The sequence below is a fragment of the Klebsiella sp. genome (assembly GCF_027492335.1).
GTDB classification, from domain to species: domain Bacteria; phylum Pseudomonadota; class Gammaproteobacteria; order Enterobacterales; family Enterobacteriaceae; genus Klebsiella; species Klebsiella huaxiensis.
In genome coordinates, this window is the sequence record NZ_JAPUEW010000049.1 from 14086 (window position 1) to 129428 (window position 115343).

The following is a 115343-nucleotide window of genomic DNA, read 5'->3' on the forward strand; positions in this document are numbered from 1 at the left end:
GCTATCGTGCTGGAAAAATTCAAAACCTACGGATTACGTATCGAAGAATAAAGCCTAAGAGAATGTTTTCTCCCGGTTGTCGGATGGCGGCATGTCGCCTTGTCCGGCCTGTGTTTGATGCCGCTTTGTGGGCAGGATGCGCCATCCGGGCAACGGGCTTACCGCCGTCTTGCGGGATAGTAGCCCGGACAGATGCGCAGCATCGCCTCCGGGAAATTCTGCCACTCTGCACTTTGCTCCCGGGGGCGGCGCAAAGCGCCTTGCCCGGGCTACGGGGTAGCCGCCGTCTGTGGGATGGTATCCCGGACAGATGTGCAGCATCGCCTCCGGGAAATTCTGCCCCTCTGCACTTTGCTCCCGGGGGCGGCGCAAAGCGCCTGCCCGGGCTACGGGGTAACCGCTGTCTGCGGGATGGTAGCCCGGACAGATGCGCAGCATCGCCTCCGGGAAATTCTGCCACTCTGCACTTTGCTCCCGGGGGCGGCGCAAAGCGCCTGCCCGGGCTACGGGGTAGCCGCTGTCTGCGGGCAGGATAGCGCCATCCGGGCAACGGGCTTACCGCTGTCTGCGGGCAGGGTAGCGCTACCGTGCCAGCCGCAGCTGTTGCAGGTTGCCATCCAGCTGCAAATCGGTTTGCAGGCGTGCTATCTCACGGCAGATAAACGCCATCTCTTTATGTTCTTCCAGCTTCTTACGCCACTTCTCCGGCACGTCCGCCAGTCGCGCGTAGATCCCTTCCAGATCCTGAAAATCGGTTAACAGCTGGGCGGCGCTCTTCGGCCCAATCCCCGCTACGCCGGGAACCTTTGAGCTGCTGATACCCGCCAGACCCCAGTAGTCGGGCAGTTGCTGAGGCGTGACGCCGAACTCTTTGGCGATAAACGGCGCATCCAGCCAGCGTTTCTGGAAATAATCGCGAATGCGGATAGTTGGCGACAGCAGCTGGCAGTAGCCTTTATCGGTGGAAACAATGGTGGCCTGATGCCCGGCCTGCGCCACTTTCACCGCCAGAGTGGCGGCAAGGTCGTCGGCCTCGCTGCCGGAGATCGCCCAGCAGCGGAACCCGTGTTGCTCAAACGCCGCCCGCAGGGCTGGCATTTCCGCTTCGAGGGTTTCCGGCATCGGCGCACGCCCGGCTTTATAGTCCGGCAGGCGCTGGTGCCGCCAGCCATGACCGCGCTCTTCATCATCAAACACCGCCACGACGTGAGTCGGCTGGCTATGGACAACCAGTTGTTCAAGCGCGTGCAGACAGGTATCGACGCAGGGCGACCCCTGTACCGCGTGAATGCGGCGAATGAGATTAAGTGCGTCGACGATGAGTAGATGAACGGCCACGGATGTCCCCATAGATAGGCTCCTGTTCTTAATGCCTTTTAGGGTAACATCGCTGCGCGGGTGAGGCTATTGGCACCAGGAGAATCAGGAAGATGACTCGCAGTTTCGATCTAATCGACGTGCATCAGCAGGCTAGGTTCGCTATTAGTGGCGTCGCCGTACCAGACCGCTTCGCGCACCGAAATCGGTTTGTTGATAAGCCCCAGGGCGTAAAAACGATCGGCGATACTTTGCTGGGCGCGAATCACGTTGAGTTCCATCGGGCGTGTTCGATGGCTGCGGCGGGCTAATGCTCGGGTCAGCGAAGCGGCGTTAATCCCCAGCTCCGCAGAGAGCAAGTTTGCAGCTTCATCACGGTGCTGGTCGATAAACTGCCCGGTCTGCGTTAATTCGGCTACCAGGCGCTGCATAATATCGTTATTGCGGATGGCGTAGTCGCGGCGCGAGAGGTAGAAATGGTGGTTGTTGACGCGCCCCTCGCCGCTGGTGACGAGCCGTAATTCACCGCTATATTCCGCATCGCTGAGTAGCGGATCCCACATCATCCACGCATCAACTGTTAGATAATCGCTGGCGGTTAGCGGGTATTTCGGTGGAATGTAGACCACTTTGACGTCATTCAACTCTAGCCCGGCCTCTTCCAGAATATGCAGCAGCAGCCAGTGAACGTTAGAGCCTTTATTCAGCGCGATGCGCTTGCCGCGCAGGTCGGCAATGGTGTGGATATCGCTGTGCTGCGGGACGACCATCGCCACGCTTTGCGGTGCGGGCGGCTCCCAGGCGACGTAGACCAGATCGCTGTTGTTGGCCTGAGCGAAGACTGGCGGCGCTTCGCCAGTGGTACCGAAATCTATCTCATCGCAGGCCAGCGCGTGCAGCAACTGTGGCCCGGCGGGGAACTCGCTCCACAGCACGCTGACGCCGTGGCTGGCAAAGGCTTTCTCCAGACTTTGCCGCGCTTTCAGGATACCGAGGTTGCCGAAGCGCTGAAAACCGATGCGCAGTTCCCGGTCATGACTTTCACTATTTACCGCCGGACGATAAGTCGGCTCCAGCCTGCGGCGGCTTTTAATAATGCCAAAATTCGCCAGCTGCGTGCGCAGCGTGTGGCGACTAATGCCCAGCAGCGCTGCGGCCTGGCTTTGATTGTCATCGCAGCGGGCCATCGCGCCGCGAATCAACGCTCCGGTGACCCGTTCCCACAGCGGCTCGCCCGGTAAGGAGAGCTGGTGGTGAATAAAGTCATCCAGCTCACTGTCGCTGGTGGCCGCGGGTTCGTTGCTGAGGGTCGTCAGCCGGAGCTGGGCGGGGCTAATTTCCTCTTCTTTACTCAACAGAACTGCGTTATGCAGGGTATTTTCCAGCTCGCGAATATTGCCCGGCCAGGGGTATTCCATCAGCCTTGCCAGGGTTTCCGGGGCCAGACGACGAACCGGACGGCCCAGACGGCGGGCGTAGAGCGACAGAAAATGGTCCGCCAGTATGGGAATATCCTGACGGCGCTGGCGCAGTGGCGGCAGCGGAACAATGGCGATATTTAGCCGATAGTAAAGATCTTCACGGAAACGACGCTCGCGGATAGCCTGCATCAGGTCCACGTGGGTGGCGGCGATCACCCGCACATTGACCTTAATCGCTTTGCGCGAGCCGACGCGAGTGATTTCACGCTCCTGCAGGACACGCAGCAGTTTGACCTGAAGCGGCAGGCTGAGTTCGCCGATTTCATCCAGCAGCAGGGTGCCGCCCTCCGCAGCCTCGAACCAGCCGGGATGACTTTGCACCGCACCGGTGAACGCGCCTTTTTCATGGCCGAACAGTTCCGCTTCCGCCAGGCTTTCGCTGAGCGCACCGCAGTTGACGGCCAGGAAGGGGCCATGGCGGCGTGAGCTATGATGATGTAAATAGCGGGCAACGACCTCTTTTCCTGTGCCGGTTTCGCCGACGATAAGCACCGTCGCCTCGGTGGGGGCCAGTTTATCCAGCAGACTCTGAAACGCTTTTGACGCCGGGTCGATCAGCGCAGGCGTGGCGGATGGGGATTCAGGATTCAGCATGGTTGACCTCCGGTATTTGATGACCTGAACTTATCCTGTGCTGACGATGGAAACCAGAGGGCAAACCTGCCGTACTGTTGCAAAAACGACAACCTGAACGCACTGTCTGGCGCATTTGCAACAGCGGGATGAAATTCAATTTCAGGTAACCTATTGAATTTATTTTGTTAATTTTTCATTCACCATTGGCATGATTATCGCTAACACTCATATAACCAAATTAAAACAACGCTTCGATAAATATCGGATATGGTTATATAGGAAAGAGATAATGACGCAAAAAACCGACGATAAAATCAATGTATTCTGGTTCCTGCCCACCCACGGCGATGGTCGCTACCTGGGTACCGCAGAGGGCGGACGCCCGGTTGATTTGCCTTACCTGCAGCAGGTGGCGCTGGCGGCCGACAGCCTCGGCTACTACGGTGTGCTGATCCCAACCGGGAAAAGCTGCGAAGACTCCTGGCTGGTAGCCTCGGCGCTGGCGCCGTTGACTCGTCGCCTGCGCTATCTGGTCGCCGTCCGGCCGGGGCTGCAGCCGCCGACGCTGGCGGCAAGAATGGCGACCACCCTCGACCGCCTGTCGGGTGGTCGTCTGCTGATTAACGTCGTTACCGGCGGTGACCCGGTGGAGAACAAAGGCGACGGTATATTCCTCAGCCATGGCGAACGCTATCAGGTGACCCGCGAATTTCTCGACGTCTACTCCCGTTTGCTGAAAGGCGAAAAGGTGGACTATCACGGCGAGCATATCCACGTTGAGGGCGCGGAAGTGTTGTTTCCTCCGGTGCAGGAAAACGGCCCGCCGCTCTATTTTGGCGGTTCTTCTGAAGATGCCATCGATGTCGCCGCTGACCAAATCGATACTTACCTGACCTGGGGCGAGCCGCCCGCGCTGGTGGCCGAAAAGCTGGCGGTGGTGCGCGAGCGCGCCGCCGCCCGTGGACGTACGCTGCAATACGGTATTCGTCTGCACGTGATTGTTCGTGAAACCGAAGAAGAGGCGTGGGCCGCCGCCGATCGCCTGATATCTCATCTCGATGACGAGACTATCGCCCAGGCGCAGAAAATTTTTGCCCGTATGGATTCTACCGGACAGTCGCGGATGAGCGCGTTGCACAAAGGGTCGCGAGACAATCTGCGCATTGCGCCAAACCTGTGGGCGGGCGTGGGGTTAGTACGCGGCGGGGCAGGGACGGCGCTGGTTGGCAACCCACAGCAGGTGGCGGAACGCATTCGTGAATATCAGGCGCTCGGCATTACCAACTTTATCTTCTCTGGCTATCCGCATCTGGAAGAGGCGCATCGCTTCGCCGATCTGGTGATGCCGTTGCTGCCGCTGGCAGGTCATGACCAGCCGAAGGCGCGTAGCGTGAATACCGGCCCGTTCGGTGAAACTATCGGCGGCGACAAGCGTCCGGTAAAACAGGTTAGCGCAAGCTGAGGGGGAGGTCAGATGTATGCATACTGAACCCCATGTAGTGGTTGTCGGCGGCGGATTCAGCGGCGCGGCGGTGGCGATTCATCTCCTGCGCCTGGCCCCGGTTGGCGTGCGGGTGACGCTACTGGAACCGCGCGAGACTCCCGGCGCTGGCGTGGCGTATTCCACCACGGAGCCGAGCCACCGGATCAACGTTCCTGCCGCGCGGATGCAGCTTGCGGGTGAAGAGGAGGGGGCGTTCGATAGCTGGTACCGCAACCAGCCTGCTTTTGTTGACGATCCGCAGGCCCAGCTTGCGGACGGCGCGGTTTATCCGCAGCGCGGGCAGTTTGGTTGCTACGTGGCCCTGCGTTTTGCTGAGGCAGCACGCGCCAGCGCCGGGCGGCTTATCCATCTGCGTGAACAAGCGCTGAGCCTTAATGATGGCGAAGTTATCACCGACGGTGGTCGTCGACTGTCAGCCGATCTGCTGGTGCTGGCCATCAGCCATCCGCCGCCCTCTTTACCGTCCCAGGCGATATCGTTTGAAAAACATCCGGCATTAATTGCCAACCCCTGGCAAGCGGGCGCTCTGGAAGGTATCGCGCCGGAGGCCAGCGTGGCGGTAATGGGGACCGGTCTGACGATGGCGGATACCGTCGCGACCCTGACGCGGTTGGGTCATCGCGGGCCGATAAGCGCGTTTTCACGCCACGGTCTGCTGCCCCGTAGCAATCTGAGCGGCAACAGCGCGAGCTGGCCCGCTGAATACGGTGAGGGTTCGTTGCGCCAGCGGCTACGAAAGATCCGCAAGGATATCGCTCTTGCGGCGGAGCAGGGAGTGGCCTGGCAGGTGGTGCTGGACGCGGTGCGTAATCAGGGGCAAAGCATCTGGCAGAGGCTGACGCTTGCCGATCGTCAGCGTTTTCTGCGCCATTTACGCAGCTACTGGGATGTTCATCGTTACCGTATCGCCCCGCAGGTCTCCGGAGTTATTGAACAACGACAGCGCGACGGCAGCCTGAGGGTGCTGGCGGCCAGGCTTACGGCCCTCGAAGGCGATGCACAAAAGCTAACGCTAACTCTGTCACCCCGGCGCGGTGAAGCGCAGCGGGTGAGCGTTGACCATTTGATTTTAACTACCGGCCCGGCGCACGGGGCGCTGACCGACAGCCAACTGCTGCTGCGTCAACTGAGCCAGGATGGGTGGATTCGCGCCGATGCGTTTGGCCTGGGTCTGGACGTTGATCGGCATTCGCGGGCGATTGGTCGGGAAGGTCGGGTCACGCCCTGGCTGCTGGTATGCGGGCCTGCCGCACGGGCCTTTTTTGGTGAGCTGATGGGACTGCCGCAGGTGGCTGATCATGCAGCCGCCGTCGCCGCCGAAGCTCTGCTGACGCTGGGTATCAAACCGTCCGTCCGATGTCCGGTGTTCTGAACGCCCTTTTCCCCTGATTCCCTTAAATGATTATGTGCGCGTCCCGCTACCGGGGCGCGTCGTGGAGAGTGCTATGTCATCACAACGTGAAATTCGTCTGAATGCTTTTGATATGAACTGCGTCGGCCACCAGTCGCCGGGGCTGTGGGCCCATCCGCGCGACCGCTCCTGGCAGTACAAGGACCTTGAGTATTGGGTTGACCTGGCGCGCCTGCTGGAGCGCGGCAAGTTTGACGGGCTGTTTATTGCCGATGTACTCGGCGTCTATGATGTGCTGAACGGCAATGGCGATGCGGCGCTTCGCCAGGCGACGCAGGTACCGGTTAACGATCCGTTGGCGCTGATTACGCCGATGGCGCTGGTGACGGAGCATCTGGGGTTCGGCCTGACCGCTTCGCTCTCCTTTGAACACCCGTATCCGTTTGCCCGCCGTCTGTCGACCCTCGACCATCTGACGAAAGGGCGGGTCGGCTGGAATATTGTGACCTCATATCTTGAGAGCGGCGCGCGCAATATTGGCCAGAAAGCGCAGACCGATCACGACGCCCGCTACGACTATGCCGATGAGTATCTGGAGGTGGTCTATAAGCTGCTGGAGGGGAGCTGGGAAGACGGCGCGGTGCTGCGCGACAGGGAGCGTAAGATCTTCAGCGATCCGCGAAAAATTCACCCGATCAACCATCAAGGCAACTTTTTTTCGGTACCGGGGATCCATCTATGTGAACCGTCACCGCAGCGCACGCCGGTGCTCTATCAGGCGGGGGCTTCCAGCCGCGGCAAGCAATTTGCCGCCGGGCATGCGGAGTGTGTATTCGTTGGCGCGCCGTCAAAAGTGCTGCTGAAAAAGACGGTGGCGGATATTCGCCGTCGTGCCGAAGAGGCCGGACGCGATCCGCGCAGCATCCTGATCTTCAACATGCAGACGGTGATTGTCGGCGAAACTGACCGCGCAGCGCAGGCTAAATGGCAGGAGTATAAACCGTACGTCAGCTACGAAGGGGCGCTGGCGCTGCTCTCCGGCTGGACTGGAATCGACCTTGGTCAGTATCAGCCGGATCAGGTGCTGGAGTACCTGCATACCAATGCGATTCAGTCGATGGTGGAGGCGTTTTCTACCGCTGACCCGAATAGCCAGTGGACGGTGCAGAAGCTGGCGGACTGGGCGGGGATCGGCGGCTTCGGCCCGCTGGTGGTCGGTAGCCCGCAGACGGTTGCCGATGAATTGCAGTCCTGGGTGGAGGAGACCGATGTCGATGGCTTCAACCTCGCCTATGCGGTGACGCACGAAACCTTCCGCGACGTGGTCGACCTGTTGATCCCTGAACTGCAAAAGCGCGGCGTGTTTAAGCAGGAGTATCGCGAAGGAACCCTGCGTGAAAAGCTGTTTGGCGCCGGCCCGCGGCTGGCTGCACCGCATCCGGGCGCAGGCTATCGCTACGGTGCGCAGGTCGCGGTCGGGAGTGAAGAGAAGGTGAGTTAATTTTGCCGGTCCCCCTCTCCCCGAAGGGGGAGGGCTGAACTGTGGGGCGGGAGGTTTTTCCCGGAGGCGGCGCTTGACGCGCCTGTCCGGGCTACGGGTCCTCCACCGTCTGCGACCCGGGAAGGGAAGACTTACTGCTTATCCAGCGACCAGGTGGCGCTGCGAACATCGACTTTCACCGGCAGCAGGCCGATGCGGGTGAAGGTGTCCGCCAGCGCCTGCTGTTCGTTGTAGACCGCTGGCGTCATACGCTCGGCCCCGTAGGGCAGGCGCGCCAGCGTCTTCAGCCAGATGGCCTTATCCAGCCCGGTTGAGGTGGAAAGGATCCCGGCGGCATCATCCCGATGGCTATTGGCCCATTTGCTGAGTTTATCCAGTTCATCAACCACCTGCTTCGCAGTCTCCGGATAAGTATCGGCAAATTTTCGGCTTGCCAGATAGAAGGTGTAGTGCGGCACCAGCCCTTCGGCGTTGCGGATCTGTCGGGCTTTAGCATTGGTTTCCACTTCCGCCAGGAACGGATCCCAGATAACCCATGCGTCAATGGCGCCACGCTGGAAGGCGGCGCGGGCGTCGGCAGGCGGTAGATAGACCGGGGTGATATCTTTATAGCTCAGCCCGGCTTTTTCTAGTGCGGCCACCAGCAGATAGTTCACGTCGGAGCCTTTGTTTAACCCCACGCGCTTGCCTTTAAGATCGGCGACAGTCTTAATCGCTGAGTTTTCCGCCACCACAATGGCTTCTGTTTTCGGGTTCGCTGGTGAATGAGCCAGATAGACCAGATCTGCCTGTGCGGCCTGGGCAAAGGCCGGTGGCGCATCGCCAGTGGCGGCGAGGTCGATGCTGCCGACGTTCAGCCCTTCCAGCATTTGTGGCCCGGCCGGGAACTCTATCCAGCGCACGGCAATCCCCTGCTTTCTAAAGCTCTCATCAAGAGTGCCTCGGTATTTCAGCAGTGCGAAGATATTGGCTTTCTGGTAGCCGATATTGACGGTTTCCGGCGTCTTCGCCAGCGCGGAAGTGGATAAGCCAGCAAGCAGTAGCAGCAGGGCCGGGCGAGATAGTTTGAGCATGATTCGTTCTCCTTAAGCGGTTTTGCGTAAGGTAACAAATCGTCTTTATAACCAATAAATAACTAAATTTTCATTTATATAACGTAAATGAAGGATAAGTTCCCGGTATGCCGCAGCACACCGGGAGCAGGCGTTAATCGCAGGCGACAATCTTCATCGCAAGGCCACCGCGCGAGGTTTCACGGTATTTGGCGTTCATATCTTTGCCCGTTTCATACATGGTTTCGATGACTTTATCGAGGCATACCCGTGGTTCGCTGGTGCGGCGCAGTGCCATACGCGCGGCGTTGACGGCTTTGACCGCTGCGATAGCGTTACGCTCGATACATGGCACCTGTACCTGACCGGCAACCGGATCGCAGGTGAGCCCGAGGTTATGTTCCATGCCGATTTCCGCGGCGATGCATACCTGACCGGGGCTACCGCCCAGCAGCTCAGCCAGACCGGCTGCTGCCATTGAGCAGGCGACGCCGACTTCGCCCTGGCAGCCCACTTCGGCACCGGATATTGAGGCGTTCATCTTATAGAGCGATCCAATGGCGCTGGCTACCAGCATATAGCGGGCCAGAGAGTTGGCGTTCACTTTGCGGATAAACTTGTCGTAGTAGGCCAGCACCGCAGGCACGATGCCGCAGGCACCGTTGGTCGGCGCGGTCACCACGCGGCCACCGGCGGCGTTCTCTTCGTTGACCGCCAGGGCGAACATGTTGATCCAGTCCACCACCGCCATCGGGTCGCTATTGGTGTTGTCCTGACTTACCAGCATCCGGCGCAGCGCGGCGGCGCGACGCGGTACGCGCAGCTTGCCCGGCAGGACGCCTTCGGTGGTGATTCCGCGTTCAATCCCGCCGCTCATCACTTCCCAGACCGCAGCGAAGTGCTGTTCCAGCTCTTCTTTACTGTGCAGCGCCAGCTCGTTTTGCATCATCAGGCCAGAAAGCGACAGCCCGCTTTGCTGGCAATGGCGCTGTAAATCGGCGGCGTTTTTGTAGGGATAAGGGACTGCGACCGACGCGTCGTTGGTCAGGCCGAAATGGTCTTCGTCGACGATAAAGCCGCCGCCGATAGAGTAGTAAGTCTGGCTGTAGAGAACCTGGTCGCCGCCCAGGGCGGTAATCCGCATGCCGTTCTCATGCAACGACAGGTTGTCGGCATGGAAATTCATGCATTGATCGACCGGAAACGCGACTTCCTGCTGGCCGTTTGCCAGCATCAGGCGGCCATGGGTGTTGACGTCCTGAATAAAGCCAGGGATAGCGTCGATGTCGACGGTATCCGGCAGGTTGCCCGCCAGGCCCATAATAATCGCGATGTCGGTATGGTGGCCTTTGCCGGTCAGGGAAAGAGAGCCGTAGACGTCGACGACGACCTTCGTCACCTTGTGAAGCAGCCCGCGCTCAATAAGATCGTCCGTGAATTGTTTGCCCGCTTTCATCGGTCCAACGGTGTGGGAGCTGGAAGGGCCAATGCCGATTTTAAAAATATCGAATACGCTGATCATGATGCATCCAGTGCTGTCTGCGCCGCCGTTAAGCGGCGCGGGGGGATATTAGCTAAACAGGGAGTAGAAAATCGCGGAGATAGCAATCAGGCCCATCAGCACCACGAAGACGTTGCTGACGTGGCCGCTGTATTTGCGCATTGCCGGGACTTTCTGAATGGCGTACATCGGCATCAGGAACAGAATCATCGCAATAATCGGGCCGCCAAGGGTTTCGATCATCCCGAGGATGCTCGGGTTCAGGGTCGCCACAATCCAGGTGGTGACCAGCATGAACAGCGCCGTGATTTTGTTCAGTTTATTGATTTCGATGGACTTGCCTTTACCGCGCAGGGATTTAATCACCATGCCGTTAAAGCCTTCACGAGCGCCCAGATAGTGGCCGAGGAAGGATTTGGTGATAGCAATCATCGCAATGATTGGCGCCATCCAGGCGATAATCGGCGCGTTAAAGTGGTTCGCCAGGTAAGAAAGAATGGAGATGTTCTGATCTTTTGCCGCCGCCAGGTCAGCCGGAGAGAGGCTCAGTACGCAGCTGAAGACGAAGAACATGACGGTCAGCACCATCATGATGTGCGCGCGCGCCAGAATGCTTGAACATTTTTTCTCTGCGCCCTGGCCGTACTCTTCGCGTTTTGCCACGGCGAAGGAGGAGATGATCGGCGAGTGGTTAAAGGAGAACACCATCACCGGAATCGCCAGCCACAGAGTCATCCACAGGCCGTTGCCAGTAGCGGCTGCACTACTCAAGGACAGGGTTTCCAGCGCCGCGCCGTTCCACTGCGGGATCAGGTACAGAGCCAGAATCATCAGCGCGACCACGAACGGGAATACCAGCACGCTCATCGCTTTGACGATCATCTGCTCGCCGAAGCGCACGATAGTCATCATGCCGACAATCAGAATCAGGGAAAGAATGGCGCGCGGCGGCGGCGTCATGTGCAGCTGGTGCAGCATAAAGCTCTCGACGGTATTGGTGATCGCCACGCTGTACACCAGCAGAATCGGGTAGATAGCGAAGAAGTAGAGCAGGGTAATCAGCTTGCCTGCGCCGACGCCGAAATGTTCTTCGACCACTTCGGTGATGTCTTCACCCGGATTTTTACCGGACAGCACAAAACGGGTCATACCGCGGTGGGCGAAGAAAGTCATCGGAAAGGCCAGAATCGCCATGATGATCAGCGGGATCAAACCGCCGACGCCCGCGTTGATCGGCAGGAAAAGTACGCCCGCGCCGATAGCCGTGCCGTACAGGCCCAGCATCCACATGGTGTCCGTTTTACGCCAACCGCTACGGGTAGCATCCGAAACGATGGTGCTGGTTTGAGTGGTTTCCATCTGTATCTCCTGGAGGAAGCAACAAAATCTAATGAAGAAAAACGAATGAATAATATGAAATTTTTTTGTTTACGGTTTTTTAGGCATTTTCTCCGTAACAATTGGTGCGGGAAGATACATTTATACGGTGAATTCATCAGTGATCGCGATCGCAAATGCAATAATCCACTTTTAATGTGCGTATTTTTAGTTCAACAGCCTGTTTGTAGTTGTCAGATAGATATTTGTTGCGCGGAGGCTATCATTTTCAGCATATGAGATAATAGTGGGCTTGCGTAATAACGAGGTTTTTACTGTGGAAACACGATGTTCTCGACGTTTTTGCGCTAAAAAGTATTTTTTATAGTGATATTTATTGCTTTTTTTGGAAACGCAAACGATTGGCTATGCAAAAATGTTTTAAAAGATTCATAAAGAAATAGAATTTATTGGAAAGCATGTGGACTGATTAATGGACAAGGCGCTGGGCTTTTGTGCATACCGGTTTGTGAGGAAGGGTAGCCCGGATACCTTCGGGAAACTCAGCCCCTCTGCGCTCTGCTCCCGGGGCGGCGCGATACGCCTGCCCGGGCTACAGGTGCATCACCGTCTGCTGTCCGGTAGCCCGGACAAGATGCGCAGCATCGCCTCCAGGAAATGCGCCGGATCTGAGGCATCACCGCGTCTTCCTCCCGGCTAAGCGCAGCGCGAGCCGGGCTACGGGGTTGTGCGGTTTGTGCGGAAAAGTAGCCCGGACAAGGCGTTAGCCGCTGTCCGGGAGAAAAGCACTCAGGAGCAGATTTCGTAGCAGGGGATGTAGGCGGTACCGCCAGGCAGTTTCATACGATGCTGAGCAACAAAGCCCTGCAGCAGGTCATCCATGCGGCGCATCATTGCCTGATCGCCATGAATTTTATACGGACCGAACTTCTCGATAGCCTGGATGCCCACTTCTTTTACGTTACCGGCGACGATACCGGAGAAGGCACGACGGAGATCGGCGGCTAGCACCTCCACCGGCTGATCCGGATAGAGCTTGAGATTGGCCATATTCTCATGCGTCGGTTCGAACGGCATTTGTAGATCCGGGGCGATGCGGATAGACCAGTTGAAGCTATAGGCATCACCGGTTTCGCGGCGATTCTCTTTCACCATCGGCATTGCTTTTTTCATCTGCCGCGCCACTTCTGCGGCGTCATCAATGATAATGCGATAGTGACGACGGGCAGATTCACCCAGCGTGTGCACGATAAACTCATCCAGCACGCGGAAATAATCGGCGCTCTCTTTTGGTCCAGTAAGGATCAACGGCAGCACCTGCGACTTGTTCGACGGATGCATCAAAATGCCGAGCAGATAGAGCAGCTCTTCCGCCGTCCCCACGCCGCCCGGGAAGATGATGATGCCGTGGGCGATACGCACGAAGGCTTCCAGACGTTTTTCGATATCCGGCATGATGATTAATTCGTTCACCAGCGGGTTCGGCGGCTCGGCGGCGATAATAGACGGCTCAGTCATGCCGATAAAGCGGCTGTCTCTGTATCGCTGCTGCGCATGGCCGACGGCGGCGCCTTTCATTGGCGCTTCCATCGCGCCCGGACCGCAGCCGGTGCAGATGTTCAACTCGCGCAGACCCAGCTGTGTGCCGACGCGGCGAGCGTACAGATACTCATTTTCGTTAATCGAGTGGCCGCCCCAGCAGACAATCATATTTGGCGCTTCGCCGACGTGCAGGGCACGGGCGTTACGCAGAATAGAAAAGACCAGGTTGGTGATATGCACCGAGCTTTCCAGATCAAGATTCGGGAAGCGCACGGTGTTGTGGATTTGGCCGTAGACGAACAGGATATCGCGCAGTACGGCAAACAGGTTGGCCTGCAGGGAACGAATAATACGCCCGTCAACGAAAGCGTCTTCCGGCGGGTTGATCAGTTCCAGCTTCACGCCGCGTTCGCGACGCAGCACGTTAATATCGAAGTTTTCAAAACGAGACAGGAGCTCCTTGCTGTTATCGGTCAGGCTCCCCGAGTTGAGCACAGCAAGCGAGCAGTTGCGAAAGAGTTGATACAGGTCACTGCTGGCGGTGCGTTTAAGCATATCCACTTCCAGCTGCGACAGCATATCCATTGAACCAAGCGGGCTAACATGTGTAATCAAGTGAACTCCTTACAGGACGATTATCGTCTTCCTGTGATTACAATAGCCCTGCTGACGGCGTTTTCACAACCTTGCGCACGCGTTAACGCACGCAAATTGTGAAAATGTTTACTATTGACGGGCGAGGCGAGCGATGGCCGGGACAAATTCGCTATTGCTGCGCCACGGGTTGATATCCAGACCACCACGTCGCGTATAGCGAGCATAAACGGAAAGGGATTCCGGCTGGCAGAAACGCTGAATATCGTTGAAGATGCGCTCAACGCACTGCTCGTGGAACTCGTTGTGGTGGCGGAATGACACCAGGTAGCGCAGAAGCTTTTCGCGATCGATTTTCGCCCCGCGATACTGAATTTGCACCGAGCCCCAATCCGGCTGGTGAGTAATCAGGCAGTTGGATTTCAGCAGATGGCTAACCAGCGTCTCTTCGACCACTTTGCCGGAAGCCGCGCCCTGTAGATAGTCGGCGTTAAACTGGTAGTTGTCGATTTCAATATCCTGACTGTCGATGCAGGTGCCGTGCAGATGCGCCACCGGCTGGCCTTCGAGTTCATCGAGGCGATACAGTGACACCTTCACTTCGCCCTGTGCGCAGGCGCTAAGATCGCGCGCCAGCGTCGCCTGTACTTCCTGCCAGTCGGCGAAGCGGGTCTGGTTAAAGCTGTTGAGATAAAGCTTAAAACTCTTTGATTCCACCAGATTCACGGTGGTGTCGTTCAGCTCAACGTGGCCCACGGCGACCTGCGGTAGACCTTTGGCGTTCAGCCAGGAGAGTTCATAAAGCGTCCAGATATCAGCACCGTGAAACGGCAGGTTATCGGCGTGCAGATCCAGCGGATCGCGGTTCAGGCTGCGCGGGACGCCCTGAAGCAGGCTGGCGTCGTAGGTATCGCGGTAATCAGTTGATTTACCGAGCGTCAGGCCAGCCAGCGCCTGATGATTATCGTAAGAAGACATGTTTCACCATAGTTAAAGCGGTTACACTATATGCCAAGTGTATCCTGTCTAACGTGAAGAGAGAAACCGGTGGACCATCAAACCGCAGAAGCGCTGCAAGCATTTACTCAACGTTATTGCGATGCGTGGCAGCAGCAATACTCCAGCCTGCCGCGCAGCGAGGATCTTTACGGCATCCCGTCGCCGTGCATTAACGCGACGGATGATGACGGTGTTTTCTGGCAGCCGCAGCCGTTTTCTTTAGAGCCCAACATTAGTGCAGTTGAACGAGCGCTGGATATTGTGGTACAACAGCCGCTTCATGCTTATTATACCACTCAGTTTGCGGGTGATATGACGGCGCGCTTTGCCGATGAGGCCATGACGCTGCTGCAAACCTGGAGCCCGGATGACTTCCAGCGGGTGCAGGAGAATTTAATTGGTCATCTGCTGGTACAAAAGCGTTTAAAGCTGTCGCCCACATTGTTTATCGCCACGCTGGACAGCGAACTGGATGTGATTTCGGTCTGTAATATGAGCGGTGAAGTGATCAAAGAAACGCTCGGAACCCGTAAACGGACCACGCTTTCTCCCTCGCTTGCGAGTTTCCTTAATTCCCTTAAGCCAGGTCTGTAATCCAAACTACCCAAAACTTTGTGAGAGATCTCTTACAAGACCTGTAAGAGATCGTCATCATTTAAGCCGATCCGTTACCACCCTTGTTTTGATAAAATCAATATTATTCAAGTGATTATAGATTTTTCGATTCTTGCTAACAGCGATAAGTCTTAAGATATTGTCTCAAGAAGGGTTGTAAGACGAGGCGGAATCAGGGATTCTATACGCATCGACAGGGAGTCGAGAGATGAAGTGAACATCAGGATGATGACACTTCTACAGGACCCGCCGGGATGGCGTAGCAAGGACAGGCTTCAGGATGAAGCACAGGATAACGCAGGATAGCGTAAAGGGACACCTCCAGGAGGGAGAACGAGAGCCGGTCGGGATGTTCGGTGGATCAGGAAGATCAGGATAGACTTACGGATGAGTGATTTCACATCGGGGTGGTGTGAAAGCAGGATGCAACAGTTTACGGATGAACATGGTCAGGAGACCTCAGGAAAAGTTTTCAAGGACGAGCAGGGAGCACCAATGTAGCTGGATTGCTGCAAAACGAACCGGGAGCACTGTTTATACAGTGCTCCCTTTTTTATTTCTCTTCTGAATTTGCTATTCTGCGCCGGTTTACAACTCACTGAGGTTCCCCATGACTCTTCACCATCGCGTGCGTGAGCGCCTGCATGCTATTGAAGCGCTGCTGCGCGAAACGGAACACTGGCAGGAAAATGCGCCAGAGAGCCGTGCGTTCGCCAGCGATCAACCGTTCTGCCTTGATACCATGGAACCGCTGGAGTGGTTGCAGTGGGTATTAATCCCGCGTATGCATCAACTTCTGGAAAACGAGATGCCGCTACCGCAGAATTTCGCCGTCGCCTCCTATTATGAGATGGCTCTGGATAATGCCCATCCGGTACGTGAGCAGGTACTAGCGGAACTGGTCCTGCTGGATACGCTGTTTGCGGGCGGTGAGGTCTGATGCTGGAGATCGTCTATCAGGACCAGTGGCTGGTGGCGGTGAACAAGCCTTCAGGTTGGCTGGTGCATCGTAGCTGGTTGGATCGCGATGAAAAAGTGGTGGTGATGCAAACCGTGCGCGACCAGATTGGTCAGCACGTGTTCACTGCCCATCGCCTCGACCGACCCACCTCCGGCGTGCTGCTGATGGGGTTATCGAGCGAAGCGGGAAGACTGCTGTCGCAGCAGTTCGAGCAGCATCAAATGCAGAAACGCTATCACGCGATAGTTCGCGGCTGGCTGAGTGAAGAAGCGGTGCTTGATTACCCGCTGGTCGAGGAACTGGATAAAATCGCCGACAAATTCGCCCGCGAAAATAAAGATCCGCAGCCAGCGGTGACGCATTATCGTGGCCTGGCGACGGTAGAAATGCCGGTGGCAACCGGGCGCTATCCCACGACTCGCTATAGTCTGGTGGAGCTGGAGCCGAAAACCGGGCGCAAACATCAGCTACGCCGCCACTTGGCCCATCTTCGCCATCCGATTATCGGCGATAGTAAACATGGCGATCTGCGTCAAAATCGCAGCGCGGCGGAGCATTTTGGTTGCGAGCGGCTAATGCTGCACGCCAGCCAGTTATCGTTAACGCATCCCTTTACCGGCGAGCCGCTAGTGATTCGTGCTGGTCTGGACGACGTCTGGATGCGCGCTTTGTCGCAGTTTGGCTGGCGCGGCCTTCTCCCGCTAAATGAAAGGGTTGAGTTTGCCGACGACAGCGGTCAGGATGAGTGTGTTGAGGATAATCCAGGGAGATAGTTATGGCGGAAGTCGGAATTTTTGTCGGCACGATGTATGGAAATTCGCTCCTGGTCGCTGAAGAGGCGCAGGCCATTCTGAGCGGACTGGGGCATCAAGCAAAAGTGTTTGAAGATCCAGAGGTCAAAGACTGGGAATCATATACCGGGAAATACGTGCTGGTTGTGACATCGACCACTGGACAGGGTGATTTACCGGATAATATTGTGCAATTGTACGAAGGCATCAAAGACATGTATCAGCCGCATTTGCGCTATGGAATTATCGCGCTTGGCGATAGCACCTACGCCAACTTTTGCGGCGGCGGTATGAAGTTTGATGCGTTATTACAGGAGCAGGGCGGTAAGCGAATTGGCGATATGCTGATGATTGACGCCAGCGAAGATCCGGAACCTGAAAGCGTCTCTAACCCTTGGGTTGAGCGGTGGGCGGCGCTGCTTGCTTAAAAAGTTTCGCCCTCTCCCTACTTAGAGGGCGTCCCTTTTTACTTATTTTCAATGCCAGTGGCCGGATTAACGGTCAAAAAGATCGTAACAATTCTCCGCCATTCGGGCTTCAGGCATTTGCCTTAAAACCCGTGCCATACCAGGGGCTTTACCGGGCTATTTCACGGGGTCAAGAGAGTTGATTCACACTCCTGTCTTTTGTGCCGCTATTTCCCTTTCAGAACAGGCTTTGCTTTTCATTTCCGTGAACTATCCCCCATCCCGTTAGGCATAAGCCACAAATCAGATTTACTACTGCAATGAAAGCTGTGTATTTGCACGGTGAGCCCGCCAACCCCTCTTTTTATACTTTTCCTGCCAGTTACAAATGCAGTGCCAGATATAACGACAATTATGAAAAAACACTAACACGTCATTCTGAGTACCCTACAGGTTGTGCTGTTCAGAATGAACGTAGCTAACGCTATGATTCAGGAGTGCAACAATGAGTTCATTAAGTCAGGCGGCGAGCGGCGCTGAAAAGCGCACCAATGCTCGCTACTGGATAGTGGTGATGCTGTTTATCGTCACATCCTTCAACTACGGTGACCGCGCCACCTTATCCATTGCTGGTTCGGAGATGGCCAAAGATATTGGCCTCGATGCAGTCGGTATGGGGTACGTTTTCTCTGCGTTCTCATGGGCTTATGTTATCGGCCAGATCCCCGGCGGCTGGTTGCTCGACCGCTTTGGTTCAAAACGCGTCTACTTCTGGTCCATCTTTATTTGGTCCATGTTTACCCTGCTGCAAGGCTTCGTCGATATCTTTAGCGGCTTCGGCATTATCATCGCGCTGTTTACGTTGCGATTCCTTGTCGGTTTAGCTGAAGCACCTTCCTTCCCCGGCAACAGTCGCATAGTCGCGGCGTGGTTCCCGGCGCAGGAAAGGGGCACGGCGGTCGCTATCTTTAACTCTGCGCAGTACTTTGCAACCGTTATCTTCGCGCCAATTATGGGGTGGTTGACCCATGAGGTGGGTTGGTCACACGTGTTTTTCTTTATGGGCGGTCTCGGGATTATTATCAGCTTCGTTTGGTTGAAGGTCATTCATGAACCTAACCAGCATCCAGGCGTAAACCAAAAAGAACTGGAGTACATTGCCGCAGGCGGTGCGTTGATCAATATGGATCAGGCGAATGCCAAAGCGAAAGTGCCGTTTAGCGTCAAATGGGGCCAGATCAAGCAGCTACTGGGTTCACGCATGATGATCGGCGTGTACATCGGCCAGTACTGCATTAACGCCTTAACGTACTTCTTTATCACCTGGTTCCCGGTTTATCTGGTACAGGCGCGCGGTATGTCAATTTTGAAAGCCGGTTTTGTTGCCTCGGTTCCGGCCATCTGCGGCTTTGCGGGCGGCGTGCTGGGCGGCATTATTTCCGACTGGCTGATGCGTCGTACCGGCTCGCTGAATATCGCGCGTAAAACGCCAATCGTCATGGGTATGCTGCTGTCGATGGTGATGGTGTTCTGTAACTACGTCAACGTGGAGTGGATGATCATCGGCTTTATGGCGCTGGCCTTCTTTGGTAAAGGTATCGGTGCGCTGGGTTGGGCGGTAATGGCGGATACTGCGCCGAAAGAGATCAGCGGCCTGAGCGGCGGTCTGTTCAATATGTTCGGTAACATTTCCGGTATCGTCACGCCGATTGCTATCGGCTACATCGTTGGTACCACCGGTTCGTTCAACGGCGCGCTGATTTACGTCGGTGTCCATGCGCTGATTGCGGTGCTGAGCTATCTGGTGCTGGTGGGCGATATTAAGCGTATCGAACTGAAACCTGTCGCAGGACAATCATCATGACAACACAATCGAGCCCCGTTATCACGGATATGAAGGTCATCCCGGTGGCCGGGCATGACAGCATGTTGCTCAACATCGGCGGTGCACATAACGCGTACTTTACCCGCAATATCGTCGTGCTTACCGATAACGCCGGGAATACCGGTGTCGGTGAAGCGCCGGGCGGTGAAGTGATTTATCAGACGCTAGTCGATGCTATCCCGATGGTATTAGGCCAGGAAGTCGCCCGCCTGAATAAGGTGGTACAGCAGGTGCATAAAGGTAATCAGGCCGCCGACTTTGATACCTTTGGCAAAGGTGCTTGGACATTTGAGCTGCGGGTCAACGCGGTGGCGGCGCTGGAAGCCGCACTGCTCGACCTGCTGGGCAAAGCGCTCAACGTGCCAGTTTGCGAACTGCTAGGGCCGGGCAAGCAGCGCGATGCGGTCACCGTGCTGGGCTATCTGTTCTACGTAGGCGATCGCACGAAGACGGATTTGCCTTATCTGGAGACGACGCCGGGCAACCATGACTGGTATCACCTGCGCCATCAGCAAGCGATGAACAGCGAGGCGGTAGTGCGTCTGGCAGAAGCCTCGCAGGATCGCTATGGCTTTAAAGACTTCAAACTCAAGGGCGGCGTGCTGCCCGGCGAGCAGGAAATTGAAACCGCCCGTGCGCTGAAAAAACGCTTCCCGGACGCGCGTATTACGGTTGATCCCAACGGTGCCTGGCTGCTGGATGAAGCTATCGCACTGTGTAAAGGGCTAAACGATGTGCTGACCTACGCCGAAGATCCTTGCGGTGCCGAACAAGGTTTCTCTGGTCGCGAAGTGATGGCGGAGTTCCGCCGTGCGACCGGTTTGCCTGTGGCGACCAACATGATTGCCACTAACTGGCGCGAAATGGGTCATGCGGTGATGCTTAACTCGGTGGATATTCCGCTGGCCGATCCGCACTTCTGGACGCTTTCCGGCGCGGTACGCGTGGCGCAGCTGTGCGATGACTGGGGCCTGACCTGGGGTTGCCACTCGAACAACCACTTTGATATTTCGCTGGCGATGTTTACCCATGTTGGTGCAGCAGCACCCGGCAAGCCGACGGCTATCGATACCCACTGGATCTGGCAGGAGGGCGATTGTCGCCTGACCAAAAGTCCGCTGGAGATTAAGAACGGGAAAATTGCTGTTCCGGATGCGCCCGGGCTGGGCGTGGAGCTGGACTGGGATCAGGTTAACAAGGCTCATGAAGCCTACAAGAGACTGCCCGGTGGCGCACGTAATGACGCGGGTCCGATGCAGTATCTGATCCCTGGATGGACTTTTGACCGTAAACGCCCTGTTTTCGGCCGTCACTGATTACGCAAAAAGGATTGAATTATGAGCACTCAATTTACGACTCCAGTTGTTACCGCGATGCAGGTGATCCCCGTTGCGGGCCACGACAGTATGCTGATGAACCTGAGCGGCGCACATGCCCCGTTCTTTACGCGCAATATTGTGATTATCAAAGATAACTCCGGGCACACCGGCGTCGGTGAAATTCCCGGGGGCGAGAAAATCCGCCAGACCCTGGAAGATGCAATTCCGCTGGTGGTGGGTAAAACGCTTGGCGAATATAAAAATGTGCTGAACGCGGTACGTAACCAGTTTGCCGATCGCGATGCTGGTGGACGCGGTTTGCAGACCTTCGATCTGCGTACCACTATTCATGTGGTCACCGGTATTGAAGCCGCAATGCTTGACCTGCTCGGCCAGCATCTGGGCGTAAACGTCGCTTCTCTGTTGGGTGATGGTCAGCAGCGTAGCGAAGTCGAAATGCTCGGTTATCTGTTCTTCGTCGGCAACCGCAAAGCGACGCCGCTACCGTATCAGAGCCAGCCGGATGAGAAATGTGACTGGTATCGCCTGCGTCATGATGAAGCGATGACCCCGGATTCGGTGGTGCGTCTGGCGGAAGCGGCGTATGAGAAATATGGTTTCAACGACTTTAAACTGAAAGGCGGCGTGTTGGCCGGAGAAGAAGAAGCGGAATCAATTGTTGCGCTGGCGAAACGCTTCCCACAGGCGCGTGTGACGCTGGATCCAAACGGCGCGTGGTCGCTCAATGAAGCGATCAAAATTGGTAAGTACCTGAAAGGCTCTCTGGCTTACGCAGAAGATCCATGTGGTGCAGAGCAGGGCTTCTCCGGGCGTGAAGTGATGGCGGAATTCCGTCGGGCTACCGGTCTGCCGACCGCGACCAATATGATCGCCACCGACTGGCGTCAGATGGGGCATACGCTGTCGCTGCAATCCGTCGATATCCCGCTGGCGGACCCGCACTTCTGGACTATGCAGGGCTCAGTTCGCGTGGCGCAGATGTGCCATGAGTTCGGCCTGACCTGGGGCTCGCACTCTAACAACCACTTTGATATTTCGCTGGCGATGTTCACTCATGTCGCGGCTGCGGCACCGGGTAAGATCACCGCCATCGATACCCACTGGATTTGGCAGGAAGGCAATCAGCGCCTGACCAAACAGCCGTTTGAAATTAAAGGCGGCATGGTGCAGGTACCGGCGAAACCGGGTCTGGGCGTAGAGCTCGATATGGATCAGGTGATGAAAGCCCACGAGCTGTATCAGAAACACGGTCTGGGCGCGCGCGATGACGCTATGGGGATGCAGTATCTGATCCCAAACTGGACGTTTGACAACAAGCGTCCGTGCATGGTGCGCTAAGAAAATGCCGGTTCCTGCGGGGACCGGCATATTCGCGTTACCGGGTAAATGCTCATTTTAAGGACAGCTTATGAAGATAGTGATCGCACCGGATTCATACAAGGAGAGCCTGAGTGCGCTGGATGTTGCAACCGCGATAGAGCAGGGTTTTCGGGAAATTTATCCGGACGCGGAGTATGTCAAACTGCCGGTTGCGGACGGTGGCGAAGGAACCGTCGAAGCCATGGTCGCAGCTACTCAGGGGTATCAGGTTGAGGTCACCGTCACCGGGCCGCTTGGTGAACCTGTTGCGGCTTTTTACGGACTTTCAGGCGACAAGCAGTGCGCTTTTATCGAAATGGCGGCGGCGAGTGGTCTGGAGAGCGTGCCTTCGGCGCGACGTAACCCTCTGCTGACCACGTCATGGGGGACGGGAGAGCTTATTCGTCATGCGCTGGACGCAGGCGTGAAGCAGATTATTATCGGCATCGGCGGCAGCGCCACTAACGATGGCGGAGCCGGAATGGTACAGGCGCTAGGGGCGAAGCTGCTGACCCACGACAACCAGCAGATTGCGCTCGGCGGCGGTGCTCTGGATAGCCTGGCGCGTATTGACATCAGCGAGCTTGATGAACGTCTGGCTGAATGTCGTATTGATGTCGCCTGCGATGTGACTAATCCGCTGACTGGCCCGCAAGGGGCTACGGCGGTATTTGGCCCGCAGAAAGGAGCGACGGCGGAGATGATCGCCCGCCTGGATAAGGCGCTGGCCCATTTTGCCGGGATTATTCATCGCGATTTAGATCTCGACGTGCTGAACCTTGAAGGTGGCGGCGCGGCGGGCGGTATGGGAGCTGGCTTGTACGCCTTTTGCGGCGCGAAGCTGCGACCAGGAATTGAGATTGTCACCGACGCGTTGCATCTTGCCGATATTGTAGCGGATGCGGACCTGGTAATTACAGGCGAAGGGCGTATCGACAGCCAGACGATTCACGGTAAAGTGCCGGTTGGCGTGGCGAGGGTGGCTAAATGTTACAACCTTCCGGTGATTGGTATCGCCGGTAGCCTGACGGCGGACGTTGGTGTGGTGCACGATCACGGTCTGGATGCGGTATTCAGCGTGATTTATTCCATTTGCACGCTTGATGAGGCACTTGAAAATGCCGCCGAAAACGTGCGCATGACGGCGAGAAACGTCGCTGCGGTGCTGAAAATGGGGCAAGTATTATAAGTTTTCCCCGGTCGTGCAGCGGTATGACCGGGGATGACGATTTAAATGCCCATCAGCTTGCATGCTTCGCGTACGACGTTATCCATTTCATCCAGCAATTCAAGAAACTCCGGCTCTAGTTCTTCGGCGACGGTACCTGAGCGTAGCTGAGTCTCGATGGTCTGACACAATTTCTTCAAGCGAGGAACGCCGCTGTAGCCACAGCTGCCGTGGAGTTTATGAATCAAATCCAGCAACCCTTCCGGCTGCTCGCCGACCAGTTGCTCTTCCACTCTATTACGAACTTCCGGCATAAAGGCGATCAGCATCTGCAGCATTTCCTGCGCCAAATCTGGTTTCATCGCCGCCTGGCGTAGCGCCAGCTGCCAGTTCAGGGTGACGTTATGATCGATTGGCAGTTCGACAGCCTCAGTTACCGCGAGCGGTGCAACATTCTTGCCCGGCTGATAGCGCAGCAGCAGGCTGTAGAGCTTGTCTTCTTCAATCGGTTTCGCCAGATAATCATTCATTCCCGCGCTCAGGAGCTTTTCGCGCTGGCCTTCCAGCGCGTGCGCCGTCACGGCAATGACCGGGGTTTGCTGTTGATGAGGGAGCTGGCGAATCAGTTCACAGGCGCGAATACCGTCCATTTCTGGCATCTGAATATCCATCAGAATCAGATCCAGCTGCTTTTCTTTAGCCTCTTCGACGGCATTCTGGCCGCTGTCGCAAAGGATGACGTGCTGAACCAGATCTTCCAGCAGAGCCCCGATGAGCTTCAGGTTTGCCGGGTTATCATCGACCGCCATCACTGTCATCGGCAGTTTTTTACCATCTGAATGCGGTAATAAGATGGTGGGTTGCGTCTGACATGAAGCCGTCAGTGCCGGGAGTAGGCGCGTTGAGGTCAACGGTTTGAGTAAGCAGGCCGCTACGCCATCTTCTTTAAGCGCTTCGGCGCTGACCTGGGCGTGGCACGGCAGCGCCAGCAGCAGGTGATCCGCAAGCTTGCAGGCCCTTGTCAGCTTATCGCGATGCTGCTCCAGCTCGCGTACCGCCACTGGAATACCGGCTAACAGAATATCGTAATGAGCATCAGGCAGGGCGGACATGGTTGGGCTATAGACCACCTCTAACGGCGTTGTTGCCAGCAGTTCCATGGTGCACTGCGCCGCCATGGCGTTAGCTTCAATATAGGCCAGCTTTTTGCCTGTCAGACAGTCGGTTGACACGCTATCGGGGACAGCGTTAGGGTTAAGATCGAGGCTGATATGGAACCAGAACGTTGAGCCGCGATTAGGCTGGCTGTGGAATGAAATATCGCCGCCCATCTCCTTCACCAGGCGCTGGGTGATGACCAGCCCCAGCCCGGTACCGCCATGGCGGCGGGAAATACTGGCGTCAGCCTGGCGGAAAGCCTGGAACAGGCGTGACTGATCGCGCTCTGGAATACCGATACCGGTGTCGTGGATTTGTACTTCAATTTGCACTCTGGAGTTGCTAATTGTGCGCTGTTCCACCAGTACGTCGATATTGCCGTATTCGGTGAATTTAATGGCGTTACCCATCAGGTTGGTCACAATTTGCTGCAGGCGCAGCGGGTCGCCAATCACATTATCCGGAACATCATTTTTGATGTTCAGCGTCAGCTCCAGGCCTTTATCATGCGCTGAATGCGCTAATAATGTGACCACTTCATCCAACGAGTTGCGCAGCAGGAATGGGATACTTTCCAGAATCAGCTTGCCCGCTTCGAGCTTAGAGAAGTCCAGAACATCGTTAATGATTGCCAGCAGATTGTTGGCTGAACGCTCAATAGTCGTCAGGTGATCGCGCTGGGTGGTATTTAAATTGGTTTTCAGCGTCAGGCGCGTGAAGCCGATTACGCCGTTTAGCGGGGTGCGCAGCTCGTGGGACATATTAGCCAAAAACTCGGATTTAATTCGAGCGGCTTCCTGAGCACGCTTTTTCGCCAAATCCAGTTCGACGTTCTGAATCTCCATCTGCTCAAGCGTTTCACGCAGGTCGGACGTGGCCTGATCGACGTTATGCTGCATCTCTTCATGATAGGCCGCCAGCGACATGGCCATCGAGTTAATGCCGTTTTTGAGCATATCCAGTTCGCCGAGCATAAAGCCCTCGACGCGGCTATCAAGCTGGCCGCGGCGAATGCGGTCGACGGTATTCACCATATTGCGAATCGGACCTGTGACATCGCGCATCAGTCGCCAGCCGAAGATCAACGCAATACCGATACAGAAAAGCATCATCACGCTGGAGATGAAAATCTCTTTGTACTGCTGCAGCCGTACCGACTTGAGATCCAGCTCAAGGGCCACGTAGCCCAGCATGTTGCCTGGCATTTTAGCATCAGTCCCCGGTGATTCATCAGGTGAATAGCTTTCCGAGACGATCGGGGTGCGCAAAATCATCAAGTCACCATTGCGAATCACGCTTAAGCGCCGAGGGAAAGGAGCCCCCTTGGGAAGCTGAAGTTCGCCGGGATCAAGCTGAAAGTTGGAGGTGACAAACAGCTTGTTATGCGAGTCGTAGATAGAAATTGCGCGCACGATATCGGAATGGCGGCGGTGCAAAACGCTAATCAGCTGCCTGATGGACTCGCGGTTTTGCAGATTCATACCATATTCACTGGAAACCGCCAGCGGCTCAATAATACTGGCTCCAGCATCTTCCAGCTGGCGCTGAAGGTCGTTATAGCGGTGTGCGACGAAGAAAATACTGAGCAACAAACCGATCAGAACGGTGGGCGCCAGAATTAGAATCATCATGCGAGCACGAAGGCTGTAGTTGGTCATGTGGTTCCATTATGGGAGAATATATAAATTATCCTTCAGACTGCTTTCATGTCGGCTTCACTTGCTTGCCGCCGACGCATCTCTGAACGATCTCGTTATATTTAATTGAGACAAATCTCTACGATGGCGCAATTCTACTCTGCAAAACGGCGTGTGACGACGCGCCAGATCATAACCGTTACAGTCAGTGACCTTGACCCTTTTGGTCAAGGCGTTGCGCGTCATCAGGGTAAAGCGCTGTTTGTCAGCGGCTTATTGCCGCAAGAGCAGGCGGAAGTTGTCCTGGTCGAAGATAAAAAACAGTATGCCCGCGCGCAGGTTAAACGCCGTCTTAGCGACAGCCCGCAACGAGAAACACCGCGCTGCCCGCATTTTGGCGTCTGCGGAGGGTGCCAGCAACAGCACGCCAGCATCGACCTGCAGCAGCAGAGTAAACGCGCTGCACTTGCCAGGCTAATGAAACGCGATGTCGATGACATTATAGCCGCTTCACCTTGGGGCTACCGTCGGCGGGCGCGGTTGAGCTTGAATTATCAGCCAAAGACCCAACAATTACAGGTAGGCTTCCGGAAGGCTAATTCAAACGAAATTGTTGACGTGGTGCAGTGCCCTGTTTTGGTGCCCACTCTTGGTGCGTTATTGCCTGCGGTGCGGGAGTGTCTTTCCGAATTGAAATCGGTTCGTCAGCTTGGTCATGTCGAGTTGGTGCTGGCGGATAACGGTCCGTTGATGGTATTGCGCCACACTGCCACCCTTTCTGCGGCAGATAAAGAAAAACTGGAACGCTTTTCGCAATCTCACGGTCTTTCCCTGTATCTGGCACCGCAAAGCGAGATACTGGAGCATATTAGCGGGGAATCTCCCTGGTACACATCTGACGGTCTACGCTTAGTGTTCAGCCCGCGCGATTTTATCCAGGTGAACGATGGCGTAAACCAGCTTATGGTGCGCACGGCGCTGGAGTGGCTGGATCTTCAGCCAGAGGACCGGGTGCTGGATCTGTTCTGCGGGATGGGGAATTTTACCCTACCGTTGGCAAAGCGTGCTGCGCAGGTCGTCGGCGTAGAAGGGGTTCCCGCTCTGGTGGAAAAGGGGCGCGAGAACGCAACGCTCAACGGATTGCACAATGTAACGTTCTTTCATGAGAATCTGGAAGAAGACGTCACTCGGCAGGCCTGGGCGAAGCACGGTTTTGATAAAATTTTGCTCGACCCGGCGCGAGCCGGTGCGGCGGGCGTAATGTTACATATTATAAAGTTAGCCCCGCACCGGGTGGTGTATGTTTCTTGTAACCCCGCGACGCTGGCGCGCGATAGTGACGTTTTATTACAGGCGGGATATACCATTCAACGCCTGGCGATGCTGGATATGTTCCCCCATACCGGGCATCTGGAATCAATGGTGTTGTTTGAGCACAAGCATACACAAAATCATTCGAATCGCATCGAGGCGGCAACGGAGTGAATCCCCAGGAGCTTACTCAAGTCAGTGACCGAGGTGAGCGAAGGAAGCCAACATTGGTGCGGTTTGAAGAATGAAGTGTAAAGTTAAGGCTTGCCGACTTCGGCAGGCCGGTCCCTTAAGGAGAGGACAATGGTTGCGGTAAGAAGTGCACATCTAAATAAAGCTGGTGAATTTGACCCGAAGAAATGGATCGCGAGTCTGGGAATTTCCAGCCAGCAGTCGTGTGAACGCTTAGCCGAAACCTGGGATTACTGTCGAGAGAAAACGCAGGGACACCCGCAGGCCGATCTGCTGCTGTGGCGCGGCGTGGAGATGGTGGAGATTCTCTCCATGCTCAGCATGGATATCGACACGCTGCGGGCGGCGTTGCTTTTCCCGCTGGCGGACGGCAACGTCGTCAGCGAAGAAGTCATGCAGGAGAGCGTAGGTAAATCCGTCGTTACCCTCATTCACGGCGTGCGGGATATGGCCGCCATACGTCAGCTTAAAGCCACCCATACCGACTCGGTCTCTTCTGAACAGGTGGACAACATTCGCCGCATGCTGCTGGCGATGGTCGATGATTTCCGCTGCGTGGTTATCAAACTTGCCGAGCGGATTGCCCATCTGCGCGAAGTGAAAGATGCGCCGGAAGATGAGCGCGTGCTGGCGGCGAAAGAGTGCACCAATATCTACGCGCCGCTGGCCAACCGCCTGGGGATCGGTCAGCTCAAGTGGGAACTGGAAGATTACTGCTTCCGCTATCTGCATCCGGCGGAATACAAACGCATTGCTAAGTTGCTGCATGAACGGCGTATCGATCGTGAACATTACATCGACGAATTTGTGGGCCATTTACGCTCGGAAATGAAAACCGAGGGCGTCAAAGCCGAAGTGTACGGGCGACCAAAGCATATCTATAGCATCTGGCGCAAAATGCAGAAAAAGCACCTCGCATTTGACGAGCTGTTTGATGTGCGTGCGGTGCGCATTGTCGCCGAGCGTCTGCAGGATTGTTATGCCGCGCTGGGCATTGTACATACTCACTACCGTCATCTGCCGGATGAGTTTGACGACTATGTTGCCAATCCGAAGCCCAATGGCTATCAGTCGATTCACACCGTGGTGCTGGGACCCGGCGGCAAAACGATAGAAATTCAAATTCGTACTAAACAGATGCATGAAGATGCTGAGCTGGGCGTGGCTGCGCACTGGAAATATAAAGAGGGCGCCAGCGCGGGGGCCAGCGGCGCGCGCGGTTACGAAGATCGCATTGCCTGGCTGCGTAAGCTGATCGCCTGGCAAGAAGAGATGGCGGATTCCGGCGAAATGCTGGATGAGGTTCGCAGCCAGGTCTTTGATGACCGGGTTTACGTCTTTACGCCGAAGGGCGACGTTGTGGATTTACCTGCCGGCTCAACGCCGCTTGATTTTGCCTACCATATTCACAGCGATGTCGGACATCGCTGCATCGGAGCAAAAATCAGCGGGCGCATCGTACCTTTTACCTACCAGCTGCAAATGGGCGACCAGATTGAAATCATCACCCAGAAACAGCCGAACCCGAGCCGCGACTGGCTGAACCCGAACCTTGGCTACGTCACGACCAGCCGTGGGCGTTCCAAGATTCATGCCTGGTTCCGCAAGCAGGATCGCGATAAAAATATTCTTGCCGGGCGGCAGATCCTCGATGACGAGCTTGAGCATCTGGGTATCAGCCTGAAGGATGCGGAAAAACATCTGTTGCCGCGCTACAACTTTAACGAGCAGGACGAGCTGCTGGCTGCGATTGGCGGCGGTGATATTCGTCTCAACCAAATGGTAAACTTCCTGCAAGCGCAGTTCAATAAACCGAGCGCCGAGGAGCAGGATGCCGCCGCGCTGAAACAGCTGCAGCAGAAAACCTATACGCCGCAGAATAACCGCAGCAAAGATAACGGCCGGGTGGTGGTTGAGGGCGTTGGTAACCTGATGCACCATATTGCGCGTTGCTGTCAGCCGATTCCTGGCGATGAGATTGTCGGTTTTATTACTCAGGGACGTGGGATCTCGGTGCATCGCGCGGATTGCGATCAGCTTGCGGAATTACAATCGCATGCCCCGGAGCGCATTGTGGACGCGGTGTGGGGAGAAAGCTACTCGGCGGGCTACTCGCTGGTCGTGCGTGTTCAGGCTAACGATCGTAGCGGCCTACTGCGCGATATCACCACCATTCTTGCCAACGAGAAGGTCAACGTGCTGGGCGTTGCCAGCCGCAGTGATACCAAACAGCAGCTTGCCACAATCGATATGACCATTGAGATCTACAACCTGCAGGTGCTGGGCCGTGTGCTTGGCCGGCTGAATCAGGTACCGGATGTGATTGACGCCCGTCGTCTTCACGGCGGTTAAGATCGCTATTCTTTATAAGCCGGGTCAGGCGAAAGCCACCACCCGGCTTCTCTTAATCAGGAAAGACCCATGACCCAAATCGACCGGCTGCTCGGTATCATGCAGCGCTTGCGGGACCCGGAAAATGGCTGCCCATGGGACAAAGAGCAGACTTTTGCCACCATCGCCCCCTACACCCTTGAAGAGACCTATGAAGTGCTTGACGCTATTGCCCGCGAAGATTTCGACGATCTGCGTGGCGAGTTGGGCGATCTGCTATTCCAGGTCGTGTTCTATGCTCAGATGGCACAGGAAGAGGGGCGTTTTGATTTCAACGATATCTGCGCCGCGATCAGCGACAAGCTGGAGCGCCGTCACCCGCATATTTTCGGCGATGCTTCTGCGGGTAACAGCAGCGAAGTACTGGCGCGTTGGGAACAAATTAAAAGTGCGGAGAGGGCCGAAAAGTCTCAGCATTCTGCGCTGGACGATATTCCACATAGCCTGCCTGCGCTGATGCGTGCGCATAAAATCCAGCGACGCTGCTCGGCAGTAGGTTTTGATTGGACTTCGCTTGGCCCGGTTTTGGACAAAGTGCACGAAGAGATTGATGAAGTCATGCACGAGGCGCAGCAGGCGGTGATTGATGAAGCTAAACTGGAGGAGGAAGTCGGCGACTTGCTGTTTGCAACGGTCAACTTATCCCGCCATTTAGGGGTGAAAGCCGAAGTTGCATTGCAAAAAGCGAACCTCAAGTTTGAGCGCCGTTTCCGTGAAGTTGAGCGGATTGTCGCCGCGCGAGGCCTGGAAATGACCGGTGTTGACCTCGATACCATGGAAGATGTGTGGCAAGAGGTAAAACGCCAGGAAACTGATCTCTAAAGGGTTTTCGTGATCAAGCGCTATTTGTGTGATTTTTTAAATAACAAGCGCTTGATTTACGTCAAAAACATTTCGCCAAAAGCGGCTATTTTCTCACTCCCCGCGTTTGTGTGGGCCTGATGAAAAGGAGGGATAATGAAAGTTTGTGGCGTCAGTCATGATCGGGTATACTGCTTTCCCGTCCTGGTTATTCCATCGTCTTTTAAACCTAACTTCTCAGGTTCAGCATGACAACGAACTATATTTTTGTGACCGGCGGGGTCGTATCCTCTCTGGGTAAAGGCATTGCCGCAGCTTCCCTCGCAGCCATTCTCGAAGCCCGCGGGCTTAACGTGACCATGATGAAACTGGATCCGTACATCAACGTCGATCCGGGCACCATGAGTCCAATCCAACACGGGGAAGTGTTCGTTACTGAAGACGGCGCTGAAACCGATCTGGACCTGGGTCACTACGAGCGCTTTATTCGCACCAAGATGACCCGTCGTAACAACTTCACTACTGGCCGTATCTACTCTGATGTCCTGCGCAAAGAGCGCCGTGGTGATTATCTGGGCGCAACCGTACAGGTTATTCCGCATATCACCAACGCTATCAAAGAGCGTGTACTGGCCGGCGGCGAAGGCCATGATGTGGTGCTGGTTGAAATCGGTGGCACCGTTGGCGATATCGAGTCGCTGCCGTTCCTCGAAGCGATTCGCCAGCTGGCGGTGGATATCGGTCGTGAAAACGCGCTGTTTATGCATTTGACTCTGGTGCCGTACCTGGCCGCTGCGGGTGAAGTCAAAACCAAACCCACTCAGCACTCCGTTAAAGAGCTGCTCTCCATCGGTATTCAGCCTGACATTCTGGTCTGCCGCTCCGATCGCGCTATTCCGGCGAACGAACGTGCCAAAATTGCATTGTTCTGCAATGTGCCAGAAAAAGCGGTTATTTCGATGAAAGATGTCGATTCCATTTATAAAATTCCAGGCCTGTTGAAATCCCAGGGGCTGGACGATTATATTTGTAAACGATTCAGCTTAAACTGTCCGGAAGCGAACCTAGCCGAATGGGAACAGGTTATCTACGAAGAAGCAAACCCGGCAGGTGAAGTCACCATCGGTATGGTTGGCAAGTACATTGAACTGCCGGATGCCTACAAATCGGTGATTGAAGCGCTGAAGCACGGTGGTCTGAAAAACCGCGTAACCGTTAACATCAAGCTGATCGATTCGCAGGATGTCGAAACGCGCGGCGTCGAAATTCTGAAAAATTTAGACGCTATCCTGATTCCTGGTGGCTTTGGCTATCGCGGGGTTGAAGGTAAGATTGCCACTGCGCGCTATGCGCGTGAAAATAACATTCCATATCTGGGTATTTGCCTGGGTATGCAGGTTGCGCTGATTGAGTTTGCGCGCAACGTAGCGGGGATGGAAAACGCCAACTCCACGGAATTTGTGCCAGACTGTAAGTACCCGGTTGTGGCCCTCATTACCGAATGGCGTGATGAAGAAGGTAATGTCGAAGTGCGTTCTGATAAGAGCGACCTCGGCGGTACGATGCGCCTTGGCGCGCAGCAGTGCCAGTTGAGCGACGATAGCCTGGTGCGCCAGCTGTACGGTGAGCCAACCATTACCGAACGCCATCGCCACCGCTATGAAGTCAACAACATGCTGTTGAAACCGATTGAAAATGCGGGCCTGCGTATTGCGGGACGTTCCGGGGATGATCAGTTGGTCGAGATCATCGAGGTGCCGAATCATCCGTGGTTTGTCGCCTGTCAGTTCCATCCGGAGTTTACTTCGACGCCGCGTGATGGTCACCCGCTGTTTGCTGGCTTTGTGAAAGCCGCCGGTGAGTACCAGAAGCGTCAGGCGAAGTAAAAGAGTTAGAACGGCAATGCACCCATCCGGGTGCATTGTTTGTCTGGAGTTTTAGTTTAACTTGTACTGAGGAAAACCTAATGTCCAAAATCGTTAAAGTCATCGGTCGTGAAATCATCGACTCCCGTGGTAACCCGACTGTTGAAGCTGAAGTACACCTGGAAGGTGGTTTCGTCGGTATGGCAGCTGCTCCGTCAGGTGCTTCTACTGGTTCCCGCGAAGCGCTGGAACTGCGCGATGGCGACAAATCCCGTTTCATGGGTAAAGGCGTACTGAAAGCTGTTGGCGCGGTTAACGGCCCGATCGCTCAGGCAATCCTTGGCAAAGACGCCAAAGATCAGGCTGGCATCGACAAAATCATGATCGACCTGGACGGTACTGAAAACAAATCTAACTTCGGTGCGAACGCTATCCTGGCCGTATCTCTGGCTAACGCCAAAGCTGCTGCTGCTTCTAAAGGTCAGCCGCTGTATGAGCACATTGCTGAACTGAACGGCACCCCAGGCAAATACTCCATGCCGGTTCCGATGATGAACATCATCAACGGTGGTGAGCACGCTGACAACAACGTCGACATCCAGGAATTTATGATTCAGCCAGTTGGCGCTAAATCCCTGAAAGAAGCCGTACGTATGGGTTCTGAAGTGTTCCATAACCTGGCTAAAGTTCTGAAAGCTAAAGGCATGAACACTGCAGTTGGTGACGAAGGCGGCTACGCGCCGAACCTGGGTTCCAACGCTGAAGCTCTGGCTGTTATCGCTGAAGCTGTTAAAGCTGCTGGCTACGAGCTGGGCACCGACATCACCCTGGCGATGGACTGTGCAGCTTCCGAATTCTACAAAGACGGTAAATACGTTCTGGCTGGCGAAGGCAACAAAGCGTTCACCTCTGAAGAATTCACTCACTTCCTGGAAGACCTGACCAAACAGTATCCGATCGTGTCTATCGAAGACGGTCTGGACGAATCTGACTGGGATGGTTTCGCATACCAGACTAAAGTACTGGGCGACAAAATCCAGCTGGTTGGTGACGATCTGTTCGTAACCAACACCAAGATCCTGAAAGAAGGTATCGAGAAAGGCATCGTTAACTCCATCCTGATCAAATTCAACCAGATCGGTTCTCTGACCGAAACTCTGGCTGCGATCAAAATGGCGAAAGACGCTGGCTACACTGCCGTTATCTCTCACCGTTCAGGCGAAACTGAAGACGCTACCATTGCTGACCTGGCTGTTGGTACCGCTGCAGGCCAGATCAAAACCGGTTCTATGAGCCGTTCTGACCGCGTTGCTAAATACAACCAGCTGATTCGTATCGAAGAAGCCCTGGGCGAAAAAGCACCGTACAACGGTCGTAAAGAGATCAAAGGCCAGGCATAAGCCTGTCTTTATCTGATATGAAAATGCCAGCCTTCGGGCTGGCATTTTTTTGCCCGTAAATCACGATTACTTAAAATCCACCGCCATTTGCTGCGGAATAGAAAGCCCGCGCGTGGTCTGCACGCAGCGATCGATATAATCGGTAAAGCGCGGCGGTTTCGGCATCCCCATACTGAGCAACTTGTCGTTGCTAAATCGCACGTTGAGCGTGGCGAACGCGCCGTACAAACGCATTGCCTTCAGCATAAGGCGCTCGTTACACGGGCCAAAAATATCCTTCAGCTCGCGACGCATTTTAACCAGTGTCTCATAGCTGACCTGGGCGTACTTATTGCCAACCGGGGCTTGTTCCAGCGCCGATGCCATAGCGCTGTCGATATCCGCAAATCTCACGCTATTTTCTTCACCTGCCGAAATGTGCACTATCTCTCCGCGAGCAAGTGGGCTGTTGAGCAGCATTAGCAGCGCATCGGCGCAGTAATCGACGGGGATAACGTCAATGCGGTCTTCCATCGAACACATAAATTTTTGCAGCATCAGGCCCATGCTGAATACCCAGAAGATGCTGCTGGAAGGCTGACAGCCGTGATGAGTGTGACCAACCACAATCGAGGGGCGGGCAATAACCAACGGCAGTGTTGGGCACTCCTGCTGCATCAGGCGTTCTATGGTTGATTTAGAGTGGGTGTACTCGACCAGGTGCTCGGCGCGTTCACGGAACTCTGCGTTTTCTGCCACCAGTGAATCCTGTTCAGGTGAACACGACATTGCCGTGCCTACATGCAGGAAGCGCTGAAGGCTGATGATCTGTGCCATTCTCCGGACAAACTTAAGCGTTCCTTCGACATTTACTTTCCAGATGAGCGGGTTGTTGCCAAAGGAGGCGATGGCGGCGCAGTTGATAACGTGAGTGACCTGATCCAGGCGAGGGTCGGTAAGAAATACTTCCGGATCCGCCAAATCGCCCAGCAGAATGCTCCGTGAATTCAGTGCTGCCAGCTTCTCTTCTGCAATATTGAATTTACGCAGGTTTTCCTTTACCCGTTCAAGTGCGGCTGCATCATCATTGGCGCGAACCAGCAGTAGCAGATTAAATCTATTTTCCTGATTAAGAATATTTTCTAAAACTGCCCCGCCCAGAAATCCGGTCACGCCTGTAATTAACAATGTATTCATGAGTTCAATCTCATCATGGTTGGTTTACGGATTCTAGGAGCGGGAAATTAAACGGGAGGTAAATAAAAAATCCGTCTTTGTTCAATGTCTTAAGACTATTTTAAGCTTGTGGAATTTTACGGATCTGATTGGACTTCGGATAGTGATAATAAATTCATAATTTCATGTATCCATTTGTATCATAATGATATGTAAGTCTTTTTATTTTTATGGTTTTTATTTCTATTGCTGTTTTTTTAATGTTTTGTTACATCAAAAATTAAATTAGAATAAATTTGTTGCCAACGTAAGTATTACTCGGCTAATTAATGTTCGATTTAATCATGCAGCGCATTTAACATATTTCTACGGTATTGCCTTAAATGTTTGAGTACAGTATGCCAGCGTTTCTTCTGGAAGGAACATACCGACTTTGTGGGGAGCTCTTTGGTAGTTCGGAGTGTTTTTCATAACTATTGTTGTTATCCGATGATGTGCAGAAGTTTCAGCTCTGGTACAGAAATCACACTATTTTGGTAAACTTCAAGTGAATATAAGTCTCTGCTTTTTTATCATTTAAAATCATGTGGTTGTATGCTCTTTAATAATGCATATTTGTAATGATTACGTTGGTAGAGTGTTGTTTCGTAAAAAAGAGTATTATAAACAAGGGAATATATTTAGAGTGTTCCCCGCGCCAGCGGGGATAAACCGCTAATTAACCTGACGAATATAAGTACTGGGGGGGGCCCGCGCCAGCGAGGATAAACCGATACAGAGAATGTTGCTTCCTTCTCACATCCAGTGTTCCCCGCGCATAGCCAGAATGGGTGTTCCCCAATGATTCGCACCCATATCCTTGATCAGATAAATACTGGTAGCAAAATAGAGTGCAACGAAAATAAACTTACATAGTCTGGAGGGCTGGGCTAAAAAATGATTAATATGCATTTGTTTGCTCCTGAATAAGACATGACTACCAGCGCCTGGATGCGCCGCCACCGCGAAAATTATCACGCGATGAGCGGCCAGTACGAACGCTGTTACGGCCTGAAGATCTACTGTTCTTCTGTTCTGTCGCGGTGTTTGATGCCCTGACTATTTTTCTGAAGGCTCTTCCGGCGGCGGTCGGCGTCAGCATAAGAATCAAAAACACGATAAACGGCGTGGCGAAACCAAGCAGGGTGAATAGTTTCCCCCAGCCCGCCGCGTGGCCTGAAATGGGCAGCGCAAATGTAAGGACTATGGCTGTCAGACAAATCAGTCCCAGGGTTTTGAGGCCACCTTTTATGGCGATGCTCAGCAACACCACGGTCCAAATGAGCAGCGGCCAGCTCCATTGAGTTATTGCTCCGTCAACAAATATTAAGCATGGTTGATTATGATTTTATCTAATTATTTTCTGGATTTTAGCCAGTAATTATTTAAATGAAACTCTCTGTAAAGCATTTTATTGTATCCAAGGGAAAGCAACGCAGTTTTGCCTGACTATCCGCGATCTGCGATAATGCGCGCTCATAACCCCAAGCAGAGATGATTATGCAGTACCCGATTAACGAGATGTTCCAGACCTTGCAAGGCGAAGGTTACTTTACCGGCGTTCCCGCCATTTTTATTCGTTTACAGGGATGCCCGGTTGGTTGCGCCTGGTGCGATACCAAACATACCTGGGATAAGCTTGCCGATCGGGAAGTATCGCTGTTCAGCATTCTGGCGAAAACCAAAGAGAGCGATAAATGGGGCCCGGCAAGCGGCGAAGATCTGCTGGCTATCATCGGGCGTCAGGGCTGGACTGCTCGCCACGTGGTGATTACCGGTGGCGAGCCCTGTATCCATGATTTAACGCCGTTGACCTCTCTGCTGGAGCAAAACGGATTTAGCTGCCAGATAGAAACCAGCGGCACCCATGAAGTACGCTGTACGCCTCATACCTGGGTGACGGTATCGCCAAAAGTGAATATGCGCGGCGGCTATGGCGTACTTTCTCAGGCCCTACAGCGGGCTGATGAAATTAAACATCCGGTTGGGCGCGTGCGCGATATTGAAGCGCTGGATGAACTACTGGAAACGCTGGCTGACGAGAAACCGCGTGTTATTGCGCTGCAGCCTATTAGTCAGAAGGATGACGCGACGCGGCTGTGTATTGAGACCTGCATCGCCCGCAACTGGCGTCTCTCTATGCAGACGCATAAATATCTGAATATTGCCTGAATATTTCACCGGGCGGGCAATCGCCGCCCGGCGTATCCGCTATGCGTTTGACCAGCTTTGAATGGCGTCAACGTCATCCAGGTTTCCGTGAATCACTTGATACGATTTTTTCAAAATCACATCAGTATGCTGTGTTAATTCCCTGAAAATTCCTTTATTTAGCGCCTCATAACGACTGGCGTTTTGTTCAACTGGCATAAACTCATCTTTTACCCGGACCATATTTTCTATGGCCGCCTCGTAGGAAGGATACAGGCCTAATCCTACCGCGGTGTTAATGGCGGCGCCGAGGCTGGCGCAGCCGTTAATGGCGTTGCGTCTGGTGGGAAGGTTGAACACATCGGCAAAGATTTGCATAAACAGGTCGCTATTCGAACCCCCACCGGTAATGATGATGTGTTTAGCGAAATGCCTCATTTCATTGCACATATTGTCGTAGTTATTCTTCAACGTCAGCGCAACGCTCTCCAGAATCGAGCGGTAAATCCACGCATAGTCCATGCTGGAGTCAAAGCCGATCATAATGCCGCGTTTGTAAGGCTCCCATGGGTTGGTCAGCCAGTCCAGCACGGTCATCAGGCCGTTACAGCCCGGAGGGACGACAGAGGCTTTTTTATTGAGCAGATCCTCCGGCGAGAGCCCTTGCGCTTTGGCATCCTGAATCAAGGATTCGCCCAGCATGTCCCGCAGCCAGCTGACCGTCCACATTCCCTTACGAATGCCGTAGCCTTCATACAGCAGCGTTTCAGGAATAGAGGACATAATTGGCCAATACGCCACGGGATCCTTCGGCAATTGCTTACCATTCATCATCAGAGCGATATAGGTACCTAATGAGATAACCGCTGTTTCATCATCCAGCAGCCCTGCGCCAAGCGCTTCAACTGGCTTATCGCTGGTGGTGCAGACGACGGGCAATCCTGCCGGGAAGCCGGTGGCGAGAGCGGCCTGTTCGGTAAGGTGGCCTAAGATTGTCCCCGGCATCTGTACGTCAAAGAGCATGTGGCGAGGGATGTTAAATTTCTTCATTACCTCGTCATCGTCGCTCCACGACCAGGTTTTATAATCCACCGGCCATTGACCAAAGTAGTTGGCGATATTGTCTTTGAACTCGCCAGTTAAGCGGTGCGACAGATAACCGGAAAATGAGGTGACCCAGGCCACATCGGGATTGGTATGTTCATAAGGCCGGGTAACGCGTGCGTCCTGCCAGCTGATTAGCGGTTCTGCAGGCGTGCCGTCAGCTTTGAGTAACGCGCGACAGCAGCGGATGGAGCCCAGGCCGATACCGACAATATCCTCTTTATGGCCCGCAAACTGACTCATCAGATCTTTTCCGGCGAAGCATAAAGAGGTCCATAAATCATCGTCGGGATGTTCTGCGGTATCGGCATCCGGGGTATGCATTGGCTGTAGCAGGCCTTTCCCTTCACAGACTACGTTTCCTTGCAGGTCGTACATCACGACTTTGGTGCTCTGGCTCCCGCCATCGATTCCAATGATGTATTTCTTTGACATTATTATTCTCCTTTAAATTTTCACCATCACTCGCCGGTTGTTTCAGCGGCCAGCGATGTCTCGTTTTCTGGTGTGGCGTCGGCGCTACGTATTTTCCTGAACAGCAGAAAGGTAAAGAGGATCACCATGCACAGCGCGGCTAATCCCATCAGCCACATATTGCGATAGGCTTCTTCGGCAGGAAGGGTGTCCTGCCAGTGGCCGACAATCGGATAGACAAAAACGTCGGGCAGGAAGCCGATCACCGAGCAGATCCCGACGGTGGTTCCCATGATGTAGCTGGGCGTTCTGGCTTCGCCGGGGCAAGCCCAGTAGAGCCCGCGAGAGGCGTAGCAGGTAAAACCCAGCAGCAGAATCAGACCAATACCCATGGCAACGGATTGCGGGTTTGAGTTGGTTGCCAGCAGCGCGATGAGCGCCAGCACCCCAACGATCGACAGCAGTTGAATAACGCGGGTTGGCGATTTTACCTTGCTATAAGTCGTGATAATGCCCCCCAGCGGGCCGCAGATAGCACGGAAGATTTTGTTGATCACGATCCCCATATAGCTCGCGGCCACCAGCGACATGCCGTACATTTCGGTCAAGTAGTTGGTGGAGTAGCTGAGGATCGCGTAGATAGTAAAGACGCCAAAGATCACCATGCTGCAGTACCAGGTGGTGCTGATGCGCAGAACGGCGAGAATATCGCTTAACTGGAACGATTTTTTCTCCTCTTTCGCGGCGTTGCTGTGCTGAGGGGCATCGCTAACAAAGAACCAGCATAGTATTCCCAACAGGATATAAACCACGCTGTAGATAATGATTACCGTCTTCAGGCTGTTGCTGTCATCGGGTTCGAAACGGGAAAATGCCCACATGGTAAATACCGCCAGCGACATCACGCCCACGCCGCGCAGTCCCTCCATCCAGCCCATGATTTTTCCCTGCTCGCTATGGTCGCCAAGCAGAGAAGCGGCTTTAATTGACACCGACCACAGCATCAGAATCGTGGTGATAGCAAAGGCGATCTGAATACAAAGCATGACCCACAGTGGTGGGTAGGTAGCCATTAATAAACCAAGCAGGCCGGTAATAATCATTGCCGAGGTAATCATTTTACGATGGGAAAATTTATCGGCAATAACTCCGCTGGGGGCGTAAAGAATAATTGCGGCGATACCAAATGTGCTCATAATTAAGCCGATTTCGGTATTGCTGAATCCCATAAATTTGGCCATCGGGATCTGATAAATATATCTCAAATAGGCAAGGTCAAAGCTGACGCCGCCGCTAAAGCTAATAATGGCAAGCGTTATCCAACGGCGATATGAGGTTTGTTGCATATCGTAATCTCATTTTAATATACCCTTCATACTTCAAGTTGCTGATGCGTTGGCTGCGTTCACTCACCCGAATCATTTACTACAGTAAACTCATCGGGATTCATTAACTTGCCACCTTTCTGTAACTCGAATTATTCTGGGTGTAGACGAAAAAAAGAGAAAAGTAAACCGCCTTGTTCAGGTGGATTACTTTTCTCAGGTCTCTAGTAATTATGATTAGAAATAACATGCTGGCGTGGGTTTTAGTGTGAGAGTAATCACGATTCGTAGTTTTATGCTTAATCGTGATACGAAATATTCATCTGTGATTACGATCACATTAGAAGTCTGAGCATTGTGCTAAAAATTTACCCCAGTTACCAGAGATAATGAGAAAGGTGACTTCCCTCTAGCGGGGGAAGTTGCCTTTCTTTTTTTTTGCCTAAAAGAATTTGGAGCCAAACTATGTCGATCGAATCTCTTAATGCATTCTCAATGGATTTCTTCTCTCTGAAAGGTAAAACGGCGATTGTCACCGGCGGCAACAGCGGGCTGGGCCAGGCCTTTGCCATGGCGCTAGCGAAAGCCGGGGCAAACCTGTTTATCCCAAGCTTTGTTAAAGATAACGGTGAAACGAAAGAAATAATTGAAAAACAAGGTGTTGAAGTTGAGTTCATGCAGGTGGATATCACCGCGAAAGGCGCGCCTGAGAAGATTATCGCCGCCTGCTGCGAGCGCTTCGGCACGGTCGATATTCTGGTCAACAACGCCGGGATTTGTAAGCTGAATAAGGTGCTGGACTTCGGTCGTGCGGACTGGGATCCGATGATTGATGTTAACTTGACGGCGGCTTTTGAACTCAGCTATGAAGCGGCAAAAATAATGATTCCGCAAAATAGCGGGAAAATTATTAACATTTGCTCTTTATTCTCTTATCTTGGCGGCCAATGGTCACCGGCTTATTCTGCAACCAAACATGCGCTTGCCGGTTTCACTAAGGCATATTGCGATGAGTTAGGGCAATATAACATTCAGGTTAACGGCATCGCCCCTGGTTATTATGCAACCGATATTACATTAGCTACCCGCAGTAATCCTGAAACTAACCAGCGTGTGCTGGATCATATTCCGGCAAATCGTTGGGGGGATACTCAGGATTTAATGGGAGCAGCCGTATTCTTAGCCAGTCAGGCATCAAATTACGTTAATGGTCATTTGTTAGTTGTCGATGGCGGTTATCTGGTGCGTTAATTTGTAACCGGTGGTTTCTGTTTTTATTTATTATATTACACAATATCATTCAAGATGCATCGAGGTGGCAAGGGAATTAAATCCCCAGGAGCATAGATGACTATGTTATTGGGGGTTATGACAAATCCGCCGGGAGCGGATTTGAACGCTGCTTGCAGCGGCCCCGTAAGGGGTGAGGTCCATGGATGGACCGAATAATTCGCAGCCAACAAAGAGGCAGTTTGAAAGGTGACGTGTATATTCCGAATTAATTATCAGGAAGGAATTACTATGTCTCTATCCCGTGAAGCGATTGTTGACCAATTAAAAGAAATTGTTGGCTCCGATTGCGTAATTACTGATGAAACCGTTTTAAAGCGAAATAGTATTGACCGTTTTCGTAAATATGCGGACATCCATGGCGTCTTTACGCTGCCGCTGCCTGCTGCGGTCGTTAAGTTAGGTTCGACCGAACAGGTTTCTAACGTGCTGGCGTTTATGAACCAGCATAAGATCAACGGGGTTCCGCGTACCGGCGCATCCGCGACCGAAGGCGGACTGGAAACCGTGGTGGAGAATTCCGTGGTGCTGGACGGCGCCGGGATGAACCAAATCCTCAATATCGATATTGAAAATATGCAGGCGACCGCGCAGTGCGGGGTACCGCTCGAAATTCTGGAAAACGCGCTGCGGGCTAAAGGCTACACTACTGGACACTCACCACAGTCTAAACCGTTGGCACAGATGGGTGGCCTGGTGGCAACCCGCAGCATCGGTCAGTTTTCCACGCTGTACGGGGCGATTGAAGATATGGTGGTCGGGTTGGAAGCCGTGCTGCCTGACGGCACCATCACCCGCATCAAAAACGTCCCGCGTCGTGCTGCCGGTCCGGACATTCGCCACATCATTATCGGCAACGAAGGTGCACTGTGCTATATCACTGAAGTAACAGTGAAAATCTTCAAGTTTACCCCGGAAAATAACCTGTTTTACGGCTATATCCTCGACGACATGAAGGTCGGGTTTAACATCCTGCGCGAAGTGATGGTGGAAGGGTATCGCCCGTCAATTGCTCGCTTGTATGATGCGGAAGATGGCACCCAGCACTTTACTCATTTTGCCGACGGCAAATGCGTACTGATCTTTATGGCAGAGGGTAACCCGCGGATGGCGAAAGCGACCGGGGAAGGGATCGCGGAAGTCGTTGCGCGCTATCCGCAGTGCCAGCGCGTGGACAGCAAGCTTATCGAAAACTGGTTTAATCACCTGAACTGGGGCCCGGAAAAAGTGGCCGCCGAGCGCGTGCAGATCCTGAAAACCGGCAATATGGGATTCACCACTGAAGTTTCAGGCTGCTGGAGCTGTATCCATGAGATCTATGAAAGCGTGATCCACCGTATTCGTACCGAATTCCCGCACGCCGACGATATCACTATGCTGGGCGGCCATTCATCTCATAGCTATATGAACGGCACTAACATGTACTTCGTTTATGACTACAACGTGGTGGACTGTAAGCCGGAAGAGGAGATCGATAAGTACCACAATCCGCTGAACAAGATTATCTGCGAAGAGACGATTCGCCTTGGCGGTTCTATGGTGCATCACCATGGAATTGGCAAACATCGCGTTCACTGGAGCAAGCTGGAACACGGTAGCGCATGGCCGCTGCTGGAAGGTCTGAAGAAGCAGTTTGATCCCAACGGGATTATGAATACCGGAACGATCTACCCGATTGAGAAGTAGCTAGTTATACGCAAAATATACGCAAAATCATTCGCGTTGCATCGAGGCGGCAAGTGAATAAGTCTCCAGGAGCGTACAAGAGTACGTGACTGGGGCTTATGAACGTAGCCAACGAAGAGGCAGCGTGAAGGATGACGCGTATAAGCGGCTTCTCAATTGGGAAGCCACACTTTTACCGGACCATGAAGGGGTAGAAATGAACACTTCACCGGTGCGAATGGACGACTTACCGCTTAACGGTTTTCACTGCCGCATTGCCGCGCTGACTTTCGGTGCACATCTTGTCGATGGATATGTCCTCGGCGTTATCGGTTACGCCATTATTCAGCTCACCCCCGCCATGCAACTGACGCCTTTTATGGCCGGCATGATCGGCGGTGCCGCGCTATTGGGGCTTTTTATCGGTAGCCTGATCCTGGGATGGGTTTCGGATCACATTGGCCGCCAGAAAATTTTCAACTTCAGCTTTGTGCTGATTACCGTCGCTTCATTTCTGCAATTTTTTGCTACTACGCCCGAGCAGCTGATTGGTTTACGGATCCTGATAGGGATCGGCCTCGGCGGGGATTACTCCGTGGGTCACACGCTGCTGGCCGAGTTCTCGCCGCGCCGACATCGGGGGATTCTACTCGGCGCATTTAGCGTGGTGTGGACCGTGGGTTACGTACTGGCAAGCCTTGCCGGTCATCATTTTATAAGCGAAAACCCGGATGCCTGGCGCTGGCTGCTGGCATCGTCTGCTCTACCGGCGCTATTGATTACGCTGCTGCGCTGGGGAACGCCGGAATCCCCACGCTGGTTGATGCGTCAGGGTCGATTCGCTGAAGCCCATGCCGTGGTGCAGCGCTGCTTTGGTATGCACGTACAACTGGGCGATGAGGTAACGAAAGAGACGAATAAACATATCCGAACCCTGTTCTCATCGCGCTACTGGCGACGCACGGCCTTTAATAGCATCTTCTTTGTTTGCCTGGTGATCCCCTGGTTCGTTATCTACACCTGGCTGCCGACGATTGCCGAAACCATTGGCCTTGAAGATGCGCTAACTGCCAGCTTGTTGCTGAATGCGCTACTGATCGTTGGTGCGCTGCTGGGTCTGGTATTAACCCATCTGCTGGCCCATCGCCATTTCCTGCTCGGCAGCTTTTTGCTGCTGGCGGCGACATTAATTGTCATGGCCTGCTTACCGACCGGTAGCCACTGGACGTTGCTGCTTTTTGTCTTATTCAGCACCACAATTTCGGCGGTGAGTAATCTGGTAGGGATTTTACCCGCAGAAAGCTTTCCCACGGACATTCGCTCTCTGGGTGTGGGATTCGCTACCGCCATGAGCCGGCTCGGCGCCGCAATCAGCACCGGCCTGCTGCCCTGGACCCTGGCGCAATGGGGGATGACGGTGACGCTGCTGCTATTGGCCGGAGTATTGCTGGTTGGCTTCGTGGTGACCTGGCTATGGGCTCCTGAGACCAAAGCGCTGCCGCTGGTGGCAGCCGGAAGCGGCGACCAAAGACAAGGAGGTAAAAATGAACATTCTATTGGCGTTTAAACCAGAGCCTGATGCTAGCATGTTGGCAGAAAAGGACTGGCAGGCTGCCGCGCTGGATACCTGCGGGCCGGATGTTTCGCTATTGCGCAGCGCTATTGGTGCCGATGAACAGGCCGCCGCCGCGCTGCTGCTGACACAGCGTGGTGCGGGCTGTGAGATGACCCTGACCGCATTAAGCATTGGTGATGAACGTGCGCTGCACTGGCTACGCTACTTTGCCGCGTTAGGGTTTGAGCGGCAGGTACTGCTGGAGGCAGCTGGAGACCTGCGATTTGCACCATCGTTTATTGCCGGACAGCTTGCCGACTGGCAGCGCAGCCACGGTGCGGAACTGATTGTCACTGGCTGTCAGAGCAGCGAGAGTCAGAATGGGCAAACGCCGTTTTTGCTGGCGGAAATGCTGGACTGGCCCTGTTTTACCCAGGTCGAACGTTTTACCCTTGAGCCACCTTTTGTTGTCGTCGAGCAGCGAACGATATCTGGTATCCGCCGCTGTCGGGTACGTCTGCCCGCGGTGATTGCGGTCAGGCAGTGTGGCGAAGTGGCGCTGCCGGTTCCCGGTATGCGCCAGCGTCTGGCAGCGGCAAAGGCGGAGGTTGTACGCCAGGCTGTGACCGTCGAGGCGATGCCCGTAGTTCAGTGTTTGCGTCTGACTCGCCCGGAACAGCGGCGCTGTGCGGTGATAATCGAGGGAACAACGGCGCAGGAGAAAGCCAGAAGCCTATGGGAAAACTATCTACGCCAGAGGATGAAGCCATGAAGATAGCGATAGTTATGGCAACCAGTGATAGCGCCGCGATGGGTAACTGGCTGGCGACAAACAATATTGGCCCGGCGGAACTGGAGCGCTGGATTTTCGATGCTGAACCGGATGTGGCTGAACAGGTCCTTGATGCATTGGTCAGCCAGTGGCAGCAGACGCCGGTCGATATGTTGATATTTCCGGCGGGCATATTGGGCGATGAGCTGGCCACCCGGCTGGCGTGGCGCTTACAGGGCGGCTGCGTATGTCAGGCGTTATCCGTGAGTACACCAGAGGGCCGGGTGACGAAGTCTCATTGGGGTAATGCGCTGATTGCGACGCTGGAGGTAACGGCACGACCGCTTTGTCTGTCACTGGCGCGCCAGCCCGGGGTTAATACGCCTACCGATCTTCCTGCCGATATGACGACTCGCCATATCGCGCCAGCGGCGTTACCCGACTGGCTAATCAGCGTTGAAAGCGTCAAGCGTTCGGGAGTCCATCCCTTACAGGAGGCGAAGCAAGTGCTGGTTGTCGGACAGGGCGGCGAGGGCGTCGATGCCGATAACATTTCAGTGCTGGCGCGCAATCTGGGTGCAGAAGCAGGCTATAGCCGCGCGCGGGTGATGAACGGCGGCTACGATGCGGAACGGCTGATTGGTATCTCAGGCCATCTGCTGGCTGCGGATGTTTGTATTGTCGCTGGGGCATCCGGGGCGGCGGCGCTAATGACGGGGGTCAGGGATAGCCGGTTTATTGTGGCGATCAATCGTGACCCCAGCGCGCCAGTATTTACTCAGGCGGATGTCGGCATTGTGGATGATTGGCTACCGGTACTTGACGCGTTGGTAGCTTGCGCCGACATTTCGCCGGATGGCGGCTAGCGCCTTATTCGGCCTACAGGTTGTGGTCCGGTAGCCCGGGTAAGGCGTTTACGCCGCGACCCGGGAACAAAGCCGATAAATTAATTAAGCTGCTTCGCTAATTTCCATACCGTGGTGTTGGTGGTTGACAGGGCCGCGACGCCAGCCTTCATCGCATTACGCGCATCTTCCTCATCGCAAACTAACCCCCCGGCGATCAGCGGCTGGCGAATTTTCTCCGTCACCCATCCCAGGACTTTCGGCATACAGCCCGGCAGGATTTCGATGCAATCAGGATTAGACTGCGCCACCTGCTTATCAATATTGTGAAAGGAGATGGAGTCAACGATAAACAGGCGATGAATGCAGAAAAATCCCTCCGCTCTGGCTGCTTTTAGCATCGGCGCTTTGGTACTGATGATACCGTCCGCTTCGGTAACCAGCTTCAAAAACTGAATCACTACTTCTTTATTGGACGCTCCCTCCAGCAGGTCGACGTGAACAAATGCATATTTCCCGGCGTTTTTGATTTTCTTGACGATGTTGCTGATGGTGCAGATATTGCCATATAGCACGGAGATAAACTGGCATTCGGAATCAATGGCCAATTGCAGGCTGGCGTTATCTTTGACGGCCGCAATGACCGGATTTTGTCGTAGCAGGTGTAGCAGGGGCATGGTGTTTCCTTCGTAGATTTATTACCCAAAACGGAATGTGATACCAAAACCAGAGTCAGGATAGCGCCATTCTTTCAGCGTTGCCTCATCGCATAGCAACCGGCAGGTGCCGCACTCCAGGCAGCCACGATAATCGACCCGCAGCTCACCTTCCGCCGTGCGTGAGAAAAGCCCGGCGGGGCAGGATTGAATCAACAACTCGGCGATTTCCGGAGTCGGTGAAGCGGACGGAACAATATGCGGATAGTCGGCGGGACGCCAGACGTTGCGGGCTATAGACATCGTAAACTCCTGACCAGATCGCCTGCCAGATGGCGCAGGCCGTGACGGCGAAGATGACGCCAGACTACCTGGCGCAGCGGCGGAACGGGGCGCTCACCCTGCTGCCAGAGTTCGCGGGAAATGTCTTCCATTAGCGCAGGCCACTGGCGATACCAGCCGGGGCGTTGCAGCAGCGCGGGCACATGCTGATAGCGCTGAAGAACTTCCCACAGTACGCTGCGCTCAACGTCCCGATGATATTGTGCAAACAGGTTTTGCGGTGTGCTTTGCTGACAGGCTCGAATCAACGTTTGCGCCGCCGCCTGAGCACCGATGAGCGCCATATCCATCCCGCGCACGGTAAAGCCGGTATTGATACAGGTGCGCAGCGCATCACCAACCAGTAGCCAGCCGTCTCCGCCGTACTGCACGGGCATGCTATGCAGACCGCCTTCGGGCACCAGATGCGCACCATACTCGAGCGTTTCACTCCCACGTAGCAAAGGGCGCAGGGCCGGATGTGATTTGAGATTCTCCAGCAGTTCAGAGGCCGGAGCCGCGGCTTTTCCCAGCGAGGAGAGCGGGCAAACAATGCCGAATGAGAGTGTATCCTGATTGGTATAAAGAAACGCGCCGCCGGGCAAATCCCCGCAGACGCCGCCGGTGAAGAGCATCGCCGCTCCCTCGTTACCTTCCAGGCGGAAGCGATCCTCCAGCGTTTTTTGCTCCAGCGCCAGCACCGCTTTAATCCCTAACGCCATTGATGATGGGGAAGGGCGAGGCACTAAACCATGCCGCTCCGCCAGCTCACTGTTAGCCCCTTCAGCCAGTACGACGTAGCGGGCGCGCAGGGTTTCGTTATCGCAAATGACGCCGCAGACCCGACCATTTTCGCGATACAGCGCCTCGACCGTCGCCCCGGTAATACACTGGACGCCTTCATTTTCAGCCTGGCCGACAAACCACGGATCGAAGCGGGCGCGCAGCAGGCTCCAGGAGTCGCCGTTGGGTTGCTGGCTGGAATACGTCGTTGCGCCGTTTGCGGTCAGCAGGGCCAGACTTTCCTGGGTGATGCGTCGTTCTAGCGGAGCGGATTGCTGAAAATGAGGAAGGAGTTCGGCAAGCGCATGGCAATACAGCCGCCCGCCGGAAAGATTTTTACTGCCGGGAAGTTCGCCGCGTTCAAGCAACAGAACGGAAAGTCCTGCCCGCGCACAGCGTAAAGCACAAGCGGTGCCAGCTATCCCTGCACCAATGATAATAATATCAAAATCGTCAGCCATATTGCGCCCCAGATATCCAGAGCGCATAAGCTAACATGACGTTATTTAAGGAATATTGACCGCCGACACAAACGCTTTAATCACTCGCCGCGATAGACGCAGCCCGCCGTGCAGGTCTCTTTAATCATCACCGCGCTCAGTAGCGGAATCAGAGGTTTCATCTGATCCCAGATCCATTTTGCCAGCACTTCGCTGGTGGGATTTTCTAGCCCCGGAATATCGTTCAGATAATAGTGATCAAGCCTGTCGTAAGTCGGCTTAAACGCGGCCTTCAGCTCGGCAAAATCCATGATCCACCCGGTATGGGGATCGACTTCACCGGTAATCTCCAGGCGCACCATAAAAGAGTGACCATGCAGGCGACCGCACTTATGCCCTTGCGGTACATGCGGCAGGTGGTGAGCGGCTTCGAAGGTGAAATCTTTAAACAGCGTGGTGGACATCTTTTATTCTCAATATGGCAAAAAAACCGCCGTAGGGTACCGGAAAGCACCTTTTTTCGCATTAACTAAAACGGCCCTGAACAGAAAATGGACACATTCACTCGGTTTATTCAAATTAATTTATTATATTTCATAGGGTTATTTAATCTATTTTGTTGTTAACAACTATAACTAAAACAGGTTAGTCCATTTGGTTATTTGTTATTTCCATCCCTTCTTTAATTGTTACTATCTGCACCGTTACCCTTCTATTCTCTTCTGTTTTATCGCGCTGACAGGCTGCGACTAACAGCTTTGCTTACTGGAACATAACGACGCATGACGACACAGGCCCCACCTTCCAATTTGCTACCGCTGAGTCCGGAGCAAATGGCGCGCCTTCAGGCGGCCACGACTGACTTCACGCCAACCCAGCTGGCCTGGGTTTCCGGCTACTTCTGGGGCGTGCTGAACCAGCAGCCCGGCGCGGCTGTTGTCGCTCCAGCCCAGGCAGCAGAAGTCCCTTCTATTACCCTTATTTCGGCATCACAAACCGGTAACGCCCGCCGCGTCGCTGAAGCGCTGCGTGACGATCTGCAGGCCGCGCAGCTGAACGTGAAACTGGTTAACGCAGGCGACTATAAATTCAAACAAATTGCCTCCGAGAAACTGCTGGTTGTCGTGACGTCAACACAAGGCGAAGGTGAGCCGCCGGAAGAAGCCGTCGCGCTACATAAATTCCTGTTTTCGAAGAAAGCGCCGAAGCTGACCGATACCGCGTTTGCCGTATTTGGCCTTGGCGATACTTCCTATGAATTCTTCTGCCAGTCCGGCAAGGATTTTGATAACAAGCTGGCCGAACTGGGCGGTGAACGCCTGCTCGACCGGGTTGACTCTGATGTGGAATACCAGGCTGCCGCTGCTGAATGGCGCGCCCGCGTGGTTGACGTGCTGAAAGCCCGCGCGCCTGCTGCCGCGCCGTCCCAACTGGTGACCAGCGGGGCGGTGAATGAGATTCACACCAGCCCGTATACTAAAGAAGCACCGCTGACCGCGACGCTTGCGGTGAATCAAAAAATCACCGGCCGCGACTCAGAAAAAGATGTGCGCCATGTTGAAATCGACCTCGGCGACTCCGGCCTGCGCTACCAGCCGGGCGATGCGCTGGGCATCTGGTATCAGAACGATCCGGCTCTGATTAAAGAACTGGTGGAGCTGCTGTGGTTGAAGGGCGATGAACCAGTGACGGTTGATGGCAAAACCCTGCCGCTTGCCGAAGCGCTGGAGTGGCATTTCGAGCTGACGGTTAACACCGGCAACATCGTCGAGAACTATGCCACCTTAACCCGCAGCGAATCTCTGCTGCCGATGGTGGGCGATAAGGCGCAGCTGCAACATTACGCCGCGACCACGCCGATCGTTGACATGGTGCGTTTCTCTCCGGCACAGCTGGATGCTCAGGCACTAGTCGACCTGCTGCGTCCGCTGACGCCGCGCCTGTACTCTATCGCCTCTTCGCAGGCGGAAACTGAAAACGAAGTGCACGTCACCGTTGGCGTGGTTCGCTATGATATCGAGGGCCGCGCCCGCGCTGGCGGAGCCTCCAGCTTCCTTGCCGACCGCGTCGAAGAAGATGGCGAAGTTCGCGTCTTTATCGAGCATAACGATAACTTCCGTCTGCCTGCTAACCCACAGACGCCAGTTATCATGATTGGCCCGGGTACCGGCATCGCGCCGTTCCGTGCCTTTATGCAGCAGCGCGCGGCAGAAGGAGCAGAAGGCAAGAACTGGCTGTTCTTCGGCAACCCGCACTTTACCGAAGATTTCCTCTATCAGGTGGAGTGGCAAAGCTACGTCAAAGAGGGCGTACTGAGCCGCATCGACCTGGCCTGGTCTCGCGACCAAAAAGAAAAAGTATACGTACAAGACAAACTGCGCGAGCAGGGGGCTGAACTGTGGCGCTGGATTAACGACGGCGCCCATATTTATGTCTGCGGCGATGCCAATCGTATGGCAAAAGACGTTGAGCAGACGTTGCTGGAAGTGATTGCCGAATACGGCGCGATGGACGCCGAGGCGGCGGACGAATTTTTAAGTGAGCTGCGCGTAGAGCGCCGTTATCAGCGAGATGTCTACTAATGAGCGAAAAACATCCAGGCCCGCTGGTGGTCGAAGGTAAACTGGTCGATGCCGAGCGCATGAAGCTGGAAAGCAACTACCTGCGCGGCACCATTGCGGAAGATCTGAACGACGGCCTGACCGGCGGTTTTAAAGGCGATAATTTTCTGTTGATCCGCTTTCACGGCATGTATCAGCAGGATGACCGCGATATTCGCGCCGAGCGTGCGGCGCAGAAGCTGGAGCCGCGTCACGCGATGCTGCTGCGCTGCCGCCTGCCGGGCGGGGTGATCACCACTAAACAGTGGCAGGCGATTGACAAATTCGCCGCCGATAACACCATTTACGGCAGTATCCGTCTGACGAACCGTCAAACGTTTCAGTTCCACGGTATTCTGAAGAAGAACGTCAAGCCGGTGCACCAGATGCTGCATTCGGTCGGGCTGGATGCGCTGGCGACCGCCAACGATATGAACCGTAACGTGCTGTGTACCTCTAACCCGAACGAGTCTCAGCTGCATGCTGAAGCCTACGAATGGGCGAAGAAGATCTCCGAGCACCTGCTGCCGCGCACCCGCGCTTATGCTGAGATCTGGTTGGATCAGAAGAAGGTCGCCACCACCGATGAAGAACCGATCCTCGGTCAGACCTATCTGCCGCGTAAGTTCAAAACCACCGTGGTGATCCCGCCGCAGAACGATATCGATCTGCACGCTAACGATATGAACTTTGTAGCGATTGCCGAAAACGGCAGGCTGGTGGGCTTTAATCTGCTGGTTGGCGGCGGTTTATCCATCGAGCACGGCAACAAGAAAACCTACGCCCGCACGGCGAGCGAATTCGGCTATCTGCCGATTGAGCATACCCTGGCGGTGGCGGAAGCAGTGGTGACCACCCAGCGCGATTGGGGTAACCGTACTGACCGTAAAAATGCCAAAACTAAATACACCCTGGAGCGCGTTGGCGTTGAGACCTTTAAGGCGGAGGTGGAGCGCCGGGCGGGCATCAAGTTTGAGCCGATTCGTCCGTACGAGTTTACCGGCCGCGGCGATCGCATCGGCTGGGTGAAGGGGATCGACAATAACTGGCACCTGACGCTGTTTATTGAAAACGGTCGTATCCTTGATTACCCGGGACGTCCGTTGAAAACCGGCCTGTTGAAGATTGCGAAGATCCATAAAGGTGAATTCCGCATTACGGCCAACCAGAACCTGATCATTGCCGGTGTTCCTGACGATCAGAAGGCGAAGATCGAGAAGCTGGCCCGCGATCACGGTTTGATGAATGCCGTCACGCCGCAGCGTGAAAACTCCATGGCCTGCGTGTCGTTTCCGACCTGTCCGCTGGCGATGGCTGAAGCCGAACGCTTCCTGCCATCGTTCACCGATAAAGTCGAGGGAGTGATGAGCAAGCATGGTGTCGCTGATGAGCATATCGTCACCCGCGTGACCGGCTGCCCGAACGGTTGTGGCCGCGCTATGCTGGCAGAGGTAGGCCTGGTGGGTAAAGCGCCGGGTCGCTACAACCTGCACCTCGGGGGTAACCGCAGCGGGACGCGTATTCCGCGCATGTATCGGGAAAATATTACCGAGTCGGAAATTCTCGACTCCCTTGACGAACTGGTAGGGCGCTGGGCGAAAGAGCGTGAAGCGGGTGAAGGCTTCGGCGACTTTACGGTGCGTGCGGGCATCATTCGCCCGGTGCTTGACCCAGCCCGGGATTTCTGGGAATAACATCCAGCAGCCCGGCGGCGCTTCGCTTACGGGTTTTGTAGGCCGGGCAAACGTAGTGCCGCCCGGCGAAACAGGCAAATGAGGTTTTTATGTCCGTACTCGATCTAAAAGCGCTTAATGCATTACCGAAGGTCGATCGCGTTTTGCAACTGGCGGAAACCAACAGCCAGCTGGAAAAACTGAGCGCAGAAGAGCGTGTCGCGTGGGCGCTGGAAAACCTGCCGGGCGAATACGTGCTCTCTTCGAGCTTCGGTATTCAGGCGGCGGTGAGCCTGCATCTGGTTAATCAGATTCGCCCGGATATTCCGGTTATTCTGACCGATACCGGCTATCTGTTCCCGGAAACCTATCAGTTTATCGACGAGTTAACGGACAAGCTCAAGCTGAACCTGAAGGTCTATCGGGCGAAGGAGAGCGCAGCCTGGCAGGAGGCGCGCTACGGCAAGCTGTGGGAGCAGGGCGTTGAGGGCATTGAGAAATACAATGACATCAATAAGGTTGAACCGATGAACCGGGCGCTGGAAGAGTTGAATGCGCAAACCTGGTTTGCGGGCCTACGCCGCGAGCAGTCCGGCAGTCGTGCGCATTTGCCGGTGTTAGCTATCCAGCGCGGCGTGTTTAAGGTTCTGCCAATCATTGACTGGGATAACCGTACCGTCTATCAGTACCTGCAAAAACACGGCCTGAAATACCATCCACTGTGGGATCAGGGATACTTGTCGGTAGGGGATACTCACACCACCCGCAAATGGGAACCGGGCATGGCTGAGGAAGAGACGCGGTTTTTTGGGTTGAAAAGAGAGTGCGGATTGCACGAAGGTTAATATAAGAGTCCCGGCACTGCCGGGATTTTTTTACCTGAATAGTTAATTAATTATTCGATGCCTTTCTAAATTTTTCCGTTATTGTTGAGTGCAGCAAAATCCGGCTCCGGGCAATTCTGACCAAAGTTTTCTGCCCATGGGAACGGCGCGCCGTTTTTCACGTAGCGCTTGTACAGACGTCGTGCTGATTGGGGATCCTGAGCCCATATCCAGCCTGTCGCATTGCACAGTACGGCGGCATAGGCCTGTGATTTTCGCGGCAATAAATCGGCGGCTTTCTCTGCAAGTTTCACCGCCTGCCAGCGATAGTGCATAAAGTGGTTATCCTGCTTGGGTTGCGATAGTTGAACGCGATGCTGTTCACCGGCGCTAATCCATGATTTGATGGTTGGATCAGCTTCCGGACCCCAGCTGTAATACGGCCATGAATACCAGCCCTCATAGAGCGCAAAATCCGGCGCCATCTCATAGCCCGTCAATTCCATCCCCTGATGGCGCAGAATCAGGGCGGCCTGCCACCATGCCTTTGCCTGAGCTGTTTTTTGCCCGTTTTTCGGCAGGGTATTGATAAACGCCTGCGCGGCATCACGATTCTCCTGAAGGGCAAAATAAGTCAGCGCTTTTTGATACTGCCCTTCACGCATCAGGCGGCGGGCGAGCAGGGTGCGTAGCCTGACGTCCACACTATAGCGCTCTGCATTTTCTGACTTATTGAGCAACGAAGGCGAAGGTGCGGGGACATATTTATCTACAAACGCGATAAGCTCTTTTAGCGTCAGTACCCGCTCGGCAATTTGCGCTAAATCCGGCCAGTAGCTCTCTTTGGTCTTGTACATCAGACGCATCGCTTCCAGATAATCGTTGCGATTCAGCGCCAGTATCGCCTGTTCGGCATTAATACGGCAGGACGGAATAACAAACTCATCGCCGACAATTTCATTATTATCCGGCTGGGGACCCCACGCTTCGTTTGTCGGAAAGGACGCGGCGGCTTTTGCATACCATGCGGTCGCGGCTTTCACATCGCCATCTCGCAGCGCCATTTTGGCTTGTACCCACGAGGTTAGCCCATTTTCTTTGGCATTTTTCAGCAGTAGCGTCACCAGAGGGTACTGACCATTACGGTAGGCGAGGGCGATCAGACGATCGCTGCCGGGCATGTCGTGATTGACCTTCCGCGCCAGTTTCGCTATCAGCGCATCATGGTAATTATTGATCTCTTTCTCATCATAGGGCCTGGGTTCTGGTTCGTATAAGGAGTTGGAGGAGCGAGTGAAAAAACTCGCAATAAGCAGTTGCTGAATAACCGGATCGTCAATGCCTGGCTGCAGGAAGTTCTCGTTTTCCGGATGGCTCAGAATGTCGGCGGTGTAGCGTAAAGAGAGGCTGCCGGTGGGCGAACCCTGAGCCGCCTGCTGGGCGTAGAGGTGGGCCGCGGCAAGCGGTTCACTTTGCCAGTGTTTGATGCGTCCTTGCTGACCGAGGCTGGCCAGCGAGAGCTGTTCCGGGTCTTCTTGTCCATTGCGCACAGCGTCGATAATTTGCTGATAAAGTTCGAAAGCTTCACGCAGCTCCTGCTCGTTACCGTGAGAATTATTGCTATCGGAAAGCGGATACCCGGTCTCAGAGCGACGCACTGGGTAATCCCCCATTAAATCCCGGGCCAGCGAATAGCGTGCCTTTAGCCCCCATTCACCCTGCTGATCTACAGGAAGCGCTATCACCTGGCGAAAGTTGTCGCGCGCCCGGCTATCGCGTTGGGTAAATGCGATGGCGCCAAGTACATAAAAACGGCTCGCGGTCGGTAGACCCTCGGCCATTTTTTCCGCCGCTTCTACCGAGCCGTTGGTGCGGATCTCTTTGATTAAAATGTCCTGCGCGGAAGGCGGTGCGGGTTTATCGCCAGACGTATCACGCCATTGCGGCAGACGCGGATCGGCAGGCACCAGGCGGCTACTCTCTAAATCAAAGCTCCCCTCCGGGAGATAAAGCAGATTAGCGTTACGGTTTTGCAGTAAATAGTTGGGGAAGTACGGCCCGCAGGCATGGCTATTGATGGCGACCAGCGCGGTGGTCAGGAGCACGGCCAGAGGTAATTTACGGGTTAACATGAAACTCTCCTTGTGGTGGCGATGGGCATCTTGCCCAGCCGATGGCCCGCGTCTGCCCGGCGCGCAGCAGAGCCGGGGAGGTCAGGTAAAATGTCTGCTCGTCAAAGCGGTAGCTGCCCACACCGTCCGCGGCGAGGCAATCTTCAGTCTGCAACGTAATGCTTGCCGGGAGCGGCGCATCAATGTCGCCCGCATTTTTAATCGCCAGTTCGTAGAGCGTGGAGTCTGCGCTGGCGCTCGTTTTGTCAGGAAACGCCAGCCACTGCCAGCGGGTGGTTAATGGCCGGTGGTGGATAACCGCTTCCAGGGTGGAAAGCGACCAGGCGCGGCTGTCGCTCTCCAGCGGCAGGCGGAACCAGGCTATGCCCGCAAGGTTTTTGGGCTGATGCTGTTCGAGTTCGCGGGTAAAGGCGTCGATTTGTGGCGGCGATACGCTGAGTTCTTGTTTCTCGCCCGCGATGCCCAGCGGTGACTCGCTTTCTACCCGAGCGGGCTGTCCGGGTGTGGAAACCAGCGCAGAACCATAGGCCGGGAGCGCCAGGTAATACGGGTGTGGGGAGACCAGAGCATATTGCCTGCTCCAGCGCAGTGCTTGCACCGGGTCAAACAAACCTTGTTGCGGCGACAGGACGCTGTGCAGTTGCAGCACGGAACGGTCGACCGTTGCCAGTAGCGCAGGAAGCTGTGGCGAAGAGAGCCACGTCGGAAGCGCGGTCACGCTAAGCGCCATCTCTGAAGGCAGCGCCTGGCGTAATGCAGCAAGTAGACGCTGGTATTCGACGAGGCGCGAGGTGGGCGCATCGTAATCTATTTCTATCGCGGTGAGGTTCACGCCAGCGCTGCGCCAGCGGGCGATGATGCTTTGAATCTGCGGTAAAATCGCCTCCGCATCCAACTGCGTCAGGCTACTGTCGAGGCGAACCACCAGCCACACCGGGCGGCCATCCTGCTGTAATAATGATGTGTCGACCCGGGCAATGCGCAAACCTTCCTGGGGATGGATTTGCAGCCCCAGTACGCGCAAAGTGGAAAAAAGATCGTGGCTTTGACGCAACGCCGTTTCATGCCCGGCGTTCCAGACTCGCTGCCAGATATAGACCTGGCTGTCGGCAACAGAATGACGGCTGACAGCCAGTAAAAGAAACAACAGCATGAAAAAACGAGCGTGCATCATGGCAACAATCCTTGTGGCCTGGCTTTAATAACAGCCTATTTTGATTGAAGTTTCTTCTCCGCCTTCGCTAGCTCTTTAACCAGCGGCAGCATAATCTTCATCACATCGCGACTGCGCTGCGCAATCCGGCCCGGCAGGGCTTTATCAATATGCTGCTGGTTATCCAGTTGCACGTTGTGCCAACTGGTGCCGTCGGGGAACGAACGGGATTTCGCGCGCTGCTGGTAGCCATCGTTGCGCCCGAGAGACCAGTTAGTGGCTTCCACGGATAGCACCGGGATCCCAGCCTCATCAAACACACTGGCATCATTACAGCAACCGGTTCCCTGCGGATAGTCCGGGTTTTTACCGGGATTGCTGGATGCGGTAATCCCTTTGCTACGGGCGATGGTCAATGCCCGGTCGCGGGTTAGTTTACGTACCGAGGCTGGCGTGCTGCGACCGCTATTAAAATAGAGCTTGTCGCCGACGACCAGGTTATCGAGATTAATCACCAGCAGGGTGTTTTTCTTTTCAGCTTCACTCATGCGTTTGAGCATATTCTGCGCCCCGAGACGACCTTCTTCTTCACCGCTGGTCGCAACGAAGCGGATTCCATAACGGGTAGGGACGTTCTTTAACTGCTCAGCAAGTTCCAGCATGATGCCCAGTCCCAGCGCGTTATCATCGATACCCTGCAACGTCAGGCCGCCAAGGTTATTTTCGACGTCGGCATCGGTCTGCGGTGCGTAGGTATCAAGGTGCGCCATGATAATAATCTGCTGGCGATCTTTACCTTCATGCGCGGCAATAACCGTGCTGCCGGTAACGTTTTGCCAGTTTTTGCGCTGATCGTTGTTGGTGTAAATGTAACGAGTGTTAAAGCTGCGAATATCGCTTTTATAGCCCATTTGTGTGAACTGCTGGCGCAGATAATCTGCCGACAGCATTTCGGCGGGCGAGCCGGTCATTCTTCCGGGAAAAACGGTAGCGATGTGACGAGCCTGCGCATTGGCGGTGTCGCCCAGGGCGCTCAATGCCGGGGCGGCGGAGAAGACAAAACCTGCGCCCAACGCCAGGGGGAGCAGGCGATGGCACAATGCGGAAAACATAGGGGGTCCTTACACGATCAAAACAATTTTACCCGCGTAGTATGAAACTGTGACCGAGGTTAAACAATTTCAATCGCTCTTAAATCCCGGAAAAACCGCGTGTTAAGCACTTTTTGATATTTGCTTTTCCAGGGCGTTATTCCTTTGAGTAACAACTCATTCCATTTCGTAATTTCATTTGCTCTAACCCGCACCCTATAGTCGCTCTATGACTGATTGTAAGAGAGTTGTTGCGCTGTGGACTACTTGCCGATATTTGCCGAATTGAAAGACAGACCCGTACTGGTTATCGGCGGTGGCGAGATTGCCGCACGCAAGATTACTTTCCTGCTGCGCGCCGCAGCAAAGGTGCAGATTGTTGCTGACGCGCTGATTTCAGAACTTGCTGAGAAGGTTGAGCGTCAGGAAATTCAGTGGCGGGCAACCGCATTTGCAGAGCAGCAGCTTGATGATGTTTTCCTGGTGATTGCCGCAACCGAAGACGACGAGCTGAACCAGCGCGTTTTTGCTGCGGCGAACGCACGCTATCGGCTGGTCAACGTGGTGGATAATCAGGCACTGTGCTCGTTTGTATTCCCGTCAATCGTCGACCGCTCCCCGCTGATGGTGGCTATCTCTTCGAGCGGTAAAGCGCCGGTTTTGTCGCGCATTTTGCGTGAAAAAATTGAGGCGCTGCTGCCGACTAACCTGGGGCGGATGGCTGAAGCGGCAAGCTACTGGCGTCACCATATAAAAAATCACCTTAAAACCACCGCCGAACGCCGCCGTTTTTGGGAACGCGTGTTTACCGGCCGTTTTGCCAGCCTGATGCTGGCAGGCAACAACGCTGAAGCGGAAAAGGCGCTGGAAGAAGAACTTAAACAGCCGGAAAAACGCACTGGAGAAATCATTCTTGTTGGGGCAGGCCCGGGCGATGCTGGGCTGCTGACTCTGCGTGGCTTGCAGGCGATTCAGCAGGCTGATGTGGTGTTTTACGACAACCTGGTTACCCCAGAGGTGCGTGAGCTGGTGCGCCGTGACGCGGAGCTGATCTGCGTTGGCAAAAGTGCTGCTGGCAGTTCTGTGCTCCAGCCGGAAATTAACCGCATGCTGGTGGACGCGGCAGAAGAGGGCAAAACGGTGATTCGCCTGAAGGGCGGCGACCCGTTTATTTTTGGCCGCGGCGGCGAAGAGCTACAGGCCGCAGCAGAAGCGGGCATTCCGTTTCAGGTCGTTCCTGGCGTCACGGCAGCAGCGGGCGCGACGGCTTATGCCGGTATCCCGCTTACGCATCGCGATTATGCCCAGAGCGTGACCTTCGTCACAGGACACTTCAACGCGGAAAACTCTCCGCTCGACTGGGCGCGGTTAGCGCAAAGCGGTCAGACTCTGGCGATTTACATGGGCAGCCTGAAGGCAGCGGAAATTAGCGCTCAGTTGATCGCCCATGGTCGCGACCATGACACCCCGGTAGCGGTCATCTCTCGCGGGACTCGCACCGATCAGCAAGTGAAGACCGGCACATTACAACAACTCGAAAACCTGGCGAAAGACGCCCCGATGCCCGCGCTGCTGGTGGTGGGTGAAGTGGTGCAATTACATCAACAGCTCGCCTGGTTTCAACACTCGACATCCTCTGAAGCTTTTAAAGCTTCTGTGGTAAATCTGGCTTAAGGAATGGTTATGGACCAAAAACGACTCACTCACCTGCGGCAACTGGAGGCGGAAAGCATCCATATCATTCGTGAGGTGGCCGCCGAATTCTCTAACCCGGTGATGATGTACTCCATCGGTAAAGACTCCAGCGTGATGCTGCATCTGGCGCGTAAAGCGTTTTATCCCGGCACTCTGCCGTTCCCGCTGCTGCACGTCGATACCGGCTGGAAATTCCGTGAGATGTACGAATTCCGCGACCGTACCGCTAAAGCCTACGGCTGTGAGCTGCTGGTACATAAAAACCCGGAAGGGGTAGCAATGGGCATAAGTCCATTCGTGCACGGTAGCGCTAAGCACACCGACATTATGAAAACCGAAGGTCTTAAGCAGGCGCTGAACAAATACGGTTTTGATGCCGCGTTCGGCGGCGCACGGCGTGATGAAGAGAAATCCCGCGCCAAAGAGCGTATCTACTCTTTCCGCGATCGTTTCCACCGCTGGGACCCGAAAAACCAGCGTCCGGAGCTGTGGCATAACTATAACGGCCAGATTAACAAAGGCGAAAGTATTCGCGTGTTCCCGCTCTCCAACTGGACCGAGCTGGATATCTGGCAGTACATCTATCTGGAAAATATTGAAATCGTTCCGCTGTACCTGGCGGCAGAGCGTCCGGTGCTGGAACGTGACGGCATGCTGATGATGATCGACGACGATCGTATTAATTTACAGCCCGGCGAGATGATCAAAAAACAGATGGTGCGCTTTCGTACCCTCGGCTGCTGGCCGCTGACCGGCGCGGTGGAATCCAACGCGCAAACGCTGCCGGAGATCATCGAAGAGATGCTGGTCTCCACCACCAGCGAACGACAAGGGCGCGTGATTGACCGCGACCAGTCAGGCTCCATGGAGCTGAAGAAACGTCAGGGTTATTTCTAAGGAGCCGCCATGAATACCACTATTGCACAACAAATTGCCGATGAAGGCGGAGTTGAAGCCTACCTGCATGCCCAGCAGCACAAAAGCCTGCTGCGTTTTCTGACCTGCGGCAGCGTCGATGACGGTAAAAGTACGCTGATTGGCCGGCTGCTGCACGACACCCGACAGATTTACGAAGATCAGCTCTCTTCGCTGCACAATGACAGCAAGCGTCACGGTACTCAGGGCGAGAAGCTCGATCTGGCGCTGCTGGTGGATGGCTTACAAGCCGAGCGCGAGCAGGGCATTACTATTGACGTGGCCTATCGCTATTTCTCCACCGAGAAGCGCAAATTTATTATCGCCGACACCCCGGGGCATGAGCAGTACACCCGTAATATGGCGACCGGCGCATCGACTTGCGACCTGGCGATCTTGCTGATCGACGCGCGTAAAGGCGTACTGGATCAGACACGTCGCCACAGTTTTATCTCCACTCTGCTGGGGATCAAGCACCTGGTGGTAGCGGTGAACAAAATGGATCTCGTCGATTTTAGCGAAGAGACCTTTAACCGCATTCGCGAAGAGTATCTGACTTTCGCCGAACAGCTGCCGGGCAATCTGGATATTCGCTTTGTGCCGCTGTCAGCCCTGGATGGGGACAACGTTGCCAACCAGAGCGACAAAATGCGCTGGTACAGTGGCCCAACGCTGCTGGAAGTGCTGGAAACCGTTGAAATTCAGCGCGTGGTGGAAAGCCAGCCGCTGCGCTTCCCGGTACAGTATGTTAACCGTCCTAACCTCGATTTCCGCGGCTTTTCCGGTACCGTGGCGTCCGGCACCGTGACGCTCGGTCAGCGTCTGAAGGTGCTGCCGTCGGGCGTGGAATCCAGCGTCGCGCGTATCGTCACCTTTGACGGTGACCTGCCGCAAGCGGGCGCCGGGGAAGCAATCACTATTGTACTGAAAGACGAAATCGATATTAGTCGTGGCGATCTGCTGGTTGATGCAGCGGTCTCTCTGCCTGCGGTGCAGAGCGCCAGCATCGACGTGGTTTGGATGGCGGAACAAGCGTTGACCCCAGGCCAGAGCTACGACATTAAAATCGCCGGTAAGAAAACCCGCGCGCGTATCGATGGCGTTCGCTATCAGGTGGATATCAATAACCTGACCCAGCGTGAAGTAGAATCGCTGCCGCTGAACGGTATTGGCCTGGTGGATTTGACCTTTGACGAACCGCTGGTACTGGATAAATACCAGGATAACCCGGTGACTGGAGGGCTTATCTTTATCGACCGTCTGACTAACGTCACCGTTGGCGCGGGCATGGTACGCGAACCGAACGAGCAGACGCAAACGGGCGCTTCGCAGTACAGCGCGTTTGAGCTTGAGCTGAACCAGCTTGTTCGTAAACACTTCCCGCACTGGGACGCTCGCGACCTGCTGGGAGGCAAATAATGGCCCAGCATGACGAAAACGTCGTCTGGCATGCGCATCCGGTGACCCAGGAGCAGCGCGAGCAGCATCACGGCCATCGCGGCGTGGTGCTGTGGTTCACCGGGCTTTCGGGCTCGGGGAAATCCACCGTTGCCGGCGCGCTGGAAGAGGCGCTGCATCAGCTTGGTGTGAGCACTTATTTGCTGGATGGTGATAACGTGCGTCATGGCCTGTGTAGCGACCTTGGATTCAGCGATGATGACCGCAAAGAAAACATTCGCCGCGTGGGTGAAGTGGCGAAGCTGATGGTCGATGCCGGGCTGGTTGTATTGACGGCATTTATATCTCCGCATCGTGCGGAGCGGCAAATGGTGCGCGAGCGGCTAGGCGAAGGGCGCTTTATCGAGGTTTTTGTCGATACGCCGCTGGCTATCTGCGAGGCGCGGGACCCGAAAGGCTTATACAAGAAGGCGCGGGCGGGGGAATTGCGTAATTTTACCGGGATTGATTCAGTATATGAATCCCCGGAGAGAGCTGAAATCCATCTCGACGGTGAACAATTGGTAACAAATTTGGTGCACCAACTATTAGACCTGCTCCGACAGAGCGATATTATCAGATCCTGAAACGGCGACGGCATCGATGGGTGCCGGTCGCCCGGTCAACAGGATTCGATATGCGTAATACCCAGAACATAACTATTTTTCGCTCAGAACCGCCCCCTGTGGCTAATGACGAGACCACATGGTCTCTGTCAGGCGCTGCCGTGGGTTTTATCTCATGGCTGCTGGCGCTGGGTATTCCCTTCCTTATTTATGGCGGTAACACGCTATTTTTCCTCCTCTATACCTGGCCCTTCTTCCTGGCAATCATGCCGGTTGCTGTGGTGGTCGGGATCGCGCTGCATTCCCTATTGGACGGTAAACTTCGCTACAGCGTTGGTGCGACGATTTTGACCGTCGGACTGATGTTCGGTTTGCTGTTCCTCTGGTTGCTGGGATAGTCCTTTTTGCAAATGAATCTAGCCTGGGTATCAACGGTAAAAATGTGGTACAGTCCCCCGCGTTACGCGGCGTCGTCCGCGCGTCAGAGTAGAGTACTCGGGCGAGTTATGGGATGATGATGCCGTTTTTCAGGGGGCAGGATGGGTAAATTAACGCTGCTATTATTGGCTTTGCTGGTCTGGCTGCAGTACTCGCTTTGGTTCGGCAAAAATGGTCTGCATGACTATAGCCGGGTTAATGACGATGTCTCCGCTCAGCAGGCAACCAATGCCAAATTAAAAGCACGCAACGATCAGCTGTTCGCCGAAATTGACGACCTCAATGGCGGCCAGGAAGCTATCGAAGAACGTGCGCGCAATGAACTCAGTATGACCCGCCCGGGCGAAACGTTTTATCGTCTGGTGCCGGATGCGTCAAAACGCAACCAGGCGGCGGGACAACAGCAGAATAATCGATAGACAGGCCCAGGATTACGACATGGCAGCCACTTTTCCGGGCGTTTGCGCCGTGGTGCCGGCAGCCGGTTTTGGCCGCCGCATGCAAACGGAATGCCCGAAACAATATCTCTCAATCGGTAACAAAACGATTCTCGAACACGCGGTTGCCGCGCTGTTGGCGAACCCGCGTATTCAGCGAGTGGTGATTGCCGTCAGCCCTGGCGACGTGCGCTTTAGCCAGCTGCCGTTGGCGAATCATCCCCAAATTACCGTCGTTGATGGTGGCTCCGAGCGCGCGGACTCCGTCCTCGCTGGCCTGAAGGCGCTGGATGAGGCTGATTGGGTGCTGGTGCACGATGCCGCGCGCCCCTGTCTGCATCAGGACGACCTCAGCCGCCTGCTTCAGCTGTGTGAAACCAGCCGAGTGGGTGGCATTCTGGCGGCTCCGGTTCGCGACACCATGAAGCGCGCGGAGCCGGGTAAAGTGGCGATAGCCCATACCGTCGAGCGCAACGATTTATGGCATGCGCTGACGCCGCAATTTTTCCCTCGTGAGCTGCTTGTTGATTGCCTGACGCGCGCGCTCAATGAAGGGGCGACCATTACCGATGAAGCCTCGGCGCTGGAGTACTGCGGCTTCCATCCTGAACTGGTTGCCGGACGAGCTGATAATATTAAAGTGACGCGCCCGGAAGACCTGGCGCTGGCCGAATTTTACCTTACCCGTTCCCGACACCAGGAGAAGGCTTAATGCGAATTGGACATGGTTTTGACGTACACGCTTTTGGCGGTGAAGGCCCAATCATTATTGGTGGCGTGCGCGTGCCTTATGAAAAAGGGCTGCTGGCACATTCCGATGGCGATGTGGCACTGCATGCGCTAACCGACGCGCTACTGGGTGCGGCTGCACTGGGCGATATTGGCAAGCTGTTCCCGGACACTGACCCGGCTTTTAAAGGGGCCGATAGCCGCGAGCTGCTGCGCGAAGCGTGGCGACGGATTCAGGCGAAGGGCTATAGCCTTGGCAACGTCGACGTTACCATCATCGCCCAGGCACCGAAAATGCTGCCGCATATCCCGCAGATGCGCGTCTTTATCGCAGAAGATCTGGGTTGCCATATGGACGACGTTAACGTCAAAGCCACGACGACCGAAAAGCTGGGCTTTACCGGACGCGGCGAAGGCATCGCTTGTGAAGCGGTGGCGCTATTGCGTAAGGCTGACAAATGATTGCGTTTGACGAACTCACTTATCTGCATGGAAAACCGCTGGCTCAGGGGCTGCTAAAAGCGAACCCGGAAGACTTTGTGGTGGTTGAGGATCTCGGCTTTGAGCCTGACGGTGAAGGCGAGCACGTGCTGGTGCGGATTCTGAAAAATGGCTGCAATACGCGTTTTGTTGCTGAAGCTCTGGCAAAATTCCTTAAAATTCATGCGCGTGAAGTGAGTTTTGCAGGGCAGAAGGACAAACACGCGGTCACTGAACAGTGGCTGTGTGCCCGAGTGCCGGGTAAAGAGATGCCTGACCTGAGCAAATTTCAGCTCGAAGGCTGCCAGGTTCTCGAATACGCGCGCCACAAGCGCAAGCTACGTCTGGGGGCACTGAAAGGCAACCAGTTCACTCTGGTGCTGCGTGAAGTTAGCGCCCGTGATGATGTCGAAAAGCGCCTGCAGGCGATTGCTGATCAGGGCGTTCCGAACTATTTTGGCGCTCAGCGCTTTGGTATCGGCGGTAGCAATTTGCAGGGTGCCCTGCGCTGGGCAGAGAGTGGTGCGCCGGTGCGCGATCGCAATAAACGCAGTTTTTGGTTGTCGGCGGCCCGCAGTGCATTGTTTAATCAACAGGTTGGTATTAGATTAAAAAAACCGGAATTTAATCAGGTTGTTGATGGCGATGCGCTACAATTAGCGGGGCGCGGAAGCTGGTTCGTTGCGACCTCTGAAGAATTTGCGGAACTCCAGGTACGGGTTGATAACCGTGAACTGATGATCACTGCTGCGCTTGTGGGTAGCGGTGATTGGGGAAGTCAACGGGATGCGCTGGCCGCCGAGCAGGCGGCAGTAGCCGAAGAGACGCAGTTACAGGCGCTTCTGGTGCGTGAAAAAGTGGAAGCGGCTCGCCGGGCGATGCTGCTCTACCCGCAGCAGATGAGCTGGAACTGGTGGGATGACGTCACCGTAGAACTGCGTTTCTGGCTGCCAGCAGGCAGCTTCGCTACCAGCGTGGTAAGGGAGCTTATCAATACAACGGGTGATTATGCGAATATTGCTGAGTAACGATGACGGGATTCATGCGCCAGGGATTCAGACCCTGGCAAAGGCCTTACGGGAATTCGCTGAGGTTCAGATAGTTGCACCTGATCGTAATCGCAGCGGAGCATCGAACTCCCTGACGCTGGAATCCTCACTACGCACCTTCACTTTCGATAATGGCGATATCGCCGTGCAGATGGGCACACCGACGGACTGCGTTTATCTCGGCGTTAACGCCCTGATGCGCCCGCGTCCGGATATCGTCGTTTCCGGTATTAACGCCGGGCCCAACCTCGGCGACGATGTTATTTACTCTGGTACCGTAGCCGCTGCAATGGAAGGCCGCCATCTGGGCTTTCCGGCGCTGGCCGTGTCGCTAAACGGCTATCAGCATTATGACACCGCCGCTGCGGTCACCTGCTCTATTCTGCGTGCATTAAGCCGCGAGCCGTTGCGCACCGGGCGCATTCTCAATATCAACGTACCGGATCTGCCTCTTGAGCAGATTAAAGGTATTCGCGTGACCCGCTGCGGCAGCCGTCATCCTTCCGATCAGGTGATTCCGCAGAAAGATCCGCGCGGCAATACGTTGTACTGGATTGGGCCGCCAGGCGAAAAGTACGATGCCGGGCCGGATACCGACTTTGCGGCCGTGGATGAAGGCTACGTTTCCGTCACTCCGCTGCATGTCGATTTAACCGCCCATAGCGCACATGAAGTGGTTAGCGGCTGGTTGGAACGCGTCGGAGTTGATACGCAATGGTAAGTAAACGTGTTGAAAGTCTTCTCAATCAGCTTCGCACTCAGGGCATTGTCGACGAGCGCGTACTGGACGCTATCGCTCAGGTGCCGCGAGAAAAGTTTGTTGATGAAGCCTTTGAACATAAAGCGTGGGAAAACACGGCATTGCCGATTGGTCAGGGGCAAACTATCTCGCAACCCTATATGGTAGCGCGGATGACCGAGCTTTTGACGCTAACGCCAGACTCAAGGGTGCTGGAGATTGGCACAGGTTCAGGCTATCAAACGGCAATACTGGCGCATATGGTGCACCATGTCTGCTCGGTTGAGCGGATTAAGAGTTTACAGTGGCATGCGCGCCGCCGCCTGAAACAACTTGATTTACATAATGTTTCAACCCGTCACGGCGATGGGTGGCAGGGTTGGCACGCGCGTGCGCCGTTTGACGCGATTATCGTTACCGCGGCACCGCCGGAAATTCCGGCCGCACTGCTGGCGCAATTGGATGATGGCGGCGTGCTGGTATTGCCAGTGGGCGAAGAGCATCAGTTCCTGAAGCGGATCCGTCGACGCGGCAACGAGTTTGTGATTGATACTGTCGAAGCCGTGCGCTTTGTTCCCCTTGTCAAAGGGGAGCTGGCCTGAACCCGGATTATTCCAGGTTTTTTTGCCTGTATTTAGGCATAGGGTGGACGCATTTTTCGTGTCCTGGCCGGGCGCTGCCCGGTGAGCAAGATATTGGCAGTTAACATATTCCTGGGGGATAAATGAGCGCGGGAAGCCCAAAATTTACCTTAAGTCGCATTGCGGCTTTATCACTGGTGTCACTCTGGCTGGCAGGCTGTAGCAGCTCCAATAATGCGCCAGCGCCGGTCAGTTCGGCTGGCGGTGCTTCATCTTCCAGTACCAATTCCGGAATGCTGATCACGCCGCCGTCAAATACCGGTTCTTCCACCGTTCCACAGGCGCGCCCGGTACAAACTCAACCGGTACAGACGCAGCCTACCCAGATTCAGCCGATGGCCCAGCAGCCGGTACAAACGGTTGATGGCAAGATTGTCTACAACCGCAAATATGGCGATATTCCTAAGGGTAGCTACACCGGAGGCAGTACTTATACGGTTAAACGCGGCGATACGCTGTTCTATATTGCATGGGTCACCGGGAACGACTTCCGCGACCTGGCTCAGCGTAATAATATCCCGGCACCGTACGGTTTGAACGTCGGCCAGACGCTTCAGGTCGGCAACGCGTCAGGCCAGCCGATCACCGGTGATAACGCTGTTGCACAGGCTAGTGCGCAGGCCAGCAGCGGTGGGATGCTGACCGCAAATTCTGCACAAAAATCGACCGCGGTGGTTGCGTCACAACCAACTATTACGTATTCTGAATCTTCAGGTGAACAGAGTGCTAATAAGATGTTGCCGAACAACAAGCCTGCGACGACGACTACAACCGTCGCGCCAGTTACGGCTCCAGCTGTCAGCACAACCCAATCGACTGCAAGCAGTACGTCAACCAGTTCGCCGATCTCTTCATGGCGCTGGCCGACTGATGGCAAAGTTATCGAGAACTTTAGTGGCTCCGAAGGAGGCAACAAAGGTATCGATATTGCAGGCAGTAAAGGACAGGCTATTGTCGCGACCGCAGATGGGCGCGTCGTCTATGCCGGTAACGCACTGCGCGGTTACGGTAATCTTATTATCATCAAACACAACGATGATTACCTGAGCGCCTACGCTCATAACGATACGATGCTGGTAAAAGAGCAACAAGATATCAAAGCGGGGCAGAAAATCGCTACCATGGGTAGCACAGGTACAAGTTCGACACGTTTGCATTTTGAAATTCGTTACAAGGGGAAATCCGTCAACCCGCTGCAGTATTTACCGCAGCGATAATTTGGCGAAGTACGCATAAGCGTAGCATCAGTGAAAAGGCGTCAGGGCGGGAGATATAAAGATTACCGTCCGGGCGTCGTTTGAATGATGTTTAGCGAAGGTGCTTTGCTCAGGGATCACGGGTAGGAGCCATCTTTATGAGTCAGAATACGCTGAAAGTTCATGATTTAAATGAAGACGCGGAATTTGATGAGAACGGAGTCGAGGTTTTTGACGAGAAAGCCTTAGTTGAAGAGGAACCCAGTGATAGCGATCTGGCTGAAGAAGAGCTTCTTTCGCAGGGAGCAACCCAACGGGTGCTCGATGCGACGCAACTCTACCTTGGTGAGATTGGTTATTCCCCACTGCTGACCGCCGAAGAAGAGGTTTATTTTGCTCGTCGCGCGCTGCGTGGTGACGTTGCGTCACGCCGCCGGATGATTGAAAGTAACCTGCGTCTGGTTGTCAAGATAGCCCGTCGTTACGGCAATCGTGGTCTGGCTCTGCTGGATCTGATTGAAGAAGGTAACCTGGGGCTGATTCGCGCAGTTGAGAAGTTTGATCCGGAACGTGGGTTCCGTTTTTCGACTTATGCGACCTGGTGGATTCGTCAAACGATTGAACGGGCGATAATGAACCAAACCCGTACCATTCGCTTACCTATCCATATTGTTAAAGAGCTGAACGTCTATCTGCGTACCGCACGCGAGTTGTCCCATAAGCTGGACCACGAGCCAAGCGCGGAAGAGATTGCCGAACAGCTGGATAAGCCAGTTGATGACGTGAGCAGGATGCTGCGTTTGAACGAGCGCATTACCTCGGTGGATACGCCGCTGGGTGGTGACTCGGAGAAAGCGCTGCTGGATATCCTGGCCGATGAAAAAGACAATGGCCCGGAAGACACCACGCAGGACGATGATATGAAACAATCCATCGTCAAATGGTTGTTCGAACTGAACGCCAAGCAGCGTGAAGTGTTGGCTCGTCGCTTTGGTCTGCTGGGTTATGAAGCCGCAACGCTTGAGGATGTGGGCCGTGAAATTGGTCTGACCCGCGAACGCGTGCGTCAAATCCAGGTTGAAGGTCTGCGCCGCCTGCGGGAAATTCTGCAAGGCCAGGGGCTAAACATCGAAGCGCTGTTCCGCGAGTAAGATACCTTTCCTAAAAAAGGCTCAATCAGATGATTGAGCCTTTTTCTTTTTAGCGGTCCGCTATCCCTGAGCCGTTTCGTGCAGATGCAGCCAAACGACCTTTTCCTCTTGCAGGCGGAAGATAACTGTCGAACAACGCACGCTCTTCACTTTACCGGGTAGATATTGGGTTTCACGATACTCAACTGCTGCGCCATCTTGCCACTCGGCGAGCAGGGCTGCACTATCAACGACAATCTTTAAACCCGGTCGTCTGGTGCTGGCACCCTTGAAAAAGGCGCTAACTTCCTGATGGCTCATCCGAATGCCGCTTGTTGGGATCATCGTAAAATCGGCGCTAAAACGGAGCATTAACGCCTCTATGCTCCCTTCACCCCGACTTAGCCAGTTTTCGATGACTACGTGCGCGTCGAGTACTTCCTGGATATAGCGATTCATTGGTTCTCCATTTTGCTATGTAGGTGCATGACTATCGCCCGGTTATTAAACCTCAGGCAGTTCAGTAGCGGCACGAGGGTAACCACGGCGGCGGTGATAAATACGCCGCGCCAGGCCAGCGCCGTTGGGTAGTAACGCAGAAGGGCGCTAAGCAACGCAGCCAGTACTGCTGAGCCAATCAGGAAGCTAAGCTGGCGATTGATATTCCACAGCGCGCTGGCGTCCGGCATATCAGGGTTCGCCACGTTAAGAAACGCGCTGCTCTGCGCTGAACTGCTGCACAAGCTGCCGCCTGCGCCCATTAAGGTAAATGTCAGTATTAGCGTACTGCAGGCGGTATGTGGATCCACGCCGACCAATAAGAGGATCCCAGCGGCCTGTAGCAGGCAGCCCGTAGCAATTAACGGGCGCGGGCCAAGACGATTAAAATAACGACCGGTTACCGAGATAGCGACAAACGAGGCCAGCGACCACGGCAGCATCAGAGAGCCGATGGTGGAAGGTGATAATCCGGTGACGTTTTGCAAATAAAACATCCCGACAACGTTAATGCCAATAAACGTCCCCGGTACGCAGAGATACACCAGCATTGAAAAACGCAGCAGCGGATCGCGCAATAAAGGGAGATGTAGGAAACGACGCGTTCGCGGGGTGTTGTTCTCATTCTTCAGCCACAGTGCGGCCAGGCCAAGCGTGATGAATGCAAGCGGCAGGCTGACAAAGAAAACCCACCGCCAGCTAAGTGATTGGACTAATACTCCGCCCAGGGCCGGAGAACATGCCGGAGCCAACAAGCCGACCATCATCACCGCAGCGGAAAGTTTAGCCCGCTCGTGAGGCTTAAACTGCTGCCATGTCAGCGCCTGACCTATTGGAATCAACAGCCCGCCGCCCATCCCCTGCAACGCGCGCCACAGCACAAGGCTTGTCAGCGAATCAGCCTGTCCTGAGGCCAGCGCCCCGACGCTGAACAGGCTCAGTGAAAGCAAAAAGATGCGCCGGGCACCAAATCGCTGGCTGAGCCAGGCGCTGAAAGGCAGTACAAGAGTGAGTCCGGCGATATAGCCATTGCTCACCCACGCCAGTTCGCCCACCGATGCGTGCAGCGCCCGACTCATCGCTGGAAAGGCGACGCTGGCGATAAACATATTGATTAAGTCGAGAAAGAAACCAAGCAGAAAAACGGTTGCGACCTTGCTGCGATACGTCATTTTAAATTCCTCTTGAAGGCCGCTACTCTAAACCTCGGCGGTGGGGCGGATAAACGCGACATTCGGGGATATACTGTCTAAAATTTTTTGACAATAAGTGGTGACATGCTGAATTTACAGCGAATGACCATGTTTGTGGCGGTGGTGGATAGCGGCAGCTTTACCGCCGCGGCAGCGGCGCTTGGGCAAACCAAAGCGGTGATCAGCTTTAACGTCCGACAGCTGGAGAGCGAACTTGGCGTCACGCTGTTGTTGCGATCCACGCGCAGGCTCACGCTGACTGAAGCCGGTTCGCTGTTTTATCATCGCGGCGTTGCGTTACTGAAAACGGCTGAAAACCTGCAAGATGAGGTGCGGGCCAGCCACTCGGGGTTGAGCGGCGAACTGCGGATGACCACGACGCCAGAATATGGTGCGCAGGTGATTATTCCTGCGCTGGCGGAGTTCAGTGCGCGGCACCCGGCGCTGCGCGTGCGCCACGTTTCCTCTTCGCATCACGCGGATTTAATCTCCGGGCGTTTTGATGTGGCGATTCGCCTCGGAACGCTGGCGGATTCACGTTACCGGGCGGCGTTGATATCCCGCTTTGCCATTATCCCGGTAGCTGCCCCGGCATGGCTGGCTGAGCATCCTTTGAAAACCCTTGAGGCGCTGGCTCAGGCGGATTGGATTATTCATGAGCGCCTGTCCGCACCGCTACGCTGGCAGCTCACCGGGCCGCGGGATGAGAGCATCGCTTTTGATATTAAAAAAGTGCCACGTCTGTCGGCAGACAGCGCCAGTGCGCTGATGGCATTTGCGCTGGCGGGTAGCGGCGTCGCGCTGCTCCCCGAGTGGCTGGTGGCGACTGCGCTAAGAGAGCAAAAACTGGTTCAGGTGGTGCCGGAATTTACTTTTCCGCATCAGGGAGTGTTCGCGGTCTACCCGGATGCGCAGCATGTACCAACGAAGGTCCGGGCGTTTATTGATTTTTTACGCGAACGCCAGGGCTAATCTTTCTGTTCTTGCGCGATCAGCTTACGGATTATATGTGAAAACTGCTGGCGCTCTTCGCCGCTCAGGCGACCCAAAAACTCTTCATCAACAGCGTTTCCCAGTGGCATGGAGTTTGCCAACAACGCCTGGCCTTCGTCGGTTAAATAGACAAAACGGCGGCGTTTGTCGGATGGATCGTGCTCACGACGCACCAGTCCCCGGCTCTCCATGCGGCTCAGCATTTCCGCCAGCGTCGCTTTGGTGCTGACCGCCGCCTCCGTTAGCGTCACCTGTTCAATGCCCGGATGCTCCGCAATCGAGCGCATCACCGCATACTGTGGTTTGGTGAGATCCGGTAGTTCGTGCTGCCAGCGGGCGGTGTGCTGTTGAAAAAGCTGGCGCAATAGATGGAACGCCTCATTTCTTAACTCCATGACAACTCCGTAATAAAACAGTCGGCTCTATGATAGCGGTTCGCAGCGCTTTTGCGCATTTTTCCTGTTTTGATTAAAAATGCGGACGTATATAAACAACCTTGCGTAGATGGCCTTACAAGCGTAGGGTTAATAAAAATGTTCGTATACGAACAATATATGAGGTGATGATGAAGTTAATTGTTGGGATGACCGGGGCGACGGGCGCTCCGCTGGGCGTAGCGCTGCTTAAGGCGCTTCGTGAGATGCCGGAAGTGGAAACCCATTTGGTGATGTCTAAATGGGCTAAAACCACGATAGAACTGGAGACGCCATACAGTGCACGCGAAGTGGCTGAACTGGCTGACTTCTCGCATAGCCCTGCCGACCAGGCCGCCATCATCTCATCTGGTTCATTTCGTACCGACGGCATGATTGTCATCCCTTGCAGTATGAAGACGCTAGCCGGTATTCGTGCCGGATATGCCGAAGGGTTAGTTGGTCGGGCGGCTGACGTGGTGCTGAAAGAGGGCCGAAAGCTGGTACTGGTCGCGCGCGAAATGCCGCTGAGCACCATCCATCTGGAAAACATGCTGGCTCTGTCCCGCATGGGAGTGGCGATGGTGCCGCCGATGCCCGCTTATTACAACCACCCTGAAACCATTGAAGACGTCACTGACCACGTTGTCGCGCGGGTGCTGGATCAGTTTGGTCTGGATTATCACAAAGCCCGCCGCTGGAATGGTTTACGGACGGAAGAGAATTTTTCACAGGAGAATGAATAATGGCTTTTGATGATTTGCGCAGCTTCTTGCAGGCGCTGGACGACCAGGGGCAACTGCTGAAAATTAGCGAAGAAGTTAACGCGGAGCCGGATCTGGCTGCCGCCGCTAACGCCACCGGACGTATTGGCGATGGCGCACCGGCGCTGTGGTTCGACAATATTCGCGGTTTTATCGATGCCCGTGTGACGATGAACACCATCGGTTCTTGGCAGAACCACGCTATTTCGATGGGTTTGCCGCCGAACACGCCGGTGAGAAAACAGATTGATGAGTTTATTCGTCGCTGGGATAAATTCCCGGTAGCGCCGGAGCGTCGGGCAAACCCAGCGTGGGCAGAAAATACCGTCGACGGTGAAGACATTAATCTGTTTGATATTCTGCCGCTGTTTCGTCTGAACGATGGCGATGGCGGCTTTTATCTCGACAAAGCCTGCGTGGTTTCTCGCGACCCGCTGGACCCGGACAATTTTGGCAAGCAGAACGTTGGTATCTATCGCATGGAAGTGAAGGGCAAGCGTAAGCTGGGCCTGCAACCTATCCCAATGCATGACATCGCGCTGCATCTGCACAAAGCCGAAGAGCGCGGCGAAGACCTGCCGATCGCTATCACTCTCGGTAACGACCCGGTTATCACCCTGATGGGCGCCACGCCGCTGAAGTACGATCAGTCGGAATATGAGATGGCGGGCGCGCTGCGCGAAAGTCCGTACCCGATTGCCACCGCACCGCTGACCGGATTTGACGTGCCGTGGGGCTCGGAAGTGATTCTTGAGGGCGTTATTGAGAGCCGAAAACGCGAGATCGAAGGGCCGTTTGGTGAATTCACCGGTCACTACTCCGGTGGGCGCAATATGACGGTAGTGCGGATCGATAAAGTCTCTTATCGCACCAAACCGATTTTTGAATCTCTCTACCTCGGCATGCCGTGGACCGAAATCGACTACCTGATGGGCCCGGCGACCTGCGTGCCGCTGTACCAGCAGTTGAAAGCGGAATTCCCGGAAGTGCAGGCCGTCAACGCCATGTACACTCACGGCCTGCTGGCGATTATCTCCACTAAAAAACGCTACGGCGGTTTTGCCCGCGCGGTTGGCCTGCGGGCGATGACCACGCCACACGGTCTGGGCTATGTGAAGATGGTGATTATGGTTGATGAGGACGTTGATCCGTTCAACCTGCCACAGGTGATGTGGGCGCTGTCTTCGAAAGTGAACCCGGCGGGGGATTTGGTCCAGTTGCCGAATATGTCCGTGCTGGAACTTGACCCTGGCTCAAGCCCGGCGGGGATCACTGACAAACTGGTTATCGACGCGACTACGCCGGTTGCGCCGGATCTTCGTGGTCATTACAGCCAGCCGGTACAGGATCTTCCTGAAACCAAAGCGTGGGTTGAAAAACTGACCTCCATGCTGGCCAACCGTTAATAAGGAGATAAAGATGATTTGTCCACGTTGCGTCGATGAACACATTGAAGTGCTGGCGAAGTCGCCGGTAAAAGATGTCTGGACGGTATTTCAGTGCCAACACTGTTTCTACACCTGGCGCGATACCGAGCCGCTACGCCGCACCAGCCGCGAGCACTATCCGGAAGCGTTTCGCATGACGCAGAAGGATATTGATGAATCGCCAATGGTGCCGAGTATTCCGCCGCTGCTGGCGGAAGATAAGCGCTAAAAGAAACGGGCCTGCTAAGTCGGGCCCGTTTTATATTTGATTTATAAATTAAAGCTGGGGCTAATAGCTATAAACTCTTGCGAGCATTATCGCAACCTGCAATAAAAAGATGGAATTTAACTTACTCAAGGTAATTTTCGTCATCAGCGGGTATAGAATAAACGTGGGTGCTTGAGGCTATCTGGCTTTGAGCATTTTTGAGGTTCCAGATAGACGAAAGCCCCAGGAGATATTTTTATCAACTGAGGCTAATGGATGAACCTAGACAACTCAGATGTTAGTCTCTTCTTTGCAGGGAGGCAAAATATGCCCTTGTGGCAATCATTGTGCTGTGTATCACAGCGCTGGGATTTACGCTGATGGTGCGCGATTCGTTATGCGAACTGAGCATCAAAGAGCGTAGTATGGAGTTTAAAGCTATTCTCGCTTACGAATCGAAGAATTATCAACAGCTCGGGGGTAACCCCGCGTATTGATTGTCAGGAAGCATCCTCTCGCACCCATTTATATTTTTAAAACGGCAGCACGATAAGCACTGCCGTTTTTACTTCTAAGAGATTGTAAGAATCACACCAAACTCTTCAGGCGATAAATCCATTCCAGCGCCTGACGCGGCGTTAATGAATCCGGGTCGAGATTTTCCAGCGCCTCAACCGCAGGCGAAGCTTCTTCCGGAGCGGAGAGCAGCGACATCTGCGTGCCGTCCACCTGAGTGGCGGCAGCGCTCGGCGCTATGCTTTCCAGCTCGCGCAGTTTCTGCCGCGCGCGCTTAATCACCTCTTTCGGCACTCCGGCCAGCGCTGCGACGGCCAGACCGTAGCTCTTGCTGGCCGCGCCATCCTGCACGCTGTGCATAAAGGCGATGGTATCGCCATGCTCCAGTGCATCAAGGTGGACGTTGGCGACGCCTTCCATTTTCTCCGGCAGTTGGGTCAGCTCGAAGTAGTGGGTAGCGAACAGGGTCAACGCTTTAATTTTATTCGCCAGATTTTCCGCACAGGCCCACGCCAGCGACAGGCCATCGTAGGTTGAAGTACCGCGGCCAATTTCATCCATCAGCACCAGGCTGTGCTCGGTGGCGTTATGCAAAATATTGGCGGTTTCGGTCATTTCCACCATAAAGGTCGAGCGACCGCTGGCAAGGTCATCTGCCGCGCCAACGCGGGTGAAGATACGGTCGATAGGGCCAATCTCGACTTTTTGCGCCGGGACGTAGCTGCCAATATAGGCCAGCAGCGCAATCAGCGCAGTCTGGCGCATATAGGTACTTTTACCGCCCATGTTCGGACCGGTGATAATTAACATTCGGCGCTGTGGCGTCAGGTTTAGCGGGTTAGCGATAAACGGCTCTTTCAGCACTTGTTCAACCACCGGGTGGCGGCCTTCGCTGATACGAATACCCGGTTTATCGCTAAAGGTTGGGCGACAATAGTTGAGCGTTTCCGCGCGCTCGGCAAGGTTAACCAGCACATCAAGCTCCGCCAGCGCGTTGGCGCTCTGTTGCAGATCACCAAGATGCGGCAGCAGCATATCGAATAATTGATCGTACAGCTGTTTTTCCAGCGCCAGGGCTTTCCCTTTCGATGTCAGTACCTTGTCTTCATACTCCTTCAGCTCAGGAATAATGTAGCGCTCGGCGTTCTTGAGGGTTTGACGACGGACGTAGTGAATTGGTGCATGCTGGCTCTGACCGCGGCTTATCTGGATGTAATAGCCGTGAATGGCGTTGTAGCCCACTTTCAGCGTATCTAGCCCCAGACGCTCGCGTTCACGGATCTCCAGCTTATCGAGGTAGTCCGTTGCGCCATCAGCCAGCGCCCGCCACTCGTCGAGTTCTTCATGATAGCCGGGAGCGATAACGCCGCCGTCGCGAACCAGCACCGGCGGCGCATCGATAATCGCCCGCTCCAGCAATTCGCGCAGTTCGGTAAACTCGCCCATCTTCTCACGTAGCTGTTGCACCGGTGCGCAGTCAACATCGGCCAGCATAGCGCGCAGTTCCGGCAGTTGTTGGAACGCGTGGCGCATACGTGCTAAGTCGCGCGGACGGGCAGTGCGCAGGGCCAGACGCGCCAGAATACGTTCGAGATCGCCAACCTGGCGCAGTATCGGCTGCAGTTCAGTGTAACGTTCCTGAAGCGCGCCGATGGTCTGTTGGCGTTCTACCAGCACATCGGTATCACGCGCTGGCATATGCAGCCAGCGCTTAAGCATACGGCTGCCCATTGGGGTGACGGTGCAATCGAGCACCGCGGCTAGCGTGTTATCAATGCCGCCAGCCAGGTTCTGGGTGATCTCCAGATTACGGCGAGTGGCGGCATCCATAATGATGCTGTCCTGCTGGCGCTCCATGGTGATGGAGCGGATATGCGGCAGCGAGGTACGTTGGGTATCTTTGACATATTGCAGCAAACAGCCAGCAGCACACAGTCCGCGTGGCGCATTTTCCACACCAAACCCGATGAGATCGCGGGTGCCGAATTGCATATTGAGCTGCTGGCGCGCAGTGTCGATTTCAAACTCCCACAGCGGGCGGCGGCGTAGTCCGCGGCGGCCTTCGATCAGTGAGGATTCGGCGAAGTCTTCAGCGTACAGCAGTTCGGCGGGATTGGTGCGCTGAAGTTCTGCCGCCATGGTTTCCCGGTCAGCCGGTTCGCTCAAGCGAAAACGCCCGGAGCTGATATCCAGAGTGGCATAGCCAAAGCCTTTGCTGTCCTGCCAGATGGCGGCCAGCAGATTATCCTGACGCTCCTGCAATAGCGCTTCATCGCTGATGGTGCCGGGCGTAACAATGCGCACCACTTTACGCTCGACCGGCCCTTTGGTGGTGGCCGGGTCGCCAATCTGTTCGCAAATGGCGACCGATTCACCCTGATTAACCAGCTTGGCGAGATAGTTTTCCACCGCGTGGTGCGGGATCCCGGCCATCGGGATCGGCTCGCCCGCCGACGCTCCGCGTTTGGTCAGCGAGATATCAAGCAGTTGTGACGCGCGTTTAGCATCATCATAGAACAGCTCGTAAAAGTCCCCCATCCGGTAAAACAGCAGGATCTCCGGGTGCTGGGCTTTCAGCTTGAGATACTGCTGCATCATTGGCGTGTGGGCGTCAAGGTTCTCTAGTGTACTCATCAGTTTATGATGTCCATTCTCTTAAGTTTTAATGAGTTAGCGGAGTTTATTGTTCTCATTACGTCGCACTCCGCCTCATTGGTTTCTGTGAAACTCTGCGTTTCTTTTCATCTGCACATAGGCAGCATGATAACGGAGTCTGAATGTCAGGAAAACAAGAAGGAAGAGGTGGGGCCAGAGTGGATGGCATGGCGAAGTTAAAGATGAGGAATCGCGTGCTTATGGCAGCATAGCGGCGAACTTTGTTCGATGTTTCGAATAGATATATGTTCTGCCATCTATGCAGAAACGCCATGAAACATATTGTTTCTTCAATATGTTTAGCGATTTTCTATCATGACATGGATTGGATTTATTTTAATGTTAATTAAATGTAATATAATTTACAATTATTCAACGATGGTTTTTTATAGTTTTTAATCTATTAATAACCTTTCGTAATTTGTTTTTAGGATGTATCTCAATGCTCTGCGAGTTAATTTCCTGGGCTAACAATGTTCGCGAGGTTAAATGTTTTTTTAATTACCCGTTCAATGTATTACTTTTTACATGGAAAATGATTTGATAATATTTTTATCGACCAGGGGATCTGGCTGTAATTAAATCTTATTGTGGCGGTTTAATTATTAAAACGGATTTTTCGGTAATGCGGAGGGCTGCAGGTCGTTGGGCAAATATAATACCACGACTTTATCGCTCTTTACTTTTTAGGATAAAAATTTATAACGCAGGAATTTTCTATGAAACTGAATAAAGTTGCTATGGCTGTGGCATTAACTGCTGCTCTCGGTTCTATGTCTGCTCTGGCTGATACAACTAACGGTCAGATTGAACTTCAGGGTGAGCTGGTCAATACCGCTTGCGGCTTAGCCCCGTCGTCCAGCCCGGTAACCGTTGATTTTGGTCAGGTTCCTGTTTCCCTGCTGCAAGGCGGTGGTCAGGCAACTGAAACCAAAAACATCGAACTGCAGTACTGCGATACCACCATTGCCAGCAGTGCCGTTGTTTCCTACACCCCGACTTCGGTTAACCCGAACGATCCTACTCTGGCAGCATTCACTTCTGGTTCCGCATCTGGTGCGGGTATCGGCCTGAAAGACAGCGCTAGCCAGACTGTTACCTGGGGCGCGCAGACTACTCCGGTAACTCTGGTTGACGGAACTAACACTATTCCTTTTGTTGCGTTCCTGAAAGCAGAAAGCGGTACTCCGACCGTAACCGCTGGTGCATTCCAGTCAACGATCAACTTCACTATCGATTATCAATAATCGTTTTTGAGTTATCGTTCGCGGGGAGATTTCTCCCCGCGATATTTGGCTATATACCAGATAATATGGAATTCTGAGTATGGTAAAGGATACAGAGAAAAAGAGACTGATAGGGTTATTCGTATCTGTATTACTCTTTTCCGGACATGCTTTGAGTACTAATTTCACTCCTGGAAAGCTGGAACTTTCTGGCGAGTTGGTTGCCGCCGCATGTGATATTGATCCTAACTCGCGAGAGCTATGGGTTGATTTTGGCAATATATCCGCTCGCGATATTAATATGGATCAAGAGGGCAAGCTTACCCGGCCTTTTCTGGTGCGCTTAATCGGTTGCGAGTCTTTCGGCAGTGATAATCAGTCAAGTCCAGGCGCTTTTGCCACAATTACCTTTACAGGAAACGCCTCTTCGCAAGATTCTACGGTATTAATACCTGATGGCGAAGGGAAAGGGTTTGGTATACAGATTCGCGATCGCCATGGAGAGGTTTTAACCTTTGGGGAACCCTCTTCGGGATATCTTTTGAGTGATGAGAATAATACGCTGAAATTCACCGCTTCACTGGTTCCGGTTCAGCAACATATAAAGGCAGGGGATTTCTACGCCGTCACTCGTTTCTTTATGGATTATAACTAGAAACAAGCCAGTTATTCTTGTTTTAGCTTGTTTGTCGCGCACGATATTTTACTGAATGATTCGGGATGAATAGTCATGTCAGCAGAACTAAAAATAAAAATAAATGTAATCCTCTCTCAGATACTTTTCTTCTGCTGCACTTCTATGGCTTGTGCTTCCTCGGATGTAGAATTCAATACCGACGTACTGGATGCCGCCGACCGTGGCAATATTGATTTAACCCGTTTTGCTACCGATAACTATGTTCCGCCTGGCGAATATCTCTTAGACATTAAAATTAATGGCCAGGCAGTCGGGCAGCAAAAAGTTCGCTATCTGCCCTCTAAAGACCAGAAGCATACCCAGGCCTGTATTAACGGCGAAATCCTTTCAAGATTAGCGTTGAAAGAGGAAGCACAACTGAAGGTTGCGCAGCCTTTTGCGGATTGCTATGACCTGCTCAGCCTTCCCGGCGCTACGCTCAGTAACTACGCTGGCGTGCTGGATATCACCGTCCCACAGGCGTGGATGAAATACAACGACCCGAACTGGGTGCCGCCAGAGCGCTGGGACCAGGGAATTGGTGGGTTCCTGCTAGACTACAGCCTGACCGGGCAATACACCCGGCAGCTTGATATGCATGAAGATTACAGTACCCTGAGCGGATATGGTCAGACCGGGGTCAACCTCGGAGGCTGGCGTTTACGCGGTGAGTATCAAACCAGTTACTATAGCTCAACGCACCAGTTCGATTTCGACATGAATCAGATCTACGCGTATCGTCCGTTGCCGATGCTGGCGGCAAAATTGACGGCAGGGGAGATCTACCTTGATTCTCAGGTCTTCGACACCGTGCGCTTTACCGGACTTAATCTCGCCAGCGACGAGCGTCAGTTGCCGCCAAATCTGCAAGGGTACGCGCCGGAAATTCGTGGCCTGGCCAAGACTAATGCCAAAGTGACGGTGAAGCAGAGCGGGCGCATTATTTATGAGACCACGGTCCCTGCCGGGCCGTTTAATATCCAGGACCTGCGTAGTTCGGTGCGCGGTACGCTGGATGTACAGGTGGAAGAGCAGGATGGCTCCATTTCCACTTTCCAGGTCAACACCGCCAATATTCCTTATCTCACGCGTCCGGGCTATGTGCGTTATAACGTGGCGATCGGTGCGCCATCCCGTTACAGCCATAAAATTCAGGGACCGGGATTCGCTTCCGGCGACTTCTCCTGGGGGATAAGCAACGCCTGGTCGCTATATGGTGGGCTGCAAAGCGCGGGGGCTGAATATACTGCGGTTTCCGCTGGTATTGGTCGTGATTTAAGCGTTCTTGGCGCGCTCTCGCTGGATGCCACTGAATCTTATAGTCAGCAGTCGAATAAGAAACGACTTAAAGGCACCTCATTTAAGCTGAGCTATGCGAAAACCTTCGACGAATATAACAGTTCAATTACCTTCGCCGGATATCGCTTTTCTCAGGAAGATTTCCGCTCTTTCTCGCAATATCTCAACGAGCGTTATGAGGGATATGACAGCCTTGGGCGCGAAAAAGAAGTTTATACCATTACCGGGAATAAAACGTTCTGGGCCGATGAGCCGGGCAAGGCAACCACTGTATTCCTGACCTATACCCACCAGAATTACTGGAATCGCAGTAGTCAGGATCGCTACGGCATCTCTTTAGGGCGTTCGTTTAACGTCGGTAATATTCGCGGGATCACCACCAATATTTCAGCATATCGTTCTGATTATGAAGGGCGTAAAGACGACTCGATCGCTATTTCGCTTTCTGTTCCGGTTGGCGATAGCAAATGGAGTGGTCTGGACGTGCAGACCAATAACGGCAAAACCAGCCCGATGCTCTCGTATACCGATAGCAGCGACTACAACAACCTGTGGCGACTGCGTGCAGGGGCGAGCCAGAGCGGTTATGCCAACGTCGACGGCTATTATCAGCGCCGCTCGCAGTATGCCGAAATCAACAGCAACGCCAGCTATCAGCAGGATCGCTATATCTCTCTGAGCAGCACTCTGCGCGGCGGCTTTACCGCCACCCGACACGGCGCGGCGATCCATAACAGCGGCGCGACGCTCAACACCGCTCGCGTGATGGTGAATACCAACGGCATCGGCGACGTCCCGCTAAATGACGGGAAATCAAGAACTAACAATTTCGGTATCGCCGTGATTCCGGACATCGTGAGCTACAACAGCTTTGATACCCGGGTTGATGTCGATGCGATGTCGGAATCGATTGAACCGGCAAAAGCCATCAGCACCGCCACGCTGACCGAAGGCGCTATTGGCTATCAGACCTTTGGCATGGCGAAGGGCGAGAAGATGATGGGCATCATTCGCCTGGCTGACGGTACCTATCCTCCGTTTGGCGCCGAGGTTATTAACGGCGATGGCGTTAGCGTGTCGATGATTATGGAAGGCGGACAGGGATGGCTGGCGGGCGTGAACCCACAAGAGGCGCTAAGCGTGATGTGGAGCGGGAAAAAGCAGTGTCAGATAACCATTCCGCCATCTATAGAGCGTCGTTCGACAGCCGCGCTATTGCCGTGTAAATGACAGTGACAGTAATAAAAGGCCAAAAATGAGCATGACAAGTAACAAACTCTGCTGGGTGGGCGCCCTGATGCTGACAGCGGTAAGCAGTACCGCTCAGGCGGGCGTTTCACTGGATCGCACTCGCTTGATTATCACCGGTAAAGATAGCTCGGCAAGCGCGAATTTGACCAACACCAGCCCGGATATTCCGTTTCTGGCGCAGTCCTGGGTCGAGGACAGCAAAGGCAATAAAATCACCTCTCCGCTGGTGGTGCTGCCGCCTTTGCAGCGAATTAACGGCGGGCAAAAAGGCGTCGCGCGCGTGACCAAGACTGATGGCATCAATCAGCTGCCGCAGGATCGTGAAAGCCTGTTTTATTTAAGCGTGCGTGAAATTCCGCCTAAGCCAGATAAAGCGAATGTCCTGCAATTAGCGATGCAGTCGCGGATTAAATTATTTTTCCGCCCAACCGCCATTATCCCAAAAAGCAAAAGCGAGATTTGGCAGGATCAGGTCGTCTTTCAAAAAAGCGGCAATAAAATGAGCGCGCAAAACCCGACGCCTTATTACATCACCATCATTAGCCTGTCGCGGACGAAGGGTGAAAAAATAACGAAATTTCCTGGAATAATGATTGCACCGAAATCCAGTCTGGAGTTCAGCGTAACAGATGGCGGAATTAGTGATTTTTCCATGATGTACGTGAATGACTATGGCGGCCATCCGGAACTGAAATATCGCTGTGCGGGAAATACCTGTAAAGCTCTGCCGCCGTCGCAGCAAGGGTAATTGAGAGGAACCTGATGATGAAAACGCGTTTATCGCTATTCGCACTGTTTGTATTCGGTCTCAGCATGCCAGCGCTGGCCGACGCTGATATTCCGCTACAGCCGCAGCACTATAACCAGGATCATCAGGGGGAAGATGGCGGTAACGTGATATTTCAGGGTTCCGTTTACGCCTCGCCGTGCGTCCTTGCCCCGCAGAGCCGTCTGCAAATCATCGAACTGGGCGAAATTAGCGCCCGCCGTTTTCATCAGGCGGGCGATCGTAGCCAGCCGGTACTGGTACGCGTTGAACTGCGAGATTGCCTGAAAGGGGCGTCACAGGCGCGAGACAGCATCGCATCAAGGACTACGGGAAATAGCAAGCACCTCTATACCACTGGCGAGCAGGCGGTACAGATGACGTTTATCGGCGAGTCGGACGAGAATAATCGTCAACTGTTACGCCTGACTGGCAGCACCTCCGGAGCCGGTATTCGCCTGCTGGATATCAAAGAGCGCGCGCTGGATATCAATCAAACCCAGCCGCCGTTTATTGTGAAAACCGGCGACAGCAGCCTGACGTTTATTGCGGTACTGGAGTCTACCGGGCGAAACGTGACCGCCGGTAATTTTAGCGGACTGCTGCGTTTAAAAATGGAGTATCTGTAATGGCTGCTATGGTTATCTGGCGTAAAACCCGCGTCGCTATTTTGCTATTCGGTGGCCTGCTGTCCTGGGAAACCGCAGCGGCAGTTGAAGGGGAAATTACGCCGGTTGGCGGACCTAAAATGTATAATATTGACGTCGCCAACCAGGATATTACCAACAACAGTATCGGGGCGACCATTCCTTATACTTTTGCATTAGGCGGCCAATACTCTGGCGTAGCCAGCTGCACTATCGCCATGGAAAATCAGGCCATCTATTATTCTGCTACTGCCTCGTTACTTCAGCAGGGTAGTTCGGCGGGATATTTAAAACTCAATGATTATATGGATGTGAAAATTGAAATTTACATCCGCGGCCAACGAATGGCGTATCTTCCTGTGCCTTTTAATAATGAATCGAACGATGCATTTCAGAACAAATGCGTGCCACCAACCACTCAGTTTAATAACTTTGAATCCGGCGCGCAGGGGCGGGTGACGTTTATGATCACCAAGCCGATTGTTAACGGCGTAAACCTGTTGGGTACCGAAATAGCTAAACTTTACGGTCGCCTGGGCAATTACAGCGCCGGTATGGGGACCACGCCCATGTCGATTGTCTCAATTAACTCTGGAGTTATTACTGTTCCGGACAAATGTATCGTCAACTCCGGCTCGCCGATCACTGTTGATTTTAACACTATCCCCAGCTCTGGTTCACAGCTTAACGGCAACAACTACAGCCAGTCCGTGCCGATTCAGGTGAAGTGTGAAGGGGGAAGTTTTGCGACCGGTAACTTGAATATTCGCCTGGGAATTCAGCAGGCTAATACCGCCAGTTTTAATAGCGATTATTTAGGTACCACCGGGGCCGTCGACCGCTCCAACCTTGGCATTATCTTGAAGGATTCCGGCGGCAATTTAGTGGCCGCGAATAAGTTTTATGACGTCCCGGGTTTTAATAATAACCAGGGAACCTGGAATCTGACCGCCGCACCGATTGCCAATGCCGGGACCAACGTACTTGAAGGGGATTTCCAGGCATCGGCCACCGTGGTCGCTGAGTTTCAGTAAGGGGACAGCATGCGTCAATTAATCGCATCAATGATACTCATATGTTCGCTACCGGCAGTCACCCCGGCGCATGCCATCGGAGAGCTGATCGGCGGCGATTTAAACTTCAAGGGAACCGTCGTTGCCCAGGGCTGCAGTATCGTGCCTTCGTCAAAAAACATCGCCGTGGATTTTGGCCAAATTTCAACCCGCTCGCTGTACGCCGAAGGGAAATCTCAGCCCAAAGCGTTTGTTATTGAGCTACAGGATTGCAGTACCGATGTCTTTAATTCCGTCACTGTGACCTTTAGCGGGACGGAAAATGCCAATATGAGCGATCGCCTGGCGATTACGCCGGTAGCGCCCAATTCCGCCAGCGGGATTGGTATTGGCTTTGAAGAGAGTAATGGTACGGCTATTTCACTGAATACGCCGACTACCGCAGTTGCCATTTCCGATGCCACCATGCAGTTAAATTTTAAAGCTTTTGTGGAAGGGGAACCGGATGCCTTGAGTAACGAAACCTTGCAAACCGGTGCCTTTCAGGCCACGGCAAATTACACCCTAAACTATCAGTAGAACCGATCAAGGATGATTAAAAATGAGCCGCCATTTCTTTCTCTACGATAAAAATATTTTTTTCTCTGAAGGTGTGCGTTCCGCGGTTGCCGATCTTACTGCCCGCGAGCCGGACTGCTCTTTCTCAAAGATCGAACATTTTTCGCAACTGATTAGCACGCTGCGTTCACCAAAAAAGAGAGATGAGCTGCATTGGATCCTCTGTGATGTCGACAGCTTACCGGATGAACGCTTTAATGCGTTGTATACCATTAAAGAACATTATTGCCGGGAAAATCAGCAACTGGTTATTCTGTTAGATAGCAATAATCTCGCTCTCTTTTTTGCACTGCATTCGCTTCTCCCGGAAGCCAGTTGGTTATTAAAGAATGAATCACTGAGCAACTTTTCTAGCTTTATCGAAGATTCTCAGGCACTAGTAGCAAAAAAAATATTCTTTAGCCGTTCGTTGATTAACTACACACGGCAAAAATGGTTGGCAAGAGATTTTAATAACAGCATCTCCAGCGATGACTGGTGGTTGATGGAAGAAATATTCAAAGGAAAATCGCTTTCGCAAATTTCCTCTGAGCAACAAATTGATGTTCGTCGCTTAAGCCGCAGTAAACGAGGGCTGATGAAAAAATTAAACGCCAAAAATAACGTTGAGCTGTTTAACATTTTCAAGTGTATCGTCGCCACGCCTTGTATATAGCAGCGTGCAACGTATGACATCGACAAAATTACTGGCAGGTATCTAAGCCAGTAGGTAAGTGTAAGAAAATACATTTCAATATAAATAGTTAAGGAACTAACAAATGCAAAAATTAAGCATGATTGAAGCAGCGGGTATTATTGGCGGGACCTGTAAGGAAACTTGCACCAGCTCTTACGAAACTGTGGTTGTTGGTGGTGTTTCTTCTTGTAAAGAAGTGACCACCTGCACGGATAAGCACGGCAACTCAACCGTTAGCATGAAAGATGCTGCTGATGGTATGTGCGTAGTACCGAACCGCATCCGCCAGTAATTTCTGCAGTGGTATATGGAGGGGAAACCCTCCATATATTTTTACGCCTTTTTCGCGAGCCTGGTATCGAAATGAAAATAAAACCTATTACCGCTGTTGGCTACACGTTTCTGGTGGCGTTAATTTCGTCGCTGATGACTGTTTTGTGTTATCACATCTTTGTATTTAATACTTTTTCATTCGATAGCAGTAAGCCTTCGGCGCTACGGAAAATTGACGATGGAATTATTGCCAGTAGCCCAATAAAACATGAGAGCAGTATTATTGAAGTACTGTCCTATGGCTGCCACTACTGCGCGTCGAATGAGGAAGATATCGAAAAATTTGCCGCCACCTTACCGGCAGATAGCACCTTCGAAGTTATCCATATTACCGCTGAAAGAAATGGTCTGGCAGTTTATGCACCGGTTTTTGCGACGCTTGAAGTGATGGGCCTTGAGCGTCAGACGCGCGACTCGGCATTTAACGCGGTAATGGTTCGCGGTATTAATTTAGCTGATGATGAAGCGCTGAATACCTGGCTGAAAAAGAACGATATTGATGTGGCGAAATATCATCAGGTACGCCAAAGCAAAGCCGTTGCCGAGCGGCTGGAATATATGGCGGAAATCACCGAGCTCTATGACATTAACGCGACGCCGTTGTTTATTGTTAATAAAAAATACGTCGTGGCGAAGGATCGTCAATTTCCTGAATTTGCCGACTATATGCGTCAGCTGTTAGCTCAGGACAAGGAGTAAGCGTGACGCGCTTTCTGATCGTCTGGGGCGTCTTCAGCGTAAGAAAATGGTCCGCGCAGCTTGCCTGGCGACACCGTCCTTTTGCCGCCTACGGGCAAAAGGCGGTGCGGGCAGTGATGTGTTATACCCCTATGTCGCTGTTGTTGCTAACCGTTCGTGCGCTGTGCACGCTGCGGCTGTTGGGCAGACAATATCGCGGGCGTACCGCCGTGGCGACGCAGAACTATCGCTGCCTGACCGGTGGCGATGGGCGAGTTGACGCCGCGTGGATCGCCATGCGCCGCCAACTGCTGGAGATGGGCGCGACCTGGGGTCAGCACCCGGCAACGTTGCGCCAGATGCAGGCGTGTACGCAAGAGCTTGATGCGGTGGTTGCGCCACTGGTGGCGCAAAAGACGCCGGTGGTCCTCGCGCCGCTGCACTGCGTTTCCGATATTTTAGCCGCGATGGTCGGGGCCGGCGTGACGCCGGGCAAAGCCAGCGTGGTGGTCTCGTCCAGCGCGGAAAGCTACACCGTCGCCAGCCGCGCAATGGGCGGCGTCGCGCTCTCTTACTGCTCCATCCACCAGGATAATACATCGCTGGCCAGTGAGCTGATGGCGCTAATGACTAATGTCTCTGAAGGGCGGGAAAATATGATTATTTTCCCCGATATTCCAGCCGATTACACCGTTCAGACCCATGAAGCACAGTCCGGGAAAATAAGCTGTCGGCTATTTGGCCGTCCGGCAAAACTACACAACGGCGTACAGCGGTTTTCGCGCATCGTGTCGGCGCAGGTGGTTTTTTATCACCTCTATTATCAGCAAGGGATAAAAATAAAAATCTATTCCCCGCTGTCGCCAAAAGAGGTCGCGGCAACGTTGCCGACGATTATTGAAAATACCCTGCGTGATTATCCGCAGGATTGGCTTTTGTGGCACAGCCATTCGCTCTATTTTATTAATCACTGATACATCATAATGAAAAAGATTATCCCCGATATGGTTTTTCAGGAAGAGACCAACGAGTGCGGCCTTTCCTGTATTGCGATGCTGGCGCAAACCCAGAATATTCAGTGCTCTCTCCCGGCATTACGCGAAATTTTCCCGGCGTCCGATCATGGAACATCGTTGAGCGATTTATCCGTCATCCTGCAACAGGTTGGCATTGCCACTGCTCCGGTGCTCTTCGATCATGATGAGCTACATGGGCTGCCGTTCCCCTCAATTTTACATTACGGTGCCAGTCACTATGTCCTGTTGGCGTGGAGCAAAGGGGATTACGTCTGCGTGATGAACCCGGCAATTGGCCAACAGTGGTTGCCGTTTTCGGCGCTAAAAAAAGAGATTAGCGGCTATGCGCTGATCCTCGAAGAATCCCCCTCTGCGGGCGTAATCCCCAATCCTGTTATCGCCGAAACGCAACAGGAGATGCCGCGGGCCATGAGCCTGAAGGAGACGGCGGCGGTACCGGGCATCTACAAGCTGATGCTATTAACCTTTCTGGTGGCGTTAACGCTGTTTTTAATGCCGACGATGGTCAGCCGCGCGATTAATCAGGCGTTCTCCGATGTTCAGAACACGGATTTTCCATATCTGTGGTTCATCCTCGCCTTTGTGGTCTCCACGCTGTTAGCGCTGGGTGTCAGGGTGATCAGCGAACGTTTTATCCGCCGTTTTGTATTGCTTAATAGTGATATTGGTTTTTCGCGATTGCTGAATAATCCCCTGCGCTTTTTTGAAAAGCGCGCGCCGGGGGATGTTTTCAGCCGCTTTATTGCCTGGCAGAGCGGCATGCTGCAAAAAATTGAGCTGGATAACGGCCTGCGCTCGGACTGGATTATTTGCGTTATCGCCATTGGCATTATGTTCTGGATCTCCCCGGTGCTGGCGCTGATTTCCGCCGTGGGCATTGTGGTGATGGGGTTAATTAGCGTCTGGGCGATATTTCGCGACCGCTGGTATACGCAGCAGCTTCAGCTCAAAAGCGCGGTGCTAAATGACTTTTTCATGGAGACCCTTCAGGGGGTATTAACCATTAAAACCGCCGGGCTGGAAACCCAGCGCAAAGCGCAGTTTGCCCGCCTGTCGCGTGACCTTTTTACCTGCCTGCAACGGCAGAAAGTGTATCAGCAGGTGAAAGAAGGGCTGTATCAACTGACCGGCAGCCTCGAAATGGTGGTTTTTATGCTGGTAGTGCTGCCGCTGGTACATGCAAAACAGATCTCCCTGGGCGACTTCTTTGCCTACAGCTTTTTGCGGCAAATTTTTACCTCCTACGTCACGCGGATGTTCTATGCCGTTATCCGTAAATCGCAACTGCATGTAATTGATACCCGCGCACAGGGATTGTTTACGAAGCATGAGCTTGCTTCTCCCCTGATTTCTCCGCTCAGCGGAACAGCGGTTCCGCGACTGGCGTTCGAGCGGGTGAGCTTTCATTACAACCCGCAAAGGCCAGTATTAAACGCGGTGGACCTCGTACTTGAGCCTGGCGATCAGATAGCCATTGTTGGCGATTCCGGTGCCGGAAAGAGCACCTTGCTGCGGCTGATGACCGGACTTTTTTCCGCGCAGGATGGGCGAATTTTGCTGAACAATGCTGAGGCGAGTGCCCAACAACTGACCTCGCAGGTGTGGTTGCAAAGTCAGGAAGACATCCTGTTTAACGCCTCGGTGTTGCAAAACATCACCCTGTTTGACCCGTGGTACAGCGACAGCGACCGTGGGCGAGTGGAAGCGCTGATCGATAAAATGGCGCTGGGGCCGGTGGTACAGGCGCTGCCTGGGGGAATGGAAGCGCTAATTCGCGAAAGCCACTCCGCGCTCTCTTTAGGCCAGCGCCAGAGGCTGATGTTGGCGAGGGCGCTCTACAGTACCCGACCGATTTTACTGTTCGATGAACCAACCGCCAATCTTGATGATGAAACCGCAGAGACGGTCATCGCCGCGCTGTGTCAGCACTGTCGCGAACAGGGCAAAACGCTGATTGTCGTGACCCACAGTGAGCTGATTGTGAACCACTTTGCGCGAGTATATTGCCTGAACGAAGGCGAGCTGCGCGATATCGGGCAGGGAGTGCCGGTCCAATGACGCGAGCATTTTTCCGCCGTCCTAAAATGTTGCTGTTTGCGCTGGCCGCGATGGCGGCCATTGTCGCTGCCGTTTTCTACCAGCAATCGCGTCCGGCACAGGCCGAATCGCTCTATACCGTCGCCCTCGATCGTGGAGATATCGAAAAGGTGGTACTGGCGAGCGGGATTATCAAACCCGCCGTCCAGGTGAGCGTTGGCGCTCAGGTCAGCGGGCAGTTGCGCAAGCTGTTTGTTCGTCAAGGGGAGCGGGTGCAAAAAGGGCAACTGCTGGCCGAAATCGACCCGACTTTACAGCTTTCAGACTTACGCAACGCCACCGCGCAGCTGGCCAGCGCCAGAGCACAGAAGTTAGCCTCTGAAGCGACGCTGGTGCAGTACCGCAAAGCGTTGACCCGCGAGCAGGCCATGAATCGCGATGGCTCTGGTGTGAACAGCGACCTTGAACAGGCGCAGGCGCAATATGCCGCGCAGGTACAGCAGATTGCGGTCAATGAGGCGCAGATTGTGCAAGCGGAAATGAGCGTGCAGACCGCCAACGCCAACCTCGGTTATACGCGCATTCTCGCCCCTATGGACGGCGAAGTACTGGGCATTGTCACCCGTGAAGGGCAAACCATCGTCTCCTCACAAATCGCGCCGACTATTCTGGTGCTTGCCGACCTCGATAAAATGCAGGTGCAAACGCGCATTTCCGAAGCCGATATCCAGAAAATCCATCCCGGACAGCCGCTGTGGTTTTACGTGATTGCCGACCCGCAAACGCGTTATGAGGGGGAGCTTGGCTATGTCCAGCCCGCGCCGCAGGAGGCGCTGGAAGAGCAAAACTCCGGGGCTTCCGCCAGCAATCAGCAAAGCACAGCCATTTACTACAACGGCACCTTTGAGGTGGATAACCGCCAGCGACTGTTGAAAACCTCGATGACCGCGCAGGTATTTATCCGCATTGCGCAGGCCAAGGAGGCGTTGCGCATTCCAGTTGCTGCGCTGGGGCGTTCGCTGGGCAATGAGCGCTATCGTGTGGTGGTGCAGAAGGCGAGCGGCAGCGAGGAGCGCACCGTTCGTATCGGCATTAACGACCGCCAGTACGCGCAGGTCCTTGAAGGCTTGCAGCCCGGTGAGCGGGTGGTGATCCCGCAGGATGCAGGGTCAATCTGATGGTGAAGTCTTTAATCCAGCTTAATAACGTCACCCGCTCTTTTATCGCCGGAACGCAGACGATTCCGGTGCTGAAATCGGTGTCCCTGACCATTATGCCCGGCGAAATGGTGGCGATAATGGGCGCTTCCGGCTCGGGTAAATCGACGTTGATGAACATTATCGGCTGCCTGGACAAACCCAGCAGCGGCGAGGTTTATATCAACGGCATTGCTACTCATCTGGCCGATAGCGCGGCGCTTGCCGAACTGCGTAGCCGCTGGTTAGGGTTTATTTTTCAGCGCTATCACCTGATGCCTTATTTAACGGCGGAAGAGAACATCGCCATTCCCGCCTTATATACCGCGATGCCTGCAACTGAACGTCAGGCGCGAATCGCGCTGCTGGCGGGAAAGCTGGGCATTGATACGCGCTTAGGGCATAAACCCGCGCAGCTCTCCGGCGGGCAGCAGCAGCGTGTCAGCGTGTGCCGGGCGCTGATCAACGGCGCGCAGATTATTCTTGCTGATGAACCCACCGGGGCGCTGGATAGCGCCAGCGGCAGGGCGCTGATGGATGTTCTGCACCAGTTGAACGCCGATGGCCATACGGTGATTATCGTGACCCACGATCGCGAGGTGGCGCAGCAGGCGCAGCGGATCGTCGAGATCAGCGATGGGCAGATTGTTGCCGATCGCACGAATTGCGCTCAGGACAAACGTGATATTCAGCGGCTGCCGACGGTACAGGATAACGGTCGGGCTTCGCTGTCGCGCAGCGTAGGCGAGTCGGTACGAATGGCATGGCGTGCGCTGCTGGGACATCGGATGCGCGCCTTTCTGTCGATGTTGGGGATTATCATCGGCATCTCATCGGTGGTTTCCTCGATGGCGGTAGGCGAAGGTGCCCGGCAGACCATCATGAACGAAATTGGCAAACTGGGTAATACCACGCTTGAAATTCGCCCCGGTACCGGTTGGGGCAGCAAGCGCCCGGATATGGAGCGCGCGCTGTCGCTGGAGGATATCACCAGCCTCAGCAAGCAGCCCTGGGTGCTGGGGGTGTCGCCGATTGTCTCCAGCATGACTACCGCAGTGCGCCAGGGCCTGGATTCCTCGATGATCCTCTCCGGGGTTTCCGCCGACTATTTTTCGTTGCAGGGGATTCGCTTTATTCAGGGCAACGGCTTTACCTTACGCGACGTCAACGATCGGGAGCCGGTACTGGTGCTGGATGAAACCAGTAAAGAGACGCTGTTTCCCGGTAATGAAGATCCGCTGGATAAAATTGTGCAAATCGCCGGTGCGCCGTGGCGGGTGATCGGCGTTGCCAGCAAGCCGGGGCCGAAAGTGGTCAGCGGGTTTATGTCGGCGTGGATCCCTTATACCTCGCTATTACAGCGGATTTCCGGTGATAAGCCGCTGGAGGCGCTAACGCTGCGCTTTCAGGAGACGCTGTCGCCGAGAGAGGCCGCGCAGCGTGCGGAAAGGCATCTTATTCGCGAGCATGGCAAAAAAGATTTCTTTGTCCAGACCGATGAACAGCTCGCCAAAGCGCTGCAAAAAACCTCCGATTCAATGTCGCTGCTGATCACCGCGATTGCCGCTATTTCACTACTGGTCGGCGGCGTTGGGGTGATGAATATCATGCTGGTTTCCGTTACCGAGCGAACCCATGAGATCGGTATCCGACTCTCGGTCGGCGCGCGTCCCTCCGATATCATGCACCAGTTTTTGATTGAGGCGGTGATGATCTGCGCGCTCGGCGGGCTGACGGGGGTCATTGGCTCCTGGGCCGCCGGGAACCTGTTTGCTCTGCTGACGCAGGAGTTCTCGATGGTCTTTACGTGGCTCCCGGTGGCGATGGCCTGCGGCTTTTCCGCTCTGATTGGCCTGACGTTCGGCTATTTCCCGGCGCGGCGAGCGGCGCGACTCAACCCTACGGAGGCGCTGGCTCGCGAATGAGATTAGGTACTTTTTTACCGCTGATCCTGCTGCTCACGGGCTGCGGTAACCTGACCCGCAGCGATTATCAGCGCCCGCTGTTGTCGGTGCCGGAAAACTGGCAGCGAACAGAAGGGCAGAATATCGCCCCTTCGCAGGTGGAAGATGGCCGATGGTGGGATCGCTTCGGCGACGAGCGTTTGTCGCGCGTGCTGGGTCAGGTGCTGGAAAGCAATAACGATCTGGCCGCTGCCGCATTAACTCTCAAGCAGGCGCGTATTTCTGCCGGGCTAACCCAGACCAATATCAGTCCTGACGCCACGCTCAACGGATCCGGCAGCAATTCGAAGCCGTTAAACAGCGGGCGTTCGCAGGAGAGCTACAGCACCTCGTTGTCGCTGAGCTATGAACTGGATCTCTGGGGCAAGCTGGCGCGTATTCGCGAACAAAGCGAGTGGGAAGCGGTTGCCAGCGAGCAGGATTATCATGCGACGATCCTGTCGACGATCGATACCACCGCGCAGCTGTACTGGAACATCGCCCTGCTAAATCAGCAAATGGTTTATCAGGAGGTGAGTTTCGATATTGCCAGGCAGACGCTAGCGCAGATTGAGTCATGGCAACGGGCGGGGAAAGTTGGACTACTTGATGTTCTACAGGCCCGGCAGACGGTTATCAGCCGCCAGAATCAGCTGCTCGCCCTGAAGCAGCAGCGGGCGATTTCGCGCAACGCGCTGGCGCTGCTGCTCAATCGCCCACCGTCGCAGCATACCGATGAGGCCCATGCACTAGATGTTCGTCAGCACGTCGCCATTGCCAACGCCACGCCGCTGGCCGCGCTCGCCAGCCGTCCGGATCTTCAGGCCGCGGAATCACGCCTGCGTGCGGCGTTGGCGGGCTCAGATGCCGCGCGGCTGAGCTTCTATCCCACGCTTTCGTTGCAGGGGACGCTTAGCGCCGGAAGCCAGATTTTTCACCAATGGTTTAACGATCCGCTACGGAGCGTCGGTGGCAGCGTGAGTGCGCCCTTTATCCAGTGGAATACGGTGCAGCTCACCGTGGAACAGGCCAGCGTAAAGGTGCAGCAGGAGGCGGTGAACTTCCGCCGCACGGCCTATACCGCGCTGTCGGAAGTGGATAACGCCATGGAGAAGCGGCTAAACGCCGACGAGCAGCGCGAGCGCTTGCTGCAATCGTTGCAACTGGGCCAGCAGCGTCTGACGCTCACCGGGAGCCGCTATCGTGCAGGCGCGGTGGATTATCAGACCCTGCTGAACGCCCAGGATGCGCTGCTTGATGTGCAAAACAGTCTTGCGCAAAACCAGTACGACTATCTTTATGCCACTTTGCAGCTCTGGCTGGCGCAAGGTGGCAGTAACCCGCAACAGAGGACATCCCAAAATGAGTCACAGTAAACCCCCTTATCGCGTGGTGATTACCGGCTATGGCGCGGTGACTCCCCTTGGCGACAGCGCCGCCGAAAGTTGGCAGGCGATCATGGATTATCGACACGGCTACCGCTATGTCGATCTCTCGGCTAACGGCATCCACACCCATTTTATTGGTCAGGTGGAGAACGAACCCAGCCTTAAGGGCGTTCCTGCTGCTATCCGCCGCCGTTTACCGCGCCATGCGCGCCTGGCGCTGGCCGCCGCGCGTGAAGCCATGGCGATGGCCTTTGCCGGTGAATCGCCAGCCGCGTTCTACGATCCGCTGATGTGCGGTGCGATTATTGGCACCGGCTGGGCAGGGCTGGATGAGAGTTACCTGGCGGTGCCGGAGTTTGAGAAAAAAGGTGTCTCTTCACCCTTTAGCTGCTTCTTTTCGATGCCGAACGTGACTACCGCAGCCTGTAGCCAGCTGTGGAATTTACGTGGATATCAAAATACCCCTGTTGCCGCCTGCGCTACCGGCACTATTGCTATCGGCGAGGCCTATGATGCGATTCGTTTTGGCCGCGCCAGCATGATGCTTGCCGGCGCCGGGGAGGCGTTAAATAGCGTCTGCGCCATCTGGAATATCGATGTGCTCGGTGCGCTGAGCCGGGAAACGGAATCACCGGAGCGGGCCAGTTGTCCGTTCAGCCAGCAGCGAAGCGGGTTTGTGCTTTCGGAAGGGGGCGCGGTGCTGTGCCTGGAAGAGCGCGAGCACGCCATCGCTCGTGGGGCGACGATCCTCGCGGAAGTCACCGGCTATGCCAATTTCTCCGACGCGGTGGATTTTACCTCCCCGGCGGAGGATTGCGTGGCCCGCGAGCAGACTATCCGCTGGGCGCTACGCAGCGCGGGGCTCCAGCCCGCCGATCTCGACTATATCAATGCCCACGGCACCTCCACGCCGCTTAATGATATTAACGAAACGCAGTCGCTGAAAAAGGCGCTGGGTGACGAGGCGTATCGAATCCCGGTTTCCAGCACCAAAGCCTACTCCGGGCATCTGATAGCGGCGGCGGGAAGCTTCGAGACCATTGTCTGCCTGCAGGCAATGGCGGCCGGGATCATGCCCGCGACGGCACATTTAACCCAGCCCGATCCACTGTGCGATCTCGACTATATTGCCGAAGGGCATCGCCAGGGTGAGATTCGCCGGGCGTTGAATCTGAGCTTTGGTTTTGGCGGTGCGAACGCCGCGCTGGTGCTGGAGAAACACGCGTGACGCGGCTGCGCTACACCCTTGCCGATGCTCATCAGTGGGCAGCATTTTCTGGCGATGACAACCCGATCCACTTCGATCTTGCGGCTGCGCGTGCGATGGGGGGGAGCCAGTTGAGCGTCCACGGGATGCGCGCACTGCTGGATGTGAAACGTGATGTTCAGTCGCGGCTGGTGTATCCGTCATCCCGTGCTGAAGGTTATCTGAAATGTCAGGTACGCCTGCGCAGGCCGCTGTGGTGCGAAGCCGACTGGCTGTTAACGCCGGGACCGGCAAAAAAACGCGTGTTATCCGCCGCGTCGGTCATGCATCCACAGAGTGATGAAGTCTGCCTGTCATGCCAGATGACCCTGGCGACTGAACCTGAATCGCTGGTGGGGAAACAGCCCAGCGAACTTGATTCTAAGACGCTGCTCGCTCTGCAATCTCACTTCAACAGCGCCTGGCCCGACCTGACGCAGTGGCAATTTCTTGATGCACTGCTCTTTCGTCAGCTGATTAGCGATAAAGCGCTGCTGAATCAGGAGAACATTGCGGCCCTGCTCGACCAGGGGGAAACCTCGTTACAGCAAATTTTTACCCGCTATCCGGTGTTGCAAACTCACCAGGAGGTGATTTTCGATACCCGATTTGCGGATAAAGGAGCACCGATCTGGCCGGAATCCCTGTCGCTCTGGCTGCTACCTTCGCTGGTGGTCGGACAGGTTGAACAGGGTGCGCTGGTGCGTATCGCGGCAGCGGCACAGCTCAATGACCAGATTATGACCAATGTGATTACGCTGAAAGTTGGCCCAATTAATAATTGATAATTAAGGATAATTTTATGATTCAGTATGATGAAGTTCTGCAGAAAGTCTGTGAAATGATCTGTGATGCCAAAGACCTGGAGCCCGATGAAGTCGATGAGAATACGCCCCTCGTGCGGCTGAAATTAGATAGTCTCGACTACGTCGAGCTGATGGTACTGGCAAAGCGTGAATTCAACATCACGCTGGAGGCTGACTGGTTTATTCACAATCCGGGTATCACCCTCGGTGAGCTGTGTCAGCACATCAGCAAAGAGTCAGGTAACTGATATGGCGCAGAAATGGATACTGGTTACCGGCGGCAGTCGCGGCATCGGTCGGGCGCTGGTGATGGGGTTGGCGAAAAGCTGGAATGTGGTGTTTACCGGCCGCAACGAAGCGGCGATCAACGACATCCAGGCGCAGGCGAGCGGAGGCGATTCATCCCATTGGGTGCGAGGTTACGCCTGCGATGGTAACGACGAAGCGCGGGTTGAACAGCTTGCGCAGTCGCTGCTGGCTGAGTGGGGGGCACCGGAGGCGATTATCCACAATGCCGGGATGGCCCGTGATGGCCTGCATATTCACCAGAATGCGGCAATCTGGCGCGAGGTGCTGGAGACCAACGTTATCGCAATGATGAACTGGAACCGGGTTCTGCTGCCAGCGATGCTGATGCAGCGATGCGGTTCTATCGTGATGATGTCTTCAGTCAGCGCGCTCAAGGGCAACGTCGGTCAGACGGCCTATGCTGCCAGCAAAGCGGCGATGGGCGGTATGGCGCGTTCACTGGCGCTGGAGGTCGGGCGTTTCGGCATCCGGGTGAACTGCCTGGCACCGGGCTTGATTCGTACTGAAATGCTTGAAGAGATCCCGGCACAAAAATTAAAAGAGATGCGGCAGTCGATACCGCTGCGCAGATTGGGTGAAACGGATGATGTGCTTCAGGCGGTGGCGTTTTTAATCGGTGAGGGGAGTCAATATATCACCGGGCAGACCCTGGTACTGGACGGCGGACTGAGTGCCTGAATATGATCGGGCCGGACGATCGGCTGGCCTGATCTTAAGTGCGGGGCGCGAGTTGTTCGATACGCGCCACTAGCTCTTTTATCTCTGTTGCGGTCGCGCGATAAATTTGAATAATCTGCGAAGAGTTTTGTGCGACCAGAGACACAACCAACTGATGAATTTCATCCCCCTGGTTATGTTTAATTAACCGAGCCAGCGATTTCTCTTCTGCCCGTGAGTTGGTTAATGCATGGACCACCTGACGACTGACTGCGATAAGTGCCGCATACGGATTGGGGCTATCTTGCAGGATACCCCACTCAGCAATATCATCAATTTCTTCAATTAGATAGAGTGAACGCAGCGCTTTATCTGGCGAAGCCGAACCCTCATGCGGCGGGCTATGGTCAAGACACGCAATATTATGCAATAACCCACCAATCTCAACTTTTAGGCTTTGCATCGCGCTCATGTCCATTTTTGTCGCCAGATAACCGGCAATATGTCCGACAGCAGAGGAGTGCCATGGTGTTTGCTGGCTGAACTGATCGATAATAAACGAGAGCAATTCAGCAATATCACGTAGGTTGTGTAAAGAAATGGTATCGTTATGAATTCTTGGGATTTCTTTAATGTAATCCCGATAGTCAGAGGAGGCCATCACCGACCAAAAGTGTTCATTGCTGGAGAGGGTTCTGAAGGCCTGAATGTACTCTTCTTTATAGAGAATATTCGCCCCGGCAGTCACTATGTCGAGGAGTTTCTTGCCTAGGAAGGGCATATGGCTGGTACGGTGCTGGCAATAAAGGACATCCAGTCGATCGGCAAAGAACAGCAGATGGCTTTCTTCGGGGACCAGTTCCCCTTCGATGTAATGCCCCAGGCCTTTTCGCCAGTGGGTATGGTGATAGCGAACAATCCTGTTCAATGGGCGAAATAGAGGAATTCTGCTGAGTAATTCGCTGCCAATAAGCGCATGGTTGTTATGCTCATCATCAATGTAACTAAGCGGTTCAAGACGCGATTTTTCATTCAATCCGCCGATATCATGGATGAGGGCCGCAAGAACGGTTTTACGACGCTGAGCCGAAGAGAAATGAACTAAATTAGCCAGGTGCGATACGATAAATGCAGTTCTGACATGATGCAGATTCAGCTTGGGGTTAATCATGTCAATGGTATTTGCAATGCTGGCTAATGTCGGTAGTAAATGTATCGTCATGATATCGTTATAATATGAAATTTAATGAGATGAATCTCAATCAATGATTGATTATTTACGTTGGCAACCATATTGTGGAAACGTTTGATTACCGAATAAAATAGTATCATCATTGACTCGATTTATATAGATGATTCTATCATTAGTTTGGCTGCCAAAGAGAGTCTGTTGCGCAATATTTTCCGGTGTATTATCGGCGCTGTGACGAATTATCCTGGCATCAACGATATGAAAAAGAGAGCTTCTGCCAGAACGTTTCTTTAATGTGTAGGTGACGCTGCGTGAGATGATATATTTATCCCCATCACTGGTGAGTAATCCTTCAACGCTGATTAAAAACCGATCGTTTGAATATTCTACAGATAGCAAGCCTTGTGTGCGTAGAATACTCTCATTTGTGTTCTCCGTCAGATCGTATTGTGACTCACAGGAAAAAGACGGATGACTATTGAGGCGAATATAAAAAATTAATAATGCTATTAGTGCTGGCAGACAGATCGCAAATACTAAGACATATTTACGCATTTTTTATTTCCTTATAGTAGTAACTATGGCATTTTTGGGACTTAAGATCGCATTCCAGTATGAATATGTCCATATAAATGCCTAAGTCTTGCTCTTCGCTCATCTGCCGGTTGAAAAAGTATATTTTCTTTGGCGTAGAACAATCGATCCCGGAGGGCAGCAGTTTTTGATTCCTGAGTATTTCTGTTGCAGATATGCTGCCTGTGCCATAAATGGTGCATTTATCCTGAGCGAGGAAAATGCCAGATGATTGTTTTTTATGGATAAAAAAATAAGAGAGGAGCATGAGACCGGCGGCAATCAGGATAAATAAAATGATCGCTTTGCGATGTTGCCCGATCGTCATAGGCGTAGGGGGCTCAGGGGAAAGAGTTGGGAGAGAGAAAGATGTGTGATAATCACTATCGGTGGTAATAATAATTTCATTAGAAATCTTAAAACCGATTCGCGGCACCGTAATAATCACATTTTTCTCAATGCCAAGGTCAGACAAACTACGACGCAGTGTGGATATATATTGATTCAGATTACTATTAGAAGGTCTGGCACCATATTGTTCAAACACCGTCTGAAAAATATCAACACGCGAGATAATATCTCCCCGATATTGCAGCAGACAGCTAAGAAGGCGAGTAGATGTGGCTGATAGTTCAATACAATCGCCAGTCAACAAGTTGACCAGAGAGGCCTCCTCAGTGTCAAAAGTAATAAAACCCTCTATATCGAACCGCATTTTTATCTCCACACGGAATTAAAAATTCACTCTTTATATCAGGAGTTTTATCATAAAAAAAAGTGAATTTCAGATAAATGTACTGTTTAAATTGAAATTTAAAGCTAATGTTGCCGTTTTAGTGTGGTCAATCCATACTGCAGTTCATTGAATGACAGAAGGAACTGACTCATGAAGATTGTAACTTCATCCCCTATCCCTGATTTACATCATGGTTCTGGTGCTGCTGTTGAAAGCTTAAGGTCATTGATGACTGCCATGGGTATCAATAAATTCTCTGGAGTTAACGTTCCAGAGCAGGAGTACATTCTTTTCGTATTAAAAGAACATGAGCCTGAGGGGCTACTTACTCGTGAATTAGCTGACAGATGTGAAATGTCAATATATAAAGTCAGACATTTGTTGCTGCCTTTGGAGAAGTATGGTCAGGTGAACAGAATAAAAATTAAAAAACATCATAAGTGGTATATTTATAATAAACATGTTGACGAAGAGTCATACTAACAAGAGGCCCGGGTGTTTGCAATAAACACAGGGTTTTTAGATATCTTTTTGATTTTTTAATTAGTTTAGAGAGTTAATATCTCGCAAATAGTAGAGAATATTCTTAATGAGAGTATCTACCGCTCCTTAAATAAGTGTCGTTTAGCTGTTCAAATACCAGTGGGTATTTATCAATAATGGCAGATAATTCTCATGAGGGGGTTTTAAGCAGCAGAAGGCGACGGAATAGTCCTGAGACGTGTTTGTTGATGAAATGATGATTGTGTTTCCGATATGTTACTTTTACAACGTGGCAACTGCCGTTCAAGGTAAGGGAGGGCGTTTGGCTATGAGCGAGGGTCTGCAAGGAGAAACCATAATTATCTATAGTAGTTGTTACGGTGTGTTCGTTTCAGCATTCCCGCAGCTTCATCTCTTTTGTTATACAGGCTGATATTGGCCATGAAATGAAAATAGTGTGATCTAGTTCAATAATATCCTATGCGAGATAAATACTCTTCGGTAACTTATATTTATTGCCATTGGCCATGAGCGCATCTAAAGCAAGATGGTCTCTGGTGTCCAGTATGTTGGACTAAATTCCCATATTATGGGAGGTACGTTAGTTAACTGAGTCAGAGTGCCGGGCAATTGAGGTGTTATTTGATATGAAATAATAAAAAGTCCGTATCAGTCACGTTACTGTGGGGCCAAATATTATGGTTATCAAACACTCAGCTTGAAGGGAGCACAAAATGGCTTACAGAATGATTTTAAACGAAACCTCTTATTTTGGTGCGGGATCGATTAGCTGCATTGTCGATGAAGTCAAAAAGCGCGGCTTTAAAAAAGCGCTGGTGGTCACTGATAAAGATCTGATCCGCTTTAAGGTCGCGACAAAGGTATTCGATATCCTCGACAGCGCCGGCCTGGCCTACAGCGTCTTTGATAGCGTGATTCCTAACCCGACCATTGAGGTTGTACAGCAGGGCGTTGAAGCGTTTAAACAATCGGGTGCAGATTACCTGATCGCCATTGGCGGTGGTTCCCCGCAGGATACCTGCAAGGCAGTAGGGATTATCATTAATAACCCTGAATTCGCCGATGTTCGCAGCCTGGAGGGCGGAGCCGACACCAAAAATGCCGCAGTGCCGATGATTGCGATCCCAACCACCGCCGGTACGGCTGCTGAAGTGACCATCAACTACGTCATCACCGACGTACAAAACCGCCGCAAGTTTGTTTGCTATGACCCGCATGATATCCCGGTTGTGGCGATTATCGATGCTGAAATGATGGCCAGCATGCCTGCCAGCCTGAAGGCGGCGACCGGCGTCGATGCACTGACTCATGCGATCGAAGGTTATATCACTAAAGGCGCATGGGAATTAACCGACATGCTGCATCTTAAGGCCATCGAAGTGATTGGCCGTTCGCTGCGCGCCTCAGTGCAGGGCGATGCGCAGGGTGCGGAAGGGATGGCGCTGGGGCAATATATTGCCGGAATGGGCTTCTCTAACGTCGGACTGGGGCTGGTACACGGCATGGCGCACCCGCTGGGCGCTTTCTACGGTACGCCGCATGGTGTCGCCAACGCAGTGCTGTTGCCACATCTTATGGCTTACAACGCTGAATTTACCGGTGAGAAGTATCGCGACATTGCGGTGGCTCTGGGAAATAAACAGGCAGCGACCCTACCGATTGCCGAAGCACGTAAGGCGGCCGTTGAGGCTGTGGCGCAGCTTAACCGCGACGTTAATATCCCGGCGCGTCTGCGTGATGTGGGTATGAAAGAAGAAGATATTGATGCTCTTGCCGCAGCAGCTCTGGCGGATGTGTGCACTGGCGGTAACCCGCGTGATACGAATCTGGAAGAGATTAAAGCGCTGTATCGGCAGATCTTCTAATTGAAAGTATGCCTCATGGCCGATGGAAACATTGACTATGAGGTATAGAGCAACATACCGGACAGCTCTGTCCGGTATCTCTATGTAAGTTTTAAAATAAACATGCCAGGTTGTTGAATTGGCTAAATAGGGTATTGAAGCATTTCCCGCAATAGCAGTCCGGACCTTGTTTATGAAATGTGGTATTTCCTGGCCATTCTGGGAGCGGTTTCTGTGGTGCTGATTAAGTTATTCTACCGGGATATTTATTACGTTATCAGAAACCCGGAACCTGATCAGGTTCTGGCGGTACTCGGAACCCCTCTTGCTATAACCACCATTTTTTATCTCATTGCGCGGGTGATAAGACGGTTCTGGTAAATGATATGTGAAAGTCGATGGATAAATAACGAAACGGCAGGAGAGAATTCAGACGTTTGTGCATCGGTACTGGCAACATCGGCCGCAATGGATTGATATTATGGCAGAAGAAAAACGACACCCGATTGAGGTTTTACAGGAGTTCATGGATGAAATGGAGTGCACTGATACCGTCTCCACCGCTGCGCCCGTGGGTTAATCGCTACTGGTCGTGGCAGGAAGAAGCCAACATGCCGCCGTTGTTGCCTGGAACGGGGGGAGAGCTGTTTTTCTGGTATCAGCAGCCGGTGGGTATTACCAGCGCAATCGCACCCGAGTCTGCCTGCAGCCGCAGCGCGCTGCTGTTGCCCCGGGATTGTCCGTTTAATTTCCACTCTACCGCGCCATTCTCTTTTATCGCCGTCCGTTTCCGGGCCGGTGCCCTGCGTCATTTTTGCCCGTGTCCGGAGGCGGAACTGATCGATACTGCGCTTCATCCCCGGGAAATCTGGGGGGATGAAATACGTCATCTGGAGCAGAAAATGGCTGAAGCGGGCGGACTGAGGGAACGGATACAGCATATTGAATGTTTTTTGCTAACCCAGTTGCAGCGCCACTACCGTCAGCAACATCACTGGCTGGATGAGGTCATCCGACAGATATATTACCGCCATAGTACGGTGACTCAGTCTGAGTTGGTGACCTGCTCCGGGTTCAGTACCCGTTACTTTCAGAAGATATTTCGCCAGCATTTTGGCGTCACGCCGCGCCATTTTCAGCGCATTATCCGTTTTGAGCAGTTGACCCGTCATCTGTTGCTTAACCGACAGCAACATTATCTGGCGAGCGCGCTGGAATATGGTTACTACGACCAATCGCATTTTATCCATGACTTCCGATATTTTACCGGCAACGCACCGTCACGCTTTTTTCAGGAAAATAATTTTAGTGCGCATTTTTACAATCATCCCACACTCTGGTGACATAACCTTGGAGGACACATTAATTGCAGGGCTTATGGTCCTGCCCGTTTGTTCTGAAAAGGAATAATGATGACATTGAAAGCCGCGTTTATATTTTTAACTCCGGAAGGTAATGCTGATATTCACCGTTGCGAAGTCGTGACGGAAAGCGTCAGCGTAGTGACCTGTGCTGTGAACAGTTATCAGGCAGCCAGCGAACTGGCGGCCACACTGGTCACTCAGGATATTACAGCCATAGAGCTGTGTGGCGGGTTTGGTATTGAAGGTGTTGCTCAGGTGAAAAAGGCGGTCAATGGCAGGGCCGTAATCGGCGTAGTGCGTTTTGATTGTCATCCGGGTCTGCAATTCAGTAGCGGAGATATGTTGTTTGACCAGAATAAAGCCTGATTTATTTCCAAAAGCGTAATTTATGCTTTGCACGTCAAAATAAGCGCCAGCAGACCGGCAATTTTCAGATTATTGTTTCTTCACATTGTCCCTTATTGGTAACAATGTGAAGTTACTGATAGGCGACAAGGAGAGAAAACTTTGTCGGAGAAAAAGTCGGTCTCTTTACCCGGGCGTCGTCATTTCATCCGCTTTCTGGGAGGATGTTCCATTTTACTCCTTCCTGCTTTGAGCGGATGTGTCAACAAAGAGAGTGCAGGGAGGCCAAAAACTCCTCCACACGATGATCCACGCTATCGGAGGCTGACCGCTGGGGCTCAGGCCCGGCATAAACCCCACCTGTTTTTGTTGCTAGTACGGTAGCTGCATAAGAACCTTCCATCCCAGTACTTGCATTAACATTAGGTAACCCGGTCTCGTCAATCAAAGCTCTAGTATCTTGCCAAATTACACTCATGGTAACGTAAGTATCCCGGTGAAATACGTGAAAAACCAGCAGTCTCAGGATGGCAATCGTCAGGGCTATACTGGTCAGAATGGTAAATATCAACGTGATGGTACGTCGCACGAGGTCGCCCTATCGACTGCCTGAGTGCCTTTTATTGTTCTGGCGCTACTCCACCATTCTGAGCTTATTGATATCATCGGTAATTATCCAGTCATCCATATTACTTTTACGGTAGTAGGTAAACGGGATAATCTCTTCTGGCCGGGAGACTTGATACACGCCAAGACACTTTTTCCCGCACCACCGTGCATATTGTTTTGCAGAAAGATTAAGCTCTTTCTTAAATTCAGCAATAAATAACGCTGACTCCTCAGGGCTCATTTTTTCTTTTTCAGTCACGTTTTCAATTACCGCACGGTGAGTTACGCGCAGACTGCCGCCTTTCTCTACAAAATAAACCACATCGCCTTCTTTCGCTCGCCCGCCTAAGGGCGATTTTTTCCCCGATGCGCCACGAATCAGCATCGTTTTTTCATTATTGATTAATTTCGTTAACTCCTGCCCCTCACGATCCAGATAAACCAGGTGCTCTGTCGTACCCTCTTTGCGGATATACCACTCATTTTTTTCCATATTTCCCCGAATAATGGTCAAGGTAATATATTCAATGCCCACAAAAACTAGTTTCGGTGAGCGAGCATGTTTCTCAGTCGTTAGTATCTCAGTATAAACAGAGTGTTCCGGCCTTCTCACGCGTATTTACCCTGGCGTTCTTCCACGGTGTCAAAGGTGGAACTCAGCCCTGTCACCAGACCAGTGAATCCAGTATCGCTTCACCGGTAGTCAGATAATCATCTTTCAGCGGGACCGGTATGTTAAACGTGACCATCATCAGCCGGTTATTAAAAGATGCCAGCTGGGTGATGGTGTAAACCTGCCCGCCACTGCCGGAGGCATCCGCTGCCACCGATCCCAGGCGGCTGACGGTATGCTCGTTGATTTTTTTAGTGGTCAGAGTGGGCTTCTGGTTCGCCATCTGCTTTTTCATCATTTCCGCCAGGCGTGGAACATGTTCATCCTTAAGTAACTTGCCGGGGAACGGAAACAGGAATGCCAGAGATACCACGCCCTTACTGGTGTCGGCATACCAGACTTCCTTCGGGCGCGGATTTGCTGTCGGATAAGCTCCCGGAATCTGTGCTGTCGGCATTTTCCTGAAATCTGGCGGGAGGGTAACCGCAACCCTGTCATCAAGGATCCGGGTCTCTGCCGCATTTTTCATCACGGTTGTCGGTACACGGGTTTCAGCCTGAGCAATTGAACCTGCAACAGACAGGGTGGCAGCAATAAAGCAGGCCGATAACAGTTTTGAATTTCTCATCATTCAGTTCCTTTGTTAGTTAACCGCAACAGAAAATTACACCCTGTGTTTCTCAAATAATGAAACTGTTCAGGGAGTCTACTATCAAAAGCACGGCAGATATTTTCAGGATATTTTTAATATTTCGATATGTTGAATTCTTTCCTCTATTCTCGCATTTCAATCGGCACTGATGTCACTGGAGAACAATGTAATGGCAGCAGTAACGGTGTAATGCTGATAGCGTACAAACTGAGATCTCCAGGACGAAATTCGGGGCTAAAATAAGTACGGTTCGATCGTTACCAGCTTAAGGTATATTAAAAATCAGATTTCCCGTGCATGAGAAGGTACCGACATCCGTTGGTGTAAAGAAAGCCGTCATATTATTATTCCCATAATATAATATTATCTCCTGATCACTATTTCCATCTATCGGCTGAGAGCTCTGTCCCCCATTGAGTTGAGGCTGCCAATTACTACAAGGTTCCCCTATGTTCCATGACATATCTACAGAATTGCTAATTCCATTAATCATGGGAACAAATATTGTAAACGTGGACTCCAATCGTTCACCTGGCATCCCCCTGATTGTTGTAGGTTGCGTAGCACTAAACCCACCAGTCTGTCGAATCTGATGTCTGATTCGCTGCACATAGGTACTTCCCTCTACGGAGGAAGTGCCGAAGTATGCAGGAAGGCCCAGGTCATTGGTCATGGGAAATGTACATACGTAAATGAAATTCGTCGAGGATGCGCCAACAAAATTACTTCCTGTAAGCCGAGCCCGGACTCGGGAGGGCACACTGGAATTGGCTGGTGAACGGTCATACGGGACCTCCATTATACTCTCTCCGGATCCAGACCAAATTAAATCCACGTGCATCCCATTGATCGTCCCTGGTAGAGGGACACCGGTGGTTTCTTCGTAACATACTGGAGGATTCGAGGGTAGGGTCGTGCACGGTAGAGCCATTGCCCAACCGTCACCTATAGTGCTGGCACATGACCATTGCCCCCCCGTCTGGCTAAAACTGGTAATGTCGATCTCAGTTCCAGTTCCAACGACTGATTCTCCGACGGAATACTCCGTTAAGGCAGAATAAAAACCTATCATATCAGCGGCATAGCATTCTTGCGCGATCAAAAGCATAGCGCTAACTAACAGTTGATATCTCATGAGGTCATTCCTTGTAGGTAATAATCCGATTAATGAATTAATTTTCCCTTCTGACGAGATTTGGTAAAGCCTGAACCACCGTTCCAGCCAACCTCTTCCTTTCCCGGCGACACAGCCAGTTGAATGCCGCAAACCATGCGTTATCCATACTGACTGGCCGCCGGGCTTCGTCTTACGGGTACTGCACCACCAGGGTACCGCTGGCGTTCAGCGCGCCCAGCGTTGGCGTGGTGGCGGTGGTCTGTACCACTTTTGCCACCAGGTCAACAGAGCCGGTGCCACCGGCAGTCAGAGCACCGGTGTAAGAGGCTTTTGCTGTCGTGTCGTCACTTTTCAGCAACGTTGCGGCACCTGCTCCACCATAAACCTGTACCCCGACGTTTTCTGCGTTACCCACAGCTACTGGGTTGTCCAGGGCATTGATGCCGTTGTTTGCCGCTGAGCCGACAAACCAGACATCCACATCGCCTGCCTCTGTACCGCAGTTCGCGAAATCAATGGTAAATGTTTTCGTTGCCCCGACTGCCCCGATGCCGCTGCTGCCAAAGTCAGACAGCGAGATGGTATTGAATGCAACGACACCGGCATCCCCCACGCTCACGGTGTCACAGGTGTTATCCATAATGGTGCCGGTAAAGGTCACCGGCACATCGACCGGCGTTGAGACCGCCAGCGTACTACCAGAAACCACGGCCAGAGAAGCCGCAACCAGACCGGATACCAGCGTTTTTTTGAAGTTGATTGTCATAGTCAGTTTTCCTTTTTTACTGTTTTTAATGGCGACCGTTCATGGTCGCCGGTGAATCAAAGCCCCTGTGCCTTATCGCTGCACACAGACTTCAGATAGCTGTACCGGGGACTGCTGCATCTGCTGCTCCGTCAGCCGGTAGCGCACCGTGCATTGTTGATTCGCACTGCTGCCCCACTGCGCCTGCAGTTCGCCTTCGCTCTCCATGCCCGACAGGAACACCACCCCGTCGTCGCCGGTAATACCGCTGCTGTTATCCGCCGTCACAGTGGTGCCGAACGGCAGCGGCTTACCCTGGTAAGTCAGGCGCATCAGGACGCGTGCGCCGCTGTGGGCCTTAAAGTCGGCCCGGACCAGCGCCCCCCGGGTGGGTACCACCCGCACGGAGGTCTCCTCCAGCTCGGTCTGCTCGTCCAGTCCGCCCGCATCCAGCTCAACCCGCGTCTCGCGGTACTCGCTGCTGTACGGCAGCAGGGCATAGCCGCGCCAGTCCGTTTTCACCCCGGTACCATTTCTGACCGGAACCCCGGCCGCCCCCGGTGCCGCCACCAGGATACTGGTGGTCCCCGGCTGCTGGCCCAGCGTCAGGCCGTTGCGGTGGACGACCGCCCCGCCGCTGAGGCCGTAGTTCACCTGGCGATAGTCCCGGCTGTAGCTGTAGCCCAGCGAGGTGCTGCCGTAGGTGCCGCGGTAATCAACGTTTGCGCTGCCGCTGCCGCCGTCCTGACCGCCGTTGTCTCCCTGGCGGGTATAGCCCTGCTGGACGTTCCAGCCGAGGTTGTGGTCTTCCAGCAGCGTGCCGCTGAGGCCCCCGGTATAGCTGGTGCGCCCGTTACTGTTGCGGCTGGCGTTACCCGTCAGCCGGGTCTGCGGCCCGCTCATCTTCTGCTGGCCCGGCAGCAGCGCACTGAAAGGCAGCGAGAACGACAGATAGGCCGCGCGGTCCGAATGCGTCTGGTTACTGCCCTTGCTGTAGCTCCATGACAGGTTGTAGTTCACCGGCCCCAGGGTGGCGTTGTACCCGGCCATCAGCGAGTCGGTGGTTCTGTCGCTGTTCCAGTAGCTCTGCCGGGTCCCGGTCAGATACAGCGAGCCGTAGCGGCCAAAACGCTGCGAAATATTGGCCTGCATCCGCGACTTTTTGGTGTTGTACAGGTTGTAATAGTCGGTATACGGACGCTCTACAGGGCGGCCCTCCGCATCCAGGGTGTCGTAGTCGTACAGCCAGCCGGACATCCCTTTCAGGGCAGTTTCGTCCAGGGTGTGGAATCCCCGCGTCGAGTAGCGATAGCCTGCCAGGCGGAAGGTGGTCCCCAGCGAACTCATTGAACGGGCGTACAGAAAGCGCACCGACTGCCCCGTATGGCTGCTGCCGTCTGCCAGCTCGCTGCTGGCATGGGTAAAGTCTGCAGACAGCGCCCCCCAGCGGGCCATGTTCACCCCGGCTCCGAACATACCGGCCTGGTATTTCTCCGCCATTTGCAGGCCGCCATAGGCGGTGGTGTTATAAGGCAGCCCCCACTGCAGGGTGCCCTGGGCAAATTCCGGGTCGTCGTAGCGGTTGCTGGTATTGCGAAAACGCCCGGCCGCGATGCTGTAACGCACCCGCCCCTCGCGCTGCAGCAGCGGGACCGAGGAGTACGGCACCACAAACGTGCGGGCGGTCCCGTCGGCTTCGGTGACGGTCACATCGAGGTCGCCGCCGGTGGAGACCGGATACAGGTCATCAATCACAAAGGCACCCGGCGGAACGAACGTCTGATAAATCAGGCTGCCGTTCTGGCGGATACTGACCCGGGCGTTGCTGAATGCTGACCCTTTCACCAGCGGGGCAAAACCGCGCTGGGTATCCGGGTACATGCTGTCATCGGTGGCCAGTCGCACCCCTTTGAAGGAAAAGGCATCGAAGAGGTCACCGTCAGTGGTCGACTCCCCCAGCAGCAACCGGCTGCGCAGCGGGATAATCGCCCGCTCGGCATAGGTGTTCAGGCGGTCCCACTCGCTGCGGCTGCCGCCGCCGGTGGTGGAGTAGCGGCTCCAGGTACGGTTATCGCGCAATCGCCAGGGGCCAACGTTAATGCCGTTATCCAGATTCAGGTACAGGTTGCTGCTATTCATTCCGGTGCTGCGGCTGTGGCTGTTGCTGCCGTTCAGGCGGTAGCCGAGCAGCAGGGCGTTGATGCCCTCATCCCAGCGTTCCGGGGGTATCCACCCCCGGGGCTGATTCTTCACCATCGCCTGGGGGATGCTGATATCAAGACGCATTTTTTCGAAGTCAAAAGTGGTATAAGCCTGCGGAATATAGCGCCCCGGTGAAATACACTGGTCATCTGCCAGGGCAGCCATCGCCGGCACGGCGTCCATTTTTAGGCCGATATCGCGCCAGTCATCGGGCGTCAGGCAGGCCATCAGACCCGTGGTGTCACGGATATCTTTTTCCCCGGTCGCCGCCACCTCACGGCCGGTATCCGCCACGCTGTCGGCGGCGACAAAGCGCACGCTGCGGGCAGCCAGCCAGTTACCGTTGAGGTACATCTCCACGTCATAGGTGCCGGGCATCTGCGTCCCGGCCGGCGTCAGGTAAGAAAGGTCAGCGACCTCATCGGGGTTACCGGAGACCAGCGCCGACGGAAAGTACATCTCCGCGTGGCTCAGCGCAGGCAGTGCCAGCAGTATCAGGACAGCCAGTGGGTGCAGGGAAGCCTGCTGCCGCGTGAGCCCCGGTAACCGGTTTTTACGGGGGGCCTGATGATTCTTTTTCATTATTGTTCTCTCCCTGCTGTCCTGTTTCTGTTCCGTAGAGGTCAGAGCCTGTCTCAGTTCACGCTTCTGCTGATTTCTGGCGTCAGCGCGCCGTGGTCGCTAATCGTGCGGTAGCTCACGCTGCTGCCGCTGCCGGCAGGCAGCGCCACGCGGGTTTTCCCTTTCGGCGGGACCATCACGGTGTTCATCTTCTGGCTGCCGGCCTTCACATCCGTCAGCGTCAGGTAGTAAGGAGAGGGATTGCTGATTTCCAGCTGTCCGCCGCTTTTGCGGAAGGTCAGCATCTCCGGCGCTTCGGCCAGCGCAGGCTTCAGGCCAGCCGGGCGGACAAACAGCTTGATGCGGTTGGCCGAGGCCAGAATCAGCGAGTTTTTCCCTTCCGTGGCTTCGCGGCTGACGGAGGGGATGGCCTTGGCGATAAAGTAGTACAGGGTCTCGCGGTCCTGCGGCAGCGGCCCGCCGGTATACATCAGGCGCAGGGTATTGCCGTTCTCCGGCTTACTGACGTAAAGCGGAGGGGTGACGACAAAATCCGGGCTCTTTTTGCCGTCGGCATTTTCCACCCACGACTGCACCAGAAAAGTGTCGGTTTTGGAGGAGTTGCTCAGGTTGACCGTGGTTTGTTTTGCCCCGGCAGGGTAGATAATGCGCGTCCCCTGAATGGAGATACCCCCTTCAGCGACCGCCGTCAGCGGCAGCAGGCTCAGGGCGACCGCCACCAGGCCGGTTGCGGCTTTTTTACGTAAATAACGAGCTGTAGCTAACATCATTTCACCTTTTCAGTCACAGGCCGGGTACCGGTCTGATGCGTCGTATTGACGGACGAAAGCAGACCGGCCGGTATTCTTGCGTCAGACTCAGTAGTCCAGCGTCGACAGGGCGTCCTTTCCGGACTGCGTATATTTGTCTTTCAGGTCTTCGGTGGCATTAAAGGTGGAAATCAGCAGTTTTCCGTCCTTTGAGGAGAGCTGCATGACGTTGAAAATCTTTCCGTCCGCCGCCGGGGTCGTCATCTCAATACGGCTCATCTTTTTGCCGTTGACGGTGACTTCCGACAGGACCGGAGAGAGCGCCCCCAGCTGTTGCTTCATCACATCCGCCACTTTTGCAACCTGCGATTCACTGACCGCATTAGCGGTGGCGCTGAACGCGATGGAGACTTTGCCCCCCTCACTTTCCACGTACCAGGCTTCCTGCGGGCGCTGGGCTGCCGGGTATTTGGTTTCCAGCAGCGTCTGCGGCATCTTCACAAAGCCTTCCGGCAGCACCATGGTGGCTTTTCCGTCGAGGATTTTGGTGGCGTTTTGCGCAGTACCTGCACTGCTGTCACCGTCACAGGCGGAAAGCAGCAGAGCGGAGCTGATTAACAGCGAACTGAATAAAATACGTTTTTTCATTTCTTTACTCCCAGGTGGAAAGTCATTCTTTTCAGAATAAATAATTCAGTCGAAAAAGCGGACGGCATTCCTCAGTGATAATTCATCAATGGGTTATATTCAGCACAAAGTTCGCCCTGATATAAAACATGAATGTTATTGTTTTTAAACAAAAAATGCAGTTCTCAGTAATGGCGTAGATATAAAACTAATTTGTTTTCCGGTTCATTTAGATAGGTTTTTTCATTTCCAGGATATCCCGGCACAATAAAACCCCCGCTGAATTACAATTCAGTAACCCGTATTCACGGAAAACATTTCGTTTTATCCGGTAAATTGTTTTTTGGCATATCCTTGAATGCTCCGCAATACTCTCCGGAGAATCCTCGTTACAGAGTTGTTCAAATACCGCCAGCGTCTGGTGTGACACCTCATCATGAAAAGAATATGTTCTGATGGCCCGCTGGATAATTGAGAAAAAAGCCTCCACGCTGATATTTTTGGGCAGTAGCCAGGGAAATCCTGTCAGTTTCTGGGGAACGACCGGAACATCCTGCATTATCATCAGACGGCAGTGGGTAAATTCATTTCTTTTAATAACAAGATTACGCAGGCGGGCATTACTTACAGCAATGACCACCACATCTCCCGGATGTGAAGGATACTTCCTACACATTCCTTTTACTTTATAAAAGAACGCGCGAACACCTGTTCCGGAGTGTAATTTACGCAATCCCTGGAGAAAGAAACTGTCATCTGAAATAAAGTGATAATTCATACTAAAAAATCCCTCCCTCACCCCTGAGGTTATATAGAGAACCCTGTTACGGGACATTGATTAATATGAATTCCTTTTCTTTCCTGAATTAAAGCATTGTGAAAAATTCATTTACAATCGTTTAAAACTATCGAAAGACAATATTAAATAGAACATAGCTATCAAAAGTAACGCATCGATCGTCGCATACTATTGCTGATATTTTTAATTAATTCATGTGATTAACTATCTGTCACAGGAGGTAAGAATTTTCTCATCGGCAGTAATGTAAGGAAAAGCATAAGAAAAATGACAATAAAGGAAGAACAGGGCAAAAAATTTACCATGATAACAGGATGAAAAAACTGTAAAGACAAATCAAGCTAGTTTATTGCTTCATTAATTACAGGTTATGCAGTGAAATATTGCTCGGAAAAAGCGAGTGATGCAGAATGTATATCTCTCCCTGTTTCACCAGCGTCATGTTTCTGACGAATTAACCTTATCAGGAATGAAATTATACCAGGACGATTCGTTTTTTTATTAGGAATATTATTTGCAAACTTCACATTGCATTTACAATAAAACGTGGGGAGAACGTCATGATATTTTATTAAATTATGACGCCGATCATGTTTTTTGTTTGTAGGTAAATGAGAAAAAAAGAAACCTACATAAACATAGTTGTGAACATAAATACTGGCGAATATATTGCGTCTTCAGACGAAGATGAAAGATCGTTCCGGTAGGGGGAGAACGATCTTTGCGACATATCAGGTCTGGCTGAAACCTGTCACTCGCTCACGGCACCAAATACACCTGCGGAACGGCAGTATCCGGGTGCTCACCCATTCTTACCTCCGCGCCGTACCAGCGGCTAATAATTGGCTGCTGAACCACCTCTTGCGGTGTGCCCTGCGCCACCAGCTTCCCCTGATGCAACAGCAGAATGCGATCGGCCCACAGCGCCGCCAGGTTCAGGTCATGCAGCACCACGCAGACGTGCAGCTGGCTGCTGCGGGTCAGGCGCTTGAGCAGGCGCAGAAGGTGCTGCTGGTAATAGAGATCCAGCGCCGACGTAGGCTCATCGAGAAACAGCCAGCCCTCAGGCGCGCCATCGCGCCATAGCTGAGCCAGACAGCGAGCCAATTGAACCCGCTGCTGTTCGCCGCCGGAGAGGGAAGGGTAGCGCCTCCCGGCCAGATGATCGCAGCCGGTTTCCTCCATCACCTGACGGATCATCTCCGCGTTTGGCGTGCTGCCCCATGGCGAACGGCCCATGGCGATCACCGTTTCAATCGGCCAGTCGGCATGAAGCGAGGTGCGTTGCAGCATTACGGCCCGGCGGCGTGAAAGTGCTTCTGCCGACCAGCTCTCCAGCGGACGGCCTTCCACCAAACGTTCGCCGCTATCCGGCGTTAAAAAACCGGTTAACAGGCGCAACAGGGTCGATTTACCCGCGCCGTTGGGGCCAATCAGCGCCGTCATCTCACCGCCGCGCAGCTGGAGAGAGACATCATTAATAATCTGGCGCTTGCCCATGCGCAGCGAAAGCGAACGCGCGCTATAGCGGTTATCCATGCGTTTCTCTCTCCCGACGGAAAATCAACCGCAGGAACCACGGCGCACCGAGGACGCTGGTCAACAGACCAACCGGCATCTCGGCGGGCGCGGCGACGGTGCGCGCCAGCGTATCGGCCAGCAGCAGCAAAATTGCGCCACACAGCAGCGAACCGGGGATCAGACCGCGATGGTCCGGCCCCAGCCACATTCGCATCAGATGTGGTACCACCAGGCCGATAAAACCAATAATGCCGCTGATCGCCACCGCCGACGCCACCAGCAGGGCGCTGCACAGCAGCAATAGCCGCTGCAGCGCACGAACGTTAACGCCGAGGTAATGCGCCTCTTCATCACCCAATTGCAGCAGATTAAGGCGTGAAGCCATCGCCCATATCAAGATAGACGCCGGGATTATCAGCGTGGCCGCCACCAGCAGAGTGGACCACTCCGCCTGGCCGAGGCTGCCCATGCCCCACAGGGAAAGCTGGCGCAATTGGGCATCGTTGCTGATCCACGCCAGCACCCCGACCAGCGCGCTGCAAAGGGCGTTAATCGCGATGCCGACCAGCAGCAGGCGCGAGAGCGAAGCGTCTCCCGCCCGGCTGAGGATAAAAATCACCACC

At 53.8% G+C, this 115343-nt stretch carries 100 protein-coding genes (1 of these 100 running past the window's edge); 66 read left to right on the forward strand and 34 right to left on the reverse strand.

The window, feature by feature from the left end:
• Nucleotides 1-582 precede the first annotated feature (582 nt).
• Both xni and QVF11_RS15045 read right to left on the reverse strand, forming a co-directional pair.
• Nucleotides 583-1338, reverse strand: a complete 756-nt coding sequence (gene xni / locus QVF11_RS15040; protein ID WP_112213993.1) for a flap endonuclease Xni — start codon at nt 1336-1338, stop codon at nt 583-585.
• 110 nt (nt 1339-1448) lie between these two features.
• On the reverse strand, nt 1449-3392 hold the full coding sequence (locus tag QVF11_RS15045) for a sigma-54-dependent Fis family transcriptional regulator (RefSeq protein WP_142514557.1): 1944 nt from the start codon (nt 3390-3392) through the stop codon (nt 1449-1451).
• 271 nt (nt 3393-3663) lie between these two features.
• On the opposite strand from QVF11_RS15045, the gene ssuD reads away from it, so the two are divergent.
• The 3 genes from ssuD (at nt 3664) to QVF11_RS15060 (ending at nt 7730) form a co-directional block, all read left to right on the forward strand.
• Complete coding sequence (gene ssuD / locus QVF11_RS15050) at nt 3664-4836, forward strand: FMNH2-dependent alkanesulfonate monooxygenase (RefSeq protein ID WP_112213899.1); 1173 nt, start codon at nt 3664-3666, stop codon at nt 4834-4836.
• A gap of 16 nt (nt 4837-4852) precedes the next feature.
• On the forward strand, nt 4853-6250 hold the full coding sequence (locus tag QVF11_RS15055) for an FAD/NAD(P)-binding protein (RefSeq protein WP_287858032.1): 1398 nt from the start codon (nt 4853-4855) through the stop codon (nt 6248-6250).
• A 73-nt stretch (nt 6251-6323) separates the two neighbouring features.
• Nucleotides 6324-7730, forward strand: a complete 1407-nt coding sequence (locus tag QVF11_RS15060) for an LLM class flavin-dependent oxidoreductase (protein WP_287858033.1) — start codon at nt 6324-6326, stop codon at nt 7728-7730.
• A 131-nt stretch (nt 7731-7861) separates the two neighbouring features.
• Here the strand turns inward: QVF11_RS15060 and QVF11_RS15065 are convergent, their stop codons facing one another.
• The 5 genes from QVF11_RS15065 to queF all read right to left on the reverse strand — a co-directional run bounded on the left by QVF11_RS15065 (nt 7862) and on the right by queF (nt 14735).
• Nucleotides 7862-8803 carry an aliphatic sulfonate ABC transporter substrate-binding protein gene (locus tag QVF11_RS15065; protein ID WP_287858035.1) on the reverse strand — a complete coding sequence of 314 codons (942 nt, stop codon included), beginning with the start codon at nt 8801-8803 and terminating at the stop codon, nt 7862-7864.
• A gap of 133 nt (nt 8804-8936) precedes the next feature.
• Nucleotides 8937-10304, reverse strand: coding sequence for an L-serine ammonia-lyase (locus tag QVF11_RS15070; protein WP_112213895.1), 1368 nt, complete (start codon nt 10302-10304; stop codon nt 8937-8939).
• Between the two features lie 48 nt (nt 10305-10352).
• Nucleotides 10353-11642: an HAAAP family serine/threonine permease gene (locus QVF11_RS15075; protein WP_112213894.1), complete on the reverse strand. Its 1290-nt coding sequence runs from the start codon at nt 11640-11642 to the stop codon at nt 10353-10355.
• Nucleotides 11643-12410: 768 nt separating this feature from the next.
• Entirely contained in the window at nt 12411-13778 is a 1368-nt protein-coding gene (gene ppnN / locus QVF11_RS15080) for a nucleotide 5'-monophosphate nucleosidase PpnN (protein WP_110275885.1), read from the reverse strand.
• 111 nt (nt 13779-13889) lie between these two features.
• Nucleotides 13890-14735 (reverse strand): NADPH-dependent 7-cyano-7-deazaguanine reductase QueF, encoded by an 846-nt coding sequence (gene queF / locus QVF11_RS15085; protein WP_112213893.1) that lies wholly within the window; start codon nt 14733-14735, stop codon nt 13890-13892.
• A 69-nt stretch (nt 14736-14804) separates the two neighbouring features.
• Between queF and syd the strand changes: the two genes are divergently transcribed.
• The 8 genes from syd (at nt 14805) to QVF11_RS15125 (ending at nt 23303) form a co-directional block, all read left to right on the forward strand.
• Nucleotides 14805-15350: a SecY-interacting protein gene (gene syd / locus QVF11_RS15090; RefSeq protein WP_287858038.1), complete on the forward strand. Its 546-nt coding sequence runs from the start codon at nt 14805-14807 to the stop codon at nt 15348-15350.
• Between the two features lie 631 nt (nt 15351-15981).
• Nucleotides 15982-16311, forward strand: a complete 330-nt coding sequence (locus tag QVF11_RS15095; RefSeq protein ID WP_287858040.1) for a YqcC family protein — start codon at nt 15982-15984, stop codon at nt 16309-16311.
• Nucleotides 16311-17105: a tRNA pseudouridine(65) synthase TruC gene (gene truC, locus QVF11_RS15100; protein WP_287858042.1), complete on the forward strand. Its 795-nt coding sequence runs from the start codon at nt 16311-16313 to the stop codon at nt 17103-17105. Before QVF11_RS15095 ends, truC begins: the two co-directional genes overlap by 1 nt.
• 2 nt (nt 17106-17107) lie before the next feature.
• Nucleotides 17108-17551 carry a flavodoxin gene (locus tag QVF11_RS15105; protein WP_112213889.1) on the forward strand — a complete coding sequence of 148 codons (444 nt, stop codon included), beginning with the start codon at nt 17108-17110 and terminating at the stop codon, nt 17549-17551.
• A gap of 484 nt (nt 17552-18035) precedes the next feature.
• A complete protein-coding gene (gene gudP / locus QVF11_RS15110; RefSeq protein ID WP_142514551.1) occupies nt 18036-19394 on the forward strand; it encodes a galactarate/glucarate/glycerate transporter GudP in 1359 nt (452 codons plus the stop codon).
• On the forward strand, nt 19391-20731 hold the full coding sequence (locus QVF11_RS15115; RefSeq protein ID WP_110275878.1) for an enolase C-terminal domain-like protein: 1341 nt from the start codon (nt 19391-19393) through the stop codon (nt 20729-20731). The genes gudP and QVF11_RS15115 overlap by 4 nt, the downstream gene beginning before the upstream one ends.
• 21 nt (nt 20732-20752) lie before the next feature.
• Nucleotides 20753-22093: a glucarate dehydratase gene (gene gudD / locus QVF11_RS15120; protein WP_287858044.1), complete on the forward strand. Its 1341-nt coding sequence runs from the start codon at nt 20753-20755 to the stop codon at nt 22091-22093.
• A 70-nt stretch (nt 22094-22163) separates the two neighbouring features.
• On the forward strand, nt 22164-23303 hold the full coding sequence (locus QVF11_RS15125) for a glycerate kinase (protein WP_287858045.1): 1140 nt from the start codon (nt 22164-22166) through the stop codon (nt 23301-23303).
• Between the two features lie 41 nt (nt 23304-23344).
• On the opposite strand, the gene barA is transcribed toward QVF11_RS15125, so the two are convergent.
• Nucleotides 23345-26098, reverse strand: coding sequence for a two-component sensor histidine kinase BarA (gene barA, locus QVF11_RS15130; RefSeq protein WP_112213884.1), 2754 nt, complete (start codon nt 26096-26098; stop codon nt 23345-23347).
• Between the two features lie 123 nt (nt 26099-26221).
• On the opposite strand from barA, the gene rlmD reads away from it, so the two are divergent.
• The 5 genes from rlmD to eno all read left to right on the forward strand — a co-directional run bounded on the left by rlmD (nt 26222) and on the right by eno (nt 34037).
• Complete coding sequence (gene rlmD, locus QVF11_RS15135) at nt 26222-27562, forward strand: 23S rRNA (uracil(1939)-C(5))-methyltransferase RlmD (protein WP_287858047.1); 1341 nt, start codon at nt 26222-26224, stop codon at nt 27560-27562.
• A gap of 129 nt (nt 27563-27691) precedes the next feature.
• A complete protein-coding gene (relA, locus tag QVF11_RS15140; protein ID WP_112213882.1) occupies nt 27692-29932 on the forward strand; it encodes a GTP diphosphokinase in 2241 nt (746 codons plus the stop codon).
• 69 nt (nt 29933-30001) lie between these two features.
• Complete coding sequence (mazG, locus tag QVF11_RS15145) at nt 30002-30793, forward strand: nucleoside triphosphate pyrophosphohydrolase (RefSeq protein WP_112213881.1); 792 nt, start codon at nt 30002-30004, stop codon at nt 30791-30793.
• Between the two features lie 227 nt (nt 30794-31020).
• A complete protein-coding gene (pyrG, locus tag QVF11_RS15150) occupies nt 31021-32658 on the forward strand; it encodes a glutamine hydrolyzing CTP synthase (RefSeq protein WP_112213880.1) in 1638 nt (545 codons plus the stop codon).
• Between the two features lie 80 nt (nt 32659-32738).
• Entirely contained in the window at nt 32739-34037 is a 1299-nt protein-coding gene (eno, locus tag QVF11_RS15155; protein WP_112213879.1) for a phosphopyruvate hydratase, read from the forward strand.
• A gap of 66 nt (nt 34038-34103) precedes the next feature.
• On the opposite strand, the gene QVF11_RS15160 is transcribed toward eno, so the two are convergent.
• Nucleotides 34104-35213 (reverse strand): SDR family oxidoreductase, encoded by a 1110-nt coding sequence (locus tag QVF11_RS15160; protein WP_287858049.1) that lies wholly within the window; start codon nt 35211-35213, stop codon nt 34104-34106.
• A 1518-nt stretch (nt 35214-36731) separates the two neighbouring features.
• On the opposite strand from QVF11_RS15160, the gene queE reads away from it, so the two are divergent.
• Nucleotides 36732-37403 (forward strand): 7-carboxy-7-deazaguanine synthase QueE, encoded by a 672-nt coding sequence (queE, locus tag QVF11_RS15165; RefSeq protein ID WP_142514545.1) that lies wholly within the window; start codon nt 36732-36734, stop codon nt 37401-37403.
• A 39-nt stretch (nt 37404-37442) separates the two neighbouring features.
• Here queE and QVF11_RS15170 read toward each other — a convergent pair whose 3' ends face one another.
• Nucleotides 37443-38921 carry an FGGY-family carbohydrate kinase gene (locus tag QVF11_RS15170; RefSeq protein WP_287858050.1) on the reverse strand — a complete coding sequence of 493 codons (1479 nt, stop codon included), beginning with the start codon at nt 38919-38921 and terminating at the stop codon, nt 37443-37445.
• Between the two features lie 26 nt (nt 38922-38947).
• Nucleotides 38948-40246 (reverse strand): MFS transporter, encoded by a 1299-nt coding sequence (locus QVF11_RS15175; protein WP_287858051.1) that lies wholly within the window; start codon nt 40244-40246, stop codon nt 38948-38950.
• A 444-nt stretch (nt 40247-40690) separates the two neighbouring features.
• Here QVF11_RS15175 and QVF11_RS15180 point away from each other — a divergent pair, with 444 nt between their 5' ends.
• The 5 genes from QVF11_RS15180 (at nt 40691) to QVF11_RS15200 (ending at nt 46373) form a co-directional block, all read left to right on the forward strand.
• Nucleotides 40691-41476 (forward strand): SDR family oxidoreductase, encoded by a 786-nt coding sequence (locus tag QVF11_RS15180; protein WP_112213873.1) that lies wholly within the window; start codon nt 40691-40693, stop codon nt 41474-41476.
• Between the two features lie 270 nt (nt 41477-41746).
• A complete protein-coding gene (locus QVF11_RS15185) occupies nt 41747-43201 on the forward strand; it encodes an FAD-binding oxidoreductase (protein ID WP_287858053.1) in 1455 nt (484 codons plus the stop codon).
• Between the two features lie 124 nt (nt 43202-43325).
• Nucleotides 43326-44747 (forward strand): MFS transporter, encoded by a 1422-nt coding sequence (locus QVF11_RS15190; RefSeq protein WP_376767769.1) that lies wholly within the window; start codon nt 43326-43328, stop codon nt 44745-44747.
• Complete coding sequence (locus tag QVF11_RS15195) at nt 44725-45507, forward strand: adenine nucleotide alpha hydrolase family protein (protein ID WP_287858055.1); 783 nt, start codon at nt 44725-44727, stop codon at nt 45505-45507. Before QVF11_RS15190 ends, QVF11_RS15195 begins: the two co-directional genes overlap by 23 nt.
• The gene (locus QVF11_RS15200) at nt 45504-46373 is read left to right on the forward strand and encodes an electron transfer flavoprotein subunit alpha/FixB family protein (RefSeq protein WP_287858170.1); all 870 of its coding nucleotides are present in this window, start codon (nt 45504-45506) and stop codon (nt 46371-46373) included. Before QVF11_RS15195 ends, QVF11_RS15200 begins: the two co-directional genes overlap by 4 nt.
• 80 nt (nt 46374-46453) lie before the next feature.
• Here QVF11_RS15200 and QVF11_RS15205 read toward each other — a convergent pair whose 3' ends face one another.
• The 4 genes from QVF11_RS15205 to queD all read right to left on the reverse strand — a co-directional run bounded on the left by QVF11_RS15205 (nt 46454) and on the right by queD (nt 49016).
• Complete coding sequence (locus QVF11_RS15205) at nt 46454-47029, reverse strand: glycerol-3-phosphate responsive antiterminator (protein WP_112213869.1); 576 nt, start codon at nt 47027-47029, stop codon at nt 46454-46456.
• A 21-nt stretch (nt 47030-47050) separates the two neighbouring features.
• The gene (locus QVF11_RS15210) at nt 47051-47311 is read right to left on the reverse strand and encodes a ferredoxin family protein (RefSeq protein WP_287858056.1); all 261 of its coding nucleotides are present in this window, start codon (nt 47309-47311) and stop codon (nt 47051-47053) included.
• Nucleotides 47302-48573, reverse strand: a complete 1272-nt coding sequence (locus QVF11_RS15215; RefSeq protein WP_287858057.1) for an FAD-dependent oxidoreductase — start codon at nt 48571-48573, stop codon at nt 47302-47304. Before QVF11_RS15215 ends, QVF11_RS15210 begins: the two co-directional genes overlap by 10 nt.
• Nucleotides 48574-48653: 80 nt before the next feature.
• A complete protein-coding gene (gene queD / locus QVF11_RS15220) occupies nt 48654-49016 on the reverse strand; it encodes a 6-carboxytetrahydropterin synthase QueD (protein ID WP_181485110.1) in 363 nt (120 codons plus the stop codon).
• 318 nt (nt 49017-49334) lie between these two features.
• On the opposite strand from queD, the gene cysJ reads away from it, so the two are divergent.
• The 3 genes from cysJ (at nt 49335) to cysH (ending at nt 53670) form a co-directional block, all read left to right on the forward strand.
• Nucleotides 49335-51134 (forward strand): NADPH-dependent assimilatory sulfite reductase flavoprotein subunit, encoded by a 1800-nt coding sequence (gene cysJ / locus QVF11_RS15225; RefSeq protein ID WP_287858059.1) that lies wholly within the window; start codon nt 49335-49337, stop codon nt 51132-51134.
• On the forward strand, nt 51134-52846 hold the full coding sequence (gene cysI, locus QVF11_RS15230) for an assimilatory sulfite reductase (NADPH) hemoprotein subunit (RefSeq protein ID WP_287858060.1): 1713 nt from the start codon (nt 51134-51136) through the stop codon (nt 52844-52846). The genes cysJ and cysI overlap by 1 nt, the downstream gene beginning before the upstream one ends.
• Before the next feature lie 89 nt (nt 52847-52935).
• On the forward strand, nt 52936-53670 hold the full coding sequence (gene cysH / locus QVF11_RS15235) for a phosphoadenosine phosphosulfate reductase (RefSeq protein WP_112213863.1): 735 nt from the start codon (nt 52936-52938) through the stop codon (nt 53668-53670).
• Nucleotides 53671-53735: 65 nt separating this feature from the next.
• Here cysH and QVF11_RS15240 read toward each other — a convergent pair whose 3' ends face one another.
• The 3 genes from QVF11_RS15240 to QVF11_RS15250 are packed head-to-tail and all read right to left on the reverse strand — an operon-like array spanning nt 53736 to nt 58046.
• Nucleotides 53736-55781: a hypothetical protein gene (locus tag QVF11_RS15240; RefSeq protein WP_287858063.1), complete on the reverse strand. Its 2046-nt coding sequence runs from the start codon at nt 55779-55781 to the stop codon at nt 53736-53738.
• Nucleotides 55768-56955, reverse strand: a complete 1188-nt coding sequence (locus QVF11_RS15245) for a DUF3142 domain-containing protein (protein WP_287858065.1) — start codon at nt 56953-56955, stop codon at nt 55768-55770. Before QVF11_RS15245 ends, QVF11_RS15240 begins: the two co-directional genes overlap by 14 nt.
• Nucleotides 56956-56990: 35 nt before the next feature.
• Nucleotides 56991-58046 (reverse strand): aminopeptidase, encoded by a 1056-nt coding sequence (locus tag QVF11_RS15250; protein WP_112213860.1) that lies wholly within the window; start codon nt 58044-58046, stop codon nt 56991-56993.
• A 246-nt stretch (nt 58047-58292) separates the two neighbouring features.
• Here QVF11_RS15250 and cysG point away from each other — a divergent pair, with 246 nt between their 5' ends.
• The 13 genes from cysG (at nt 58293) to rpoS (ending at nt 69498) form a co-directional block, all read left to right on the forward strand.
• Nucleotides 58293-59699 carry a siroheme synthase CysG gene (gene cysG, locus QVF11_RS15255; protein WP_287858172.1) on the forward strand — a complete coding sequence of 469 codons (1407 nt, stop codon included), beginning with the start codon at nt 58293-58295 and terminating at the stop codon, nt 59697-59699.
• 9 nt (nt 59700-59708) lie between these two features.
• Entirely contained in the window at nt 59709-60617 is a 909-nt protein-coding gene (gene cysD, locus QVF11_RS15260; RefSeq protein ID WP_112213858.1) for a sulfate adenylyltransferase subunit CysD, read from the forward strand.
• 9 nt (nt 60618-60626) lie between these two features.
• A complete protein-coding gene (cysN, locus tag QVF11_RS15265) occupies nt 60627-62054 on the forward strand; it encodes a sulfate adenylyltransferase subunit CysN (RefSeq protein ID WP_110275847.1) in 1428 nt (475 codons plus the stop codon).
• Complete coding sequence (gene cysC, locus QVF11_RS15270) at nt 62054-62659, forward strand: adenylyl-sulfate kinase (RefSeq protein ID WP_142514524.1); 606 nt, start codon at nt 62054-62056, stop codon at nt 62657-62659. Before cysN ends, cysC begins: the two co-directional genes overlap by 1 nt.
• 50 nt (nt 62660-62709) lie before the next feature.
• Nucleotides 62710-63036 (forward strand): DUF3561 family protein, encoded by a 327-nt coding sequence (locus tag QVF11_RS15275; RefSeq protein WP_110275845.1) that lies wholly within the window; start codon nt 62710-62712, stop codon nt 63034-63036.
• A gap of 141 nt (nt 63037-63177) precedes the next feature.
• Nucleotides 63178-63495: a cell division protein FtsB gene (ftsB, locus tag QVF11_RS15280; protein WP_004104977.1), complete on the forward strand. Its 318-nt coding sequence runs from the start codon at nt 63178-63180 to the stop codon at nt 63493-63495.
• 19 nt (nt 63496-63514) lie between these two features.
• Nucleotides 63515-64225: a 2-C-methyl-D-erythritol 4-phosphate cytidylyltransferase gene (gene ispD / locus QVF11_RS15285; RefSeq protein WP_112213856.1), complete on the forward strand. Its 711-nt coding sequence runs from the start codon at nt 63515-63517 to the stop codon at nt 64223-64225.
• Nucleotides 64225-64704, forward strand: a complete 480-nt coding sequence (gene ispF / locus QVF11_RS15290) for a 2-C-methyl-D-erythritol 2,4-cyclodiphosphate synthase (protein ID WP_110275843.1) — start codon at nt 64225-64227, stop codon at nt 64702-64704. The genes ispD and ispF overlap by 1 nt, the downstream gene beginning before the upstream one ends.
• Nucleotides 64701-65750 carry a tRNA pseudouridine(13) synthase TruD gene (gene truD / locus QVF11_RS15295; RefSeq protein WP_142514523.1) on the forward strand — a complete coding sequence of 350 codons (1050 nt, stop codon included), beginning with the start codon at nt 64701-64703 and terminating at the stop codon, nt 65748-65750. The genes ispF and truD overlap by 4 nt, the downstream gene beginning before the upstream one ends.
• Nucleotides 65731-66492 (forward strand): 5'/3'-nucleotidase SurE, encoded by a 762-nt coding sequence (gene surE, locus QVF11_RS15300; RefSeq protein WP_110275841.1) that lies wholly within the window; start codon nt 65731-65733, stop codon nt 66490-66492. Before truD ends, surE begins: the two co-directional genes overlap by 20 nt.
• Entirely contained in the window at nt 66486-67112 is a 627-nt protein-coding gene (locus QVF11_RS15305) for a protein-L-isoaspartate(D-aspartate) O-methyltransferase (RefSeq protein WP_112213854.1), read from the forward strand. Before surE ends, QVF11_RS15305 begins: the two co-directional genes overlap by 7 nt.
• Nucleotides 67113-67234: 122 nt before the next feature.
• Nucleotides 67235-68368 (forward strand): murein hydrolase activator NlpD, encoded by a 1134-nt coding sequence (gene nlpD, locus QVF11_RS15310; protein WP_142514522.1) that lies wholly within the window; start codon nt 67235-67237, stop codon nt 68366-68368.
• A gap of 137 nt (nt 68369-68505) precedes the next feature.
• On the forward strand, nt 68506-69498 hold the full coding sequence (rpoS, locus tag QVF11_RS15315) for an RNA polymerase sigma factor RpoS (RefSeq protein ID WP_110275838.1): 993 nt from the start codon (nt 68506-68508) through the stop codon (nt 69496-69498).
• Nucleotides 69499-69558: 60 nt separating this feature from the next.
• Here rpoS and QVF11_RS15320 read toward each other — a convergent pair whose 3' ends face one another.
• Together QVF11_RS15320 and QVF11_RS15325 are read right to left on the reverse strand one after the other, a co-directional pair.
• Nucleotides 69559-69936, reverse strand: coding sequence for a DUF4440 domain-containing protein (locus tag QVF11_RS15320; protein ID WP_142514521.1), 378 nt, complete (start codon nt 69934-69936; stop codon nt 69559-69561).
• A complete protein-coding gene (locus QVF11_RS15325) occupies nt 69933-71147 on the reverse strand; it encodes an MFS transporter (protein ID WP_287858072.1) in 1215 nt (404 codons plus the stop codon). The genes QVF11_RS15320 and QVF11_RS15325 overlap by 4 nt, the downstream gene beginning before the upstream one ends.
• 105 nt (nt 71148-71252) lie before the next feature.
• On the opposite strand from QVF11_RS15325, the gene QVF11_RS15330 reads away from it, so the two are divergent.
• Nucleotides 71253-72140: a LysR family transcriptional regulator gene (locus QVF11_RS15330; protein WP_287858074.1), complete on the forward strand. Its 888-nt coding sequence runs from the start codon at nt 71253-71255 to the stop codon at nt 72138-72140.
• Here QVF11_RS15330 and QVF11_RS15335 read toward each other — a convergent pair.
• Nucleotides 72137-72556: a MarR family winged helix-turn-helix transcriptional regulator gene (locus QVF11_RS15335; RefSeq protein WP_112213848.1), complete on the reverse strand. Its 420-nt coding sequence runs from the start codon at nt 72554-72556 to the stop codon at nt 72137-72139. The two genes, QVF11_RS15330 and QVF11_RS15335, sit on opposite strands and share 4 nt — an antisense overlap.
• A gap of 170 nt (nt 72557-72726) precedes the next feature.
• Between QVF11_RS15335 and QVF11_RS15340 the strand changes: the two genes are divergently transcribed.
• From QVF11_RS15340 to QVF11_RS15355, 4 genes are all read left to right on the forward strand, one after another.
• A complete protein-coding gene (locus QVF11_RS15340) occupies nt 72727-73320 on the forward strand; it encodes a non-oxidative hydroxyarylic acid decarboxylases subunit B (RefSeq protein ID WP_287858175.1) in 594 nt (197 codons plus the stop codon).
• A complete protein-coding gene (locus tag QVF11_RS15345; RefSeq protein WP_112213846.1) occupies nt 73320-74744 on the forward strand; it encodes a non-oxidative hydroxyarylic acid decarboxylases subunit C in 1425 nt (474 codons plus the stop codon). Before QVF11_RS15340 ends, QVF11_RS15345 begins: the two co-directional genes overlap by 1 nt.
• A gap of 13 nt (nt 74745-74757) precedes the next feature.
• Nucleotides 74758-74994, forward strand: coding sequence for a non-oxidative hydroxyarylic acid decarboxylases subunit D (locus QVF11_RS15350; RefSeq protein WP_112213845.1), 237 nt, complete (start codon nt 74758-74760; stop codon nt 74992-74994).
• A 314-nt stretch (nt 74995-75308) separates the two neighbouring features.
• Nucleotides 75309-75470, forward strand: coding sequence for a type I toxin-antitoxin system Hok/Gef family toxin (locus QVF11_RS15355; RefSeq protein ID WP_287858076.1), 162 nt, complete (start codon nt 75309-75311; stop codon nt 75468-75470).
• A 91-nt stretch (nt 75471-75561) separates the two neighbouring features.
• Here QVF11_RS15355 and mutS read toward each other — a convergent pair whose 3' ends face one another.
• Entirely contained in the window at nt 75562-78123 is a 2562-nt protein-coding gene (gene mutS, locus QVF11_RS15360; RefSeq protein ID WP_112213843.1) for a DNA mismatch repair protein MutS, read from the reverse strand.
• A gap of 740 nt (nt 78124-78863) precedes the next feature.
• Here mutS and QVF11_RS15365 point away from each other — a divergent pair.
• From QVF11_RS15365 to QVF11_RS15455, 19 genes are all read left to right on the forward strand, one after another.
• Nucleotides 78864-79391 (forward strand): fimbrial protein, encoded by a 528-nt coding sequence (locus QVF11_RS15365; RefSeq protein ID WP_110275828.1) that lies wholly within the window; start codon nt 78864-78866, stop codon nt 79389-79391.
• Nucleotides 79392-79470: 79 nt separating this feature from the next.
• Complete coding sequence (locus tag QVF11_RS15370) at nt 79471-80025, forward strand: fimbrial protein (RefSeq protein WP_287858077.1); 555 nt, start codon at nt 79471-79473, stop codon at nt 80023-80025.
• Nucleotides 80026-80100: 75 nt separating this feature from the next.
• The gene (locus tag QVF11_RS15375; RefSeq protein ID WP_112213841.1) at nt 80101-82575 is read left to right on the forward strand and encodes a fimbria/pilus outer membrane usher protein; all 2475 of its coding nucleotides are present in this window, start codon (nt 80101-80103) and stop codon (nt 82573-82575) included.
• A gap of 25 nt (nt 82576-82600) precedes the next feature.
• Complete coding sequence (locus QVF11_RS15380; protein WP_287858078.1) at nt 82601-83344, forward strand: fimbrial biogenesis chaperone; 744 nt, start codon at nt 82601-82603, stop codon at nt 83342-83344.
• 17 nt (nt 83345-83361) lie between these two features.
• Complete coding sequence (locus QVF11_RS15385) at nt 83362-83991, forward strand: fimbrial protein (protein ID WP_112213839.1); 630 nt, start codon at nt 83362-83364, stop codon at nt 83989-83991.
• On the forward strand, nt 83991-85043 hold the full coding sequence (locus tag QVF11_RS15390; protein ID WP_287858079.1) for a fimbrial protein: 1053 nt from the start codon (nt 83991-83993) through the stop codon (nt 85041-85043). The genes QVF11_RS15385 and QVF11_RS15390 overlap by 1 nt, the downstream gene beginning before the upstream one ends.
• A 9-nt stretch (nt 85044-85052) precedes the next feature.
• Complete coding sequence (locus QVF11_RS15395) at nt 85053-85601, forward strand: fimbrial protein (protein WP_112213837.1); 549 nt, start codon at nt 85053-85055, stop codon at nt 85599-85601.
• 22 nt (nt 85602-85623) lie between these two features.
• Nucleotides 85624-86295 carry a DNA-binding response regulator gene (locus QVF11_RS15400; RefSeq protein WP_287858081.1) on the forward strand — a complete coding sequence of 224 codons (672 nt, stop codon included), beginning with the start codon at nt 85624-85626 and terminating at the stop codon, nt 86293-86295.
• Between the two features lie 103 nt (nt 86296-86398).
• Nucleotides 86399-86608, forward strand: coding sequence for a DUF4762 family protein (locus tag QVF11_RS15405; RefSeq protein ID WP_110275820.1), 210 nt, complete (start codon nt 86399-86401; stop codon nt 86606-86608).
• A gap of 71 nt (nt 86609-86679) precedes the next feature.
• Complete coding sequence (locus QVF11_RS15410; RefSeq protein ID WP_112213835.1) at nt 86680-87348, forward strand: DsbA family protein; 669 nt, start codon at nt 86680-86682, stop codon at nt 87346-87348.
• Nucleotides 87349-87350: 2 nt separating this feature from the next.
• Nucleotides 87351-88301 (forward strand): lysophospholipid acyltransferase family protein, encoded by a 951-nt coding sequence (locus QVF11_RS15415; RefSeq protein ID WP_287858083.1) that lies wholly within the window; start codon nt 87351-87353, stop codon nt 88299-88301.
• Nucleotides 88302-88310: 9 nt separating this feature from the next.
• Complete coding sequence (locus QVF11_RS15420; RefSeq protein WP_287858084.1) at nt 88311-90422, forward strand: peptidase domain-containing ABC transporter; 2112 nt, start codon at nt 88311-88313, stop codon at nt 90420-90422.
• On the forward strand, nt 90419-91579 hold the full coding sequence (locus QVF11_RS15425; protein ID WP_112213832.1) for an efflux RND transporter periplasmic adaptor subunit: 1161 nt from the start codon (nt 90419-90421) through the stop codon (nt 91577-91579). Before QVF11_RS15420 ends, QVF11_RS15425 begins: the two co-directional genes overlap by 4 nt.
• A complete protein-coding gene (locus QVF11_RS15430) occupies nt 91579-93522 on the forward strand; it encodes an ABC transporter permease (RefSeq protein ID WP_112213831.1) in 1944 nt (647 codons plus the stop codon). The genes QVF11_RS15425 and QVF11_RS15430 overlap by 1 nt, the downstream gene beginning before the upstream one ends.
• A complete protein-coding gene (locus QVF11_RS15435) occupies nt 93519-94916 on the forward strand; it encodes a TolC family protein (protein ID WP_287858085.1) in 1398 nt (465 codons plus the stop codon). Before QVF11_RS15430 ends, QVF11_RS15435 begins: the two co-directional genes overlap by 4 nt.
• Complete coding sequence (locus QVF11_RS15440; protein WP_142514920.1) at nt 94903-96156, forward strand: beta-ketoacyl-[acyl-carrier-protein] synthase family protein; 1254 nt, start codon at nt 94903-94905, stop codon at nt 96154-96156. Before QVF11_RS15435 ends, QVF11_RS15440 begins: the two co-directional genes overlap by 14 nt.
• The gene (locus tag QVF11_RS15445) at nt 96153-96959 is read left to right on the forward strand and encodes a MaoC family dehydratase (protein ID WP_287858087.1); all 807 of its coding nucleotides are present in this window, start codon (nt 96153-96155) and stop codon (nt 96957-96959) included. Before QVF11_RS15440 ends, QVF11_RS15445 begins: the two co-directional genes overlap by 4 nt.
• A gap of 17 nt (nt 96960-96976) precedes the next feature.
• Nucleotides 96977-97228, forward strand: a complete 252-nt coding sequence (locus tag QVF11_RS15450; protein WP_112213827.1) for an acyl carrier protein — start codon at nt 96977-96979, stop codon at nt 97226-97228.
• A gap of 1 nt (nt 97229) precedes the next feature.
• Nucleotides 97230-97967 (forward strand): SDR family NAD(P)-dependent oxidoreductase, encoded by a 738-nt coding sequence (locus tag QVF11_RS15455; protein WP_142514921.1) that lies wholly within the window; start codon nt 97230-97232, stop codon nt 97965-97967.
• Nucleotides 97968-98001: 34 nt separating this feature from the next.
• On the opposite strand, the gene QVF11_RS15460 is transcribed toward QVF11_RS15455, so the two are convergent.
• From QVF11_RS15460 to QVF11_RS15470, 3 genes are read right to left on the reverse strand one after another with little or no spacing between them, the layout of a single operon-like run.
• Nucleotides 98002-99168, reverse strand: a complete 1167-nt coding sequence (locus QVF11_RS15460) for an HD domain-containing protein (protein WP_287858089.1) — start codon at nt 99166-99168, stop codon at nt 98002-98004.
• 51 nt (nt 99169-99219) lie between these two features.
• Entirely contained in the window at nt 99220-99693 is a 474-nt protein-coding gene (locus QVF11_RS15465; protein WP_142514922.1) for a FidL-like protein, read from the reverse strand.
• Entirely contained in the window at nt 99686-100426 is a 741-nt protein-coding gene (locus QVF11_RS15470) for a winged helix-turn-helix domain-containing protein (RefSeq protein WP_112213823.1), read from the reverse strand. Before QVF11_RS15470 ends, QVF11_RS15465 begins: the two co-directional genes overlap by 8 nt.
• A 171-nt stretch (nt 100427-100597) precedes the next feature.
• Here QVF11_RS15470 and QVF11_RS15475 point away from each other — a divergent pair, with 171 nt between their 5' ends.
• From QVF11_RS15475 to QVF11_RS15490, 4 genes are all read left to right on the forward strand, one after another.
• Nucleotides 100598-100930 carry a FaeA/PapI family transcriptional regulator gene (locus QVF11_RS15475; RefSeq protein ID WP_112213822.1) on the forward strand — a complete coding sequence of 111 codons (333 nt, stop codon included), beginning with the start codon at nt 100598-100600 and terminating at the stop codon, nt 100928-100930.
• 734 nt (nt 100931-101664) lie between these two features.
• Nucleotides 101665-102816: a lactaldehyde reductase gene (fucO, locus tag QVF11_RS15480; RefSeq protein WP_112213821.1), complete on the forward strand. Its 1152-nt coding sequence runs from the start codon at nt 101665-101667 to the stop codon at nt 102814-102816.
• 509 nt (nt 102817-103325) lie between these two features.
• Nucleotides 103326-104138 carry a helix-turn-helix domain-containing protein gene (locus QVF11_RS15485; RefSeq protein ID WP_287858090.1) on the forward strand — a complete coding sequence of 271 codons (813 nt, stop codon included), beginning with the start codon at nt 103326-103328 and terminating at the stop codon, nt 104136-104138.
• Nucleotides 104139-104204: 66 nt separating this feature from the next.
• Nucleotides 104205-104525: a DUF6506 family protein gene (locus QVF11_RS15490; protein ID WP_221888543.1), complete on the forward strand. Its 321-nt coding sequence runs from the start codon at nt 104205-104207 to the stop codon at nt 104523-104525.
• 613 nt (nt 104526-105138) lie between these two features.
• On the opposite strand, the gene QVF11_RS15495 is transcribed toward QVF11_RS15490, so the two are convergent.
• From QVF11_RS15495 to QVF11_RS15535, 9 genes are all read right to left on the reverse strand, one after another.
• On the reverse strand, nt 105139-105606 hold the full coding sequence (locus QVF11_RS15495) for a hypothetical protein (protein WP_287858091.1): 468 nt from the start codon (nt 105604-105606) through the stop codon (nt 105139-105141).
• A gap of 172 nt (nt 105607-105778) precedes the next feature.
• On the reverse strand, nt 105779-106357 hold the full coding sequence (locus QVF11_RS15500; RefSeq protein WP_287858093.1) for a hypothetical protein: 579 nt from the start codon (nt 106355-106357) through the stop codon (nt 105779-105781).
• 1328 nt (nt 106358-107685) lie between these two features.
• Complete coding sequence (locus QVF11_RS15505) at nt 107686-108261, reverse strand: fimbrial protein (protein ID WP_287858095.1); 576 nt, start codon at nt 108259-108261, stop codon at nt 107686-107688.
• Between the two features lie 72 nt (nt 108262-108333).
• Nucleotides 108334-111024, reverse strand: a complete 2691-nt coding sequence (locus tag QVF11_RS15510; RefSeq protein WP_287858097.1) for a fimbria/pilus outer membrane usher protein — start codon at nt 111022-111024, stop codon at nt 108334-108336.
• A gap of 53 nt (nt 111025-111077) precedes the next feature.
• Complete coding sequence (locus QVF11_RS15515; protein WP_287858099.1) at nt 111078-111794, reverse strand: fimbria/pilus periplasmic chaperone; 717 nt, start codon at nt 111792-111794, stop codon at nt 111078-111080.
• A gap of 87 nt (nt 111795-111881) precedes the next feature.
• Nucleotides 111882-112421 (reverse strand): hypothetical protein, encoded by a 540-nt coding sequence (locus tag QVF11_RS15520; protein ID WP_112213812.1) that lies wholly within the window; start codon nt 112419-112421, stop codon nt 111882-111884.
• 208 nt (nt 112422-112629) lie between these two features.
• Nucleotides 112630-113178 (reverse strand): hypothetical protein, encoded by a 549-nt coding sequence (locus tag QVF11_RS15525; protein WP_130624350.1) that lies wholly within the window; start codon nt 113176-113178, stop codon nt 112630-112632.
• A 780-nt stretch (nt 113179-113958) separates the two neighbouring features.
• Nucleotides 113959-114738: a heme ABC transporter ATP-binding protein gene (locus QVF11_RS15530; RefSeq protein ID WP_287858102.1), complete on the reverse strand. Its 780-nt coding sequence runs from the start codon at nt 114736-114738 to the stop codon at nt 113959-113961.
• Nucleotides 114731-115343 carry the 3' portion of a FecCD family ABC transporter permease gene (locus QVF11_RS15535; RefSeq protein WP_287858104.1) on the reverse strand. The gene runs 383 nt beyond the window's last position, so 613 of the gene's 996 nt are visible here — the last part of the coding sequence; its start codon lies off the right edge, out of view; the stop codon is at nt 114731-114733. The genes QVF11_RS15530 and QVF11_RS15535 overlap by 8 nt, the downstream gene beginning before the upstream one ends.

What these genes read in the sequence shown, in the direction of transcription:
- QVF11_RS15275 (WP_110275845.1), top strand. Translation starts at nt 62,710, where the DNA reads ATGCGTAATACCCAGAACATAACTATTTTTCGCTCAGAACCGCCCCCT.
- cysH (WP_112213863.1), top strand. Translation starts at nt 52,936, where the DNA reads ATGTCCGTACTCGATCTAAAAGCGCTTAATGCATTACCGAAGGTCGAT.
- QVF11_RS15390 (WP_287858079.1), top strand. Translation starts at nt 83,991, where the DNA reads ATGGCTGCTATGGTTATCTGGCGTAAAACCCGCGTCGCTATTTTGCTA.
- QVF11_RS15305 (WP_112213854.1), top strand. Translation starts at nt 66,486, where the DNA reads ATGGTAAGTAAACGTGTTGAAAGTCTTCTCAATCAGCTTCGCACTCAG.
- QVF11_RS15175 (WP_287858051.1), bottom strand. Translation starts at nt 40,246, where the DNA reads ATGCAACAAACCTCATATCGCCGTTGGATAACGCTTGCCATTATTAGC.
- QVF11_RS15420 (WP_287858084.1), top strand. Translation starts at nt 88,311, where the DNA reads ATGAAAAAGATTATCCCCGATATGGTTTTTCAGGAAGAGACCAACGAG.
- queF (WP_112213893.1), bottom strand. Translation starts at nt 14,735, where the DNA reads ATGTCTTCTTACGATAATCATCAGGCGCTGGCTGGCCTGACGCTCGGT.
- QVF11_RS15505 (WP_287858095.1), bottom strand. Translation starts at nt 108,261, where the DNA reads ATGACAATCAACTTCAAAAAAACGCTGGTATCCGGTCTGGTTGCGGCT.
- QVF11_RS15380 (WP_287858078.1), top strand. Translation starts at nt 82,601, where the DNA reads ATGAGCATGACAAGTAACAAACTCTGCTGGGTGGGCGCCCTGATGCTG.
- QVF11_RS15055 (WP_287858032.1), top strand. Translation starts at nt 4,853, where the DNA reads ATGCATACTGAACCCCATGTAGTGGTTGTCGGCGGCGGATTCAGCGGC.
- ispF (WP_110275843.1), top strand. Translation starts at nt 64,225, where the DNA reads ATGCGAATTGGACATGGTTTTGACGTACACGCTTTTGGCGGTGAAGGC.
- QVF11_RS15065 (WP_287858035.1), bottom strand. Translation starts at nt 8,803, where the DNA reads ATGCTCAAACTATCTCGCCCGGCCCTGCTGCTACTGCTTGCTGGCTTA.
- QVF11_RS15200 (WP_287858170.1), top strand. Translation starts at nt 45,504, where the DNA reads ATGAAGATAGCGATAGTTATGGCAACCAGTGATAGCGCCGCGATGGGT.
- QVF11_RS15485 (WP_287858090.1), top strand. Translation starts at nt 103,326, where the DNA reads ATGAAATGGAGTGCACTGATACCGTCTCCACCGCTGCGCCCGTGGGTT.
- QVF11_RS15385 (WP_112213839.1), top strand. Translation starts at nt 83,362, where the DNA reads ATGAAAACGCGTTTATCGCTATTCGCACTGTTTGTATTCGGTCTCAGC.
- rlmD (WP_287858047.1), top strand. Translation starts at nt 26,222, where the DNA reads ATGGCGCAATTCTACTCTGCAAAACGGCGTGTGACGACGCGCCAGATC.
- cysJ (WP_287858059.1), top strand. Translation starts at nt 49,335, where the DNA reads ATGACGACACAGGCCCCACCTTCCAATTTGCTACCGCTGAGTCCGGAG.
- queE (WP_142514545.1), top strand. Translation starts at nt 36,732, where the DNA reads ATGCAGTACCCGATTAACGAGATGTTCCAGACCTTGCAAGGCGAAGGT.
- eno (WP_112213879.1), top strand. Translation starts at nt 32,739, where the DNA reads ATGTCCAAAATCGTTAAAGTCATCGGTCGTGAAATCATCGACTCCCGT.
- ssuD (WP_112213899.1), top strand. Translation starts at nt 3,664, where the DNA reads ATGACGCAAAAAACCGACGATAAAATCAATGTATTCTGGTTCCTGCCC.
- QVF11_RS15405 (WP_110275820.1), top strand. Translation starts at nt 86,399, where the DNA reads ATGCAAAAATTAAGCATGATTGAAGCAGCGGGTATTATTGGCGGGACC.
- QVF11_RS15525 (WP_130624350.1), bottom strand. Translation starts at nt 113,178, where the DNA reads ATGAATTATCACTTTATTTCAGATGACAGTTTCTTTCTCCAGGGATTG.
- QVF11_RS15350 (WP_112213845.1), top strand. Translation starts at nt 74,758, where the DNA reads ATGATTTGTCCACGTTGCGTCGATGAACACATTGAAGTGCTGGCGAAG.
- QVF11_RS15335 (WP_112213848.1), bottom strand. Translation starts at nt 72,556, where the DNA reads ATGGAGTTAAGAAATGAGGCGTTCCATCTATTGCGCCAGCTTTTTCAA.
- QVF11_RS15185 (WP_287858053.1), top strand. Translation starts at nt 41,747, where the DNA reads ATGTCTCTATCCCGTGAAGCGATTGTTGACCAATTAAAAGAAATTGTT.
- QVF11_RS15340 (WP_287858175.1), top strand. Translation starts at nt 72,727, where the DNA reads ATGAAGTTAATTGTTGGGATGACCGGGGCGACGGGCGCTCCGCTGGGC.
- QVF11_RS15515 (WP_287858099.1), bottom strand. Translation starts at nt 111,794, where the DNA reads ATGATGTTAGCTACAGCTCGTTATTTACGTAAAAAAGCCGCAACCGGC.
- queD (WP_181485110.1), bottom strand. Translation starts at nt 49,016, where the DNA reads ATGTCCACCACGCTGTTTAAAGATTTCACCTTCGAAGCCGCTCACCAC.
- cysC (WP_142514524.1), top strand. Translation starts at nt 62,054, where the DNA reads ATGGCCCAGCATGACGAAAACGTCGTCTGGCATGCGCATCCGGTGACC.
- QVF11_RS15410 (WP_112213835.1), top strand. Translation starts at nt 86,680, where the DNA reads ATGAAAATAAAACCTATTACCGCTGTTGGCTACACGTTTCTGGTGGCG.
- QVF11_RS15250 (WP_112213860.1), bottom strand. Translation starts at nt 58,046, where the DNA reads ATGTTTTCCGCATTGTGCCATCGCCTGCTCCCCCTGGCGTTGGGCGCA.
- QVF11_RS15465 (WP_142514922.1), bottom strand. Translation starts at nt 99,693, where the DNA reads ATGCGTAAATATGTCTTAGTATTTGCGATCTGTCTGCCAGCACTAATA.
- QVF11_RS15205 (WP_112213869.1), bottom strand. Translation starts at nt 47,029, where the DNA reads ATGCCCCTGCTACACCTGCTACGACAAAATCCGGTCATTGCGGCCGTC.
- QVF11_RS15475 (WP_112213822.1), top strand. Translation starts at nt 100,598, where the DNA reads ATGAAGATTGTAACTTCATCCCCTATCCCTGATTTACATCATGGTTCT.
- QVF11_RS15105 (WP_112213889.1), top strand. Translation starts at nt 17,108, where the DNA reads ATGGCGGAAGTCGGAATTTTTGTCGGCACGATGTATGGAAATTCGCTC.
- QVF11_RS15170 (WP_287858050.1), bottom strand. Translation starts at nt 38,921, where the DNA reads ATGTCAAAGAAATACATCATTGGAATCGATGGCGGGAGCCAGAGCACC.
- barA (WP_112213884.1), bottom strand. Translation starts at nt 26,098, where the DNA reads ATGACCAACTACAGCCTTCGTGCTCGCATGATGATTCTAATTCTGGCG.
- QVF11_RS15345 (WP_112213846.1), top strand. Translation starts at nt 73,320, where the DNA reads ATGGCTTTTGATGATTTGCGCAGCTTCTTGCAGGCGCTGGACGACCAG.
- nlpD (WP_142514522.1), top strand. Translation starts at nt 67,235, where the DNA reads ATGAGCGCGGGAAGCCCAAAATTTACCTTAAGTCGCATTGCGGCTTTA.
- QVF11_RS15215 (WP_287858057.1), bottom strand. Translation starts at nt 48,573, where the DNA reads ATGGCTGACGATTTTGATATTATTATCATTGGTGCAGGGATAGCTGGC.
- rpoS (WP_110275838.1), top strand. Translation starts at nt 68,506, where the DNA reads ATGAGTCAGAATACGCTGAAAGTTCATGATTTAAATGAAGACGCGGAA.
- truC (WP_287858042.1), top strand. Translation starts at nt 16,311, where the DNA reads ATGCTGGAGATCGTCTATCAGGACCAGTGGCTGGTGGCGGTGAACAAG.
- QVF11_RS15160 (WP_287858049.1), bottom strand. Translation starts at nt 35,213, where the DNA reads ATGAATACATTGTTAATTACAGGCGTGACCGGATTTCTGGGCGGGGCA.
- QVF11_RS15180 (WP_112213873.1), top strand. Translation starts at nt 40,691, where the DNA reads ATGTCGATCGAATCTCTTAATGCATTCTCAATGGATTTCTTCTCTCTG.
- pyrG (WP_112213880.1), top strand. Translation starts at nt 31,021, where the DNA reads ATGACAACGAACTATATTTTTGTGACCGGCGGGGTCGTATCCTCTCTG.
- QVF11_RS15095 (WP_287858040.1), top strand. Translation starts at nt 15,982, where the DNA reads ATGACTCTTCACCATCGCGTGCGTGAGCGCCTGCATGCTATTGAAGCG.
- cysN (WP_110275847.1), top strand. Translation starts at nt 60,627, where the DNA reads ATGAATACCACTATTGCACAACAAATTGCCGATGAAGGCGGAGTTGAA.
- QVF11_RS15500 (WP_287858093.1), bottom strand. Translation starts at nt 106,357, where the DNA reads ATGATGAGAAATTCAAAACTGTTATCGGCCTGCTTTATTGCTGCCACC.
- surE (WP_110275841.1), top strand. Translation starts at nt 65,731, where the DNA reads ATGCGAATATTGCTGAGTAACGATGACGGGATTCATGCGCCAGGGATT.
- QVF11_RS15075 (WP_112213894.1), bottom strand. Translation starts at nt 11,642, where the DNA reads ATGGAAACCACTCAAACCAGCACCATCGTTTCGGATGCTACCCGTAGC.
- QVF11_RS15330 (WP_287858074.1), top strand. Translation starts at nt 71,253, where the DNA reads ATGCTGAATTTACAGCGAATGACCATGTTTGTGGCGGTGGTGGATAGC.
- QVF11_RS15425 (WP_112213832.1), top strand. Translation starts at nt 90,419, where the DNA reads ATGACGCGAGCATTTTTCCGCCGTCCTAAAATGTTGCTGTTTGCGCTG.
- QVF11_RS15125 (WP_287858045.1), top strand. Translation starts at nt 22,164, where the DNA reads ATGAAGATAGTGATCGCACCGGATTCATACAAGGAGAGCCTGAGTGCG.
- QVF11_RS15490 (WP_221888543.1), top strand. Translation starts at nt 104,205, where the DNA reads ATGATGACATTGAAAGCCGCGTTTATATTTTTAACTCCGGAAGGTAAT.
- relA (WP_112213882.1), top strand. Translation starts at nt 27,692, where the DNA reads ATGGTTGCGGTAAGAAGTGCACATCTAAATAAAGCTGGTGAATTTGAC.
- cysI (WP_287858060.1), top strand. Translation starts at nt 51,134, where the DNA reads ATGAGCGAAAAACATCCAGGCCCGCTGGTGGTCGAAGGTAAACTGGTC.
- fucO (WP_112213821.1), top strand. Translation starts at nt 101,665, where the DNA reads ATGGCTTACAGAATGATTTTAAACGAAACCTCTTATTTTGGTGCGGGA.
- gudP (WP_142514551.1), top strand. Translation starts at nt 18,036, where the DNA reads ATGAGTTCATTAAGTCAGGCGGCGAGCGGCGCTGAAAAGCGCACCAAT.
- ftsB (WP_004104977.1), top strand. Translation starts at nt 63,178, where the DNA reads ATGGGTAAATTAACGCTGCTATTATTGGCTTTGCTGGTCTGGCTGCAG.
- QVF11_RS15430 (WP_112213831.1), top strand. Translation starts at nt 91,579, where the DNA reads ATGGTGAAGTCTTTAATCCAGCTTAATAACGTCACCCGCTCTTTTATC.
- QVF11_RS15195 (WP_287858055.1), top strand. Translation starts at nt 44,725, where the DNA reads ATGAACATTCTATTGGCGTTTAAACCAGAGCCTGATGCTAGCATGTTG.
- QVF11_RS15070 (WP_112213895.1), bottom strand. Translation starts at nt 10,304, where the DNA reads ATGATCAGCGTATTCGATATTTTTAAAATCGGCATTGGCCCTTCCAGC.
- QVF11_RS15530 (WP_287858102.1), bottom strand. Translation starts at nt 114,738, where the DNA reads ATGGATAACCGCTATAGCGCGCGTTCGCTTTCGCTGCGCATGGGCAAG.
- QVF11_RS15495 (WP_287858091.1), bottom strand. Translation starts at nt 105,606, where the DNA reads ATGGAAAAAAATGAGTGGTATATCCGCAAAGAGGGTACGACAGAGCAC.
- QVF11_RS15365 (WP_110275828.1), top strand. Translation starts at nt 78,864, where the DNA reads ATGAAACTGAATAAAGTTGCTATGGCTGTGGCATTAACTGCTGCTCTC.
- QVF11_RS15460 (WP_287858089.1), bottom strand. Translation starts at nt 99,168, where the DNA reads ATGACGATACATTTACTACCGACATTAGCCAGCATTGCAAATACCATT.
- mazG (WP_112213881.1), top strand. Translation starts at nt 30,002, where the DNA reads ATGACCCAAATCGACCGGCTGCTCGGTATCATGCAGCGCTTGCGGGAC.
- QVF11_RS15060 (WP_287858033.1), top strand. Translation starts at nt 6,324, where the DNA reads ATGTCATCACAACGTGAAATTCGTCTGAATGCTTTTGATATGAACTGC.
- QVF11_RS15045 (WP_142514557.1), bottom strand. Translation starts at nt 3,392, where the DNA reads ATGCTGAATCCTGAATCCCCATCCGCCACGCCTGCGCTGATCGACCCG.
- QVF11_RS15325 (WP_287858072.1), bottom strand. Translation starts at nt 71,147, where the DNA reads ATGACGTATCGCAGCAAGGTCGCAACCGTTTTTCTGCTTGGTTTCTTT.
- truD (WP_142514523.1), top strand. Translation starts at nt 64,701, where the DNA reads ATGATTGCGTTTGACGAACTCACTTATCTGCATGGAAAACCGCTGGCT.
- QVF11_RS15435 (WP_287858085.1), top strand. Translation starts at nt 93,519, where the DNA reads ATGAGATTAGGTACTTTTTTACCGCTGATCCTGCTGCTCACGGGCTGC.
- gudD (WP_287858044.1), top strand. Translation starts at nt 20,753, where the DNA reads ATGAGCACTCAATTTACGACTCCAGTTGTTACCGCGATGCAGGTGATC.
- QVF11_RS15320 (WP_142514521.1), bottom strand. Translation starts at nt 69,936, where the DNA reads ATGAATCGCTATATCCAGGAAGTACTCGACGCGCACGTAGTCATCGAA.
- QVF11_RS15470 (WP_112213823.1), bottom strand. Translation starts at nt 100,426, where the DNA reads ATGCGGTTCGATATAGAGGGTTTTATTACTTTTGACACTGAGGAGGCC.
- QVF11_RS15440 (WP_142514920.1), top strand. Translation starts at nt 94,903, where the DNA reads ATGAGTCACAGTAAACCCCCTTATCGCGTGGTGATTACCGGCTATGGC.
- QVF11_RS15510 (WP_287858097.1), bottom strand. Translation starts at nt 111,024, where the DNA reads ATGAAAAAGAATCATCAGGCCCCCCGTAAAAACCGGTTACCGGGGCTC.
- QVF11_RS15245 (WP_287858065.1), bottom strand. Translation starts at nt 56,955, where the DNA reads ATGATGCACGCTCGTTTTTTCATGCTGTTGTTTCTTTTACTGGCTGTC.
- ispD (WP_112213856.1), top strand. Translation starts at nt 63,515, where the DNA reads ATGGCAGCCACTTTTCCGGGCGTTTGCGCCGTGGTGCCGGCAGCCGGT.
- QVF11_RS15395 (WP_112213837.1), top strand. Translation starts at nt 85,053, where the DNA reads ATGCGTCAATTAATCGCATCAATGATACTCATATGTTCGCTACCGGCA.
- QVF11_RS15520 (WP_112213812.1), bottom strand. Translation starts at nt 112,421, where the DNA reads ATGAAAAAACGTATTTTATTCAGTTCGCTGTTAATCAGCTCCGCTCTG.
- QVF11_RS15115 (WP_110275878.1), top strand. Translation starts at nt 19,391, where the DNA reads ATGACAACACAATCGAGCCCCGTTATCACGGATATGAAGGTCATCCCG.
- QVF11_RS15370 (WP_287858077.1), top strand. Translation starts at nt 79,471, where the DNA reads ATGGTAAAGGATACAGAGAAAAAGAGACTGATAGGGTTATTCGTATCT.
- QVF11_RS15400 (WP_287858081.1), top strand. Translation starts at nt 85,624, where the DNA reads ATGAGCCGCCATTTCTTTCTCTACGATAAAAATATTTTTTTCTCTGAA.
- mutS (WP_112213843.1), bottom strand. Translation starts at nt 78,123, where the DNA reads ATGAGTACACTAGAGAACCTTGACGCCCACACGCCAATGATGCAGCAG.
- QVF11_RS15455 (WP_142514921.1), top strand. Translation starts at nt 97,230, where the DNA reads ATGGCGCAGAAATGGATACTGGTTACCGGCGGCAGTCGCGGCATCGGT.
- QVF11_RS15240 (WP_287858063.1), bottom strand. Translation starts at nt 55,781, where the DNA reads ATGTTAACCCGTAAATTACCTCTGGCCGTGCTCCTGACCACCGCGCTG.
- cysD (WP_112213858.1), top strand. Translation starts at nt 59,709, where the DNA reads ATGGACCAAAAACGACTCACTCACCTGCGGCAACTGGAGGCGGAAAGC.
- QVF11_RS15210 (WP_287858056.1), bottom strand. Translation starts at nt 47,311, where the DNA reads ATGTCTATAGCCCGCAACGTCTGGCGTCCCGCCGACTATCCGCATATT.
- QVF11_RS15375 (WP_112213841.1), top strand. Translation starts at nt 80,101, where the DNA reads ATGTCAGCAGAACTAAAAATAAAAATAAATGTAATCCTCTCTCAGATA.
- QVF11_RS15450 (WP_112213827.1), top strand. Translation starts at nt 96,977, where the DNA reads ATGATTCAGTATGATGAAGTTCTGCAGAAAGTCTGTGAAATGATCTGT.